This is a genomic window from Verrucomicrobiota bacterium (assembly GCA_039192515.1).
Classification (GTDB): domain Bacteria; phylum Verrucomicrobiota; class Verrucomicrobiia; order Methylacidiphilales; family JBCCWR01; genus JBCCWR01.
Genome location: JBCCXA010000002.1, coordinates 1 through 115,343 on the forward strand (window position 1 = coordinate 1; position 115,343 = coordinate 115,343).

95 protein-coding genes, 1 tRNA gene and 1 pseudogene (1 of these 97 running past the window's edge) are annotated in these 115,343 nt (G+C 42.7%); 55 read left to right on the forward strand and 42 right to left on the reverse strand.

The window, feature by feature from the left end; genetic code table 11:
- Positions 1 to 61 precede the first annotated feature (61 nt).
- The gene (gene rpoN / locus AAGA18_01425) at positions 62 to 1,462 is read right to left on the reverse strand and encodes an RNA polymerase factor sigma-54 (protein MEM9443988.1); all 1,401 of its coding nucleotides are present in this window, start codon (positions 1,460 to 1,462) and stop codon (positions 62 to 64) included.
- Between the two features lie 61 nt (positions 1,463 to 1,523).
- On the opposite strand from rpoN, the gene AAGA18_01430 reads away from it, so the two are divergent.
- Complete coding sequence (locus AAGA18_01430) at positions 1,524 to 2,300, forward strand: MBL fold metallo-hydrolase (GenBank protein MEM9443989.1); 777 nt, start codon at positions 1,524 to 1,526, stop codon at positions 2,298 to 2,300.
- Positions 2,301 to 2,427: 127 nt separating this feature from the next.
- On the opposite strand, the gene AAGA18_01435 is transcribed toward AAGA18_01430, so the two are convergent.
- The 5 genes from AAGA18_01435 to AAGA18_01455 form a co-directional block, all read right to left on the reverse strand.
- The gene (locus tag AAGA18_01435; GenBank protein ID MEM9443990.1) at positions 2,428 to 2,946 is read right to left on the reverse strand and encodes an NUDIX domain-containing protein; all 519 of its coding nucleotides are present in this window, start codon (positions 2,944 to 2,946) and stop codon (positions 2,428 to 2,430) included.
- A 23-nt stretch (positions 2,947 to 2,969) separates the two neighbouring features.
- Entirely contained in the window at positions 2,970 to 3,737 is a 768-nt protein-coding gene (gene rsmA / locus AAGA18_01440) for a 16S rRNA (adenine(1518)-N(6)/adenine(1519)-N(6))-dimethyltransferase RsmA (GenBank protein ID MEM9443991.1), read from the reverse strand.
- Positions 3,738 to 3,830: 93 nt separating this feature from the next.
- Complete coding sequence (locus tag AAGA18_01445) at positions 3,831 to 4,946, reverse strand: alkaline phosphatase (protein ID MEM9443992.1); 1,116 nt, start codon at positions 4,944 to 4,946, stop codon at positions 3,831 to 3,833.
- Entirely contained in the window at positions 4,943 to 5,581 is a 639-nt protein-coding gene (locus tag AAGA18_01450) for an HD domain-containing protein (GenBank protein MEM9443993.1), read from the reverse strand. Before AAGA18_01450 ends, AAGA18_01445 begins: the two co-directional genes overlap by 4 nt.
- Positions 5,571 to 6,554, reverse strand: a complete 984-nt coding sequence (locus tag AAGA18_01455) for a hypothetical protein (protein ID MEM9443994.1) — start codon at positions 6,552 to 6,554, stop codon at positions 5,571 to 5,573. The genes AAGA18_01450 and AAGA18_01455 overlap by 11 nt, the downstream gene beginning before the upstream one ends.
- A 169-nt stretch (positions 6,555 to 6,723) precedes the next feature.
- On the opposite strand from AAGA18_01455, the gene AAGA18_01460 reads away from it, so the two are divergent.
- The 4 genes from AAGA18_01460 to AAGA18_01475 all read left to right on the forward strand — a co-directional run bounded on the left by AAGA18_01460 (position 6,724) and on the right by AAGA18_01475 (position 10,838).
- The gene (locus AAGA18_01460; protein MEM9443995.1) at positions 6,724 to 8,646 is read left to right on the forward strand and encodes a phospho-sugar mutase; all 1,923 of its coding nucleotides are present in this window, start codon (positions 6,724 to 6,726) and stop codon (positions 8,644 to 8,646) included.
- A 322-nt stretch (positions 8,647 to 8,968) separates the two neighbouring features.
- On the forward strand, positions 8,969 to 9,211 hold the full coding sequence (locus AAGA18_01465) for a hypothetical protein (protein MEM9443996.1): 243 nt from the start codon (positions 8,969 to 8,971) through the stop codon (positions 9,209 to 9,211).
- 27 nt (positions 9,212 to 9,238) lie between these two features.
- Positions 9,239 to 9,838: an HAD family phosphatase gene (locus AAGA18_01470; GenBank protein ID MEM9443997.1), complete on the forward strand. Its 600-nt coding sequence runs from the start codon at positions 9,239 to 9,241 to the stop codon at positions 9,836 to 9,838.
- Position 9,839: 1 nt separating this feature from the next.
- Entirely contained in the window at positions 9,840 to 10,838 is a 999-nt protein-coding gene (locus AAGA18_01475; protein MEM9443998.1) for a 2-enoyl thioester reductase domain-containing protein, read from the forward strand.
- Positions 10,839 to 10,920: 82 nt separating this feature from the next.
- Here the strand turns inward: AAGA18_01475 and AAGA18_01480 are convergent, their stop codons facing one another.
- A complete protein-coding gene (locus AAGA18_01480; GenBank protein ID MEM9443999.1) occupies positions 10,921 to 11,280 on the reverse strand; it encodes an exosortase system-associated protein, TIGR04073 family in 360 nt (119 codons plus the stop codon).
- Between the two features lie 159 nt (positions 11,281 to 11,439).
- On the opposite strand from AAGA18_01480, the gene aat reads away from it, so the two are divergent.
- Positions 11,440 to 12,105, forward strand: coding sequence for a leucyl/phenylalanyl-tRNA--protein transferase (gene aat / locus AAGA18_01485; protein ID MEM9444000.1), 666 nt, complete (start codon positions 11,440 to 11,442; stop codon positions 12,103 to 12,105).
- 414 nt (positions 12,106 to 12,519) lie between these two features.
- On the opposite strand, the gene AAGA18_01490 is transcribed toward aat, so the two are convergent.
- The 3 genes from AAGA18_01490 to AAGA18_01500 form a co-directional block, all read right to left on the reverse strand.
- A tRNA-Arg gene (locus AAGA18_01490) sits at positions 12,520 to 12,593 on the reverse strand.
- A 136-nt stretch (positions 12,594 to 12,729) separates the two neighbouring features.
- Positions 12,730 to 13,239: a hypothetical protein gene (locus tag AAGA18_01495; protein ID MEM9444001.1), complete on the reverse strand. Its 510-nt coding sequence runs from the start codon at positions 13,237 to 13,239 to the stop codon at positions 12,730 to 12,732.
- A 187-nt stretch (positions 13,240 to 13,426) separates the two neighbouring features.
- Positions 13,427 to 13,888 carry a MarR family transcriptional regulator gene (locus tag AAGA18_01500; GenBank protein MEM9444002.1) on the reverse strand — a complete coding sequence of 154 codons (462 nt, stop codon included), beginning with the start codon at positions 13,886 to 13,888 and terminating at the stop codon, positions 13,427 to 13,429.
- Between the two features lie 230 nt (positions 13,889 to 14,118).
- Between AAGA18_01500 and AAGA18_01505 the strand changes: the two genes are divergently transcribed.
- The gene (locus AAGA18_01505; GenBank protein ID MEM9444003.1) at positions 14,119 to 14,799 is read left to right on the forward strand and encodes a 3'-5' exonuclease; all 681 of its coding nucleotides are present in this window, start codon (positions 14,119 to 14,121) and stop codon (positions 14,797 to 14,799) included.
- Between the two features lie 80 nt (positions 14,800 to 14,879).
- Positions 14,880 to 15,653, forward strand: a complete 774-nt coding sequence (locus AAGA18_01510; protein MEM9444004.1) for a metallophosphoesterase — start codon at positions 14,880 to 14,882, stop codon at positions 15,651 to 15,653.
- Between the two features lie 252 nt (positions 15,654 to 15,905).
- Here the strand turns inward: AAGA18_01510 and AAGA18_01515 are convergent, their stop codons facing one another.
- The 3 genes from AAGA18_01515 to AAGA18_01525 form a co-directional block, all read right to left on the reverse strand.
- Entirely contained in the window at positions 15,906 to 16,451 is a 546-nt protein-coding gene (locus AAGA18_01515) for a cyclic nucleotide-binding domain-containing protein (protein ID MEM9444005.1), read from the reverse strand.
- A gap of 46 nt (positions 16,452 to 16,497) precedes the next feature.
- Positions 16,498 to 19,272, reverse strand: coding sequence for a phosphoenolpyruvate carboxylase (locus AAGA18_01520; protein MEM9444006.1), 2,775 nt, complete (start codon positions 19,270 to 19,272; stop codon positions 16,498 to 16,500).
- Positions 19,273 to 19,354: 82 nt separating this feature from the next.
- Positions 19,355 to 21,241: a sulfatase-like hydrolase/transferase gene (locus tag AAGA18_01525; protein MEM9444007.1), complete on the reverse strand. Its 1,887-nt coding sequence runs from the start codon at positions 21,239 to 21,241 to the stop codon at positions 19,355 to 19,357.
- 143 nt (positions 21,242 to 21,384) lie between these two features.
- Here AAGA18_01525 and radC point away from each other — a divergent pair, with 143 nt between their 5' ends.
- Positions 21,385 to 22,077, forward strand: a complete 693-nt coding sequence (gene radC, locus AAGA18_01530) for a DNA repair protein RadC (protein MEM9444008.1) — start codon at positions 21,385 to 21,387, stop codon at positions 22,075 to 22,077.
- 51 nt (positions 22,078 to 22,128) lie between these two features.
- Entirely contained in the window at positions 22,129 to 24,633 is a 2,505-nt protein-coding gene (locus AAGA18_01535) for a glycosyltransferase (GenBank protein MEM9444009.1), read from the forward strand.
- A gap of 107 nt (positions 24,634 to 24,740) precedes the next feature.
- Here the strand turns inward: AAGA18_01535 and AAGA18_01540 are convergent, their stop codons facing one another.
- Together AAGA18_01540 and AAGA18_01545 are read right to left on the reverse strand one after the other, a co-directional pair.
- Entirely contained in the window at positions 24,741 to 25,271 is a 531-nt protein-coding gene (locus AAGA18_01540) for a carboxypeptidase-like regulatory domain-containing protein (GenBank protein ID MEM9444010.1), read from the reverse strand.
- Positions 25,272 to 25,287: 16 nt separating this feature from the next.
- On the reverse strand, positions 25,288 to 26,034 hold the full coding sequence (locus AAGA18_01545) for a YebC/PmpR family DNA-binding transcriptional regulator (protein ID MEM9444011.1): 747 nt from the start codon (positions 26,032 to 26,034) through the stop codon (positions 25,288 to 25,290).
- Between the two features lie 82 nt (positions 26,035 to 26,116).
- On the opposite strand from AAGA18_01545, the gene AAGA18_01550 reads away from it, so the two are divergent.
- The 3 genes from AAGA18_01550 to AAGA18_01560 all read left to right on the forward strand — a co-directional run bounded on the left by AAGA18_01550 (position 26,117) and on the right by AAGA18_01560 (position 28,395).
- The gene (locus AAGA18_01550; protein MEM9444012.1) at positions 26,117 to 26,743 is read left to right on the forward strand and encodes an RNA polymerase sigma factor; all 627 of its coding nucleotides are present in this window, start codon (positions 26,117 to 26,119) and stop codon (positions 26,741 to 26,743) included.
- 369 nt (positions 26,744 to 27,112) lie between these two features.
- The gene (locus AAGA18_01555; protein MEM9444013.1) at positions 27,113 to 27,679 is read left to right on the forward strand and encodes a hypothetical protein; all 567 of its coding nucleotides are present in this window, start codon (positions 27,113 to 27,115) and stop codon (positions 27,677 to 27,679) included.
- Positions 27,680 to 27,687: 8 nt separating this feature from the next.
- A complete protein-coding gene (locus AAGA18_01560; GenBank protein ID MEM9444014.1) occupies positions 27,688 to 28,395 on the forward strand; it encodes a DUF3431 domain-containing protein in 708 nt (235 codons plus the stop codon).
- Positions 28,396 to 28,405: 10 nt separating this feature from the next.
- Here AAGA18_01560 and mntR read toward each other — a convergent pair whose 3' ends face one another.
- Positions 28,406 to 28,843, reverse strand: a complete 438-nt coding sequence (gene mntR, locus AAGA18_01565; protein MEM9444015.1) for a transcriptional regulator MntR — start codon at positions 28,841 to 28,843, stop codon at positions 28,406 to 28,408.
- 66 nt (positions 28,844 to 28,909) lie between these two features.
- Positions 28,910 to 30,145, reverse strand: a complete 1,236-nt coding sequence (locus AAGA18_01570) for an aminotransferase class I/II-fold pyridoxal phosphate-dependent enzyme (GenBank protein MEM9444016.1) — start codon at positions 30,143 to 30,145, stop codon at positions 28,910 to 28,912.
- Positions 30,146 to 30,477: 332 nt separating this feature from the next.
- Here AAGA18_01570 and AAGA18_01575 point away from each other — a divergent pair, with 332 nt between their 5' ends.
- The 5 genes from AAGA18_01575 to AAGA18_01595 all read left to right on the forward strand — a co-directional run bounded on the left by AAGA18_01575 (position 30,478) and on the right by AAGA18_01595 (position 36,767).
- A complete protein-coding gene (locus AAGA18_01575) occupies positions 30,478 to 31,920 on the forward strand; it encodes a TolC family protein (GenBank protein MEM9444017.1) in 1,443 nt (480 codons plus the stop codon).
- Between the two features lie 2 nt (positions 31,921 to 31,922).
- Positions 31,923 to 33,224, forward strand: a complete 1,302-nt coding sequence (locus tag AAGA18_01580; GenBank protein ID MEM9444018.1) for a TolC family protein — start codon at positions 31,923 to 31,925, stop codon at positions 33,222 to 33,224.
- Between the two features lie 30 nt (positions 33,225 to 33,254).
- On the forward strand, positions 33,255 to 34,412 hold the full coding sequence (locus AAGA18_01585) for an efflux RND transporter periplasmic adaptor subunit (GenBank protein ID MEM9444019.1): 1,158 nt from the start codon (positions 33,255 to 33,257) through the stop codon (positions 34,410 to 34,412).
- Positions 34,413 to 34,437: 25 nt separating this feature from the next.
- The gene (locus tag AAGA18_01590) at positions 34,438 to 35,685 is read left to right on the forward strand and encodes an ABC transporter permease (GenBank protein ID MEM9444020.1); all 1,248 of its coding nucleotides are present in this window, start codon (positions 34,438 to 34,440) and stop codon (positions 35,683 to 35,685) included.
- A gap of 104 nt (positions 35,686 to 35,789) precedes the next feature.
- Positions 35,790 to 36,767, forward strand: coding sequence for a hypothetical protein (locus tag AAGA18_01595; protein ID MEM9444021.1), 978 nt, complete (start codon positions 35,790 to 35,792; stop codon positions 36,765 to 36,767).
- A gap of 190 nt (positions 36,768 to 36,957) precedes the next feature.
- Here AAGA18_01595 and AAGA18_01600 read toward each other — a convergent pair.
- The 3 genes and pseudogenes from AAGA18_01600 to AAGA18_01610 all read right to left on the reverse strand — a co-directional run bounded on the left by AAGA18_01600 (position 36,958) and on the right by AAGA18_01610 (position 39,210).
- Positions 36,958 to 37,491: pseudogene (locus AAGA18_01600) on the reverse strand (HDOD domain-containing protein).
- Between the two features lie 32 nt (positions 37,492 to 37,523).
- The gene (locus AAGA18_01605; GenBank protein ID MEM9444022.1) at positions 37,524 to 37,763 is read right to left on the reverse strand and encodes a hypothetical protein; all 240 of its coding nucleotides are present in this window, start codon (positions 37,761 to 37,763) and stop codon (positions 37,524 to 37,526) included.
- A 121-nt stretch (positions 37,764 to 37,884) separates the two neighbouring features.
- Positions 37,885 to 39,210 (reverse strand): sodium:alanine symporter family protein, encoded by a 1,326-nt coding sequence (locus AAGA18_01610; protein MEM9444023.1) that lies wholly within the window; start codon positions 39,208 to 39,210, stop codon positions 37,885 to 37,887.
- 199 nt (positions 39,211 to 39,409) lie between these two features.
- Between AAGA18_01610 and atpB the strand changes: the two genes are divergently transcribed.
- The 8 genes from atpB (at position 39,410) to atpC (ending at position 45,963) form a co-directional block, all read left to right on the forward strand.
- A complete protein-coding gene (gene atpB, locus AAGA18_01615) occupies positions 39,410 to 40,246 on the forward strand; it encodes a F0F1 ATP synthase subunit A (protein ID MEM9444024.1) in 837 nt (278 codons plus the stop codon).
- A gap of 85 nt (positions 40,247 to 40,331) precedes the next feature.
- Positions 40,332 to 40,568 (forward strand): ATP synthase F0 subunit C, encoded by a 237-nt coding sequence (locus AAGA18_01620; protein ID MEM9444025.1) that lies wholly within the window; start codon positions 40,332 to 40,334, stop codon positions 40,566 to 40,568.
- Positions 40,569 to 40,629: 61 nt separating this feature from the next.
- Positions 40,630 to 41,142, forward strand: a complete 513-nt coding sequence (gene atpF, locus AAGA18_01625; protein ID MEM9444026.1) for a F0F1 ATP synthase subunit B — start codon at positions 40,630 to 40,632, stop codon at positions 41,140 to 41,142.
- Positions 41,143 to 41,165: 23 nt separating this feature from the next.
- Complete coding sequence (gene atpH, locus AAGA18_01630; protein ID MEM9444027.1) at positions 41,166 to 41,555, forward strand: ATP synthase F1 subunit delta; 390 nt, start codon at positions 41,166 to 41,168, stop codon at positions 41,553 to 41,555.
- A gap of 52 nt (positions 41,556 to 41,607) precedes the next feature.
- Positions 41,608 to 43,140, forward strand: coding sequence for a F0F1 ATP synthase subunit alpha (atpA, locus tag AAGA18_01635; GenBank protein MEM9444028.1), 1,533 nt, complete (start codon positions 41,608 to 41,610; stop codon positions 43,138 to 43,140).
- Between the two features lie 6 nt (positions 43,141 to 43,146).
- Entirely contained in the window at positions 43,147 to 44,025 is an 879-nt protein-coding gene (atpG, locus tag AAGA18_01640) for an ATP synthase F1 subunit gamma (GenBank protein ID MEM9444029.1), read from the forward strand.
- Positions 44,026 to 44,072: 47 nt separating this feature from the next.
- Positions 44,073 to 45,539 carry a F0F1 ATP synthase subunit beta gene (gene atpD, locus AAGA18_01645; GenBank protein MEM9444030.1) on the forward strand — a complete coding sequence of 489 codons (1,467 nt, stop codon included), beginning with the start codon at positions 44,073 to 44,075 and terminating at the stop codon, positions 45,537 to 45,539.
- Between the two features lie 13 nt (positions 45,540 to 45,552).
- On the forward strand, positions 45,553 to 45,963 hold the full coding sequence (atpC, locus tag AAGA18_01650; protein ID MEM9444031.1) for an ATP synthase F1 subunit epsilon: 411 nt from the start codon (positions 45,553 to 45,555) through the stop codon (positions 45,961 to 45,963).
- Between the two features lie 142 nt (positions 45,964 to 46,105).
- Here the strand turns inward: atpC and AAGA18_01655 are convergent, their stop codons facing one another.
- From AAGA18_01655 to AAGA18_01680, 6 genes are all read right to left on the reverse strand, one after another.
- Positions 46,106 to 46,561 carry a cupin domain-containing protein gene (locus AAGA18_01655; protein ID MEM9444032.1) on the reverse strand — a complete coding sequence of 152 codons (456 nt, stop codon included), beginning with the start codon at positions 46,559 to 46,561 and terminating at the stop codon, positions 46,106 to 46,108.
- A gap of 184 nt (positions 46,562 to 46,745) precedes the next feature.
- On the reverse strand, positions 46,746 to 47,207 hold the full coding sequence (locus tag AAGA18_01660) for a TetR/AcrR family transcriptional regulator (protein ID MEM9444033.1): 462 nt from the start codon (positions 47,205 to 47,207) through the stop codon (positions 46,746 to 46,748).
- A 147-nt stretch (positions 47,208 to 47,354) separates the two neighbouring features.
- Positions 47,355 to 48,464: an alkene reductase gene (locus AAGA18_01665; GenBank protein MEM9444034.1), complete on the reverse strand. Its 1,110-nt coding sequence runs from the start codon at positions 48,462 to 48,464 to the stop codon at positions 47,355 to 47,357.
- 29 nt (positions 48,465 to 48,493) lie between these two features.
- Positions 48,494 to 49,249: an SDR family oxidoreductase gene (locus AAGA18_01670; GenBank protein MEM9444035.1), complete on the reverse strand. Its 756-nt coding sequence runs from the start codon at positions 49,247 to 49,249 to the stop codon at positions 48,494 to 48,496.
- A gap of 322 nt (positions 49,250 to 49,571) precedes the next feature.
- The gene (locus AAGA18_01675) at positions 49,572 to 50,495 is read right to left on the reverse strand and encodes an SRPBCC family protein (GenBank protein ID MEM9444036.1); all 924 of its coding nucleotides are present in this window, start codon (positions 50,493 to 50,495) and stop codon (positions 49,572 to 49,574) included.
- A gap of 121 nt (positions 50,496 to 50,616) precedes the next feature.
- Positions 50,617 to 51,774: a pyridoxal phosphate-dependent aminotransferase gene (locus AAGA18_01680; GenBank protein ID MEM9444037.1), complete on the reverse strand. Its 1,158-nt coding sequence runs from the start codon at positions 51,772 to 51,774 to the stop codon at positions 50,617 to 50,619.
- A 132-nt stretch (positions 51,775 to 51,906) separates the two neighbouring features.
- On the opposite strand from AAGA18_01680, the gene AAGA18_01685 reads away from it, so the two are divergent.
- From AAGA18_01685 to AAGA18_01710, 6 genes are all read left to right on the forward strand, one after another.
- Entirely contained in the window at positions 51,907 to 52,722 is an 816-nt protein-coding gene (locus AAGA18_01685) for an SDR family oxidoreductase (protein ID MEM9444038.1), read from the forward strand.
- Between the two features lie 61 nt (positions 52,723 to 52,783).
- Positions 52,784 to 53,140, forward strand: coding sequence for a ribosome-associated translation inhibitor RaiA (gene raiA, locus AAGA18_01690; GenBank protein ID MEM9444039.1), 357 nt, complete (start codon positions 52,784 to 52,786; stop codon positions 53,138 to 53,140).
- A gap of 201 nt (positions 53,141 to 53,341) precedes the next feature.
- A complete protein-coding gene (locus AAGA18_01695; GenBank protein MEM9444040.1) occupies positions 53,342 to 54,268 on the forward strand; it encodes an ATP-binding cassette domain-containing protein in 927 nt (308 codons plus the stop codon).
- A gap of 13 nt (positions 54,269 to 54,281) precedes the next feature.
- Entirely contained in the window at positions 54,282 to 55,034 is a 753-nt protein-coding gene (locus tag AAGA18_01700) for an ABC transporter permease subunit (protein ID MEM9444041.1), read from the forward strand.
- 10 nt (positions 55,035 to 55,044) lie between these two features.
- Positions 55,045 to 56,529 carry a GldG family protein gene (locus AAGA18_01705; protein MEM9444042.1) on the forward strand — a complete coding sequence of 495 codons (1,485 nt, stop codon included), beginning with the start codon at positions 55,045 to 55,047 and terminating at the stop codon, positions 56,527 to 56,529.
- Between the two features lie 22 nt (positions 56,530 to 56,551).
- Positions 56,552 to 58,309 (forward strand): DUF4340 domain-containing protein, encoded by a 1,758-nt coding sequence (locus tag AAGA18_01710; protein MEM9444043.1) that lies wholly within the window; start codon positions 56,552 to 56,554, stop codon positions 58,307 to 58,309.
- A 26-nt stretch (positions 58,310 to 58,335) separates the two neighbouring features.
- On the opposite strand, the gene AAGA18_01715 is transcribed toward AAGA18_01710, so the two are convergent.
- The 3 genes from AAGA18_01715 to AAGA18_01725 all read right to left on the reverse strand — a co-directional run bounded on the left by AAGA18_01715 (position 58,336) and on the right by AAGA18_01725 (position 62,806).
- Positions 58,336 to 61,311, reverse strand: a complete 2,976-nt coding sequence (locus AAGA18_01715; GenBank protein MEM9444044.1) for a proline dehydrogenase family protein — start codon at positions 61,309 to 61,311, stop codon at positions 58,336 to 58,338.
- Between the two features lie 86 nt (positions 61,312 to 61,397).
- Complete coding sequence (locus AAGA18_01720) at positions 61,398 to 62,039, reverse strand: HAD-IB family phosphatase (GenBank protein ID MEM9444045.1); 642 nt, start codon at positions 62,037 to 62,039, stop codon at positions 61,398 to 61,400.
- Positions 62,040 to 62,062: 23 nt separating this feature from the next.
- On the reverse strand, positions 62,063 to 62,806 hold the full coding sequence (locus AAGA18_01725) for a tetratricopeptide repeat protein (protein MEM9444046.1): 744 nt from the start codon (positions 62,804 to 62,806) through the stop codon (positions 62,063 to 62,065).
- 148 nt (positions 62,807 to 62,954) lie between these two features.
- Here AAGA18_01725 and AAGA18_01730 point away from each other — a divergent pair, with 148 nt between their 5' ends.
- The 8 genes from AAGA18_01730 to AAGA18_01765 all read left to right on the forward strand — a co-directional run bounded on the left by AAGA18_01730 (position 62,955) and on the right by AAGA18_01765 (position 73,194).
- A complete protein-coding gene (locus tag AAGA18_01730; GenBank protein ID MEM9444047.1) occupies positions 62,955 to 63,254 on the forward strand; it encodes a hypothetical protein in 300 nt (99 codons plus the stop codon).
- Between the two features lie 13 nt (positions 63,255 to 63,267).
- Positions 63,268 to 63,672, forward strand: a complete 405-nt coding sequence (locus tag AAGA18_01735) for a hypothetical protein (protein MEM9444048.1) — start codon at positions 63,268 to 63,270, stop codon at positions 63,670 to 63,672.
- A gap of 254 nt (positions 63,673 to 63,926) precedes the next feature.
- Positions 63,927 to 65,081 (forward strand): tRNA guanosine(34) transglycosylase Tgt, encoded by a 1,155-nt coding sequence (gene tgt / locus AAGA18_01740; GenBank protein ID MEM9444049.1) that lies wholly within the window; start codon positions 63,927 to 63,929, stop codon positions 65,079 to 65,081.
- Complete coding sequence (yajC, locus tag AAGA18_01745; GenBank protein ID MEM9444050.1) at positions 65,078 to 65,431, forward strand: preprotein translocase subunit YajC; 354 nt, start codon at positions 65,078 to 65,080, stop codon at positions 65,429 to 65,431. Before tgt ends, yajC begins: the two co-directional genes overlap by 4 nt.
- A 72-nt stretch (positions 65,432 to 65,503) precedes the next feature.
- Positions 65,504 to 67,876 (forward strand): protein translocase subunit SecD, encoded by a 2,373-nt coding sequence (secD, locus tag AAGA18_01750; protein MEM9444051.1) that lies wholly within the window; start codon positions 65,504 to 65,506, stop codon positions 67,874 to 67,876.
- An 8-nt stretch (positions 67,877 to 67,884) separates the two neighbouring features.
- Positions 67,885 to 69,543, forward strand: coding sequence for a single-stranded-DNA-specific exonuclease RecJ (recJ, locus tag AAGA18_01755; GenBank protein MEM9444052.1), 1,659 nt, complete (start codon positions 67,885 to 67,887; stop codon positions 69,541 to 69,543).
- A 12-nt stretch (positions 69,544 to 69,555) separates the two neighbouring features.
- On the forward strand, positions 69,556 to 71,586 hold the full coding sequence (recG, locus tag AAGA18_01760; GenBank protein MEM9444053.1) for an ATP-dependent DNA helicase RecG: 2,031 nt from the start codon (positions 69,556 to 69,558) through the stop codon (positions 71,584 to 71,586).
- A 54-nt stretch (positions 71,587 to 71,640) separates the two neighbouring features.
- Positions 71,641 to 73,194, forward strand: a complete 1,554-nt coding sequence (locus AAGA18_01765) for a trypsin-like peptidase domain-containing protein (GenBank protein ID MEM9444054.1) — start codon at positions 71,641 to 71,643, stop codon at positions 73,192 to 73,194.
- A gap of 22 nt (positions 73,195 to 73,216) precedes the next feature.
- Here AAGA18_01765 and AAGA18_01770 read toward each other — a convergent pair whose 3' ends face one another.
- Both AAGA18_01770 and AAGA18_01775 read right to left on the reverse strand, forming a co-directional pair.
- Positions 73,217 to 73,636 carry a transposase gene (locus AAGA18_01770; GenBank protein ID MEM9444055.1) on the reverse strand — a complete coding sequence of 140 codons (420 nt, stop codon included), beginning with the start codon at positions 73,634 to 73,636 and terminating at the stop codon, positions 73,217 to 73,219.
- Between the two features lie 253 nt (positions 73,637 to 73,889).
- Entirely contained in the window at positions 73,890 to 74,123 is a 234-nt protein-coding gene (locus AAGA18_01775; protein ID MEM9444056.1) for an IS630 transposase-related protein, read from the reverse strand.
- A gap of 76 nt (positions 74,124 to 74,199) precedes the next feature.
- Here AAGA18_01775 and AAGA18_01780 point away from each other — a divergent pair, with 76 nt between their 5' ends.
- Positions 74,200 to 74,418, forward strand: a complete 219-nt coding sequence (locus tag AAGA18_01780; GenBank protein MEM9444057.1) for a hypothetical protein — start codon at positions 74,200 to 74,202, stop codon at positions 74,416 to 74,418.
- A gap of 128 nt (positions 74,419 to 74,546) precedes the next feature.
- Here the strand turns inward: AAGA18_01780 and AAGA18_01785 are convergent, their stop codons facing one another.
- The 7 genes from AAGA18_01785 to AAGA18_01815 form a co-directional block, all read right to left on the reverse strand.
- The gene (locus AAGA18_01785) at positions 74,547 to 79,679 is read right to left on the reverse strand and encodes a choice-of-anchor Q domain-containing protein (GenBank protein MEM9444058.1); all 5,133 of its coding nucleotides are present in this window, start codon (positions 79,677 to 79,679) and stop codon (positions 74,547 to 74,549) included.
- A 43-nt stretch (positions 79,680 to 79,722) separates the two neighbouring features.
- Positions 79,723 to 81,195 carry a hypothetical protein gene (locus AAGA18_01790; GenBank protein MEM9444059.1) on the reverse strand — a complete coding sequence of 491 codons (1,473 nt, stop codon included), beginning with the start codon at positions 81,193 to 81,195 and terminating at the stop codon, positions 79,723 to 79,725.
- 16 nt (positions 81,196 to 81,211) lie between these two features.
- Positions 81,212 to 82,630: a PHB depolymerase family esterase gene (locus tag AAGA18_01795; GenBank protein ID MEM9444060.1), complete on the reverse strand. Its 1,419-nt coding sequence runs from the start codon at positions 82,628 to 82,630 to the stop codon at positions 81,212 to 81,214.
- Between the two features lie 291 nt (positions 82,631 to 82,921).
- A complete protein-coding gene (locus AAGA18_01800; protein MEM9444061.1) occupies positions 82,922 to 84,367 on the reverse strand; it encodes a hypothetical protein in 1,446 nt (481 codons plus the stop codon).
- Positions 84,368 to 84,370: 3 nt separating this feature from the next.
- Positions 84,371 to 85,891 (reverse strand): hypothetical protein, encoded by a 1,521-nt coding sequence (locus AAGA18_01805; GenBank protein MEM9444062.1) that lies wholly within the window; start codon positions 85,889 to 85,891, stop codon positions 84,371 to 84,373.
- A gap of 483 nt (positions 85,892 to 86,374) precedes the next feature.
- On the reverse strand, positions 86,375 to 86,962 hold the full coding sequence (locus AAGA18_01810; GenBank protein ID MEM9444063.1) for a sulfotransferase: 588 nt from the start codon (positions 86,960 to 86,962) through the stop codon (positions 86,375 to 86,377).
- A gap of 292 nt (positions 86,963 to 87,254) precedes the next feature.
- A complete protein-coding gene (locus AAGA18_01815) occupies positions 87,255 to 89,138 on the reverse strand; it encodes a TolC family protein (GenBank protein ID MEM9444064.1) in 1,884 nt (627 codons plus the stop codon).
- A 384-nt stretch (positions 89,139 to 89,522) separates the two neighbouring features.
- On the opposite strand from AAGA18_01815, the gene AAGA18_01820 reads away from it, so the two are divergent.
- On the forward strand, positions 89,523 to 91,694 hold the full coding sequence (locus AAGA18_01820) for an HlyD family efflux transporter periplasmic adaptor subunit (GenBank protein MEM9444065.1): 2,172 nt from the start codon (positions 89,523 to 89,525) through the stop codon (positions 91,692 to 91,694).
- A 70-nt stretch (positions 91,695 to 91,764) separates the two neighbouring features.
- Here the strand turns inward: AAGA18_01820 and AAGA18_01825 are convergent, their stop codons facing one another.
- A complete protein-coding gene (locus AAGA18_01825; GenBank protein ID MEM9444066.1) occupies positions 91,765 to 92,919 on the reverse strand; it encodes a trypsin-like peptidase domain-containing protein in 1,155 nt (384 codons plus the stop codon).
- A 231-nt stretch (positions 92,920 to 93,150) separates the two neighbouring features.
- On the opposite strand from AAGA18_01825, the gene AAGA18_01830 reads away from it, so the two are divergent.
- The 6 genes from AAGA18_01830 to AAGA18_01855 all read left to right on the forward strand — a co-directional run bounded on the left by AAGA18_01830 (position 93,151) and on the right by AAGA18_01855 (position 107,873).
- Positions 93,151 to 94,836: an ATP-binding protein gene (locus tag AAGA18_01830; GenBank protein ID MEM9444067.1), complete on the forward strand. Its 1,686-nt coding sequence runs from the start codon at positions 93,151 to 93,153 to the stop codon at positions 94,834 to 94,836.
- A 33-nt stretch (positions 94,837 to 94,869) separates the two neighbouring features.
- On the forward strand, positions 94,870 to 101,319 hold the full coding sequence (locus AAGA18_01835) for an SDR family NAD(P)-dependent oxidoreductase (GenBank protein ID MEM9444068.1): 6,450 nt from the start codon (positions 94,870 to 94,872) through the stop codon (positions 101,317 to 101,319).
- Positions 101,320 to 101,343: 24 nt separating this feature from the next.
- Positions 101,344 to 102,753 carry a class I SAM-dependent methyltransferase gene (locus AAGA18_01840; protein MEM9444069.1) on the forward strand — a complete coding sequence of 470 codons (1,410 nt, stop codon included), beginning with the start codon at positions 101,344 to 101,346 and terminating at the stop codon, positions 102,751 to 102,753.
- A gap of 361 nt (positions 102,754 to 103,114) precedes the next feature.
- Positions 103,115 to 105,370 carry an ATP-binding protein gene (locus tag AAGA18_01845; GenBank protein ID MEM9444070.1) on the forward strand — a complete coding sequence of 752 codons (2,256 nt, stop codon included), beginning with the start codon at positions 103,115 to 103,117 and terminating at the stop codon, positions 105,368 to 105,370.
- Positions 105,336 to 106,556 (forward strand): response regulator, encoded by a 1,221-nt coding sequence (locus tag AAGA18_01850; GenBank protein MEM9444071.1) that lies wholly within the window; start codon positions 105,336 to 105,338, stop codon positions 106,554 to 106,556. Before AAGA18_01845 ends, AAGA18_01850 begins: the two co-directional genes overlap by 35 nt.
- 51 nt (positions 106,557 to 106,607) lie before the next feature.
- Entirely contained in the window at positions 106,608 to 107,873 is a 1,266-nt protein-coding gene (locus AAGA18_01855) for a response regulator (GenBank protein MEM9444072.1), read from the forward strand.
- A 63-nt stretch (positions 107,874 to 107,936) separates the two neighbouring features.
- Here AAGA18_01855 and AAGA18_01860 read toward each other — a convergent pair whose 3' ends face one another.
- Together AAGA18_01860 and AAGA18_01865 are read right to left on the reverse strand one after the other, a co-directional pair.
- The gene (locus tag AAGA18_01860) at positions 107,937 to 108,134 is read right to left on the reverse strand and encodes a hypothetical protein (protein ID MEM9444073.1); all 198 of its coding nucleotides are present in this window, start codon (positions 108,132 to 108,134) and stop codon (positions 107,937 to 107,939) included.
- 12 nt (positions 108,135 to 108,146) lie between these two features.
- Positions 108,147 to 109,298, reverse strand: coding sequence for an LptF/LptG family permease (locus tag AAGA18_01865; protein MEM9444074.1), 1,152 nt, complete (start codon positions 109,296 to 109,298; stop codon positions 108,147 to 108,149).
- A gap of 34 nt (positions 109,299 to 109,332) precedes the next feature.
- Between AAGA18_01865 and AAGA18_01870 the strand changes: the two genes are divergently transcribed.
- From AAGA18_01870 to rplS, 6 genes are read left to right on the forward strand one after another with little or no spacing between them, the layout of a single operon-like run.
- On the forward strand, positions 109,333 to 109,899 hold the full coding sequence (locus AAGA18_01870) for an SIS domain-containing protein (protein ID MEM9444075.1): 567 nt from the start codon (positions 109,333 to 109,335) through the stop codon (positions 109,897 to 109,899).
- A gap of 3 nt (positions 109,900 to 109,902) precedes the next feature.
- Entirely contained in the window at positions 109,903 to 111,237 is a 1,335-nt protein-coding gene (gene ffh, locus AAGA18_01875; protein MEM9444076.1) for a signal recognition particle protein, read from the forward strand.
- 29 nt (positions 111,238 to 111,266) lie between these two features.
- The gene (gene rpsP / locus AAGA18_01880) at positions 111,267 to 111,647 is read left to right on the forward strand and encodes a 30S ribosomal protein S16 (protein ID MEM9444077.1); all 381 of its coding nucleotides are present in this window, start codon (positions 111,267 to 111,269) and stop codon (positions 111,645 to 111,647) included.
- Between the two features lie 24 nt (positions 111,648 to 111,671).
- Complete coding sequence (locus AAGA18_01885; GenBank protein MEM9444078.1) at positions 111,672 to 111,923, forward strand: KH domain-containing protein; 252 nt, start codon at positions 111,672 to 111,674, stop codon at positions 111,921 to 111,923.
- A complete protein-coding gene (gene trmD, locus AAGA18_01890) occupies positions 111,920 to 112,630 on the forward strand; it encodes a tRNA (guanosine(37)-N1)-methyltransferase TrmD (GenBank protein MEM9444079.1) in 711 nt (236 codons plus the stop codon). The genes AAGA18_01885 and trmD overlap by 4 nt, the downstream gene beginning before the upstream one ends.
- Positions 112,627 to 113,031: a 50S ribosomal protein L19 gene (gene rplS, locus AAGA18_01895; protein MEM9444080.1), complete on the forward strand. Its 405-nt coding sequence runs from the start codon at positions 112,627 to 112,629 to the stop codon at positions 113,029 to 113,031. Before trmD ends, rplS begins: the two co-directional genes overlap by 4 nt.
- A 268-nt stretch (positions 113,032 to 113,299) precedes the next feature.
- Here the strand turns inward: rplS and AAGA18_01900 are convergent, their stop codons facing one another.
- The gene (locus AAGA18_01900) at positions 113,300 to 114,286 is read right to left on the reverse strand and encodes an acetyl-CoA carboxylase carboxyltransferase subunit alpha (protein MEM9444081.1); all 987 of its coding nucleotides are present in this window, start codon (positions 114,284 to 114,286) and stop codon (positions 113,300 to 113,302) included.
- Positions 114,287 to 115,012: 726 nt separating this feature from the next.
- Here AAGA18_01900 and AAGA18_01905 point away from each other — a divergent pair.
- On the forward strand, positions 115,013 to 115,343 hold the beginning of the coding sequence (locus tag AAGA18_01905; GenBank protein MEM9444082.1) for a DUF1570 domain-containing protein. Its footprint extends 614 nt past the window's final position; only the first 331 of its 945 coding nucleotides appear in the window; its start codon is at positions 115,013 to 115,015; the stop codon falls past the right edge of the window.

Consider the following 115,343-nt stretch of genomic DNA (forward strand, 5'->3'; position numbering starts at 1 on the left):
ATATTGACTATTGTTGGGAAACAAATAATTCTGGGTTTTAATCAAATCTAAAGGCAAATAGTTATAATTGTTTGCGTAGATTTGAAGGTAAAATATTGAGTTCAGCACGATACTTTGCGACCGTGCGTCGAGCGAGATCAATGCCTCTCTCTTTTAAAACCTTAACTATCTCTGAGTCAGAAAGGGGCTTAGCAAGGTCTTCACGGCTAACAAGGTCAGCTATTGCATCTTTGATGCTGGTGTTAGCCAGAGACTTTCCATCGGCTGTTTGATAACCAGAAGTAAAAAAGTATTTTATGGGAAAAATACCCCATGGTGTTTGCACATATTTATTGGCAATAGCTCGGCTAACAGTAGTTTCGTGCACTCCAACTATATCTGCAACCTGACTCATCGTTAGTGGCTTAAGCTCGCTCACGCCATTATTGAGAAAATCCACTTGTTTGTGAGCAATTTGTTGCAGAATACTACTGATGGTGCTTTGGCGCTGGTGAAGGCACTTGATAAGAAATTTGCCTGCTCTTATTTTATCTCTTAGATAATCGCGTAGCCCACTATCTTTGGCGTTCTTTCCTAAAAGGTCCTTATAGGTATCGCTAATGCGTAAGCGAGGGACTGGTTCATCATTGAGCTGAACGGTCCAATTTCCATCACGTTCGACAAAAGCAGCTTCGGGTTGGACAACATTTTGAGGTTGGTCAGGCGAAAATGAAGCCCCTGGTCGTGGCTGAAGGTTACTAATATACGTTGCAGCTTCTTGTATTTGCGTAAGGCTGGCCTTATAGCGTCGTGCAAGATCTTGGTATCTTTTGCGTCCTAGCTCAGAGAGCGAATTTTTAACAATCTGGTATTCTAGGTCTCTTTCTTTGCCTCTCTGGCGAAGTTGTATCATGAGTGTTTCACGAAGGTCCATGGCAGCAATGCCTGGTGGGTGAAAGGTTTGGATGAGGTCCAAGGTTTCATGTGCCACTTTAATCTGCACTTGAGCTGCCATCGCTACTTCTTCAAGAGAGGCCTTGAAAAAGCCGTCATCGTCAACATTGCCAATGATTTCTTCGCCAACGCGCAGCACTTCTTCATTATTGGTAGAGAGTGTAAGCTGTCCAAGTAAGTGGTCTGAGAGGGTTTCTTGCTCAACTTGAGAATCAAAAAGAAACTGGCGTCTTTCCTGAGCCTCCGCAGACGTGTAACTACTTGGAGCATTTTGGCTAAAATATTCGCGCCAATCCTCATCATGTTGACGAAGCTCCTCTAATTCCTTGTCCCAATCCTCTTCTTCACTTGTTTCTTTCTCAGGCTGTGACTCGTCTAATACGGGATTTGCAACCAGCTCTTGTTGGACGAGGGTTCTCAATTCTAAAACAGGCGCTTGAAGAAGATGCAAGGACTGCTGCATCTGGGGAGAGAGAGTTTGTGATGTTTGCAGTGTCTGATGTAGCCCTACATTTGCCATATAGAGCATATTTTAGACCAACTATTTCTTGCAAGCAAACATAGTATTTGAGAGACATTAGATAGTGGAAATGAAATTAACAGTCTTGGGCAGTGGAAGTGCTGGTAATGCCACGCTAATTGAGTCAGATGAAGGCAAATTTCTAGTAGATGTTGGATTCAGCGGAAGAGAGATGGAGAAGAGATTAAATTTAGTTGGCGTGGGAATTAGAGAAATCCAGGCCATATTGCTAACCCATGAGCACATTGATCATACTAAGGGCCTAAATATTCTTGCTTGTAAACATGGGATACCAGTGTTTTGTAATCGCTTAACGTCGGAATACTTAAAGCCTAAGCTAAGTTCTTTTGGTCGTTGGAATCTATTTATAACAGGAAAGCCCTTCCGAATTGGCAATTTAGAAATAGAGTCATTTCCTATACCTCATGATGCTTATGACCCTGTTGGTTTCGTATTTCAGCGTGGACAAAAGCGCATTGGATTCTTAACAGACCTAGGGTATGCGACACATGCAGTTAAAGAAAGAATGAGAAAAGTGGATTTGATGATTCTAGAGGCTAACTATGATGGGCAATTATTAAGAGAGGATACAAAAAGACCTTGGGCTGTTAAGCAAAGAATTATGGCTAGACATGGACATTTATCTAATGATGGGGCTGCAGGACTGGTTGAAGAGGTGGTTACGAAGCGGCTCAATCATTTGATTCTTGGGCATCTTAGTGAAGATTGTAACCGGCCTGATCTAGCTGAAGGTTCTATTGGCAATGCCTTAAGAAAGCGCCATGCTTCTTGGGTGAAACTCAAGACAGCTTCGCAGTTTGAACCTTCAGAAAGTATAGAGCTTTAGCGTTCTTTCACGGCTTAGGAATCATTTTTAGGGCGTCTGGCCTCGTAACCCCGGTCTTCAATGGTGTTGTTCACATATCAATGTTAAGAACTTCTGACGCAAGATGCTTGGAGAATAAGTCTATTCTTTAGCTTTCCATCTCTTTTAAAATCTTTTCTCTGTAAGTTTGCCAAATAAAACTAAAAGCAGGCGCGCACTTTGTGGGATGGCGATGGATAAGTTCTGAGATGTCATTGGGTGTAAACCATTGAACTTTTTTAATCTCGTTAGGACAAGGCTTAAAAGGGCCTAAGTGGTGGCCGAGGTAAAGTTTTACAAACTCGTTATCTGTCTGAGGAGTGACTTGGATATAAGCAATTTCTTTAAAATCTGGAGCAGGCGAAATGCCGAGTTCTTCAATGGTTTCACGTATTGCTGCTGTGAAGTAGTCTTCCCCTCTATCCACATGGCCGCTGGCGGAAGAGTCCCATTTGTTAGGATGCCGATCTTTTTCTTTTGATCGGAGTTGTAGAAGAATTTGGCCAGTATTGTTGTAAATGAGCATATGTGTGGCTCTATGAAGATGGCGCTTTTGGTGAATGATTGACCGGGGCGCATCTCCAATTACCTCATCTTTTTCATTAACAATGTCAAAAATATCTTCCATTTATGTTAGTTATCCTAGATTGACTATAAAGAAGAGCGATATTTTAGAAAAAGTTGCCACCAGTCCTTTACATCTATGTGTTGAGGACGTTCATCTAGTGGAATATTAAGCGTGTTTCTGAGTTTTTTGCGTCGTTGCGAAAAGCCTATTTTTACGAAGTGGTGAAACTTGGATCTCTGTTCTTGGCTTGGATATGGCTCTTTTCTTTCTAAGCGTAAAATAGCAGATTGCACTTTAGGTTGTGGATAAAACACGTCGGGTGTAAGCGTTCGCTTTATAGTTATTCTAAAAAGGTGCTGAAGAAATACGGTGGTAGCACCATAATCTTTGGTGTTTTGACAGGCTAAAAGGCGGTCGCCAACCTCTTTTTGGATGGTGATAACTAATTCCTTAGGAAGATCAGAAAATTTACCAATTTCAAGCAGGAGAGGGGTGGTGATGTTATAGGGCAGGTTTCCAATAAGTCCTTGAGGTGCTGGATGTTCAACCAAGGTATTCATAACATCACCGTGGACCACAGTTAGTTGGTCTCGTGAGAATAGATTAGCGAGATGTCGGCAATAGCCCATGTCTAATTCAAAAGCAGTTATCTTTCGCCCTTGGTTAATAAGATGTTCTGTGAGAACTCCAAGGCCGGGCCCAATTTCGTAAACAGCCTCTTTTATAGGGGTTTTAAGGTAACTGACGATTTGTAGACAAATATTTTCATCAATGAGAAAATTCTGACCTAAGTGCTTAAGTGGACATAGATTTTTTTTTTCTAAAAATTTTTTGATTTGAGCAAGAGTCACAAGGAGTAAATCCTACGGGCCTATCTCGCGCTATCCTTCAAGATACAAGTAGTACATCTCGGAGATAACTGGACATTCATGTGTGCTATACTGCTAGAGCTCATCATTTAAAATCTCGTAAATTTCTTGTAGCGTACTAAATGCAGGGAGGACAATCTTTTTTCTGCTATGCATAAAAAACAAACCGTGAGAGTGGTCGGTGATTTGGTTGAGTGAATCATACTCTATCTGAGTTGCGTTTGCGGTCGGGTTTGTGGCCAATTGGTACGGAATGTAGAGGCAAAGTATGAGATTGTCGCCAGCGTAATCCTTTGCGGTGTGAATGGAATTCAGGAGGTCTTGCGTATACTGTGTGGTCATATTCTTACTCTTTGCATACTTGCTGTATAGTATCGATTGGTCATCAACTACCAGAAAGTAGCCACGTATGTTGTACTGCAGGGCTAGGATGGCTCGCTGAGCTAGTGAGGCAAGAGAAACAGTGCGTATAGTACTAGGCTCCAGTCTCTTTATTCTAGGATGGTAGAGTAGGCTATTTTTGCCAAAGGCTCCAAAAATGAGCCGTGAAGACCAGTTAGGGATTTCGAAGAGAGATTTTTGGTCATTGGCAATTCTATATCCCATTGATTTAGCATCATTGATGACCGTGCGAACTTCCTCCTCGCTCATTGGTTGAGATGGTTTCGGTAGTGCTATACCAGCAGAGAGAAGGACATTGATGCGTGTATTGTCGAAAGCTTGAAGCGTATTTTGATAAAGGTCATCAGGCTCATATGTATGGGTGTAAAAAGCACTGGCACCTGCTGACCCAAAATTGGTAGTCGTAATAATTCCTACGGTTCTAGCTTTACGTTGAGCAGAGTATAGAAGTGTATCTACAGTTTTATTTTGTTCGTTATAACCTACTTGGCCTGGAGGTATAAGCTGACCCGATGCAAGAGATGAGAGAAGCTCGCGAGGTGAGCTTTTCTGATAATCAGTTAGGTGTGAAGTGATAATAGTGGATTGATTAAAGAGTGAATAGAGTTTCTGAGAAGAAAGAGGGTTATCTTGAGTGGCTTTGGAAAATAGCTCTGGAGAGACCGCAGGAGCTATAAATAGGATAATAGCGTGCTCTTTAGGGTGCACATAGTAGCGCATGTAGACAGCAGCTAAGAAGCCAAAGGCGAGTATAAGGATAAATCCAGTAATGCGAGTTGTCCAAGTCATGCTCTTTTGCGACTTGAGTAAGGATGGTGGTCTGGGATTTTAAACTCAAGTTTTAGATTTGTTTTAAAATATTGGTTAAATAGGTTACTCTTTTTTTGGAAAGCTGAGATTTCATTGGCGCAATTAGTTGAGCTAACGGCGGTTAAAGTCCATGTTTCTTCCGAGAGGTTGAAAAAAATTTCAGAGATTAATGACGAGTGCGAACGGTCTAAAGCATCAGCAATTCGTAATAGAGCGGCATTAATGGTGACTATTTTTTGATCATTAGGGGATAGGGATTGAAAGGCCTTATGTTTAACTTTCGGTAAAGCTTTCCGATGGTAGCGCGCGATTTGAGCAATGAGGATGACATCTTGAATATTAGTTGAATGCCATTCGTGCTCAAGAATCATTTGAGCAGAAATCTTATGGTGTTTTTTTCCAGTTGGTGATTGTGACCAACCAATGTCATGTAGTAATGCGGCTGCTTCTAGGATTTTTCTTTCCCTAGTGCTAAATCGGTGGATTTTTTTGCTTTGATCAAAGAGTGATGTGGCGAGAGCATGAACTTGGAGGACATGCTCAGGCTCAAGCTCAATTTTTTGCATGTAATCATTAGCTTCTTTGAGCATGTGTTCGTATAGATTAGCAGACATGTATGACTTTTTTGATAGGTTCGCTACATATCCAATTTGACCAAGCTCCAATACGGACACCTCTATTTGAACAGATCAAACTTTTCATTTCAAATGTTTCAAGGGCGGTTGATAAAACTAAAGTTCCAGCTGTTATAATGTCGGCACGGTCAGATGGAATATGGAACTTTCTTGCTAGTTGTTCGGCACTATAAGAGGAAAGAGTTTGGAGGAGTTGCTGGATTTTGGACCTAGAAATCCGAGTTCCTTCAGTCTGATGCTGTGGCTGCTTTATGCCTTGTTCTCTCAGTGTCATGCAAGCTAATGCGTAGCTTGTGCCCCCTGAGGCAATCATTTCTTGGGGAAAAGTAGAATAGGCACTCATTTCAAGGAGTTTCTTTTTGATGCGAAGAAATTTTGAGATGATGAGGTCTTGGGCCCTTTTGATATTAGGTGCAGGCGGTGGGAGCTTTTGTATTAGGGTCTCTTGGATTCTGACTGCACCGAGTGGAAGGCTTCGACAGAAAGTTAGTCTTTCATTTTCTCCAGCAAGTATCTCAATACTACCTCCTCCCAAATCACTAGCTAGAATAGGTTTCGTTCGCCACTTTTTATGAGTCATAAGCGCTTGGTAGACAAGCTGACCTTCAAGCTTTCCCGATACAATACGTATGGGGCATCTAATTATTTGCTGAGCAGGTGCTAGGAAATCTTGGCTATTTGTAGCCGATCTAGTTGCACTTGTTCCTACTGCAACAAGCTTGAATGCATCAAAAGACTCAGTTATTTTTTTAATTTCACGCAAAACCATAAGCGACTCTTTGATTGCTCTTTTGCTAAGTCTACCAGTTTGATTCATTCTTGTAGCTAGCCGAGTTGGATAACGTTTTTCTTTATGGATATGAAGATTTCCATTGAATTGCTCGGCTAGCATTAGCTTTATAGTATTGCTGCCAAGATCAAGAACAGCGCCGCGTGTTTTCATTCGTTTCATGGATCGATCCGGGCTTTTTTAGCCGCTATGGGATGGATAAGACAATGTTAAATTATATAATTATAGATTTTTTTGTGAGGATTGAGTAGATCTAGTTGTCCTTATATCAATATAAATAAGCATTAGCTTGAAAATCATAAGAGGCATTGCTTAGCTTCATAGCTTAGTGATGAGTGATTTGGATAAAAAACTTAAAGATGCGGTTGATGCTGGGAAATTAATGGGATCTTCTGCTGGGAACATCAAATTGTATTTCCAGCAACCTGGCTGTGAACAATGGGAAAAAGATAGCATGGCGGAGCTGCTGGGAAAGGAGCAGTGGAGAGAATTAAATGACCGCTTTTTCAAGACGTTGGCTTTCGGAACTGGAGGGATTCGTGGCCGCACCATTGGACGCGAAGTCACTTCAGTCGAACGTGGCACTTCCATGGAGTTAGATTGCCCTCAATATCCTGCAGTGGGGACTAATGTGATGAATTTTTTCAATATTGGTAGGGCAACCCAAGGCTTGTGTAGCTATTTATCTAAAAAGTTTACTGATGTGACGCCCAAGCTGGTCATATCCCATGATACGCGTTTTTTTTCTAGACAATTTGCCGAGCTGACTGCGAAAACCGCATCTGAAATGGGGTTGAGTGCTTATTTATTTGAGGCAGATCGCTCGACTCCCGAGCTTTCATTTGCCGTTCGTTTTTTAGAAGCTCATGCAGGCGTGATGATTACTGCTAGTCATAATCCTTCACATGATAATGGCTATAAGGTCTATTTTCAGGATGGGGCACAGATAGTTGAACCGCATGCCTCAGGTATAATTAAAGAGGTGTTAGAGGTGAAATCAGGCCGCGTGCAGAATATGGCTCGAAAATTAGGGGTTATCCATTCCATTAGCCAAGAGGTGGATAAGGCTTATGCGAATGGAGTAGGTTCTTTGGTGCTAGATGCTGATTTGATCAAGCAGCAAGCGGGTTCCCTAAAAATCGTTTTTACACCGATTCACGGAACGGGAATGAGAACTATCCCTGATGTGCTTGGTAAATTTGATTTTCGCTTTAGTGTCGTGCCGGAACAAGAAAAGGGCGATGGGCGATTCCCTACGGTGAAGTCGCCCAATCCTGAGAATGCAGAAGCTCTAACATTAGGGATAGAGCAAGCAAAAAGAGAGCAAGCAGATTTATTAATGGCTACAGATCCAGATGCTGATCGAATGGGTGTTGCTGTAAGGAATTCTATAGGTGAATACGAGGTCATTACTGGTAACATGATTGGAACAATTATGGCAGCATACAGATTAGAAAAGCTCTTCGAACAGAGCATATTGAACAGTGCAAATGCGAAGAACGCCGCCTTGATTAAGACATTTGTAACAACGGACCTACAGAAGGTATTAGCAGAGTCGTATGGTGTGAAATGTGTTGAGACCTTGACAGGGTTTAAGTATATAGGAGAGAAGCTTGGTGGTTATGAAGAGCAAGCTGGAGGAAGAGGAGATGCTTCTGATATAGAATGGCGTTCTAAGTTATTAGAAAAGAGCACTTACTTCGTCTTTGGTGGTGAGGAGAGCTATGGTTACTCGGGTGGCGACTATGTTCGAGATAAAGATGCGAATGCCGCAGTTCTAATGTTTGCTGAGGCTGCGGCTTACACAAAAGCAAAGGGAATAACAGTTCTCGAATATTTGGATCAGATTTACTTAAAGTTTGGCTTTTATTTTGAAAAGTTAGGAACACTAACTTTTGAGGGAGCGGAAGGAGCGGCAAAGATCCAGAAGCTTCTGCAGTCTTATAAGGATGAGGTGCCTGAGCATTTTAATAATTTGAAAGTTGAAAAAGTGCAGAATTTTAAAGAGGAAGATTATCAAGATATAGACGGTAAGGCTATTCCAAAAGAATTGATGCTTATATTCCACTTGTCAGGCGGCGCAAGAATCGCGGTGCGTGCTTCAGGAACTGAGCCCAAAATTAAATTCTACTTCTTTAATAAGGCAACAGTTTCCAATCAAACAGATCTACCTTCAGTTAAAACCACTGTCAAAGAAGGTTTAGAGTCTCTGTGGCTCTTCACTCAAGAAGATGTTCAGAAGCGAATTGCTTAGGTTTGTTAGTTTTCCCATTTTAGCAAGGAATAAAAATTTTTATAAAAATAAACCATGGGACAATCAATGTCCCATGGTTTATGGAATGATGTTCTCATCGAAAATAAAAAGGAGAACATCATTATGGAAACATACATACATTGCTATCAGTGTGGAGAAGATATGAATCGCCCAGATTGGGAGGCTAATGCTTGCAGTTGTATACATTGCGACAGCGACATATCAGACTCAAGCTGGGAAAGAAGAGGTTTTACGGAATCGCCTTTGGCAAGAGCAAGGCATCGGATAGATCTAAGTGATTTTTTAAATAGGAGGCCAGCTTATGTTAGCTAAGATTCTTTGCCCTCTTTCACTGTTATTAGGGGTAATTTGCGTTATGCACGGACTCTTCATGTTGGAAATAGCGCCTCTCTATACCCTATACGCTTGTTGTTTGAGTATCATGTGGTTTGCTTTGGCTGAGGAAGCATTCGAAAGCGGGAGGAATGAAATTAATTGGCGTAAGTGGTATGGCCAAAATATTCAGTCTGATAACAATAAGTTTAGTATGCCAAGTCTGGACTAGCTGAGAGTAGCCTGTATATTCCTGCTCATGTTCAGATTTCCTAAAGTGGATTTTGATGGCTATTTGTTTGACTGTGATGGCACCTTGGTTAATTCCATGCCAGTTCATTATAAGGCCTGGTGTGAGGCCCTGAAAGAGCATGATGCTCCTTACGGTTTTCCCAAGGATCTGTTTTATGACTTAGGAGGAACGGCAACTGACCATATAGTGAATATTCTCAATGAAAAGTATGGAGGGAATCTAGACGCAAAAGAGGTAGCTCATACAAAAGAGAAACTTTTCATGGAGAGAGTATGCGAAGTAGAACCTATTGGACCTGTGGTTTCACTAGCTCGTGAAGTGTCTCGCGACCAAAAAGTGGCTGTTGTCTCTGGGGGTTTTCGCAGAGTCGTGATGCGTTTGTTGGAATCAGTTGGTTTAGTCGACACCTTTAAAATTGTGGTGACTCCTGCGGATGTGGCAAAAGGTAAGCCAGCTCCGGATATGTTTTTATTGGCCGCTGGAAAACTGGGAGTTGCGCCCGAAAGGTGCCTGGTGTTAGAAGATGGTATAATGGGTGTCCGCGGAGCAGCTGCAGCAGGAATGTGTAGCTATCTTATCCCTCGACTAGACTTAGGAGAAGTCTGAAGTGAGCCATACTTATAGTGTAGCAACGTTTGGTAGCTTTGGTGATCCAGCTGAGGTTATTGAGCTTAAGGACAAAGAGCTTCCTAAGCTCGGCCCTGGAGAGGTGCTGGTGAAAATGCTTATAGCACCAATTAATCCAGCGGATCTTAATATGATTCAAGGTGTGTATGGTGTGAAGCCTGAGCTTCCTGCTGTGCCTGGAATTGAAGGAGTAGGAGAGATTCAAGAAGTTGGTGAGGGTGTTTATCAGGAAGAAGTCTTTGTAGGTGCTTTAGTCAAGTTACCGGTGACGACAGGAAGCTGGTGTCAAAGGGCTGTTGTTTTTGCTGGAGACTTGTTGGTATTTCCTCATGGGTTAAGCCCAGAGCAGGCTTCAATGATGTATGTAAACCCCCCAACGGCTTGGTGCATGCTGAATCATTTTGTCAAATTAAAGCCTGGAGACTGGGTGATTCAAAATGCAGCTAATTCAGCAGTAGGTAGGTCTGTTATACAGATTTGCGCTGCGTGTGGCATTCAAACAATCAATGTTGTGAGAAGAGATTCTCTGATCGACGAACTGAAAAGCTTAGGAGCTGATATTGTTATTTTGGATAGTAGTGGGTTCCATAAAAAAGTCCGCAAGGAATTAGGTGATGACTTGCCCAAGTTAGGGCTTAATGCGGTAGGGGGTGAGAATGCTGCTAGTGTCGCTAAGTGCTTAGCTCCAGGTGGAATTCATGTTACTTATGGTGCTATGGGAATGAAACCCGTTTCAATAGCCAATAGCCTTTTAATTTTTGCGGATATGACTTTTAAAGGTTTTTGGATGACTCGCTGGTATAATGAGGCTAGTTCTAAGGACATTGATGTTATGATGCAATCTCTTGCAAGCTTAGTTGTCGAAGGAAAACTTAAGCTTCCGATAGAAAAAATTTACGATCTTAGCCTTATTAAGGAAGCTATATCACATGCTCAATGCGGTGGGAGAGCCGGTAAAATCCTGCTGCGTCTCAGCTAGTTCTAGCAGGCTAGCTGAGCAGGGAAATAAAAAAACCTTGCTGAAAGAAACAAGGCTTGAGCATAGGCTCTGAAATTGGAATCTAATACCAATTATGAATTAGATCTGCTGGAGGAACCGGGTCTATTTGACCTGAATCCAAGGCTGGCATTTTAATTGTTTGGGTTGGAAATGGAGATGTAATGAGGTCAAATGTGCCTACGAAGATATCCATAACCATGCGGCTTGCTCCTCGAACTAAGCCCACACTATAACCCACTGTAGGTCCTTCGGTGAGTGTAAGTTCGTAGGTAGAGTCCAGAAGTTCCGCTGGCGAAAATGCTATGTTAGCTAATGCTGTTCCTGCTTTGTCATAAAAAGTAGGCTTAGGTGGCATCTGTATATCTGCCTGGCTCAACGAAATAAATGTCCCTAAACACAGAATAGTCAAAAAATATCTCATGCTAGAGTTTTTACGTGATTTATTGGAATAAAGCAAGATAAATATGATATCGAACAACTTGGTCTTTAATTTGAGTATTTTCTCAAAATAAAATAAATTACTGTAAAAGGCTGGTGTTCTAACTGGTCTGGCAAGACTGGTTTTGGATCCGCTTCGACTATGAAACCGCTAAGTATTAAAATTCTGAATGATGAGCTATGGTTCCCAAGTCCTGAGGAGGCCAGGCCGGATGGGCTTTTAGCTATTGGAGGGGACCTCTCCCCAGAAAGGCTTATACTAGCCTATCATCGAGGCATTTTTCCCTGGTCGGTTGAACCCATTTCCTGGTGGTCTCCGGATCCAAGGGCTGTTTTTGATATGCATCGTTTTCATTTATCGAGACGAGTGCAAAGGGTCATTAAGCAAAGGAAATTTGCAGTGACCTTTGATCAAGCTTTCGAGCAGGTTATAAAAAGCTGCGCGAAGCCAGCCAAAGGCAGAGAGGAAACATGGATTTCACAAGAATTTATTGCTGCTTATTCACAATTGCATAAAAGGGGGTATGCGCACAGTGTTGAGTGCTGGCTTAATAAAGAATTAGTTGGGGGTGTATATGGGGTGAGTTTGGGAGCCTTTTTTGCTGGAGAGTCCATGTTTTATAGGGAGTCAAATGCGTCAACGGTTGCTTTGTTTCACCTTATGGAAAGGCTGCAAAAATCAGGCTATCAGCTCTTTGATACCCAGATGCTAACCAATCATACTGAGCGTTTAGGAGCTTATCATATTCCAAGGTCTGAGTATTTGAAGAGGTTAGAGATAGCGCTGAGAACCATTACCGTTTTTTAAAAAGTGATGTCACTTCATATCATTTTAACTTCTATGAAGCCTGAATGATACCGTGAAGACCAAAAGATCTGTGCAAGATCTTGACCCGCACAAGCATAGAGACTCTCTTACAGGAATCTCACCTTATTAGAACCATGTCTCTAATCTATCAGGATTGACACTCCGTGCGTTTGATCGAAGCTTATAAGGTCTGCGCTCAGATAACGCGATAGATACGTCCTGGTCGACTCTCTTGCTTGTGGTTTAAGCTATATACTCATGATTTTGAATAAGAAACCTTTGATGAATCTTGGAGCAGGCTTTTGATTATGAAGTATCAGGTAGGCAAACATTGGTCACTTTTGGGCTACTCTCAGCAATCTGGTATGCGCTTCCAGCTGAATAATAATAGCCAGTGTTCAACTAAGAAAGTATCACACCCGTAGGGATTCGAACCCCAAACCTCCTGATCCGTAGTCAGGTGCTCTATCCAGTTGAGCTACGGGTGCAAAGATAAAGAAATTAAAAATATAGAGATAGTCTACGGGGATCAACTTAAAAGATTGTAAAAATGAAACCGCCCGCCGTTCAGAAACGGCGGGCGAACAGGAGGCCGAGGAACGTACTCTCGGATTCGGAACGAAATTAATGATATGTAAATGTATCTAAGTCTTCATACAGGAGCTCTTTTCTATACGTCAAAGAAGTCCGAGTGTTCATGTTGTTAGCTGCTGAAGCATGGGAACAAGTAGGCAGATGTCCATGTTCTTGTAAATGGACCTTAGAAATGTTTTTTGGACGCTTTAATTCATTGCTAAAAAAGTAATGTCTCCCTGTATGGTCCTGGAACAAAAGTCCTTTACTAGCAATTTTTTTACCAGGCTGATTCTCTACATAATGAGTAAAATAATGGACATTTGCCCCAACACTTAAAAATTGGTGGTAGAGCTTAATTAGACCAGAATGATAAAGTGCGGGATTTGAGTCCGTTTGCCTATAGGTGACACTTTTTACTTCGAAACTTTCATCTCCCGCTAATGCGGGTCCAGTAAGGCTTAGCGGAAGATTTAATACTATAGTTGCTTTTACGATAAGTAAATATGGATGATAAAATAACCTATGATGTTTTAGCCCAACTGTAATGATCTTGCTCACAAGATATTCATCGGAGTAAGTTAAATATTTTATAATGTGGTGACTTAACTCCCAGGTTGGAGGGGAAATTTTTTACTGCTAAAGAAAATCTATAATCTCCATACGGATCTGGAGAAGCTTTTTTGGAATAAGTGCTACAATGAGGAAAATTCTGCCTCTCGTTGGCATTTAATAAAACAGAGATTGGCTAACTATTATTTTTTACTGCCTTAAGGCTTGCGGCAGCGATCTTCTTTAACAGCTTTTCAAATTGAGCTATTTCTTCTGGAGTAAGGGATGCAGTAATTTCACCTTTAAGCTTTTCAGCAAGAGGAATGATCCCTTGGTAGCATTGAGCACCCTTTTCAGTAATAGAAAGCATATTACACCTCTGATCGTTGGGGTGAGGCTTGCGGGTAAGTAGGCCATCTTTTTCCATTCTATTCATAAGAGAAGCAATAGTGTTAGCGTCACTTGTCATCAAGTTAGTCATATCTTTTTGAGACAAGGACCCATCAGGATGTTCGGTAAGCCATCTTAAAACTGTAAACTGGTTAGGTGTAAGATTCTTGTTTTGAGCTAGTAGACGTTGTCTAAAAGCTTGATTTAAAGAAAACCACGCCGAACGAAGCAGAGGTGGGAATCCGGTAGTAGAGAGGGTTTCATTCATATACTTAGTTAACTAGATAGAGAAAAGTAATAGTATAATGCAAGATTTTAGTTATACGCCATAAAACTGCTGTTTAATTTAGGATCACTGAATTCGTCAGGTCTCTCTCTAAAAAAGTGATCAGCAATAAATTTTCTAAATAAATTCTCTCACAGAGTTATGTACCAGTCGAAGTTAAATTATCTGGTAAATTTAGGTAATATACCTATTTTCATACTTTCATAATTAATATGACGAGCATTCTCGCAAAGATATTCGCACGCTTCAAAGGGAAAGCAAAAGATACTAGAGCAGGAAGCTCTTCTGTCGAAGTTGAAGAAGAAGCTGATGGTCGCTCAATTACTAAAGAAGCTATTAACAAGCTTCCGTTGAAGCGCTACGAGGGGCCAATCGTCTGGGTAGATTCAGACAAAGCAGCAGCCCGAGCTATTTTAGAATTGGAAGCAGAGAAGGTCCTAGGCTTTGATACAGAGACCAAGCCTTCTTTTCGTAAGAAACAATCTTTTTTACCCTCTTTGCTACAATTTGCGACTTCAGATAAAGTCTTCTTGTTTCGTTTGCCTTCATTAAAAAACTTTGCAGGTTTCGCAGAGATCCTTTCTGATAAGAAAGTGCTAAAAACTGGTGTTGCCCTGGATCAAGATATCAAAAAGCTTAACGAGATTTTTGAATTTGAACCAAATGGCTTTGTGGATTTGGGAAAGCTAGCACAAACCCATCAATTTCGTCAAACAGGCTTAAGAAATTTATGCGCGATTCTTTTAGGATTTCGTTTATCAAAAGGGTCACAAGTGACGGATTGGAGTAAGGAAAAATTATCAAGTGCTCAAATTAACTATGCTGCTACGGATGCGTGGGCTAGCCGAGAACTTTATATTTTCATGAAAAGAAGCTCTGAATGGGAAGTTTAACTATAAGTTACGCTTGCCGCTAGAATGAATATCTCTAGTACTATGGAGGGGTTCGTAGAGCCAATGGTCACATATTTGATATGAAGACACTTATTATCCCAGACATCCATAATCGCATCGATTGGGTAAATGATTTCCTTCAATCAGTGCCTCACGATAATCTCGTTTTTCTAGGGGATTTTTTTGATAGAGAAACAGAGTATGCGCAAACCATGCGAACAGCTATTTGGTTAAAAGAAACCCTTATGCGCTTTCCTAATGCCACTTTCTTACTGGGTAACCATGATATGCACTATCGCTTCCCACATAATGACTATTTAAAATGTTCGGGTTACACGGAAGAGAAGCAGATGATCATTAATTCAATTATTACGAGTGATGACTGGAATCGCTTTCAGCTTTATAAAATTGAGCAAGGTTGGCTAATCAGTCACGCTGGGGTTTCTGATGTCGTTTTCCGTCCTCCGGGAAGGACCTTGGACTTGAAGTGGATTGAGCAAAAGTGTAATGAGGCTATAATTAGTGCTGCATTAAATGAACCACATGACGCAATCGAGCCAGACGTTTCAAGAGGAGGAAAGACTCGTGAAGGCGGAATTATTTGGCTGGACTGGCAGTTGTTTAAACCACTACGCAATATTCACCAAATCGTGGGACATACTGTTGGAAATGACGTGCGCGAAAGAAAATTAGAAAAAAATGGCCAGGTTATTAGCTGGAATTTTTGCATCGACTGCGCATGTCGTTACGTAGGTGTTTTGCAGGATTCCCAGTTTCAAGTAATCGATACGGGCATTTATGATCCAGTTTGGTTCGAGCAAGAGCAGCACATGGCACAAGAAGAAGCAAGCTAGCCGTATTTTAAATCCTGATTAAGTAATAAAAATTTAATGAGATAGGTAAAGACTTGAACCGGAGGAAAAGAGAGTCCACGAGGATGTATTTAGTTATATCGTCTGAGCTTAGCTTTTACAAGCAAGCGAAGGCGAAAGTAAAGATTCCTAGGAAGTAGAAACGCAGAAGCGCTTTGGATCTTTAAATTGAATTAGAACTAGTTCTCAAATTACGTATTTACATTTAAAACAGCCTCAATAGCAGAATGTAGGCTATTCCTCATGACCAAGAACTTTGAGAACCTGGGTTACCGTATTTGAATGAGATTTCTCATTGCTATTGGACTCTTCGGAGCCGTGGTGAATTAGAAGTTCTGACTCTTCCACGTATTTTGTCTTGTTGTCCTCAAGGACCTGATAAAGAAGGCGGTTACTTTCTCGCAAACGTGCTACAAAACTTTTTATAAGGATAGATACCCAAGGAGGTAAGCTTGAAAGGTGATTGTTGAATTCCTTTCTATCTATAAAGATGCATCTGGTAGGACCAAGGGCTCTAGCAGATGCACATCGTGGATGATGGTCGATTAATCCCATTTCACCAAACATACCCCGCACACCAATACGGCCCAGCTGGAGCTCAGCTGATTTGCCATCCTTATCATTAGTGACCGTATGAAAAATCTCGACGACTCCATCTTTTACGATATAGACACCATCAGGTACTTCATTTTCAGAAAAAATAATTTCATCTTTCTCGTAGCAGCGAATCTCGCCCTGTGAAGAATCTTGATGATTTTTTTCCACTTCCATCTCATTCATGTATAGAGGATTAGGGCTTAGCTGTCGAATATCTATATCAAACAAGTTAGCCTGTGGTTCTAAGACCTGAGGCAATAGCATTGACAGAAATTAATAAGTCTGTAAGCAACTTGGATTTCTGTGTGGAGGATTTCGTGCTACGCCAATCTTTTAAAAGCTGTATTTGCTCGCGATGGAGGATGGAGAGTGGTTCTTGACGGAGGTGAAGAGTTTTATGAAGGCGAGGTCTTCTTTGCTCCAAAGAATTTCCTCCAAACAATAGATTAATCATATACTCTGTTCGTAGCCATTCTTGTTTTATGGCGTTGTAAAACTTTTTGCAGATTGCTGGGTCTTTAGTAAGTTGCGCATAATGATAGGCGATTTGCATATCAGCACTGTGCATGCTGGTGTCAATATTACTTAAGACATAACGAGTGAAGGCCCATTTTTGAATTCTCCTTTGTAAAAGAATAAAGAGATCTGGCTTTTCAGAGCGTAGTTTTTCTAGTGCTGAACCCGTACCAAACCATCCTGTAAGATAGAAGCGTGATTGATTCCAGCTAAAGACCCAAGGGATAGCTCTGAGATCAGCAAGTGATTTAGCTCCTGTTCTGCGAGCAGGCCTTGAACCAATCCTACTTTGCTCAAGCACATCAATCGGTGTTGCGGAACGATAAAAGTCGATGAATCCTTTAGTATTGAGAAATTCTCTGTAGACGTTTTCACTCCAATTAGCTAGCAGCTCAGCTACTTGATGCTCTTCTTGTTCTTCTGCGTGGGCGTTCTTGTGTCGCAAAGTAGTCGCGGCTGTGCCCGCTAGAAGTAACTCTAGATTATAAGTAGTTGTAATGAAATTAGTATACTTTTGCGCGATGGACTCACCTTGTTCTGTGAGTCGTATTTTTCCGTTAGTAAGACATCCGGAAGGTAGTGCCTCTAAGAAGCGATGAGTCGGCCCTGCGCCTCGGCTAATGGTTCCTCCCCGTCCATGGAAAAAAGTAAAAGAGAGGCCATGTTTTTTAACAAGTTTGGTGAGCTTTAACTGAGCTTGATGTAGCGACCATTGAGAAGTAATGATACCTCCGTCCTTGTTACTATCACTATAACCTACCATAATGTGCTGATTGAGCATTTTTGGAGTAGAGGTTTTTTTCGCCTGTGCTTTTAGCGATGCTTTGATCGCAGGGATCGACAAGAGTTGATCCATAATGAGAGAGCTTTGTTTAAGGTCTCGAATCGTTTCAAATAAGGGTACAACTGGTAACGGGCAGATGAGCTGTTTATTTTTAAAAGTAGCTAGGCCAGTTTCTCTAGCAAAAAGATAGATAGCTAGCAAGTCTGTGACATCCCTTGTCATGCTTACAATAAGGCATCCTAGACCCTCGGTTCCATATTGTTTTACGTGCTTAGTGAGAACCCGGTAGCATCCTAAAACGCGACTTGCTTCATCTTCCATAGGCGTGTTAGGAGGAAGGAAAGGGCGAGGAGACTTCAGCTCTTTGAGAAGGAATGAAAGCTTTTTTTCATAGGGCCATTCTGGGTAGAGACGCCCATCCGGAATTTTAGCAGATGATAAAATCTGAGAAATAGCAAGATCATGAAAGGCACTGTTCTGGCGAATATCTAAAGAAGCAAGATGAAAGCCAAAGGTTTCTACTATGCGAATAATAGGATCTATTTCAATCTGAGCGAGCCTTCTGGCCCCTACTTCTAGCAAGCTTTCTCTGAGTATGTTTAGGTCAGATAAGAGTTCCTTAGGACTGTGATAGGCAAGGGAATGCTCTTTAAACTTTAGGTACTGATCATGATTTTCACCGAAATCTATAGGTAGTCGGTCCAAAATAAGATTAGAGAACTGACGGAATGGCTCTTTACTATGGTATTGCTGTTGGGTTGAAGATAATTCGGGTAAAAGCCTAGAATGTCTTTTAAGAGCTTTAGTCAAGGGTTCTGGGCACGGGTAAAAGTCAGTAGATAAAGCCAACTTTCGTGGGAGTGGATTTAACTCTCTATAAATGATTAATAGTGCCTGTGTTCTTAGTTCCTCTAGAGTTTTTTCTGTGACATCAGGTGTGACAAAGGGGTGGCCGTCTCTATCACCGCCAACCCAGGTGCCAAACCTTACATTTGGGAAAGCACTCGGTTCATTTAGGTTTTTAGGTGAAAAACCTTTCTTTTCCCAGGCTTGCAGGAGTGAAGTGTCCAGAGCCTTTAATGCGTGAGGAAATACATCTCGTAAGTGGTGGAGAATCGCTTTTTGTTCATGCTGTATATCGGGTTTGCGCGAGCTGATCTCACCTGTTCTCCATATACGCTCAAGAACCGCTTTAATTTTCTCACGATTTGAGGAGAGTTCATTTTTTGTCCACATTTTGTTTTCCCGTTCGACCATCAGAATATACAGCTCACGGTGCTGACGCAGAACTGTGGCTCGTTTGGCTTCAGTAGGATGGGCTGTAAGAACGGGTTCAATACATATATGGGGTAGGATTTTACTAATTTCGTTTTCTGAAATTTTTTGTTTTTGTAGCTGATTGAAATAATCAAGCCATAGTCCTGGTTCAGGCACATTGGGATTTCGGTCGGAGCGTTGACGCCGCATTTGTGCAGCAGCATTCTCCTCTATCATATTGAGGAGTTGGAAGGTGATGGAATAGGCCTGGTAGAGTCGGCTAGAAAGGCCTTTTCGTTTACGGTTTTTTTGCTGCGTCCATGGCAATGCACTTGCTACATCATTTTCACCTAGCTCAAATAAAACTTCCTGAAAGCATTCCATAAGAAAGTCCAAATCGCTAGAAATCTTATGAAACCCAATTTTTACGAAGTCTTGTTTAGCCATAACTTGCGTAATCTAAGAGCAAATGCCGTCTCGTGCAAGTAGGTAGATATATGATGATGAAATAGCCTGGAGGACAATTATGCTATTTCTTTTTCTTTTTAGATTTAATGATTGCTTCAAAACTAGGGATTTCTTGCTCCAATCCATGGCTTTCAAATAATGTAATGGCCATGCGGGCGGTATATTTTGGATCTAGTGCATCTTCGTAATTGCTCCAGTCGAAGTCTTTTAGAGCTGAGACAACCGGTTTGGCTTCTTCGCCCATGTAATCGAGAATGTTTAATGTATGGAGTTTGGTATATGATGGCTCGATCACCATTTTCTGCAAAGCTTTGAGGGCTAAGTCCTTTTCGCCTAAATTAAATAAGCTCCATGCAGCAAACCCTCTGACTTCGTGGGATGGGTCTTCTAAGCATTTTTTCAGTGCATCTTCTGCTGGGTTAGCATTTTCTTTTAGCATGACACAGCCTGTGGCTCCCCAGTAACGAATCCCAGCATCTCTGTCATTTAAAAAACCAATGAGTTTGTTGATATTGCCTGGGTCATTAGCTAAGGCGACGTCCGCGGCTTCTAAATAGGCAGGCAGATTGTATTGCTGCCTATTTCTCACCATCTCATAAATTGTGGTATCGAGATCATCAGATCTTTTAATGCGTTCGCTTTCTGGAATTAATCCTGAGTCAAAGATTTCCAATTGCCAATTTCGTAGCGCTTTGCGCATATTTTGGAGCGTAGTTTGGTGCTCTGGACTGTTGGCAAGGTTAGTAACATTATCGGGGTCATTCTCTGTGTCATAAAGTTCCTCTGAGTAGGGCTTGGGATTAAAGAAACGGCCAGTGATGGCATCGGTTTTACCAGCTTTGTGATGAGCGGCCCATGCCTCTGTTGTGGCCATTTTGAACATAAAATCTAAGTATTGTCCATATGGTGCCCATGGGGCATAATTCTTAATGTAAAGGAAGCGTTTGTCTCGTACGGCTCTAACATTATCAAAGCGCTCATCCATTCTTTCTCTAAAAGCAAAATGATAGGCTTGCTCAGGCTCTATGTCCTTGCCAAGAAATATTCTACCCTGCATTTCTGAGGGGATTTCTGCTCCAGTTAAGCTCAGCCAAGTTTTTGGCATATCAATAAAGCTCACCAAGCGCTCTACTGTAGTTCCTAGTTTTTGATTAGGCCATAGATGCTTGTATTTCTCTGGAATGCGAATAATTAGAGGAGTGTGTATACCCGAATCAAAGAGGAAGCGTTTACTTCTTGGAAGCACGCCTCCGTGGTCAGAGCAGTAAATGACAATAGTGTTATCTGAGAGGCCTGCTTGTTCTAAGCGAGCTAGTTTTTTGCCAAAGTTGGCATCCATACGCTGCACAGCATCTTGATACATCGCATAGTTCTTGCGGACGATAGGTAGGTCTGGGTGATAGCGGCGGAGAGTAACTTTAGAGGGGTCATGTTTGCTATTTTCTAGTGACTTTCCAAATTTTTTTGCTCTCGTTTCATGACTCTCTACATCATTGATAATGGTAAAGAAAGGCTGCTTAGTTTTAATGATTTCCCAATCAGCGTTATTACCTTTACTTTTATCCCAGACTTCCTTATCGACTCTATTTCCTCCTATGTTGTAGTCAGTTTTAGAGTGATTAGACACATAATAGCCTGCTTTTTTTAGGTATTCAGGATAGTAGCGTATTTGATCTGGTATAGGGTAACGACTGCGCATGGGTTGTGTGCCCATGGACAAGGCGTGAATTCCAGTGATCCATGTAGAACGTGATGGGGCACACACTGGAGCATTGGCAAAACAATTGGTGTAGCGAAATCCTTCTTTAGCAAATTGATCAATATTGGGGGTAGTAGCATTTGGGTTTCCATAACAACCAAGCCACTTTACACTGTTATCTTCGCTTGTTAACCATAGGATATTGGGTTTTTCTGATGCCGTAAGACTAGAGGTTATTAGTAGAGCCATAAATAAATGACTAAAGGGGAGTTTGGTTAAATGCATATACGCAAGCGTATGGTTTTAATTATTTTTAGTCGAATAAATAATTGGTTAGATCAAGTGGAGACTTTTATACTTTGCATTACTATAAACTGTTCTAGTTTTTGCGGATGACACACACCATCAGTGAAATGCAGCAATGTGAGCGGCCTCGTGAGCGATTATGGGAAAGAGGGCCTGGGGCTCTGAGAGTAGCAGAGCTTTTAGCTATTTTGTTGCGAACTGGGGTAAGAGGAAAATCAGCTATAGATTTAGGTGAGGAACTGTTAGCGCGCTATGGTTCAATAGATGGCTTAAGCCGAGTAAGTGTTCAGGAACTTGCGGGACTTAAAGGTCTTGGAATGGCCAAAGCAATACAATTAAAGGCAGCCTTTGAATTGGGGGTTAGGTTGTCCAATTCAAAAACTAAAGATACACCTTTGGACACTCCCGAATCGGTTATTACTTTAGTCGGCGAGGAAATGAGGATGCTAGACCACGAGTGTTTAAGAGTCCTTGCAGTTAACACCAGACTTCGTTTAATTGGACTAGAAGTGCTTAGTCGCGGGACAGTGAATGAGACCATTGCGCATCCTAGGGATGTGATGCGCATAGCCTTGACCTATAAGGCCTTTGGTTTGATAGTGGTCCACAATCATCCTTCGGGAGACCCTTCGCCCAGTAGTGCCGATTTAGCATTCACGAGAAATTTAGCGAAGGCTAGCGATTTGCTTCAGGTTGAATTGGTGGACCATCTTATTATTGGTGGGCGTGGTCAAAACGTAGAGAATTATTATAGTTTCAAGGAAGCTGGATATTTATAGCTACGATTGCTAAGTTACTATTTGTATTCCTCTCCTTAGAACAGATCATCTATGAATAGAATAGAAGCGAAAGGTAAGTTCTTTTTCCTGGGTGACAAGAAATTCTATCTTCAAGGGGTTACCTATGGTCCTTTTAGGCCAAGAAATAAAGAGAGTAGTTGTCTAGGGACAGAGGAAGAAACCAGGCGTGATTTCGCTTTGATGCACCTTGCGGGAATTAACGTAGTAAGAGTTTATCATACACCGCCTGGTTGGTTTTTAGATCTCGCTGAGACCTACTCTCTCTATGTCATTATTACTATCCCTTGGCATGAACGAACTTTATTTTTAGATAGCACAAACACCATTAGAGAAATTGAATCCAAAGTTGAAGAAGCTGCTTCTGCAAATGCGGGTCACCAGGCATTATTTGGTTTCTATGTTGATAATGAAATACCTAGTGATTTAGTTCGCTGGTATGGAGGTGCTAAGATGGCACGCTTCCTAGATGGGCTGGTATCTATTATAAAAAATAAAGATAGTGAGGCATTGGTGGCCTACAGTAATTTTCCACCAACAGAGTACCTTCTGCCGCAGAGCGTTGATTTCTATTCTTATAATGTTTATTTGCATCGGAGGGCAGAGTTTCGGAGTTATCTGTCTCGCTTACAGCATTTGTCAGATGAGCGTCCTCTAGTTTTAGGGGAATTTGGCATGGACACCATTCGGCATTCTCAAGATGAACAGGCGAAGCTTATAGAGGGGCACTACGAAGAAGTTTTTCGCGGAGGTCTAGCTGGAACGATATTATTTTCTTGGACAGATGAATGGTTCACGAATGGTGTAGACGTAGATGATTGGGCTTTTGGTCTTGTAGATAAAGAAAGAGTTCCCAAGAAATCATACGAGGTAGTCAAAAATAAAACTATCTCATCAACTGAGGGTGAAACAGTAGCTCAGAGTTATCCTTTAGCGGTTTACCCAAAAGTGAGCATAGTGGTTTGCTCTTACAATGGTGGCAAGACTTTGCGCTTATGTTTAGATTCCTTGTTGGAGTTGAATTACCCAGACTATGAAATTTTGCTTATTGATGATGGCTCAACAGATCATACACCTTCTATTGCAAAAGATTATCCAACAGTAAGATATAAAAGGCAAAAGAACTTTGGCTTAAGTGTTGCAAGGAATGCGGGAGCAACTTTGTCTGAAGGTGAAATTGTAGCTTATACGGACTCTGATTGTATGCCGGATAAGGATTGGCTATATCACCTTATTAAATTCATGGTGGAAAATCATTATGCTGTAGTTGGTGGACCTAATATCTCCCCACCCGCAAATAGCTGGATCCAAGCTGCCGTTGCTTCAGCACCCGGGGCTCCAAGTCATGTGATGATGGATGACCAAATAGCTGAGCATGTTCCAGGGTGTAATATTGCTTTTTATAAGTCTGTGTTAGAAGCCATAGGTGGATTTGATCCTGATTACCGAAAAGCAGGTGATGATGTTGATGTCTGCTGGCGGATTATGCAAGCTGGTTACGAGATTGGCTTTAGTCCAGCCGCAGTAGTATGGCATTACAGAAGGTTTACAGTTAAAGATTATTTCAAGCAGCAGAAAGGGTATGGGGAAGCGGAAGCATTACTTCGTTTTAAGCATATTAATTACTTTGACGATATTGGCGGTATATCTTGGCACGGTGTGATTTATGGTAAATTCAGGTCTAGTCGATTTTTTCATGCGCCTTTGATCTACCACGGTGTATTTGGCTCAGGTCTATTTCAGTCCATTTATACAAAGCCTTACCATTTCTGGCTCTATCTGCCTCTCAGCTTAGAGTGGAACCTCATTTCGGCTTTATTACTACTGTTGTCTTTCTTTTGGAATCCTCTGAAAATTGTTCCACTTATTACGATTGGTTGCACTCTTTGGTGTGTTATTGAATTTGTTATAAAAACTAATATCGAAGCGAAGCATGACTCTATAAGAGCAAGGTTGTTGTTGGCTTATTTGGGATGGTTACAGCCAATTGTCAGAGGTTGGGCTAGATACTTTACTTGGGTAAGTAAGAAGCAAACACCGAAGTCTGTCTTAATGTCAGAGGAATCTCATAGGCACCAAAAAGTTTCACTTACAGAGAGCGGTCATATGACATTTTGGAGTGAGGGCGATCAAGATCGATTGGCTTTATTAGGTCAAATTGTTTGTTATTTGGAGGAAGAAGGTTGGAAATATGCTATTGATAATGGCTGGACGAAGTGGGATATAAATATTTTTGCTAACCGTTGGTGGCATGTTCGGTTGAGAACTCTGACGGAAATATATCCCCAAGGTAAGCGTCTTAACCGTATTGAAATAGGCTTAAGGCCAACAACTTTTAGTGCCCTCTTAGCGATCTTAATGGCGCTGGTAGGAATGGTGAGTTGGTTGAAATTTCCACTGTTATGCTTGGGGGTTGGAGTAAGTCTCTTTTTAGTGCTATTGGTGCTTTACTACAAGGGCCTATTACTGAGGAAGAGATTGGGCGAATTGGTGCAAGCAGCAGCCTTTAATAAAGGCATGTCTATACTAGACACCTAACCCCGGATAATGTAGCAGAAGTTGAATGAGACGTCGTGCGTAGCTATAAGTCTCCTTGGCATCATTCGGGTTTGGCAATGATTCGTGAAAGCTGGATTCTCATGTGCTTACTCAAATGTTTTATTATAAACTTCCTTGAAGTTTTCTGTGTTAAAGTCTTGGTCTACTGTCATTCCTTCTTCAACTGTTACTGGAAGGACCCAGTAGCCCGAAGCAAACTTGCTCTTGTATTGTGCATAGAGTATGTACTCGCCGGGGTCTATGTCATAGAAAGCATAAAACCCTTCGTCATTCGCTTTTGTTCGTGCGACAGCTGTTTTGACTGCTGCTGTTCCTATACTGACGAGGTCAAGGTTTTCGTATCCATCATTGTAACGTTTAGGATGAGCAAGCCGGAGCCATCCTCTCTCCCTTGCTGCCTTAATTTCAGAGGCGGTACTTGCTGGGCATAATGCAATTTCAATATCCTTCAAAGTGTCTGGAGTCTTTTTGATCTTTAGTTGAACAGTTGCCTTTCCTTTGATGCTAGGGACGGAGATACTCTCCAGCTTCGTTTTAATTGTTTCTTGGGAAATAACAAGGCTGGGAATACTTAAAGTAACAAGGACAAGAAGGGTAATGTTGCACTTATCGATCATAATTCTCAGCTTATCATTAGTTACTGATTTTAGCCATAATTTCGTCGCTTATATCAAAATTTGTGTGGACATTTTGGACATCATCACAATCCTCAAGTTTCTCAATCAAAAGCAGGATTTGCCGGGCAATTCCTTCATCCTTTATCTCAACGGTATTTTCAGGAATGAATGTGACATTGGCAGATTTAGGATTCAAGCCGGCTTCTTTTAGAGCACTATCTATTTTATCAAAGTTTTCAAATTGGCCAACGATTTCTACTCCATCAGAGCTTGATTTTACATCATCTGGCTCTGCCTCGATCGTGGCTTCCAGGACAGTGTCTTCATCACTTCCTTGAACAAAAAAATAGGAGCGTTTGTGAAACATCCAGGCCACGCTTCCAGCTCCGGCCATATTACCATGGTTCTTGCTGAAAATACTTCGAATATCCGCAGCAGTTCGGTTTTTATTGTCAGTTGCTGTTTCAACAAGGATGGCAACCCCGCCAGCAGCATAACCCTCATAGGTCAGTTCCTCGTAGTTAGCTCCTTCTATCTCACCAGTACCTTTTTTTATAGCTCGGTCTATATTATCAGCGGGCATAGATTCGGCTTTGGCGGCCACGATTGCCGTCCTGAGGCGGGGGTTTAGTTCTGGGTCGCCCCCCCCCATTTTTGCCGCAACTGTTATCTCTTTCCCGAGTTTACTAAATAACTGTCCACGTTTTTGATCGTTAGCAGCCTTTTTGCGTTTAATTTGAGACCATTTACTATGACCAGCCATAAGAAACAAATTGAAATTGGGGAAAAGCCAAATGTCAATAAGTCTAGTGATAAATTCTAGGCCAGTGCTGCGACCAGAAAAAATGTCTCGAGTTGTATTTGGGGACAAAATGTGTAGTTTAGAGAAGTTGACCGACGAGGAGCTTATGTTAGTAGTTGGGAGTGGGAATGAATCAGCTTTTACAGAGCTGTTAAGTCGGCATAGCGGGCTTGTTTACGGAACTGTCGCGAAGATGATGGGGATCGGGGATCCTGAGATAGAGGATGTTGCTCAAGAGGTATTTGTGAGAGTCTATCGATCGGCTCCAAGATACCGCCCCGAGGCAAAATTTACAACCTGGCTATTTACAATTACCAGGAACTGTGTCTTTACAGCCTGTCGGAAAAGAAAGCGTAAACGACTGGAAATCAGGCTGTTAGATATGGTAAAGCCTGGTCAAGATATTCCGGAAATCGAATTTGAAGACAAGGCGAGTGATGCTCGAGAGCAAATGATCCAGTCTGAAATAGAAGACGCGGTAAATGAAAAAATTGCTAAGTTGCCTGAAAAACAGCGTTATGCTTTGATATTGAGGCAATATCATCAATTAGATTACGAAGAAATTGCTAAAACCATGCAAACAAGTGTTTCCTCGGTAAAGTCGCTTCTGTTTCGAGCAAGAGATACATTGAGGAAGGATTTAGAGAAATATTTTAGCGCAACTATGTAATGAACAATGAGTTATACTTTTTAGAAGTTGAATGTACAAAAATAATAACAGAGAAACTAAAGAGGATCCTTTAGATAGACTACTTGATGAAGCTCCTTTAGCCGCTCCTACGCCGTGGTTTGAGTCCAGGGTTTTGGCTAGAGTAAAAGGAGAGAACCAGCCAAAATTTTTTTTATCAATATTATCGATTTCTCTATTTAGGTGGCTGAAGGTAGCAGCACCAGTGTGTGCAGTCCTACTTCTATTGTTAGTTTTTCGATTTTCCTCAAACGACCATCAAGAGAGTGTAAGCTTTGTCGATGCGATGACTCAAGAGGAGATTTTCATAGCGCTTGAAGTTTTTGAATCTTATAGTGAGGAAGTGGACATATGGGGCGATTTATTATAGTCCTTTTTTGTATCCTCGTCTTTTCTCCATATACTATAAAGACGCTGAATGCTGAGTCCTCTAAGATCAAAGATCCCGATAATGAGGAAGTCAAAGAAAGTCGGCACAAAAAATTTCAAGACAAAGAGTTTGAGAGGGGTAAAAAAAGACCTAAAGCTAAGCCGGGACTTTTAGGTGAGCGTAATTTACGAGGGAAGCATCCCCCTATGACCATGCAAGAGCCTGGTTATGAAAAATTAGTCAGGTTGGCTTTAATGGATACGAGCAAGCTAGACGAGCATATTTCACAAAAACCTGATTTGGCAGGAAAACCATTTGCTCAGGACATGCTAAAAAATAGGTTGACAAATTTTAGAAACAGGTTGACTCGACAAGCTAAGGATTTTGCCAAAGGAAATGGACTAAATGTCAGTGAGGACAGAATTCTCGAATTTACTAAATATTTTTGGCAGAAACGAATTGAGATTGAGCATCAATTAGAGCCCCAAAGACAAGAACTACTTGCTGAATTGAGTGATGAGTTAAAGTATATCTTCGACACGAATTAGGTGGTTTTGTGTGTGAGAGTGTTGATGAAGCAAAGTTAGAATTAGTAGTGGCTAGATATCAAGAGGATCTCTCGTGGCTTCGCAAAGTGCCTAAGCGTATCAAGCCCATTATATATAATAAGAGTGAGCATAGTGAAGACTTCGAGTTTCCTTCTCAAGAGCGTTTACCTAATGTTGGAAATGAAGCTCATACCTATCTGCATCATATAACGCAAAGAAGGGAGTACTTGGCTGATTTTACCATTTTCTCGCAAGGACATCCATTTGATCATGTATCTGATTTTCACTCTATCTTGAGAGAGATAGCAACGTGTAAGACATTCACAAATGGGTTTCGATGGTTGGGCTTTATTATAGATACAGATGATGCAAAAGGACGTCTTTTATTTCAGAACTGGAGTAAAAACCTAAAGCGAGAATTATTGGATTTAGACTTATTTTATGAAGAGTTATTTAATAGAAAAAGCCCTAAATATTTTAGATTCTTTCCTGGGGCCCATTTTGGGGTCAGACGTGAACAAATATTATCGAAGCCTCACGAGTTTTATGAGAAAGCATTAGAGATGGCTTTCTCGTTTCCTCATGCTGCACACTGTTTTGAACGCTTATGGGATCAAGTTTTTGGCTTAGAATTTGTTACAGATGAAATGGTAGGCGAACAAAAAACGGTGTATCTTAAACCAATAAAGAATCTTGAGCCTTCTAGTAAGAGGTAGCTCAGAGGATTTAAAGTTTCCCGCTATTGGTGCTACTGAGGGCCTTTTTGAGTTGTTCGGGGTGCTTGTCCCAGTACTCGACAAGAGTCTCAATCTTTTCAAGAGTTTGAGAACTTATGTGATGTTCAATACCCTCTACATCATGAGCAATGGTGTTTCGGTCAATATTAAGAAGGCCTAAGAATTCTGTAAGAATGACGTGTCTTCTCTGTATACGTCTTGCTACTTGTAGTCCTTTTTCGGTGAGAGTTAAGCCTCGATACTTCTCGTATTGTAAGAGCCCCATTTTATCTAATCTCTGGACCATAATTGAGACACTAGGTCGTGAAAACTTTAGAGCTTCTGCGATGTCTGAAACACGTGCATAACCTTTAAGCTCAATCAGTTCGTATATGCGTTCGAGATAATCCTCAATACTTTGGGTAATCGGCTTGGGTTGGCTTGCCATGATGGTGGAGCGCTCCGATTTATGATAGAATGTAGAGCATTTGCTGTATCGAGGCCTTTCGAAAGCCTAGGCAGCAATAGCTTTTTTCTTGGGTTGTAGCCCAGCCTTTTTCATTGCAATCTTTAAGGCGTCGCCAAATTTATCTAAATGTTCTTTGGTGTGGAGAGCGGAAACAGCACACCTGATGAGGTCTTTTCCAACTGGAACGCCAGGCGAGACTGACATGACACTAAAGATGCCTTCTTTCCAAAGGGCTTGCCATACTCTAAAACACTTGTCTTTGTTTCCTACAACAATAGGTATTGCCGGTGTAGGGCTATCCCAATAATCTACGCCTAAATCATCAAGTATCCTCCTTAGATAACGCGTATTAGACCAAAGTTTTTGGTGGATCTCGGGCTCATCTTGTATCACTTTAAGTGCAGCCCTGGCAGAAGCTACTGAAGCCGGTGGAATACCTGCGCTGAATATAATCTGTCTGCAAGTTGTTCGCAGGTATTCGATAACAGCCTTGTCTCCAGCAATGAAACCGCCAACACTTGAGAGGGACTTTGAGAAGCTTCCCACTATAACATCAACCTCATCTGTCAGGCCATAGTGGTTCACGGTACCTCTCCCTTGATCTCCGAGTATTCCAAATCCATGTGCATCATCGACTACTAGGAAACAATCAAATTCTTTTGCTAGCTCAACCAACTCAGGAACAGAAGCTATGTGGCCTTCCATGGAGTAGACACCGTCTACAACAATCACTTTAGGCTGTGCAGGGTCGAGTTCCTGGAGCAGTCGTTTGAGAGAATTCATATCCTCGTGGGCAAATCGTTCTACTGTAGCTGCGCTGAGGTTTACACCGTCCCAAAGAGCAGAGTGGATACTTTTATCCACAATGAGTGCGTCTCCACGTTGAGCAAGCGAGGATATGCTAGACATACATGCTAGATAACCCGCTGCGGAAATGTGGCAAGCTTCTTTACCTAAGAATTCAGCAATCTCTTCTTCTAATTCAACATGGTAGCGGCGTGTTCCATTTGCAAGTCTTGAACCACAAGCGCTAGAACCCCACTCATCTAGAGCCCTTTTAGCTGCTTCAATGACCTTGGGATGCTGGCTCAGGCCCAGGTACTCATTACTAGACATCATGATCATGTCTTTGCCATCTACGGTGAGCATGGCACCGTTGGCGCGGTCAACGCAGCGGTAATAGACATCTAATTTTAAACGTAAGCGTGTTGTTGGGTCAGAATGACAGCGTTCAAGGACGGCATTTCTTTTATCGGTGAAAATCGGAATGTTATTAAACATGATATTATTTGATATGGTGTATTTACGAGAAGCAGATATTATACCTCTTAGGGTGTTGCCCGCAAGTAAAAGAGATATTACTGACAGAAACGGATCATACAGTCAATTCTTGAACCTTTTCCATCAAAATACTCGATATGTATTTTTCTCTGTACAAATGCTCTGATACTGGCATGTTTAACGAATGGTAACTTATTGATTGCTTTCTTGTGGCATTTAGGTCATGAGCCATCGGTATGATAAGTAAGTGAATTGCTGTATGTTTTTACGCAGTTTCGAATAAATAAGCTTGAGGCTCTGAGCATCTGATTTAGGCTAAGGCTTTGATAATAATGGAGTTCGGTAAACAAGTTGGGAATTTCTGGCTAATTGTTGCAGCAATAAATTCTATACATTTTGCGGTGCATGGACAGGTAGACACTAAAATTGATACGTATACTCTTATAGATTGTTTGAATACTGCACTTGAGAAAAATACGAATATACGCGTTTCAAAACAAGATCTTGAAGAAGTAAAAGGTTTAGAGATCGAGGCTAGAGCGGTTCTTTATCCAAGATTGGATTTAGGGGCAAACCTTCAAATGGAAAATGAAGATCTATTTGAAGATGAGGAAATAGACAGGACAGCTGAGGAAGATCCAGGTTTTCAAGAAGAATGGAGCGTTAATCTAACTCTATCGCATAGTATTTATTCTGGGGGTATCAATCGAAATCAAGTTGCTATTGCCGAGCTAGAAAAGGAAGTGGCTTTTATTGAATTTCAAGAAATTATTAATACAGAGTTATTTCTGGTCAAAGAAGCGTTTTATGAGGTTTTGCTCTACAGTGAAGAGGCAAAAATTCAGAGTGATATTATAGATTTACTTTCGCAAGAAGTTGTGAAGCAAAAAAGGTTATTTGATGCGGGTCGGGCTTCTAAATTTGATATTGTGCGAACAGAAGTTCGCTTAGCCAACGAAAAGCCTAGCTTCATTGAAGCACGAACAAAGTTACAAATTGCTGCTATAGATCTCGCGGAAGCCATGGGGCTGCGCTGGGTAGGAGGAACGGACCAGTTACCTTTAAAAGTTCAAGGACAACTCTTTTGCCCTGAACTTGCTTATTCACTGGATGAGCTAATAGAAAGAGCACTAAGTAAGAGACCTGAACCACTGCGATTTAGTAAGGAAATTGAGATTGAAAGACGCTCCGCAAAGATCGCAAGGGCGTCAAATATACCGAGGATAAATGCGTTTGTCAGAGGTAGCTTGGAACGTGATACAAGTCAGGAAGAGCGCACTGATCCTACACAGTCGGACAACCAAAGCTTCACAGATAGTCAAACAGAGTTTTCTTTTGGACTTTTAGGAGTATGGAATATTTTTGATGGGTTTCGTGGCAAGGGTGCGGCAGAGGCAGCCGAAGCTAGGCAAAGAGCAGCGCAGATCCAACTTGATGATGCCAATAGAGTCATTGAATTCGATGTCCGCCGAGCCTACTTAAGATTAAGAAGAGCCGAGGGTTTAGTTGCCTCACAGTCTGGAAATGTGGATAAGGCGCGAGAGGCGCTAGATTTGGTGAACAAGTCTTTAGAGGCGGGTAGAAACGATCTATTTGATGTCTTACAAACAACTGTAGACTTAAACAGGGCATTGACGACTGAGCTGAGGGCTAAATTCGCATACCATCAAGCACTTGCTGAGTTAGAGCAAGCAACGTTTACTAGACGCCTAAAAGTAAGTAATCAGTCAATTATTAAGCAGAAGGAAATAACACCCTCTGAGCAAACACAATAGGTATGAGAAATCTTGATAATAATCAAATGGGCTTCCTGCTTATATTTGTTATGTCATGCTGTATGCCGTATGAAATTTATGCAGGCTACTCGTGGAAAGATTCTGTAGAGATGGGCTTAAAGCATAATGCTGAGATCCGTGAAGCACAGCAGTCTATCAAGGAATTTATGGGTCAAGAAATGGCTGCAAAATCTATTTTTTATCCCAATGGAAATTTACAAGCACTCATGTTTCCTCCTACAAATCTTAATGTATCCTTAAACCAGGGAATTTTTGAGCCTGGAGCTGTCCCGCAGGTAGAGAGAGCGCAAGCTGCTGTTAAGGCAGCAGAAGCCAATGTTCAACTAGAAATTTTAGAATTTGTCATTCGCTCTCGAGTGGCATTTTTGGAGATTTTATTTCGAGAAAGACAGATCGAATTACAAAGAGAGTTTGCCAACAAGATCAAAGTTCAGTTGAACATCCTACCCTCTTTGTTTGAAGGGGGGCTTGTGCAAAAAAGTGATATCAAAACAATGGAGGTTAGGTATTCCTTAGCACTTACAAGTGTAGAAGAAGCAACTTGGGCGTGGAAGCAAGCAATCGTTGATTTTGCAGATATAATAGGTTCTCCTAAGGCAAAAGCCTTATTGGAAAAAGGAGTCGCTGGAGTGCTAGAGCCAAGATTTATAAGCTTACCTAGCCTCGAGCAATTAGAACAAATAGCTTACGAAAATAGGCATGATCTAAAGGTGTTGGACGCGTTGTTGAAAACTGAGAGTAAAGCGGCTATAGTCGCTGCTGCAGGTTATTATCCCACTTGGTCGGCCTACGGTAGTGTAGATTTTAATACGGAATTACAGAATGAGTTAGAGGCTCTAAACAGTTTCCGCAACGTAGATGATGATGACTCTCAGAAAACGAGTGCAAGAATAGGCACAAGACTATCTTGGAGGCTTTTTGATGGATTTGAAACAACTGGCCGGAAAAAAGCTGCTAATGCTATCATGTTAGGTGTTGAAGAGCTACATAAGAGTATTAAAAGGAATATATCTGGAGAGGTGGCCCAGGCTGTCAGACAATATCAGGATGCTCGTAAGATCTATGAACTATTACAAACGGGTATAGTAGAAGAGAATTCCGAGCAAGTAAAGCAGGCCTTCTTAAGAAATAGAATTACACAAGTTGAGGTCTTCATTTCGGAAGAAGAAAGCTTTCAGGCTAAGAGAAATGAACTGTTAGCGCTTTACAACATGGAGCTAGCCCGTGTAAACCTTTATGCTGCCACGGGGCAGCTAGTGAAGGTTATAGAAAACAAAGATTAGCATTTTTTGGGTTAAAGGAGATTTTTCTTAATGGAGTTCAAGTTCATTAATGCGCTTATGGATAAAGTAAAGGCGCTACCTAAGTTATACACATTGGGTGTAGGTATAGGTATGGTGATATTGCTTGTGCTCTTAATCCTTTGGCCACTGCTCAGTCCTAAAGAACTTGCTGAAGTGGGGATGGTTGAGAGAAACAAAGCAACTTCAGTCGCCTATGGAACCGTTCGTATTGAACCTGTTGAAGAGAGAATTGTAAGTTCCCGGGTTCCTGGAGTTCTCTCAAAAGTTTTTGTGAAAGAGGGTGATCAAGTTAGAGAAGGAGATCCGCTAGCTCATATTGGGGATGAGAATTTAGAAGCTGAACTTGTAACCAGAAAATCAGCTTATGAAATCGCTAGAAAGAAGTTAGAATTAGGGCCGGAAGGTTCTGAGGAGCTTCGTTCAAAGCAGAATGAGTTAAAAGTTGATAAGGCTCTCCTTGATGATGCTGCTATCTCCCAAGTGGAATATGACCGTAAAAAATCAGAGGTTGAGGAGTTAATAAAAAGGATCCAAACGCTAAAGCTAACTTTAGAAGACGAATTTAACACCGCACAGGAAGCATACGAAACTCTTAAAGTGAAGAATGAACAGAGCAAAATCAAATCAACTTTGAATGGGGTTATCCTACAGGAGTATGCTCAGGTGGGTGAGATAGTTAGTGCTTTAGACCCGTTATTTAAAATTGGTAGTAAAGAGATTCAGGTAAAAGCTCTAATTAAGGAAGAGGATGTGGGACAAGTGGTGCCAGGTAAAAAAGCACGATTGAATTTGTATGCCTATCCTAATCAGAAATTTAATGCTGTGGTGAAAGAGGTTCTTCCGCAGCCTGTCCAGCAGGATTATGGAGTTTTGCTGCAGATGGATAGTGTGCCGCTAGGTATAAAAAATGGTATGTCAGGTGAGGTAAATATTATTCTTGGAGAGCGCGAAAACGCTTTGATTGTTCCCTCTAGGGCTCTGAGATCAGGTAATGAAATTTTCGTAGTCGATAACAGTAAGAAGGTGGTATTACGCAAAGTGACCGTTGGTTATCGTAGCATAGACCAAGTGGAAATTAGGCAAGGCTTAGAAGAGGGAGAGTTAGTGGTTTTGAGCGATCACGATCGCTATACGCCTGGTGATCGCGTCAAGCCTATCTTGAGATGAGAGAAAAATTTTAGGATACGTATTCTTGAACCTTCCTAGTGTATTTTTCATCGCGTTACGCTTCTTTATAGAGAGCAAGCGATCCATGTTCTTGAGTGCTTTAGGGGTTGTCTTTGGTGTGGCCTTTTTTATTACTGGACAGGCGCAGACTGTAGGTTTCCAAAAATTCTTTATAGATACCATTCTAGGCAGTAAAGGGGCGATTATCATAACCGATCGATTTCAGCAAAATTTTACAAATGTGCTTGAGGGTGAAGGTATGGTAGCAGTCAGGAATCAGCAGAAGCGTAAATACTACCAAGGAATTACTAATGCTTATCAAATAATGGATACCATTATGGAATATCCCAACGTGGTGGCTTGTGCTCCGATAGTTGAAGGCAATGCCTCGATGAGGGCTGGCTTTAGGAATACGGTGGTTGTGCTCTTTGGTATTGATCTTGATGCGCAAAGGAAAGCCACCGATTTTGCTGCTCATATTACCCAAGGGGATCTGGATGATTTTCGAGAACAGCCGGACTCTATTTGTATTGGCGAATTGTTGCGTAAGGATAACTCTCTACGTCTCGGGGATTATGTGTACTTGATGGATGTGAGAGGTAAGCCTCATCGATTTAAAATTACTTGTATCTATGAGACGGGCGTTAACGCAATCGACGAAAAAAGGGTTTATGTGGGGCGCCGCAAGGCTCAAAGTTTGTTGGGTAAACCGGGTTTTACTAGCTCCATCATGGTGAAGTTAGAAAATCCTGATAGAGCTCCTCAGGATGCGCAGGCCTTTGAGGAGTTGTTATCACATCGTTCACGCTCATGGCAAGAGCGTGAAAAAGGCAATATGCAAATTTTTAAAACACTCCGTATCTCTGCCGGTTTAGGAATTTCCTTTATTTTGCTACTAGCTGGATTTGGTATTTTTAATGTTCTTACGATGACAGTGATGGAGAAAGTGAAGGAAATAGCTATTTTACGTTCGATGGGTTATCGAAAGTCAGATGTTACATGGATATTTCTAATCCAAGGTTTTTTGGTAGCCCTGTTGGGCATTGTTTGTGGTTGGGTGATGGGAACTGGGTTAACCGCACTGGTGTCAAAAATTCCTGTTAAGATCCGTGGTATTTTGAAAGCGGATCACTTTATCGTAGACTGGTCATTTGAGCATTACCTTATGGCTGCATTGCTAGCGTTTATTTCAGTATTTATTGCAGCTGTTATTCCTGCGAGAAGAGCGGCAAATATTCGCCCAGTAAATATTCTTCGGGGTTCAGCGCAATAGTTTAGTAGAGCTTTCTTCTGTCAGTTTTGGTCTAATATAAGACAATAGTATTTTATGGGATCAGTCTTAGTGCCTATGGGATTATGTAATAGATGTTGAACGAGATGCCTAACAGCTTGAGCCACAAAGAAAAGGGAGTCGACGAAGATGTATTCCGAGGTAATACCTCTGGGAGAATCCATGTTTCTTGGGGCCAAGATGTTTTGCAGGTCTTTAAGTCCCTATTTTGCTATTCGGGTTTAAGGAATGTTCTATTCATGGTTGCGCTTTGCCTTCTTTCTCTAGAGTTATCTGCAGCTGAGATGATAGGAAAGGAATTTAATCTTGGCTCCGCGTCTCCTACGGAAGTAGAAAGAGCAGTGAAACCTCTTTTATCAGAAAATGGGAAGTTGTTGATCTTGCCTGGAAGAGGGAAGGTTTTTGTTCAGGACGACAGCCAGGAGACTCTCGATTTTGTGACGAAGGTTATGCAAAGCCTAACTGCTCCTAAGCCCAATATCCGTGTAGAGATTGGCTTTCAAGAGATGAATAAAGCGAGTAGTTTTGGGGTTAGCCAAGGCAAGCAAGGTGTCTCGGTAGAAAATGGGAAAATTAGGATCAAGCCTATTGAAAATAATCCCTTTGGCGGAGGTGTGTCTATTGGATCGAAAAGCACTACGCAGTCTCGCTTTTCCAAACAATTTCTAGTGGTAAGAAGTGGTAGTGAAGCTGCGTTGAGGGTAGGTAAGGATGTGCCTTTCGTTGACAGCTTTTTTCATTATGCCTATGTCAATGGCTATCAATTTCAAAAAACTCGTTGGGAGTTTATTGGCACCTATCTTCGAGTGCGTCCAATTGCTCTAGCCAATGGGTTAATCGACGTTCAGGTAACTCCGGAGATTTCAGCTTTGATTAATGGACGTCATCAAACTATCCAGTATAGAACACTTACTACAAGCGTTATAGTTAGCCCTGGTAGAGAGGTAACCCTCGGTGGTTTTGAAAAGGCGTCTAGTCAGTTTAATACATCTTTTTTAAGAGCTTTAGCTAAAGGCTCGGGCTCGGGATCTGGGGGATTTAAACTAAAAGCTATGTTGCAGTAGATTGCTTTAAAAAAGGGGAATTCCTGGCCTTTTTGCCAATTTGAAATGCTTGCAGGAACTCTTCGGTGTTCTCTGCTTCTTTATTGATATCTATAATTGGTAGGCCTCCAGAAGAATGTTGTTCTAGATATTGTTTTTCCGGACTGCTCAGATGGTCTTCCTAGGATTGATAGGCCTTATCAAGCTGATATTAGTAGGTAGCGATCCATCGGTCTGCTGTGTACAACGCGATGGCTAAGAGGCGAGTGCGTTCACTTTCATCGACTTGGAAAGGACACCCATGGTTAAGAATAGCGATTGAGGCACGTTTTGACAGGTCCCATTTCCAACTCAAAACGTATCCAACATCCATATGTGTTGTTCTAAAGATCTGCTTTTCTGCTGCTAGGCGTGATTGTCCCATATCTAGCAAGTAGTCAACTTGATTGTATTCTTCGGGAAAACATTCTTTCAAAATAAGTTGGCCAACATCGTGTATAAGGCCAACTAAATTTTCGGTTCCTGTAATATCGGAAACGGATGCGCATATTTTTTCTGTAAGTCTGCCAGCAAGTAAAGAGTCGAACCAAAAACTTCTCCAATCTATATTTGCATGGAATTTTTCAAAAGCATGGGTCATCGATGCTGCAGAGAAAATACGTCGGATCTCTCTGAGACCAACACGTTGAAGAGCCTGATCTATACTGGATATTTCAAATGATCCGCGGTACAATACTAATTCTGCTAGGTTTAATAGTTAATTCGCTAAACCAGGATCTATTGAAACATTGGGCCCAACTCATCAATAGTAATGCCAGGATCTAAAAGTGTTTGCTGGATTCTCTCACGCGCAAACGGAGATGCCGGGATCTTGGCATTGCCCATCAGCATCTTACTGAGATTTGTTAGAAGTTGTTCGTCTTCCTCCCTAACTGGACCTGGCATCAAATCGTTAAGCACTTTAGCCTGTGGAAAGGGAAGAACTATTTTTTCGGTCCTATGTCTACCGTATTTCATAATGATTATTCTGCTTGATTAAGTTTCCTTAATTCAATTGCATAAGCATATAGCGCCCACATTTAGGACATGTCGGTATGGAATGAAATTAAATTAAGCCTATTGTTTGATATCCAGTTGTCTACTTTTGAAAATAATTAGTAGATAATTTTACGACAACTGGAGCTAGCAGTACGAGTGCAAGCAGATTTGGTACAGCCATCAGGGCGTTGAGTGTATCCGATATTAGCCAAGCTAAGTCCAACTGCATGGTTGCTCCTATGGGTATGGCGACAACCCATAGCAAACGAAATAGTATGTTGAGCTTAGTTCCAAACAAGTAGGTGAAACATTTCTCCCCGTAATAGCTCCAGCCCAAAATAGTAGTGAAGGCAAAAATGGCTAAGCCGATGCTAACGGTGAATTTACCTAACTCAGGAAAGGCGCTTTGGAAGGCTGCGGAGGATAAGCTGGCACCGGTTTCACCATTGTTCCACAAGCCAGAAGTAACAATGACGAGTCCTGTGATGCTGCAGACAAGAATGGTATCGATGAAAGTGCCAAGCATCGCGATCATTCCCTGACGAACAGGGCTGTCGGTATGAGCGGCGGCGTGAGCAATAGGAGCGCTGCCAAGACCTGCTTCATTTGAGAAAACGCCACGTGCAACTCCATGGCGTATAGCTAGCCAAATGGCTGCGCCAAGGAAGCCGCCTCCCGCAGCTTCGAGATTAAAGGCGGAGGTAAATATGAGTTGTAGGGAGCTAGGAATCCTAGAGGCTTGAAAACATAAGATGATCAGTCCAAGCAAAAGGTAGGATATTGCCATGATGGGGACTAATTTCCCGGCTACTTCTGAGATCCACTTGATACCGCCAAGGAGAACTAATCCAACTAGTAGCGTAAGGGTAATACCTGTTGCGAGTGGTGTGATGCCAAATGAGGAACTTAGAACATCTGCTACGGAATTGGCTTGCACGGAGTTGCCAATACCAAAACCAGCGATTGAAGCAAATACAGCAAAAATGCCTCCTAGCCATGCCCACTTTTTGCCCAAACCATTTTTGATGTAATACATGGGCCCTCCAGAATAGTTGCCATCCTTGTCGACTTCTCGGTATTCCACTGCAAGAACGGCTTCAGCATACTTGGTGGCCATACCTACCAGAGCTGTGCACCACATCCAAAAGAGGGCTCCGGGTCCACCTGCTGCAATAGCTGTGGCAACGCCCGCAATATTACCTGTGCCTATTGTTGCAGAAAGAGACGTCATCAAAGCATTGAACGGAGAGATATTTCCTTCACCCCTTCCTTTGCGTCCTGACCAAAGTTGTTGGAAACCGTAAAAGAGCTTACGCAGGGGCAAAAATTGGAGACGAACTGTTAGAAAGAAGCCTGTTCCCAGGATAGCAACAAGCATAATAGGACCCCATACAATGCTGTTGATTTGCTTGAGTAGCTCGGTCATAGATTATAGCGAACCCTAATCCTTTAGCTGATATCTTGCAATAAAATCTGAATCAAATTACTGTATCCAGTATGACAGGTTTTGCGATTGCTAACTATTATTAAAATTAATGCCCGTATTCGTAGAGTAACTTTTTTAATGCGAATTAAACTTTTTCTTGCCATATTACTGGGCCTGATTACTTTCGGGCTTTGAATTTATGGTAATAATTGCAGCACATAGTCTTAAAGCATCTGCACTTGGTCCGTTTGAGTTTTTTACGAATTCAACATTATTCACATTAATCGTAGTGGGTTTAATGGTATTGTTTGTTAAGCTAGCGTTAAATAAGGTTTCAATTATCCCAACCAGGTTACAGAATTTTGTCGAGTGGGTAATAGAGCTCTTGTACGACATGCTCGAAGGTATTGTTGGCAAGCATATGATCAAGAAAGCATTTCCGCTACTATCCACAGTCTTTTTATTTATTTTAGTGGCTAACTGGTCAGCACTGGTGCCAGGTGTGGGTACCGTCGGATTTGGAGAAGTCCGAGGCGAGGAATTTCGTATACCAGAGCCTCTATTGCGCCCTTCTAATGCGGACCTTAATACGACTCTTTCTATTGCGCTTTTATTCATGGTTGTATGGTTTTGGTGGAGTATACAAGAAGTAGGTTGGGGTGGCTTCCTGAAGCATATCTTTGCACCTAAAGGCTTGGATGCATTAACTGGTGTTTTGAAACTCTTCCTAACACCTTTGCTAGTTCTAGTATTTCTCGGTGTAGGCTTAATTGAAGTGGTTTCTATCGCCTTTCGACCGGTGTCCTTATCACTGCGACTGTATGGTAACATATTTGCTGGAGAAAATTTGCTTTGGGGAATGGGAGGTCTTGGGGACACAATAGGGTTAGAGGGCAATGGAGCTTTTATTGTTTCGATGCTCGGCTCCATGCCATTTTATGGAATGGAACTGTTAATCGGATTGATACAAGCCATGGTATTTATGCTGCTGTGTGCAGTTTATATCAAGTTATCTACAACTCACGATGAGCATTAAAATTTCAGAAAATTTGGCTATGCGATCATACCAAGAGAGTGAGCATAGTCCGAGAAAACTAAAATTAAATATAAGGTAGAAAAAAATGACACTAACAAACTTAGTAATGATGGCAGCAGCTGGTGGAGCCGAAGGCATCACAGGCAATATTCATGTAGCAGTTGCAGCACTTGGTTCTGCACTTGGTGTAGGATGGGTTGGCTCAAAAGCTGCTGAGGCAGTAGGGCGCAATCCTGGAGCCTTTGGTAATATCCTAGTCATGGGTATCCTAGGCATGGCTTTAGCAGAAGCGATTGTCTTCTATGCAATCTTCCTTGTTTAATCCTTCAAGGTTGAAAACTTTTATCCCCTTGGGGGAGGGATAAATCCCCCAAAAATTTTTTATGGACCAAGCAATAGAGATTTTTGATACGTTCGGCATTTATCCAGGTCGTTTACTTGGGCAACTATTAATATGGCTCATCTTATTTTTTGTGCTTTATCGTTTTGCCTTTAAGCCAATTCTAGAGGTTCTTGAAAAGCGAAAGAACATGGTTGAAGAGAGTGTAAATAATGCTGAGAAGATTAAGGAAGAACTTGCTAATGCAGAGTTGGCAAGCAAAAAGATACTCTCTGAAGCTGGGCAAGAGGCTGCCAAGATTTTAGAGCAGACTAAAGCTAAGTCCTCTAAAATGGGCGAGAAGAAGATTCAGAAAGCTGTTGAGCAAGCTGAAGAGATTATTGCTAAAGCAAAAGAAGCAGCTGATCAGGATAGAGAAAAGATGATGGTCGAACTGAAAAAAGAGGTTGGTCATTTGGTGGTGCTAACCACTGAGAAAGTTTTAGATAAAAGTCTCACCCCTTCAGATAAAACTCGTTTAGAGAAAGATGCTGTTAGCAGTATAGGCAAGAATTAATCTGTAAAAGATATACCAGTGTAATGAGGATCAACCGCGAAGCTCGAAATGTTGCAAAGCGCTTATTTAAGCAATGCTTTATTCGTAAAAACTTGGATGAAAATAGAGTTCAAAAAGTGGTCCGAGCTCTTATAGATGCCAAACCCAGGAATCATCTTGCCATACTAGAGCGCTTTAGAAAGCTTGTGCAAATTGAGGAAGCTAAGAATAGGGCTTTTGTAGAGAGTGCACGTCCACTAACTTCTGCCAAATCTTATGTGCAGGAAGAACTAAACAAGCGTTTTGGAAGTAAAATAAGTATTAAGTTTGTTGTTAAACCGGAGTTACTTGGCGGAACACGAATAAGAGTAGGGAGCAATGTTTGGGATGGCAGTATTAAGGGACGATTGAATGCAATAAGCGAGGCCATATGATACTCAGGCAAATAAGATTTTATAAAATAATACGACAGGAAAAGAAATAGATATGAGCACGTTACTAGAAGATATAGAAAAGCAAATAGGCCAGGCAAAAGCCTCAGTTACCAAGACAAATGTCGGAACAGTTAGAGAGGTTACGGACGGAGTTGCTAAGATTGAAGGACTAAGTGGGGTTGCCTATAACGAAATGATTCAATTTCCAAATGGGACTTACGGATTAGCCCTAAACCTAGAAGAGACGGAGGTAGGTGCCATTGTCCTAGGTGACTATCAGGATATCAAAGAGGGAGACGAAGTCAAAACAACGGGTAAGCTTCTACAGATTCCTGTCGGTAAAGAATTGTTAGGCCGGGTAGTTGATCCTCTTGGTGCACCTATTGATGGCAAGCCTGCTATCAAATCTAAAGAGAACTATCCTCTTGAGAAAGTTGCGCCTGGAATTATCAAGAGGCAGTCGGTTTCACAGCCTGTGCAAACGGGTATCATGGCTGTGGATGCGATGATTCCTATCGGGCGTGGTCAGCGTGAGCTCATCATTGGTGACCGTGCTACCGGTAAAACAACTGTCGCCATAGATACCATTATCAATCAAGCTAAATTGAATGCTGAAGGCGAGAGATCCAAGAGTAAGAGCTTCCGCCCGCTTTATTCTATTTATGTCGTAATAGGTCAGAAGCGTGCAAATCTTGCTCGCATTCTGGGAGTTTTAGAAGAAACGGGTGCTCTAAAATACACGATTGTTGTTGCTGCTACCGCATCTGATTCTGCAACAGCACAGTACTTGGCCCCGTTTGCAGGTTGTGCCATGGGGGAATGGTTTATGGATAACGGGATGGATGCCTTGATAGTGTATGATGATCTATCTAAGCATGCGGCTGCTTATCGACAAATGTCACTAGTTTTAAAACGACCTTCAGGTCGTGAAGCTTATCCTGGTGATGTTTTCTACTTACATTCTCGCTTGTTGGAGCGCTCGGCCCGTCTCAGTGAAAAAGCTGGGAATGGTTCCCTAACCGCATTGCCTATCATTGAGACTCAGGCAGGTGACGTATCCGCCTATATTCCTACAAATGTTATCTCCATTACGGATGGACAGATTTATCTTGAAAGTGATCTTTTTTATCAAGGTATTCGCCCGGCGATCAACGTGGGCCTTTCAGTTTCTCGGGTTGGATCAGCAGCTCAAATTAAAGCAACCAAGCAGGTAGCTGGTAAAGTTAAGCTAGAGCTTGCTCAGTATCGAGAATTACAAGCTTTCGCTCAATTCGCATCAGACCTTGATGCAGCGACTAAGGCTCGACTAGATCGCGGTGCTCGCATTGTAGAAGTTTTCAAGCAGCCGCAATATGATCCAATCCCAGTAGAAGTTCAAGTGGCTGTGATGTGGAGTGTTCAAAATGGTTATTTTGACGATGTTGAAGTGGATAAAGTCAAAGATTTCCAAGTCAAATTGATGGATTACTTTAAAGATATGAAGAGCGATATTCTTAAGTCTGTTAAGAAAGAGCAAAAGCTAACGGATGATATTCAAGCTTCATTGAAGTCTGCGGTGGAAGAATTTAAAAAAACCAATTCATAAGTAACCATGCCTAGCACACGCGATATTCGCCGGCGTATTAAGTCGGTCAAAAACACTGCCAAGATCACAAAGGCTATGCAGATGGTGGCAGCTTCTAAGATGAGTAAAGCCCAACAGGCAGCTCAAGAAGGTAGTGCATTTGCGGTTCGCTTTAATCACCTAATGCGGTCTCTTTCCGAAGAGCATGCAGAGGGTATTGAACATCCATTTTTCGAGAAGCTTGGCAAAGGCGTTCCTTGTTACTTGGTCATCAGCACAGATAAAGGGCTATGCGGTGGACTAAACACGAATCTCTTTAGGTTATTGAATGATTTACCCAAGGATGCCGCATTCGTTAGTGTTGGTAAACGAGGTAGACAATATGTTACTCGAGCTGGGTTCAACTTGCTAGCGGATTTTCCTTTAGCTGATAAATTTAGTTTTACTGAGAGTAAGCAAATTTCAAAATTCTTAATTGAAAAGTTCGAGACTCAGGAGATTAGCTCAGTTACAGTCGTCTACTCACGTTTCAAAAACACTCTTGTGCAAGTTCCCTCGGAATTGAAACTTCTTCCCATGCAGGAGCTGAGTCTCCTATCAGAGGTTGCAGGCGAAGACGCTAAGCCCCTCGAAATCGAGGAGCAAGTCCAGGAATATATTTTTGAGCCTTCGCCACAGGTAGTGTTTGCGGAGATGCTTCCGTATTATGTCCATTATCAGATTTACCAAACTTTTTTAAACGCAAAAGCGGCTGAGCATAGTGCACGGATGGTAGCTATGAAAAATGCTACTGAGAACGCCAAGCAATTAGTGAAGGATTTAACACTCGAATATAACAAGGCTAGACAAGCCGCAATTACAAATGAATTGTTAGAAATTACCTCTGCGCAAATGGCTCTGGGCTAGGTGATTCATAACTTAGGTATATATACCATTAGATATTAGGAACAACTATGACGGCAGTAACCAAGAAAACAGCAACAAAGAAGAAGGCAAGCTCATCGACAACTGGAAGCAAGGGAAAGATTGCTCAGGTCATCGGACCCGTAGTAGATGTAGAATTTGATGAGAAGGAGATACCACCTTTGTTTCAGGCGCTGGAGATTAATTTCAAAGTTGAAGGAGAAACAAAAAAAGTTGTTTTAGAAGTTCAACAGCATTTAGGCCAAGGTTGGGTCCGAGGAGTTGCAATGAGCCCCACAGATGGTTTAACGCGCGGGATGGAAGTCATTGATACGGGTGCACCTATTTCAGTTCCTGTAGGAGAGGCAGTGCTGGGTCGTGTATTTAATGTATTGGGTGAGCCCACAGATGAAAGAGGGCCAGTTAAACCTGATAAATTGTATCCTATCCATCGCACAGCTCCACCTTTAACAGAGCAAGATACCAAAGCCCAGGTTCTTGAAACTGGCATAAAAGTAATCGATCTCATCTGTCCCTTTACCAAGGGTGGTAAGGTTGGAGCGTTTGGAGGCGCTGGTGTAGGTAAGACAGTAGTTATCATGGAGCTTATCAATAATATTGCTAAAGCACATGGTGGTTATTCAGTGTTTGCTGGTGTTGGTGAGCGTACTCGTGAGGGTAATGACCTATACGAGGAAATGTCTGAGGCTGGTGTTATAAACCAAAAAGATCTTTCAAAATCTAAAGTAGCGTTGGTTTACGGGCAAATGAACGAGCCACCTGGAGCGCGTATGCGTGTTGCGCTAAGTGGTTTGGCAATGACCGAGTATTTTCGCGACGAGAAAAATCAGGATGTATTGCTTTTTGTAGATAACGTTTTCCGCTTCTCACAAGCGGGGTCGGAGGTGTCCGCACTTCTTGGAAGAACTCCCAGTGCGGTTGGTTATCAGCCAACGCTTGCAACTGAAATGGGTGAGTTGCAAGAGCGTATTACTTCAACTAAGAAAGGCTCTATCACTTCTTTCCAGGCCGTGTATGTTCCGGCTGATGACTTAACTGACCCTGCTCCAGCAAATACTTTTGCTCATTTAGATTCGACTATCGTTCTTGAGCGTTCTATCGCGGAACTTGGTATTTATCCTGCGGTAGATCCATTGGCCTCAACTTCTAACGCGCTAGCTCCTGCTGTTGTTGGAGAAGAGCACTATGCGGTTGCTCGTGGTGTGCAAAACGTTCTTCAGAAATATAAGGACCTCCAGGATATTATTGCGATTCTGGGTATGGATGAGTTATCTCCCGAAGATAAGCAAACAGTATATCGCGCTCGTAAGATTCAGAGATTCTTAAGCCAGCCCTTTCATGTCGCGGAAATTTTTACTGGAGTTTCAGGGCAGTATGTTACTATCAATGATACGATTCAAGGGTTCAAAGAAATCTTAGAAGGTGAGCATGATGATCGCGCAGAAACAGATTTCTACATGAAGGGCAGTATCGATACCATCGGTAGCAAAGATTGATTGAAAATACATCATGGCAGAACTTAAGTTAGAGATTATTACACCTGAAAAAGTAGCCTATTCAGATACTGTCCAATCAGTTGTCTTGCCTGGCACTGAAGGGGAAATGGGGGCTTTGGCTAATCACGTCCCCATGGTTACTATGCTTTCTCCTGGTGACTTACAAGTTTCAAAAGATGGTAAAATAGTTGACCTAGCAGTTGGGGAAGGATTCGTTGAGGTCACAGCTCATCATGTAACAGTTTTAACAGATATGGCCTTGGAAGCTTCTGAAATTGATGAGGACCAAGCACAGAAGGCGATTGAGCGCGCCCAAGAGGCACTAAAGAATGAGCCTGCGGATTCAGATGAAGCTAAGATGCTCATGGCAACTGTCCAAAGAAGCATGGCTCAGCTTAACGTCAAGAAGCGCTGGAGAAAATAGATCTTAGGTTGCAAAGAGAAAGAATTTAGACGGTATCCTACCCTTAATTTTTGTCTTTTCTAGGAGACGCAGAAGGTGCGAAGTTTTTTGGAGTCAATTTCCTGTAGAAAATCACTCAGTGGTTTATCAAGTCTTATTTTAATTACTCAGGCCATTCAGGCGGTTCTGTTGAAGGCAGTCCATCCTCAATAGTCCATTGTTCTAAGGAGCCCTCTTTGCATTGGATAACCAGATGAACTAAGTTATCTTTTCCCGTGTTTCTCCAGCAGCGCATGGCAGATGGAGAAATGCGAACGGCTGATCCTGCAGAAACATCTATGATTTCATTGTCTACTAGCATTTGGCCTTCGCCAGATATAAATATATAGAGTTCTTCGTTTTGCTTGTGGGCATGCATAAAGGGTATGCTTGCTCCAGGTGGTAATAAGTTAAAAGAAATTTCCATACCAGTTAGTCCTAGGTGTTCTTTGAGCCATAATTTTCCTGGGATCTTTCCAGCTATCGGGAGCTCAACTGTATAGTTAATCCAGCTGTCTGGGTGACCTGCATGAATGGCAGTTGCTTTATTATGTTTTTTTATGTCGGATAGATTGCTCATATTTTGTTATTTATTTGATATATCTTGTGGGGTACATTTCTTAGTGACATTAAAGATTTAGGTATCTCATACAATAGCTATTACGTCTCTCGGTTTAAATCATTTCCGAGTTTATTTATTGTATTTTGGAAAATCTCTGGCTCATCCAGAGCCCGACTCATCACTAGTGAGCCTTGAATGGTATTTAATGTATAATAGACCAGTCACTAGATTCTTGAATGGTTAATCCTGCATCCATAGCTATGATGCGAAGTTCATCGATAAGAGCTGAAATAGACTCCTTCAAAATTGCTGCGTGCGTGTAATTATTTAAGTCGTAGCTCATGGAGTCGATTACACAAGGCAGGTGGCCTTGGCAGTAAAAATCTGAAAGTATACACTTAAATGTCTTCAATTTTTCTTCATGATTTAAAGACGTATTTTTGTTTAGAGCAGAAAGCTGTCTTTTTAGATTCTGAGAGGCCTGCTGGATCACAATATTTGCCATGGCTTGTTTACCATCAGGAAAGCGGTGATATAAACTGGCTCGTTGAAGACCTGTTGCCTCTGTTAGTGCGGTCATACTTGCTCCTTCATAGCCTAGTTTTCTGAATACTTCTGAAATTTTAGAAACAAGTTTGTCATCATCGATCTTGAATGTTGGCATAGGATTTTATACTGAACGTTCGGTACAAAATGAACCCTTTTTACTATGTCTTAGTAATTTATCGACTCTCTGTCGCAAATTAAGTGGAACTGTTCTCTCAAAAGTATGTATAAGCATTTAGCGAGTAGACTAAGAGCAAGACATCAATTACGAAGTTTCTGATTCTGCTAGGATAGGGAAATCCGTATAACCAGTAGACCCAGTTGGGCTATACCAGTCTTTCACATCTGCCTCTGGATTAAGAGCTAGGCCTTCTTGATAGCGTCTGATAAGATCTGGATTGCTGATGAAAGGTCGACCGATTGCAATCATATCTGCATGTCCGTCTGCTACAGCTGCCGTTGCTGTTTGTAAATCGTAGCCGCAGTTTCCCATCAACGGTCCATTAAAAACTTTCCGTAAATCCCTTAAAGTCATGGCTTCTCCTAGCTCATGGAAGCCAAAGCCTAAACCATCCATGACATGTAGATAGGCCAAATGATATTGGTTGAGCTGCTCGGCAACATAGGCAAATTGCTCATGATAATCTTCAGATCCCATGTCATTAAATACTCCGTTTGGGGAGATTCGGACTCCCACGCGATTGGATGGCCAAATCTGCATGACAGCTTTGACAATCTCATCTAAAAATCGGTAACGATTCTCTTTACTACCACCATATTGATCTGTGCGATGGTTTGTTTTGGCTTGTAAAAATTCATCAACTAGATACCCATTTGCTGCATGGATTTCGACTCCATCAAAGCCGGCTTTCTTAGCACTTTCCGAAGCATTTCGATAATCTTCAACGATCCCAGGTATTTCATCTGTTTCTAATGCCCTTGGGGTTTCGGGGGTTTCTTTACCCTTAGGGGTATGCACATACTCCTGATTCATTTTTATAGCAGATGGTGCCACTGGCGGGTTCCCATGATGAAAACTACTGTGCGATGCTCTTCCGCAATGCCATAATTGCATAAAGATTTTTCCATTCTTTTTATGCACTGCATCAACTACCTGCTTCCATCCATCAGTCATTTGGTCAGTATAGATTCCTGGTGATTGCACCCAGCCATTAGCTTGTGGGGATATGGTCGTTGCTTCTGTGATGAGAAGGCCTGTGTCTGCCCTTTGTGCATAGTATTTGGCCATTAAGGAATTCGCTACTCTAGATTCTCCAGCCCGTGCTCGAGTCATAGGGGCCATGGCCACTCTATTAGCTAGTTCAAGATCATTTAGTTTATAAGGATTTAATAGTTGTGATGTATTTGTATTCATAATGCGCGTTAAATATAGATTTTGGGAAATTATTGGGCGGTCCATCCACCGTCTACCGAGAGGCTGTGACCAGTAACAAAGCTTGAGGTATCCCCAGCTAGCCAGAGAACGGCATCGGAAACCTCATTGACTTTTCCGCTTCTCCCAATCGGATGAAAGCTATTCATGTATTCTCTTTGTTCGCCTTCCTTTCCGGCAAATCGATCTGCCATGTCAGTGTCAATAAGCCCAGGGGCTATGGCATTCACTCTAAGGCCTTCTTTTGCATACTCTAAAGCGGCTACTTTGGTAAGTCCTTCTACCGCATGCTTGCTTGCTACATAGATTGAGACTCCCGCAATCCCTACCTTACCCGCAACGCTGGAAACATTGATAATGGAACCTCCTCCATTCTCTAGCATTACGGGAATCTGGTATTTCATGGAAGCTAGCACGCCCCAGACATTGATATCAAAAATTCTGCGATAATCAGCCTCCTGAACTTCAGGAATAGGGCCGGCAATTTCTACCCCAGCATTGTTTAACGCAATGTCCAATCTGCCAAATTTTGAAACGGTCTCCTCTACACTATCTTTGATCTGGTCTTCTTGGAGTACATCAGATTTAACAAAAAGCGCCTCACCGCCAACGTCCTGAACTAACTTAACTGTTTCTAGTCCTTCATTCTCGCGGCGTCCTGTGACGACTACTTGTGCGCCCGCTTGCGCTAAAGTGATGGCTGAGGCTCTGCCAATTCCAGATGTGCCTCCGGTAATGAGTGCGGTTTTTCCCTCAAGTGTTTTCATCGTATGTGTATCTCATTAAAGATTAATATAATTGACTGGTTGTCTACTTATTAACTGCCTAAAAATAGAAGTGGTTTCTTTTGTATGGATTCCCGATTAATTCTTCTTTGAATTTTTTTTGCTTTTATAGCGGCAGTATGACTGCCGTCTACACTAAAGTTGCTCTTCGAAATGATATCCAAAGGGCCGTAGGTTGCTTGATATGACTTAATTAATGAGTTTCTTTGGACGGTTATCATGACATGAACATAATAATAGTATACTAATTAGTCAACTATTTATTTTAAAAAATAATTTATAAGCCATATTCTCGTTAGTATCTCTACTTGATAGGAAAGTGGACCTTAGTAATGAGGGCATTCTCTGCCGTATTCTTGGGGCTATTCTCATAAATTTCAAATGGATGAATGTTGGTTTTCTGTTTGAGAATACGAGATTGCGAACGCATCATCACTGCGGACCAGGCATTCCCGATATGCCGATAAGGTCCCTTGTGCTTCACAGTGTATACTTGGCAGCTTGGAATTTTTCCCATAGTGAAATCCTGTGGTATGGAGCTAGTTTCCTGACTAAGAGGAAATCCTACAGTGTAGTTGCATGTTGCATTTACGATGTCCCATTTGTGGTAGATGGAAAAAGCTTTCACATCTTGCTGTATGCTTAATTCCTTGGATAGTGTGTTTAGTTTTTCAAAATCCTTCTCCATTTCTTTAGCTATTTCTTGGATTGGGCTTTGCTTACGAATACCGATGTAGGAAAAGCCTGGAAATATTTCTTCTCCGATAAAAGTTAGGGCAGTGGAAACACTGCCTTTTTCTAAGTAATCTTTAAGCATGTTCAGACCTCGTAAATAATCCATACCTACAGAGGCTCGCATCATTGGTTTCATCCAAAATAGAAAAATGGGAAGTGAACCATAAAGGGTCCAAGTAATCTTGATGTAATTATCCACTGGTTCCAGGCGAAGGGTTACTTCAGATGACGATTTGAAGGGTTTTACAAAGGATATTTGGTATCGGATGATATGAGGCTTCTCTTCACTGGTGATTTTTATATCTCCTGTGCCAATGACTGATCCATCCCACGTGTAACTATTTCCATCTGAGGCATAGTCAAGCTGACAGTCAGGCTCAACAATGATCCAAGGAGACCAGGCTGGCCATTGTTTGAAGTCTCGGAGAGTGTCATAGACATTCTCTTGTGAGGTATCTACGAGAATTGATTTGCTAACGATAAAAGAAGGCATACTTCATCATCATCATTCCAGTTGTCATGGTCAAGTTGTAGAATTTATAGAGCGCTTCGCACAAAATGAAAAAGGGCAGATATATAACCTGCCCTTACAATATAAAAAGCCGCTTAATCTCTTAGGCGCAGAAGTCTGCTAATCTGTCTAACCCCTTTTCAATGTCATCATTGCTGCAAGCGTAAGATAGGCGCACTGTATTGTCATCGCCGAACGCAGCACCTGGCACAACGGCCACTTGTTTGCTTTCCAGGAGTCTTTCAGCAAAATCTGTGGATGCCATATTCATCTCAGAAATATCTACCATGACATAAAAAGCACCTTGAGGTTTAACATAGCTTAGGGCATTAATACTATCTAGTTTCTGGCACATTAACTTGCGTCTTGCGTCGTAAGTTGTTCTCATTTCATCCACACAATCTTGGGGACTTTTGAGAGCTGCCCATCCCCCACGTTGGGCAAATGAGGTTGGATTGGAAGTCGTATGGCTTTGCATTGAGTTGATTGCACGCGCTAGCTCCGTTGGTGCAGCGAGGTAGCCGAGTCTCCAGCCTGTCATGGCATATGCCTTACTGAAGCCGTTTACCACTATGGTGTTATCATACACTTGTTTACTAAAGCTAGCGAGCGAGACATGCTTGCAATCGTCATAGACTAGTTTTTCATAGATTTCGTCAGAAAGAATCAAGATCTCCTCATCGAGTGCTACTTCAGCAAGTGCAGCGAGTTCATTCTCTGTATAGACTGTCCCCGTGGGATTCCCGGGGGAATTGATAATTACCATTTTGGTGAGCGGGCTCATGTGTTCCAAAAATTGGTCAGGTGTAAGCTTGTAAGCATTTTCTCTGTTTGTAGGAACAATGATAGGCTCTCCTCCTGCAACCCGTACCATTTCTGGATAGCTCAACCAATAAGGTGCAGGAATAAGAACTTCGTCTCCCGGATTAATAGTGGCCAGCAGGGCATTAAAAACAGAGTGCTTGGCGCCGCAACTGACAATGATTTGATGTGGTTCATAATCAAGGGCGTTATCTGTGTGCAATTTATCTGCGATGGCCTCACGCAGTTCGGGAATACCTGATGCGGGCGTATATTTTGTGAATCCGGCATCAATAGCACCCATAGCGGCTGCTTTGATATGCTCTGGGGTATCGAAATCTGGTTCTCCAGCTCCAAATCCTATCACATCCTCGCCACTAGCTTTGAGGGCTTTGGCTTTGGCAGATATGGCTAAGGACACTGACGGGGTCAAAGTCTTTACTCTGTCGGCTATTTCCATAAGTGATCCGTTATAGGTTAGGAAGTCGAGTTCGGCTAGCTCTTTATTAAATAAAACTCGCGATTCATATTTTGAGGATTTTGGAGTGTTCTATGCTTGTCTCATAGATCAAGATGATGCTCAATGGGCCGGATGAGTGAGCCTTATGTTTTAGTTACAGGTGCGAGTAGCGGTTTAGGGGTTGGGTTTGCCCGAGCCTATGCGAAAAAGGGTAGATCCTTGGTTCTTACTGCTAGAAGGGAGGATCGGCTAAAGGCGCTAGCGGGAGACTTATTGTCAGATCGAGTCAAAGTTGAGACAGTGTCTATGGACTTGGCCGAAGTTGGTGCCGCAGCGAGGTTGCGCAAAGTTTGTCGAGAAAAAGGCTGGTGGATTGATGGAGTGGTTAATAATGCGGGTTTGGGTTTTCAAATTGATTTAAGGGATCTTTCGAATGATCAGGTTTTGCGCATGATGCAGGTGAATGTTGTGGCATTTACTGAAATGATGCAGTTGTTTTTACCTGAAATGACTGCGCGTAAACGCGGATTTATACTTAACGTAGCTTCTACCGCAGGTTTTTCTCCTGTGCCTCATTTTTCTGTTTACGCAGCAACCAAAGCCTATGTCATATCGTTATCAGAGGCGGTTCATGAAGAAATGAAGACCCGTGGAGTAAAGGTTTGTTGTTTATGTCCTGGACCGGTTGATACTGAATTTCAACAAGCAGCCGGCGTTGATCCACGTTTTTTTGCGGCAACACAAGCGGTAGAACCGGTGGTCGAAAAAGGGCTAGCTTTGGTTGAAAAGGGTGCTGCTCTCGGCTGGAGCTCACTTTACCAACGGGTGTCTTCCTTGGCTATGGAATTAGCTCCGCGGGGGTTGAGAAGATGGGTAATTGGCCAAGTTATGAAGGCCTGTTTGCGTAAGGAGGCTGAGCGCAAAGCTGTGTTGAAAAATAAGCTCTAGGTAAGGCTGTATAGGCGCGAATAAAATGGACGTGCTGTTTAGTTAGGTTAAGATAACAGTTATGCGTATTCACTTAAGTGCACATGGTCTAAAATTAACTGCTAAATTAAATGCCTTCGTAGCTGATAAACTCTCGCATGTAGAGCACCTGACGGATGATATTATTGGTGCTCACGTGGTTCTAGTTCATGACGAAGGTGCGAAAGCCCCAACAAAACAGTATGGTGTTAAAGTGCATCTTGGAGTGCCAGGACCTGACATTCATCTCGAGCAGTATGACCGAGACCTCCTAGCAGCAACTGATAAAATAGTAGACAAGTTAGCTAGACAGCTTCGTAAGCGTAAGACTAAACTCAAAGAAAAGGGTCGTCACAAACTTCAGAAGAAAAAAGAAAGAGATAAAAAATTCGGATCTTAGCGTATTTTACTAGCATTAATTTGAATTTCTTGTGGACAATCTGAGTCCAAAACTATCTTCACAAAAGGTTCTTTGTAATAGCTGTATTCATCAATGTCAAAATAGCAGATGCGACATGCTTGACATGTGATAGATGGTTTTTACCTTTGTGCTTATTTAATGATGCTTCAAAGTGAGAGTTTTCATTAATAGAGTTTTTCTATGATAGAAGTTGAGCACCTAACAAAAAAATATGCCGGGGTTGAAGCAGTCCGGAATATCAGTTTTCATGTTGAGAAAGGTGAAATTGTAGGATTCTTAGGACCAAATGGGGCGGGTAAAAGTACGACCATGAGGATTCTAGCAGGTTATCTGCCGGCTAGTTCAGGGAATGTTAAGGTCGCTGAATGTGATCTCCTTACTCAGTCTCTGGAGTTGAGAAAAAAAATAGGCTATATGCCCGAAAATGTTCCTTTGTATAAGGATATGAGCGTCCAGGATTTTCTGTCCTATCGAGCAGCTTTAAAAGGAGTGCGTAGAAAACAGTTGCGTTCATCTGTTAATGATGCCATGGATCGCTGCGCGGTTGCTGATGTTAGAAAGAAGCATATTGCTAAGCTGTCTAGGGGATTTAGACAAAGGGTAGCCCTTGCAGATGCTCTTGTGCATGATCCTGAATTATTAATTTTAGACGAGCCAACAGCCGGTTTGGATCCTAAACAGATTCGCTCTGTTAGAGACTTAATCAAGGAACTGGGAACAGATCATACTATTTTACTTTCTACGCATATTCTTTCAGAGGTAGAAGCTATGTGCAGTCGAGCCATTATTATTAACAAAGGCAAAATTGAAGCCTCAGACTCCATACAAAACTTGCAAGCCAAGGTGGAAGGTGGTGCCTTAATTTTAGAAATTAAGACAAATAAGGAGAGTGCTCTCAGAGCTTTGAATGCATTAGAGGCAGTGGCTGTCACCAATGTTTTACAAGACAGCGAAGGTTGGCTGAAATTAGAGTGTCTAATAAAACCGGGTAAAGAAATACGCGGACCTGTGGATCAGCTTATAAAAGATAAGAATTGGGACCTAAGAGAATTTCGCATGATCAAGGCAAGCCTGGAAGATGTTTTTGTGGAGCTAACAGAAGAATGATGGAGTTTGCTAAGTGAGTGCTGCCTTTTGGGTTCAGCTAAGACGCGAGTTAAGTGCTTTTCTGTTCTCTCCTTTAGCTTATGTTTTGTTGTTCCTATTTTCATTAGTCACAGCGGCCATTTTTTGGGTCAATGTTCTTGAGGTCGCTAGAGGGCCTCAGCTCTATGGAATTATGCAGAGGTTTTTTCTCTCGGCTTTTTACTGGTTTTGTATTGTGACACTTATACCAGTTATTACGATGAGACTTTTCTCTGAGGAATACCGAGCGGGCACTATTGAAATGTTACTTACAGCCCCTGTTTTGGAATGGGATATTGTGTTGGCGAAATTTTTCGCAGGTGTTTTTATGTATATTTTGCTTTGGGCGCCGACAGCTATCTATTTCTTAGCCTTTCAGGTAATTACAGATTTTACTATCCCTGTTCAATGGGCCGCTCTGGGGCTCTGCTATTTGATGGTTTTATTGATTGGTATGTTTTATGTCTCTGTCGGAGTATTTGCTTCGTCCCTAAGTTCTAATCAGATCATTTCTGCCGTCATTACTTTCACCTTCATTAGCTTGATGCTTTTTCTTCCTAGTGCGTTCACTCAAGATGCAGACGCTGATAAAATAAACCAAGTACGTTACTTTTTTTCCCCTTATCATATGTGGGAATTTGCCAGGGGAACCTTTGACACGAGGCCTGTGATCTTTCACCTGTCTGGAACCATGCTATTCCTGACATTGACTTATGGTAATTTAATTTCGCGAAAATTTAAGTCATAGAAAGGTCAGTATGGCTAAGAAAAATCAAAAATTTTACTCGAAATTGAATTACGGCATCGTGATGGTGGCGGTCCTTTTTATTTTTCTTTCTGTCAACTCTCTGAGCATAAAAAGATATTACCGTATGCATATGGGGTTGAATAACACTGCTGAGGTTTCAGAAATTACCCAGAAGCTATTAAAAAATCTTCCAGGTCAAGTGCAGATTACTTTTTACATAGCATTTGAGGCTGATCCAGTGGCTCAGATTGTGCGGCCTGGACTAGAGCGTTTAGTTGAAGAATATCGTTATCTTGCAGGTGATAGTATAAAGCTAACTTGGATAGATCCGTATGTGAATCAACAGAAAGCATTGCAATTGGTTGACGAGTTTAGTCTCGATACGAATGAAGATGTAATCATCGTGCAATATGATGGAAAATATAGAGTATTAAGAATCATGGATATGGCAGAAGTACAAATGGGTAATGTCTATGATGGACAAATTCCTAGGCTGTTATCTTTCAAAGGCGAGCAGCTATTGTCCTCGGCTATATATGGGCTCATTTCAGGCCCAGAACGTCAGGCCTATTTCACTACGGGGCATGGTGAATATGATCCACTTAGCACAAGCGAAGATCCTCGTGGTTATTCTATGCTTACTTCTTATATTAGAAGGCAGAATGTGGAAATTCAAAAAATTGCTTTATCTCAGGTGCATGAAATTCCAGAGAATGCAGATTTGTTAGTGATAGCGGGTCCTAAAGCGCCATTTCAGCCCTTTGAAATCGATAGTATAAAGGCTTATCTAAATCGTGGGGGAGATAAACCTGGTAGGCTTATTTTGTTGTTAGACCCACAAAGTCACTCAGGTATGGAAGAGTTACTCACGGCCTACGGAGTCAAATTCAGTAACGATATGGTTATGAGAGAAATCACTTTGTTAGGAGAGCCTCGTATTTTGGTTGATGGAAGAGTTTCTGAATATGCTGACCATCCTGCAACCTCTTGGATAGGCGACTATGTAGAAAATATTTCCTTAGGTATTTCCCAGTCTTTGGAAGTTGGACAAGGCCTGGTACGAGAAAATCTAACTGTAACAGAATTATTGAAGACATCTGCTGCTTTTTGGGGAGAAACAAATCCTAGGGAAGAGCCCTTAGGCTACCAAGAAGAGCGAGATAAGAAGGGGCCCTTAACGCTAGCGGTGCTCGTGGATGCCGGGAGTGTTTCAGGTGGTGAGGTGCAACTTAATGAAATGAAAGCTTTGGCTATGGGCAGTGCTGGTTTTTTAGTGAATCAGAATTTATCAAAAAATATTTATAACGTGGATTTATTTCTAAATGCGATGAATTGGATGCTAGGAAAAGAGGAGTTACTAGGGATAGCACCTAAAACTCCAGAAGAGTTTACAGTCGAATTGACACCAACCCAGTATTCTATGCTATTTGTTGCACTAGCAATCGTGGTGCTGGGATCGGGTGGTATAGGAATGCTTATCTGGCTGCGGCGTTGAGTCAGGTTTTCTAGGAAAAGTAATGAGTCCAAGAATAACGATCATTTTGGTGCTATTGGCTACTGCTCTACTCTGCTACTTGTATTTTTTCGAAAAAGATAGTGCTGGCACTCAAGAGAAAAAGGAAAGACATGAGCGTGTGTTTCCTATAACTGGCTCAGGAACTATAAGTCGAATAGACGTGACGAATCAATACGGGGGATTCTCTTTCATTCGAGAAGCCAGGAATGCATGGCTAATAGAGAGACCTGTGGATTATCCAGCATCACGACTCGCGATGGATGCGTTATTATCAGAGATTGATTTTGCTCGCAGAATGACGACTTTGGATAAAGAGCAGTTAATAGACTATGCCAAAGCTTTAGAAGAATATGGATTAAGTGCAGCGAGTTATAAAATTAAGGTGATTTCAAATAATCAATTTTATGAATTATCTATTGGTAAGGAAACTGCCAGAGAAGGCCATTTTTATGCTTTGGTAACCTCTAAAAAAAGTGAAGATGTAATCGTTATTAGCAAGACTCTTTTAGACAGGGTAAACAAAGATTTGGATCAGTGGAGAAGCCGAAGTATCTTTGATATTAATAGTGATTTTATTCAAGCACTGACCTTAAAAGATGAAGGCCAAGAATTAACTATCTCAAAAATTCAGAATAATTGGAGGGTGGATAGGCCCCTAGCTATTGAAGCTGATGACCTTAAGGTTAAAGAATATCTAAGTGCTCTAAACGCAGCTAAGATAGAGAGTTTTCTCTCGCAAGAAAAAGGACAGGCTGTAGATGCTGGACTCACTGCAGCAAAATTAGCTCTGCAGATAGAAGATCATCAAGGTGCTAAACAGATTTTATGGATAGGAAATTCTGTTCCTGAAATGGAGGAACTCTTATACGCTAAACTTGAGGGAAATGATCTTATCTTTACGGTTCATGTTAATTTCATGGATATGGTTACTGGACTTTTGGATAAAGTGCGAGATAGAAGGCTTCTGCCAATAGATGATATTAGAAATATCTACCAAGTGAAAATGGAATTAGAAGGACAAGTGGCTTTTGAGCTTAAGCGCGAAGAAGAATCATCTAACTGGTGGGTTGAGAATATAGCGAGCACGGCAGAAAGATCGGAAGTGATAAAATGGCTTAAATCTCTCCGGAAGATCCAAGCACTAGAATTTCATGAGCCCGGTCTAGGACAAGGCGTCATAGCAGAAAGTATTCTAACAATTGTTAGTAAAGAAGAGGAGGGGTGGGTTGATAGTGTGATCGAGTTTAGTGTGGAGCAAAATTTGTTAGTGAGGGCATGGAATACTTCTATGCCATATTCAGTTAGTATTGGGTCAGATTTTATGAATGCTTATTTGAATAAGCGCTCCTGGAATTTTCTAAGCAAAGGATTAATAGATCAAAGTGAAAATAATTGGCAATCTATTACCTGGAGGGTTAGAGGTGATGTAAATAAGCTTGTTAAGATTGATGAATTTTGGAAGAGCGAACGAGGTGAAATTGACAATGATGCTTTGCAATATGTTCTAGATAGGCTTGTTCATTTGAAAGCGAGGAGCTGGTTGGGCCCAGTAGATAAGAAATTATTTGAAGACTCGGAAACTATTATTGAAATAGCTTTTAAAAATGATGAGGTAATGGTCTTACGCATTGGAAAAACAATACAAAACGGAATGGTGATGTGTTCCATCGAAGGCAATCCTTTTGCTTTTGCTATTACAAGTGGGTTGAGAAGCGATCTGGAAAAATATCCGATTAAACAAGTTGAATATCAGCCATAGCTTTAGCCTGTCATTAAATGCAAGAGTTAAGATTCTGGAGTGAATCCCCTTCGCATAGTATTCTCGGTAATAGTTTTAGGTTGCATAAAATGCAAAAGATAGTCAGGCCCTCCAGCTTTTGTTCCACCTCCAGACATTTTAAATCCGCCAAAAGCTTGCCTTCCCACTAGAGCTCCGGTACATCCTCGATTAAGATATAAATTACCAGCTTGAAGTTCATGTCGTGCTCGCTCAAGGCGATGTGGGCTTCTGCTGAATATACCAGCAGTCAAAGCAAAACGTGTTGAATTGGCATACTCGATTGCTTGATCAAAGTCATTAGCTTTCATTACGGCCAGTAATGGTCCAAAAACTTCTTCTTGTGCGATGCGATTTTCAGGTGAGATTTGATCTACAATCATGATCGGAACAAAATAGCCTTGGAAACGAGTTGGGGTCTTACTTTTGTAAATGAGGTGGCCTTCCTTTTGAGCGAGTTTCTGAAAATCTAGAATTGTCTTTTGAGCCTGAGCATCAATGACAGCCCCTAATGTATAAGACGGGTATTCAGCGGGGCCTATGGCCAAATCTCTTGCAGCTTTAGCAAGCCTCTCAATTAGCGCTTCATAGATAGTTTCTAAAACTATGAGGCGTGAGCATGCAGAGCATTTTTGACCTTGGAAGGCAAAGGCAGAGTCTAGGATCGCTGGAATGGCTTGGTCTAGATCTGCATCGTCATCTACAATGATTGCATTTTTACCTCCCATTTCACAGAGGACTCTTTTGAGGTGCTCTTGGTTCGGTTGTATAACGGAGGCTTTTTGTTGAATGCGCAACCCGGTTTGGAGAGAGCCTGTAAAAGCAATGAGATGGATGTCGGTGTGTTCTACTAGATAGTCTCCTATTTCATGGCCGTAGCCTGGAACGAAATGTAAAGCTTCTTTAGGTATACCAGCAGCATAGAGGTATTTTACTAAAAGGTATGCAGTGATGGGGCTTCTTTCTGAAGGTTTGAAGACAACTGTATTGCCAGTTGCTAAGGCTGCTGCGGTCATGCCACAAGAAATGGCTATGGGGAAATTCCATGGAGCAATGACAGCACAAACTCCTAGAGGGTAGTATTGGTAATCATTTGTTTCGCCAGGAACTAGATTGTGTTCTTGCACTTTAGCAAGACGAAGCATCTCGTTGCTATAGTATTCAAGAAAGTCAATGGCTTCCGTGATATCAGCATAAGCTTGTGACCACTGTTTTCCTACCTCGAGGACTTCCCAAGCTGCTAGCTTGTAAACATCCTGGCGCATGAGCTCAGCTGCTCTACGCAAGATTTTTATTCTCTGTAGAGGAGATCTTCTCGACCAAGTGGGAAAGTAATTTTTAGCTGTTGAAATGGCCTTATCAGTGAGGTTAGATGTGGCTGTGCTAGAGCTACCGATGGCTTCCTCAGTGTTATTAGGATTTAGGATCGTAATAACCCTTCGGGTTTTAATCTCTTTGCCACCAATGATGAGAGGACAATGTAGACCTAGCTTATTACGAACGTCCTGTATGGCTTGAGTAAACTTATGACGTGTCTTGAGAAAAATGAAATCAGCAAGAGGTTCATTACGGAAGCTTGAGCTCCTTGCTTCTGTAGTTGGTCCAGGGTTTGTTGGTATGTTGGTCTTAGGACTGGCTAGTAATTGTTTTGTGTCGAGTTGCTTAGAGAAGCTGTTACGTAAAAAGGATTCGTTAGATGTATTTTCCAGGAGGCGCCGCACAAGATATGCCATTCCTGGTATGACCTCTCCAAATGGGCAATAGAGTCGGACTTGGCCCGCCTCATCCAATATAGCCTTGCGAACTGGTTCAGCCATGCCATAGAGCACTTGAAATTCATAGCGACTGGCTGGCACTCCTAGATGCTTGGCCATTTCAAGGACTGCTGCAATGCTTCTGATATTGTGTGAGCCACAGTCGAGGCGGACATGCTTATGATTCATGAGAATGATCTGAGCTATTTTCTCGAAAGCATAGTCTGTCTCTGCTTTATGCCGGAATACTGGGGACTGCCAACCCTGTTGTTGTGCATACACGGTTTCAAAATCCCAGTAGGCTCCCTTTACTAGGCGAATGGAAAAAGCAACGTTTTCTGATCTAGCCCATTCCATGAGCAAATTTACATCCTCTTCGGTATCTTTGAGGTAAGCTTGTAAGGCTAGACCTAAGTGAGGGTAATCACGGAATTGAGGGTGAGTGCGTAGTCTTCGAAAGACTTCTAGAGTAACATCTTTGTATTCGTAGGACTCCATATCCAAACACATAAAGGCATTGGTCTTGATCGCTTGTTCAAAAATGCACTCCATTCGTTTAAGAATGGCTTGAACCGAGTTTTCGAAATCTATGGCATGACATTGTGAATAAAGGGCGGTTGCTTTAACTGCGATATGAACTTTGGGGCTATATCCGTAGTCAAGAGAGGCTGGTGATGAACCGCTAGGCAAGGACAGCCATTTATTCTCTTGCTTGTGTAGATTGGTTAAAAGAGCTAGGTAGGTCTGCATATAAGTCTCAGCCTCTTGCTCATTAACTGTGGCCTCGCCAAGGACATCTACAATAAACGTATACCCGTGGTCACGTAAACTACTCAAGCGTCTGATAGAGGGTTCAATTGTCTCGCCAATGATAAACTGCCGCGACATACTTTTCATTTGGTTTTCCATTGCTATGCTTATGATTTTACCTCCGATAGCACCTCCAAAGTTGGATATTCGGGAACCCCATTTCACAGGTTTTGGAATTGTAGAATCCTCGATATCGAAGTATTCCTGAATGTGGCGGACTAGCTGCTTAGAATTTTTTAGGCTCGGAAAGACGTCGACAAAACGAAGTAGCTGCACTTTAAAAGACTCGTTTTGCATGGACCAATCCATGAGTTTACCGTTCCAAGTAGAAGTATCGAATAGGGAGGGAGTTTGATCACGTATAGTGTCAAAAATCTTTTTGCCACGTCTGTAGATAGCGCTTTCAAGATTCTCTATCATGGGCTTAATGCCTGTAAAGGTAAAAGATATCCAAAGAATATCAGGGGGATTTCTCAGATAGTATTATCGGTCAAATTTGGCTAAATTCAAATGCCTAAGAGTGGTAGGACTTGCTGGAGTTTGTGGATAAAGTGCTTAGCCCCGGTTTTCACTTTGGGACGTTGAACAAAACCTCCGAAGCCAACGAATAGATCAACTTCGCTTTGTGTTTCTAGGTCACTATTGCCGTCACCTACCATGATGATTTTTTCCGGGTGCTTTACTGCTTTTATCTTTTTGATCATCTCAATTTTCCCGCCATCGCGTGTAGAGGGGTAATGAGAGTCAAAGCCCTTATAATTACCTTGATTATCAAAGTGCAATGGGACTGCTTGGATTGTTTCAATATTTAAGTATTCGGCTAGAGGCTTAATAACGGGAACAAAACCACCAGAAATAATGATGGGCGTCCAACCATTTTTCCGAGCGCTATGGATAGTGTAAAGGGCAGTGGGTTCAACACGTTCGATGTATTTTTTCCCGATTTTCAGACACTCATCTTCTGTAGGGCGTATCATTTCGAGTCTTTTGCCGAAAACTTCCTCAACTGATATTTGGCCATTCATCGCCTGGTTAGTTAGGGACTCAACTTGTTTAAAGACGGATTGGCCTTTAAAACGTGCGAGCTCGTCTACACCTTCAATAGCACTCAAGGTCGAGTCGCAGTCAAAAGCGAGAATTTTGGTCATGCAAGGGATTTAGTGGCTAAAGTCTACTCCGTAGGAGGGCTGGAAGCTGTTGTTTCAGTTTCCTCTGAGGCAGCTTTAGTGCTGGCATTTTCTGAGGGTTCTACAGAAACTCCAGCGGCTTCCGGTGTGGGCAGATCATTCAACAGCTGCTGAGCTTTTCCGGTGTAAGGTCCATATCCTTGTGCAAGGACCTCGGTTAGTAACTGTCTAGCTCCTGCTAAATCTTCCCTACTTTGAGCTATTTTGGCTGCTTGGTAGCTAGAAGCAGAAAAGAAAGGATGAGTGGGTGTACGGTCTATGAGATCTAGGAATGTTGCTTGGGCCTCTTCAACTTGACCAAGTGACTCTTGCATCATACCCAATGTATACTCAACCGCAGGAGTTGCTGGGTGTTCTGGAAAACTGCTCAGAAAGTCTTCGTAATACTCCAGCGCTTTATCCCATGTGCCTTCTTCTTGAGCTAGCTGAGCAAGTTTGAGGAGTGCATTTGCAGATGCTGGCGCTGAAGCATAGTTATTCACGAGAGCTTCAAGCTTTGATATTTCTTGGTCCTCACTGTCAAGTGCTTCGAGCAAAGCTCCTCTAGCCTCAATGGCTGCTTTTTGTTTTGCATTCCACTGATAGAGGTAAATACCTGTTCCCCCTAAACAGGCAATTACTAGAACAATTATGGGGACCTTGATTTTATCCCAGGCCTCATTCTCAGCATCAACTAGGCGTGCTTCATCAGATTCTGGCTGTTGCTCTCCTGGATTATTCTTAGACATGAGCGAAGAAGAATGGAGTTGTAAAGTCGATGTGGCAAGCTCTATCTTGTGATCGCCCAGAGCAAAAAATGATCTTATTTTGCATATTTGCAGAATATTATATAAAAAAATTCTTTTTTATATTTTATTTTAGCCGATTGTTAAATTTATGAGCAGGTTACAATTTATTATCGTTAACATTTTGGCAGGGGTATTTGTCACACTCATGGTGGCTCAGTATTTACTTTCCCAAGTTAACCAGCAGCTTAATCAGGATGTGATTACAATGCAGCAACAAGTGGCTGGCTCTCAGCAGGCCAAGCCAGTGCTCAATCAGCTAGCTATACGCCTTGCCCAAGCAGCCCAAAAGGAGCCTGACATGAACGATTTGTTGGCAAAATATCGCCTGAAAGTTACTTTACCCCAAACAGGAACATCCGCGCCTCAATCTGGTCAAGTATTTAACTAATGGGAGTTTGTCCATGAAATCGAACATATCTACAGGCACAATGAAAATTCAGCGAGTGCAAAGATCGCATGAGACTTACAATTCCTTTTGGCCTTTGACAATTGTGATTGCTGCGCTGTGTGTTATGACTTCTGTCCAGATCTATCAGATGCTGGAACAAAGAACCTTTTTGAAGCAGAATGTTGATAATCTTCAGCCCGCTATCCAAGAAGCGCGAGTCATCAGTGGAACTATCAGCCAGTTGAGTCGTGAGTTGCTACTGTTGTCTTCGGAAAGCAATGAGGCCAGAAGAATTGTTCAAGAATTTCAAATTCGTCCAACAGGCCAACAGGCTGCAATGGCATCAGCTGCCTCTGGAGGAGGGGCTGCCGTCCCTGCTGAGTTGCCTGCTTCCGAAGAATCCCCAGCGGACCAGTAATACCAACATTTGCTTTAAGTACTGCGATTAGAGTGTTTTTAGCTTTCTGCTTGCTTTGTAATCGATACTCTATTCTTCTTAGTTTATGGAATAACAAACTCTAAAAGTTGTTGCCACCTGTTTTATATCTTTAAAACGTTGGTAATCAACGAGATAGTAGTCTGCGAGCAAAGTTGTTTTCAAGTTGTTCACATCTACGTAAGTCGTTGATTTTTAGCAAAGTTACAGCTTTATGACACAATTTATTCGCAAAGATGAAAACAGGCTCATTTAAGTTATTAAAAGAGGATGCCTCTAGTAGGGCAAGGCTTGGTCGTCTGAAAACGGAACATGGTGTGATTGAAACGCCTTGCTTTATGCCTGTAGGCACCCAAGGAACAGTCAAGGCAGTCTCTCCCCAAGAGTTAAAAGCTTTAGGTGCGATGGTAATTCTTTCTAACACTTATCACATGTTTATCAGACCGGGCGTAGATGTGATAGATGCAATAGGTGGACTTCATAAGTTTATGAGCTGGGATGGCCCAATCTTAACCGATAGCGGTGGATTCCAGGTTTTCAGTCTGGCAAAATTAAGGAATATCACTTCAGAGGGAGTGCATTTTCAATCTCATGTAGATGGCAGCCATTTGTTTTTAGGTCCGAAGGAGGCGATACAAATCCAGCAGTCTCTAGGTTCTGATGTTGTGATGGTATTTGATGAATGCCCACCTTGGCCAGCTGAAAAGGGGTTAGTTGAGCAGGCCGTCAATCGCACGTTGGATTGGGCTAGGATTTGCAAGCAGGAATTGCAGGATGGTGTTGGTCGAGGCCCTACCAAAGAACAATTACTTTTTGCAATAATTCAGGGTGGCAGTTATGACGACCTAAGGAAATCTTGCGCGGAGGTGTTAGTGGAAATGGACTTTCCAGGATACGCCATTGGAGGGGTGAGCGTCGGCGAGCCAGAGTATGAAATGTTACGGGCAATTGAGGCGACTGAACCTTTTTTGCCTCATCATAAGCCACGGTATGCCATGGGGTTAGGTCAACCAGACCAGTTAGTTAAAATGGTGGCTCGGGGTATAGACATGTTTGATTGTGTTCTGCCTACTCGGGTTGCCAGAAACGGAACGGCTTATACCTCCAAGGGCACAGTGAATATGAAAAATGCTAGCAATCGCTTTGCAGAAGAACCCATAGAGGACTTTGGCCAGGACTACCCTTGTCATGGTTTCTCAAGAGCTTACATCAGGCATTTGCTAAAAGCTGAAGAAATTCTTGGCCTAAGGCTAATTACTCTGCATAATCTTTATTTTTATCTCGACTTGATGAGGCAGATGAGAGTGGCTATAAGCGAAGATCGGTTTAATCAGTGGTCGAATGATTTTCTAAATAACTACCAACCGAGAACAGAAAGTAACGAAAAATGATAGAGTTTGTAATGACGAAGATTGATGGAATGGTGATTTTGGCACAAGCGGCAGAGGATGCGGAGCCAGGAATGGGGGCGGGGCTTATGAGTATGGCGCCTTTATTAATTATGATCGTGCTCTTTTATTTCATCCTGATTCGTCCTCAGATGAAAAAGCAAAAGCAGCATGACAAAATGGTGTCTGAGATAAAATCTGGAACGAATGTCATAGTCGCCGGTGGTATCTACGGAAACATAGCTAACGTTAAGGAGAAATCGTTTGTAGTAAAGATAGCTGACAACGTGAAAATTGAAATCCAGAAGAACAGTGTTTCACAGGTTCTATCTGAAGGGTATGAGAAAAAATAACACCTTCTTTATTGATGCTTCTTTTATTGTAGCTATTTAGTACTTACACTTAAAACTTAACTTCGCTTTATTATGGACTATACGATTTTAGGATTATCCTTCTTATTTTTAATCTTCTTTGTTTGGTACTTGGCTAGCTCATATGACAGATCCCGTCGCTGGGTGGCTCTTGGGCTTATTGCCAGTTTAATTACTATTTCCACCCTGTCTTTGGTGCGTTTTGACGATGGGGATACTTCAGGTTCTTTGCCCTGGCCGGTGAATATTACACCGGGAATTGATTTGCGCGGTGGAACTCAATTTATTGTGGAGATCCAAACTGCTACTGAGAGCGAAGAGGCTGGAGACACTAAAAAGAAGGAGATCTCTCCAGCTGCTTTGGAACAAGCTCAAAAGGTATTTGAAGATAGACTTAATAAATTAGGGACCTCTGATGTTTTGGTTCAGCCCCTTGGTGAAAATCGTATCATTATCCAAGTGCCTGGAGTAAGTCAGAATGATAAAGTAAAGTATAGAAGCACCCTGGAGCGCGTTGCCAAGTTAGAGTTCAAGTTAGTTCACCCGCAGAATGAGGTGCTTTTATCTCAGATCAAAGCAGGCCAGGAAGAAATTCCATTCGACCATGAAATTCTGCCGCTATGGGATCGAGATAAAGAGGGCAATAGGATTAAAAGAGAAATATTGGTCACTAGGAAGACAGAGATGGGTGGTAAGCACGTAACTACTGCTTTCCCAACGCTCGGTCAGTTAGGAATGCCTGAAGTCATTATTAATTTTGACTCTAAGGGTAGCGATTTATTTGGAAAGCTCACCGCATCGAATATAGGACGCCGCTTAGCGATTGTTCTAGACCGTGAAGTTTATACAGCTCCCAATATACAGAGTGCTATATACGGCTCTTGTCAAATATCAGGTGGTGATATGACTCGTGCTGAAGCTGAGGAGATTGCTAGCGTTCTGGAAAATCCATTAGAAACGCCTGTAAAGATTGTAGATGAGCGAGGTGTAGATCCAACCTTGGGAAAAGCTTCGGTTAAAGATGGTTTTAACGCTGCAGTCATTGGATTCTGTTTGGTGATTGTTTTCATGGCCATCTACTATCGTATAGCGGGAGCTTTTGCCGTAGTGGCATTGGTCTTCAACTTAGTGATTTTACTGGGGTTGTTCGCTCAATTTGGATTTACGCTAACTTTGCCGGGTGTAGCTGGCGTGATTCTAACCATAGGCATGGCGGTAGATGCCAATGTCCTGATCTTCGAACGTATTCGCGAGGAGATGGACGAAGGCAAGCCTCTCAAGAATTCAATCCAGGCTGGGTTTAGCAAAGCTTTTAGTTCTATTTTTGATGCGAATGTTACGACATTTATAGCTGCGCTCTTTATGTTTTGGCAGGGGAGTGGAGCTGTTCGAGGATTTGCTATTGTTCTATGCCTGGGTATTCTATCGAGCTTGTTCACAGCACTAGTAAGTACCAGAGCTTGTTTTGATTGGATGATGACTCTTTACAAGTCTAGCAAACTCAATATGACCCATGTGCTCACCAAGACTAAGATAGACTTCATGTCTATGCGGAGGATTGCTGTGATTGTCTCAGTCGTTTTGATTGGGGGAAGCATCGCCAACTGGGTTAATAAAGGAAGCGATTCTCTAGGTGTTGATTTCGCAGGAGGTGCATTAGCTAGCTATAGTTTTGAGAAAAAAATTTCCGACGATGAATTGCAGGCTGCGGCTGGATCTTTACCTGTTACCTTTCAATACCAAGATTCTTATGGAGAAGGAGGAGAAATTCTTTCGGTTAAGGCTAGTAAAGAGGTGATTGAAGATGTTCATTCGAAAATCACGGAAGCGTTTCCTGATGCTAAATTTGATAGATTGCAGTTGGATAAAGTAGCAGCGTCTATTGGTAAGGAGTTTTTCAAAAGCTCAGCGGTCGCACTTGCTTTGGGACTAATTGGGATTTTCCTCTACATTGTTTGGCGTTTCGAAACTTCATTTGCCATTGGTGCTATAGTTGCGCTTATACACGACGTAACCATTACTTTAGGAATTTTTACAGCTCTTGGGTATCAATTCTCATTGACGACAGTAGGGGCTATTCTGACAGTAGCTGGCTACTCGATTAATGATACCATCGTTGTCTTTGACCGAATTCGTGAAGGCTTACGTCTAGATCCTCGCCAAGAATTAAAAGATGTAGTCAACAATTGCTTAAATGCCACGTTAAGTAGAACGATGATTACTTCTCTAACCACAGGTTTGTCAGTGCTAGCATTGTTTTTCTTTGGTGGTTTCGTGATCCATGACTTCTCATTGCTTTTGTTAACAGGGGTTTTAGTTGGAACCTATTCATCCATTTTTGTCGCAAGTCCAATCATACTACTATTTGGAGCAAAAGCTAAGCAGGAGGCAGCTATTGATCCTGAATATATAGCGACATCTAGTTAGTAATTTGTGTGAAGCGTTGGAAAATATCCTCGGCGAATGGCGTTGATCCGTATGAAAGTGAGCAGGTGGTTAAGTATCTGCTTAATGCTAGGGGAATATCTGACAGGGAGCATGAAAGTTTTCTTCACCCAAAACTATCCAATTTAAATGACCCTCTGCGTATTCCGGATATGGAAAGGGCGGTTGTCCGTGTTGAGGAAGCTTTGAGAACTGGGCAGAGAATCCTGATCTATAGTGATTACGATGTAGATGGGATGACCAGCAGTGCGCTGATGTTTCGCTTTTTAGCACAGATGGGAAAGCAGGTGGATGTTTTTATCCCTGAGCGTTTGTCAGAAGGTTATGGTCTATCTATTTCTGCTATAGATCGAGCAATAGGGGAGGGTAAGCCTGATCTATTACTTGCTTTGGACTGTGGAACAACAAGTGTTGCAGAAGTGGAATATCTCAATGAGAAAGGAATTGATGTGATTATCATTGACCACCACGAACTTGCTGAAAAGATTCCAAACGCTCTGGCCTTTGTAAACCCGCAAAAAGGAGAGCATGACCATATTCTAGCAACTGTTGGATTAGTTTTTAAATTCTGTCATGCCTTCTTAAAGATGCGGGATGAGCCAGATTTGTTTGATCTCAAAGAGTGCTTAGATCTCATAGCTGTTGGGACAGTAGCGGACATTGTTCCACTTAAGGAGGATAATAGAATACTCGTGCACCACGGACTGAAGCGTTTGGCGCAAACAGCGCACGTGGGCTTGCAAGAGTTGATGCAAGCAGCTGGTATTCGACGTAGGCCAACGCCGGTGACCATAGGTTTCATGATTGGTCCTAGGCTAAATGCTAGTGGTCGTTTAGCCGAAGCCAAATCTGGCTGGGAATTGTTAACCACGCAAAGTCGCCGAAATGCTGCCATACTTGCTCAGCAGCTAGACCGTTTGAATAGGGATCGACAAGATTTGGAACAACAAGCCACTTATGAGGCTGAGGCTATTATTGGCAGGAAGGTAGGAGTCAACCCCAAGTGTGTGGTAGTAGCTTCTCGTGAGTGGCACCAAGGCGTAATAGGAATAGTCGCTTCTAGATTACAGAAAAAATGGTACTGTCCTATAGTTGTTATTTCAATTGATGAAGATGGGAAGGGTAAAGGGAGTGGGCGCTCCATAGATGGTTGTTCTTTAATGGATGGTTTAAGGCATTGCCAAGATTTGCTGCTAAGTTTTGGTGGTCATGCCATGGCGGCAGGTCTTGAGATTGAGGCAAATCAAATTGATACTTTTCGAGAGCGCCTAGAGGAGTGGATGCAAAGCAACTGCTCTGAGGAAATTTACCAAGAGCAACTTGATATCGATATGGAGTTGCCTGGAGAGGCCCTAAATGAGGAGCTTGCTAGAAGCCTTGGAAAACTAGAACCTTTTGGTCGCTTTAATGAACCGCCAATTTTTGTTATTCGAGATATCCAATGTGAGGGAAGTGAGAAAATATTTGGTAAAGGGCATTTACGTTTTTCGGCAAGGGTTGGCAGTAATTGGTTTGATGCGGTTGCCTTTAATATGGCGAATGAGCTCCTGGGGCAGAAAAAATTTGATGTGGTAGGCCACTGGGAAATTGATGATTATTCCGGGAAGCCGTGCCTGAGAATCCTTGATTATAAATCATCTGATAAATAGCCTCTAGCAATTGTGAAAAAATCTTTCACTAATTTGGCAAAAAAGTTGGGTTATGAAGATGCTCTTGGGCTACTTTATCATTTTCCTAGACGCTATGAAGATAGAAGTCGTTGGGAAGATCCCTTCTTGCTTGATGAGGGTGAGCAAGTCACCACCTTCGGAAAAGTTGTTGATCAAAGTATCAAATTCACTCGCAGCTCTAAAAAAATCATAGAAATTATTCTTCAAATTGAGGGATCTTATAAGGCTCTGAAGCTCGTCTGGTTCGTGCAGCGTTATATGAAATGGAGTGATTGGAAGGGAAAGTGGGTTATTGCATATGGCCGTATGACATGGAAGAGTAAAGGTAATAAGCGGGAAGCCCAAATGATGCATCCTGAATATGAGGTTGTGGAGCCGGAGGAGTATGAGGAGGCAGGTAAGCTCAAAATGAGTCCTCATTTAAACCGCATAACACCAGTTTATCCATTAAGAGAAAAGGTTAAGCAAAAGGCGTTGAGAGCAACTATATGGGAGATTATTGAAAAGGAGCAATTAGTGTTCCCAGAGTTATATGAACATTCACAACCTAGAATGTCCAGAGGAGAAGCAATGTTGGCTATCCATTTCCCAGAGTCACTAGAGGAAGTAGAACAAGCAAGACGGAGACTCGCATTAGATGAGCTGGTTTGTATGGAGCTTGCTTTGGTGAGAAGGCGAATGCTAGCGGCAAAGGCCGTCAAAGTAAGAGGAAGTCAACAATATGATTTGGTGAATACTTTGAGAGGAGTTTTACCTTTTCAGTTAACAGAAGCACAGCTACAAGCATGCCGTGAAATAGATCAAGACCTCTCGAAAGAAATTCCTATGAATAGGCTTCTTCAGGGGGACGTTGGTTCTGGAAAAACGGTAGTTGCTTTGCATGCGTTACTCCGTTCTTTGGAGTCTGGCAAAAATGGTGCTTTGTTGGCACCAACTGAAATTTTAGCTAACCAGCATTTTAAAAATATTAAGAGGCTTGTAGAGCCTATAGGTGTGCACGTGGAACTTCATACTCGGAATAATCGGTTTTCTGGTGAAACATTGTTTTCATCTCAACCTACTATTTATGTTGGAACTCATGCATTAATCCAAGGTAAAGTTGTAATCCCGAATTTTGGTCTTGGAGTGATCGATGAACAGCATAAATTTGGAGTGTTGCAACGAACAGCTTTATTGGGAAAAGGAGAGGCCCCGGACTTGCTTGTGATGACGGCTACACCCATTCCTAGGACTTTATGTTTAACGGTATATGGGGACTTGGATGTCTCAGTCATACAGCATCTACCTCCGGGCAGAAAAGTAGTAAAAACTGTGCTTAGAGATCGGAGCAGCTTGCACAATGTTTGGGATTATATCAAGAAGGAGAACGCTAGAGGTCGTCAAGCATATGTGGTTTATCCTTTAGTTGAAGATTCTGAAAAGATAGATCTTAAATCTGTAAAAGCAGGCTATGAAGAACTCAAGGAGATCTTTGGAGAGAATCAAGTGGGAATCGTCCATGGCAAAATGGATGCTGGGGACAAAGACGAAAGTATGCAGAAATTTCGCAGCGGGGAATGTGGCGTTTTAGTGGCTACTTCAGTAATAGAAGTGGGCGTGGATGTTCCGAATGCTACCATTATGGTGATCGAGCATGCAGGGCGTTTCGGGCTAGCGCAATTACACCAATTACGTGGCCGAGTAGGTCGAGGTGCAGATCAATCTTATTGCATCCTAGTGGATGAGATGGAGAGTATTGATTCCTGGAAGCGTCTGAAGATTATGGAACAAACAGCAAATGGTTTTGAGCTAGCGGAGGAGGATTTCAAAATCCGTGGCCCTGGCAATATATTGGGCACCGAGCAAAGTGGCCTTCCTCCATTAAAAGTGGCGAGGCTCCCGAAAGACTTGCCTATGATTTCTAAAGCAAAAAAATTGGCAGAGAAGATTTTGGACAGCGATCCAGAACTTTCTGAACATGAAGGACTCAAGAAGGTGCTCGGGCATTACTGGACGATGGCCGAAGAGGTTGCTAATAACTAAAGAGCCGCTTTCATAAATAGGAATGAATCGTATTGCTAGAGGCTAAATAAAAAGATGGAAAGGTTAATTAGTATTGTTGTTGCCCTTGTGGTGCTTGTTTTTTTTGTTTTTTGGGTGACTTCGGAAGAGCCTCTGCCTCTCGTTGAAGAACCAGAACCTGTGGTGGAAGAGGAGGTTCTAGATGCAGTTGAAGTGCCACCCATTGAAGAGGAAAAAAAAGATGAAACAGCAACCTTGAAGTCTCTATTCAAACAAGAAGAAGTTGTTCAGGACCCGCTACTGAATAAATTCAACACCGAGCTCGCGGACCTTGCACTAAAGGCTGGGCAGTATGTGGTAGGTGTGATTGCCATAAGAAATAAAGATGAGGTGATAGCGGAGCATGAAGATATCAAGTGGTTAGGACTTGATGATCTCCCAGAAGAGAGTTGCGTTTCTGGCACTGTTTTAAGTCAGGAGGGCTATATTGTTACAACTTTTAGAGCTATAGCAGGTGCACACACAATCAAAGTAAGTGTAGCTCGTGGATTGATGAAAGAGGCAGCTCTCATAGGAGCAGATCCTTATGCAAATATAGCTGTATTAAAAGTGGAGACAGAGCCCTTAGTTGAGGTGCCATGGGGAGATGCTGTTTCGGTCAGAAGAGGAGAGGTAGTGATGTGCGTTGCGAGTGGGGAGGGGTTCAGGAAATCATTTTTGTCAGGAGTGGTTAGTGATAAGCAGCGTGATGGTATACTAGCTGATGGGCTTTCTTACGAAAATTTTATCCAGTTAGATTTGCCACAGATATTCGGCAGTGACGGAGCTCCGGTTATTAATGTTAAAGGTGAAGTTGTGGGCGTTTATTCTGAGGTAAAGATTCATCAAGCGACTAAATCTGGTTTTGCCTATGCTATTCCGAGTAATTTGGTTCGTTTTGTGACAGATTCTATCCTCAATAAAGGTGTAGTAGTGAGAGGAGGAATTGGAGTTCGTGTTCAAGCGATAGATGATCACATTGCTACAGCTTTTGCTTACTCTAGTGTAGAAGGAGCGCTAGTTTCAGATGTTTTTACTGGTGGATCTGCAGATATAGCTGGAGTAGCAGCTGGTGATATGATTGTAAAAGTTGGCGAGATAAAGGTCGATTCAGCCATGCAGTTAAGATTGCAAATTGCCCAAGCACCAGTTGGAAGCATGATGCCTATTGAAATTTTCAGAAGCGGTCAGTTCGTTCCATTAGAGGTATTAATTGAGCAGCGCTTGCCCCCAGCCTGGGTTTCAGGATTAATTCGACCTAAGGCTAGGTATTCAACGGAGCATTCCCAGAAGGAAGAAGTTAATAAAGTCATTTTGCAAGGTCTAAAGGTAGAGGAGCTTACTAGTACACTCATAAAAAAGTATGAATATCCCGCTGACTCTAAGGGATTGATTATTACGGAGGTCATGGAAGAAAGTCCTGCAGAAAAGGCTGGGCTAAAAAAGGGGATGCAAATTTTGTCTGTTAATCATCAGTATGTTCATTCGATTGAGGAATGGGAAACTGTCTTGGAAGATTCAGAGTTTCATGAAACCATCCTGTTATGGATCGAATGGAATACCGAGCGCAAGTACTATATCTTGCATTAACTAGAGCATTTTAGAATTCATTTTAAACATACTGGCAGTGGTTGAAAAAGTTTCTACAATCCTCTGCGGCAGATGAATCGAAGCTCTCATTAACAGCAGCAATGAGTTCATCCCAAGTTCTTTTAGCAGCGTTTCGCAATGGTGCTTTAAATTTAGAAAAAGCCATTTCGATAGGGTTAAGGTCCCGACTATAAGCAGGAAGATAAACCAACGCAGCACCGACTTTTTCTATGGCCTCTCTCACGCCCTTGACTTTATGTGCAGGTAAATTATCCCAGATTACTATATCGCCCTGCTTTAAAGTAGGACATAAGTGTTGCCTGATATAGCTCAGAAATATTTCTCCATTCATGGCACCATCAATTAATGGTGGTATTGTTAGAGCCTCATATCTCAAAGCTGCTAGAAACGTGGAGCCAATGACCATACGGCACTTGGTCATGACACCGTTCTCCTCGTAAAGCTCTACCGTAAAGAGATGTCATCTTGGTATTCACTCCAGCTTCATGAAGAAAAATGAGCTTCTCAGCTGGTCCCACATCCATTGTTCTCTTCTGGCTTTTATATCAGTGCGTCCACGCTCGCTGGCCCGAAACGTTTTTTTAAACTATAGCCCATCTTGGTCAGATGATAGTGTAGCGTAGCCTGACTAATACTTAACTCAAATTGCTCATAGAGTTCTTCTTGAAGTTGTTCTAGGGTAATTCCGAGCTTTTGTTTAATTCATTGGATGATTTGTTGCTTATATGCTTGAAGTTTACTCTGAAGGTAACCTCCTCGCTGTTTATAATATACCTCGCCCTTTTCTCTATATCTTTTCCAATAGTTGTTCTATGAACTCCAAATGATACTGTTGCCTGGCTTTGGCTCATCCCTGCTTCTAGGGCTTCTATGATTTTCTCTCTTAGATCTTTACTATAAACTTTCATCTTTAAGCTTATATACCCACTATTCTTTCATGAACAGATTGTCGTTATTTAATTCTAAAATGCTCCAGTAGGGGACGTGCTCAAATTTACTCTGGGACAGCAGCCTCCAGAGATTGAAATTTTGCCGTATGTAAAAATTGATGGACCTAATGAAGAAAAGGTATTCGAATTTGCGATAGAGGACCTGGGATTTCCAAGCGGGCAAGAAAGCGGATCTTTGAAATCTTCTAGCGTGAGGCAGGGCAAGAGATTGAAGGCACTGGGGCAGGGTTGGCGATTGTGCAAAACATTGTAAAAAAGGACAGAGGTAAGGTTTGGGTTGAGTCAGGTGAAAGCGGAGGCTCTGAGTTTACCTTTATCCTCGGTTAAAGGGTAAGGTTTAAGACATGATCTGGCAGAGAAATTAACATGGATTATAGGCTTTTAATTTTCTTCTGGAACATCAACCTGAAGTAGATAATTAATGAAACGGCGAGGGTTGATCATGACGGATGATACCAATTCAAAAGTAACGGTAACAAAGCCATCTACCGGATCTGGAATAGAAATCGTTTGTTGATAATGCAGTGGATTTAAGGGATCGCTACCTAAAATACCGTCTTCCCAGACGATTAAATCAGAAGAGATTTCAATTTTTTCTATAAATGGGTCGGGAATATTCTCTACCCGGTGCAGGATAAGGTTGAAATGGAGCATATCGTCGGTGCCTGGCCTGATTTCAACAGATAATGGAAGAGTGCCGTCACTGTCAGCAACATTAGGATCGAATCCGAAAAGGTGCTCATAGATATTAATCAAATTATCTTCGTCCGGATCAGCAAATTCTCCCCACACGGTTGAACGTGTCGCAGAATTGCCGACATCATCTGGGAAGTTCAGCACATTCCATAGTCCGTATTTGGTTGCGGTGACAGTTACTGTTATTGTTGGACTATAGAGAATGTCATTTTCATTCTCCACGCTGACCCAAAAGAGGTAATGGCCCTCGGGCAGTATTTCCGTTGATAATTCGGAAGTCGTAATGGTAGTAAATGGATTTGAGGTGTCTCCACTTTCACCAGCATACCATTGATAGAATGCTTGTCTCGTAGCACCTGTGACAGATAGGGTCACTTCTTCATCAATATCAACGTCAAGTTCTATTGGGTCAATGGAAATGATAGGTGGGGTGTACTCAATAGCTCCTAACTCTACCGTCGATTGATTGATGCGAGGTAGGTCACGGATATCAGAGGTTGCGTAGACTGGGAGAACTGTATTATTTCCGATATTTAGGGCAGGAGAGTTTGGTAGGAGGCGTAGATCATCGTCTAAGCTTCCTAAAATGTTATCAATACCATCTACATCTAGAAATAAAGGATCGGGGACATCTTGAGCTGTGGGGTTGCCGGGAACATTATTCCCAGCGTCTATACTGCCGAGAAGAATGCCTACCCCACCTTGAATTAGACTGTAAGAAATGATAGGTAGTCCATTCTGGCTATAGATTTGCTCAAGAGAATTAAGTGTTGCCGATGAAGTGTTACCCCACAAGATAGAATTAGTGACAGATGTTGGACTGGTCTCATTGTAGATGCCACCACCTTGCTGAACAGCAGAGTTTCCACTTACAGTTAGATTGATAAAGCTCGGGGAACTGTTGACGTTAAAAATAGCACCTCCAGAATCAGTTGCCGAATTCCCCGAATAAACTGCGTTACTTACAATCGGGTCGCTAGAGAAGATATTATAGAGGCCTCCCCCTGCTATAGCGGAGTTACCTATAAATGAGACTCGATCCATATCTGGAGAACTATTCAATGTATTATAAACACCTCCTCCGCTTGCAGCATCATTACCGAAGAATAAAAGGTTCTCCATACTTGGAGAGCTGTTATTGCGCAGGTAGATGGCGCCTCCTTGGATAGCAAGGTTGCCGCTGAGTGTGAGATTTAGAAGAGTAGGGCTACCGGTAATGGCAAAGATTCCACCACCACTATTTAGATTTGATTCTGAGCCTTGTAGATCTTGATTAGACTGTCCTCCTGTAATAATAAATCCATCTAATACCGCGGTGTTATCGACTCCGCTGGCTGTAACGACGCTGAGGCTGTTGATACCTTGAATGTCTGAAGCACTTCGAACGACCCCATCGGAATCTGTGATATCAGGATTTGTAAAGCTATCGATATCTCCGCTTAGTATGGTTTTATTAAGTTCCCAATCGCGTTGGGATAGTTCGGTTTCATTACCGGAGAATCCCCCATAAATAGAGACTCCATCTAGTAATTGGAAAGTAGCTGAGCGCTCTAAAGGATTAATGGTAGGTTTATAAATTCCACTTGCTACCCAAATCTCGTTAGTGCTTTGATTTTGAACAGAAACTAAAGCATCTTGAAGAGAGAGGAATGCATGATCCCAAGAGGATCCATCTTGTGAGCCAAGAATTGCAGTCCGGTCGACAAAAATGGGTCGAGCTTCATAAGCGCCTATATCCACCACACCATTTACAATGCGTATTGAACCTAAGTAGTCGGTTGAAATATTGTTGGGTAGATCCATATTACTGCCCTGATTGATAGCTGGAGAGGAGGGTAACAGCGATAAATCATCATCCAAATTTCCGAAAATATCATCTACCCCATCTGGATCTACAAACTGAGGGTCTACATTTAGGATATGGGCCCCATTCGGGTAGCCCCCCTGGATAATGGAGTTAGATAAAAAAGGAATAAGTATAGGAGAAGAAAGTTGTTGCTCAGAGATAGAACCTGTGCCAGCACTGTTATTCCAAAAAATACTGTTAGAAATCATTCCACCACTTCCTAAATCATTGAAAATTCCACCGCCATCCGAAGTGGCGAAATTTTGAGATAAGGTAGCATTAACGATTGAAGGGGCGCTGTTCGAATTGGATATGGCGCCTCCAGAATTAGCAGTATTTCCATTTGCTACCAAATTAGCAATCGTTGCCCAGCTGCCAATATTATGTATTCCCCCGCCTTTCTCGGTGGCTGAGTTACCCAAGAGAAGTAGGCGATTGATGAGAGGATCGCTCCCATTCGTATTCGATAGTCCGCCTCCATTTGTCGCTTGGTTGTCAATCAACTGAAGGTTGGTTAGTTGTGGAGAGCTATTGTCTAGATATAGAGCGCCACCAGAATCTGCAGCGAAATTTCCTTGAAAGATGATATTTGTTAATGAGGGGTTACTGTCTTCGATTAACATACCGCCTCCATTGCTATTTGCATAACCACCAGTGATAACAAACCCATCTAGAATTGCTGAGGATCCAACCCCTATTGCGCTTAGCACGGAGCGGCTATTGGTTGTGTGGCCCGTTACCGAGGATAGATCACTAATAATGGGAACTTGGCTATCATTTTGGTCAATATCGCCACTAAGAATAGTGGGAGTTGCTTGGGGAGTGCGATCGGAAGTGGAATCCTCATTGCCTGAGAAACTTCCATAAAGCTCAACTCCAGTGATCAGTTGAAAGGACGCATCACGGTCGGTTGAAACAGCAGTTGGATAATAGATTCCAGTAGCCACCCATATCTCTTGACCTAAGACAGCAGCCGAAAGTGCACTTTGTATATGAATAAATGCATTGGTCCAGGAGGTTCCATTATTGCTGCCAGATGTTGCCAATAAGTCGACATAAAGAACATTAAACTCATAAGCACCTAGGTCGATGACCGAGTTATAAATACGAGGCGAGCCTTTTAGATCAGTGGCTGGTAGAGTTGGAGTCGTTGTATTATTGCCCACATCTAAGGCAGGAGAGCTACCTTTCAAACGTAAGTCGCCAGCAAGCGTATCTACAAATAAAGGGTTAGGGCTACCAGGAACGTTATTACCGTTGTCAATACTACCTGTAGGCAGCCCACCTTGGATCAAACTATAGGCAATTTCAGGAGTGCTATTTTGATTGCTAATCTGTCTATCTGCTACTGTAATCGAACTCGAAAGATTGCCCCAAAAGATACTATTTATGATAGAGACTAAACCGCTATCGATAGATCTCATCGCACCTCCATCAAAGGAGGCAACATTTGCACTAAAAGTTGTATTAATCAGTGAGGCAGAGGCACCGTTGGAGTTATGGATGCCTCCACCATTTAAACTCACGGTATTACGATCAAAAGTAACATTTACCAGAGTAGGATTACTCGTGCTACCTGTATTATCTATACCGCCACCTTGGGCAGCAGAATTTAGAAGAAACGCAACATTGGATAGATCGGGAGAACTGCCTTGATTGTATATTCCCCCGCCTTCATTTAGAGCTCTGTTTTCTTGGAAAGTGCACATATTAAATTTGGGGGCACTTGAGAAGAGGTTTGCTACTCCACCTCCTAACTCGGCTTCATTATTTGTAAAAGAGACGTTGGTTAGTAGAGGGGAGCTAGTTTGATTAGTAAGAGCCCCACCATTGCCTTCCCCTCCAATACCGACGACGAGATTCTCCTGAAACTCAACGTTATTTAGAATAGGGTTACTCGAAATATTAAACATCCCTCCACCACTGGTTTCTGCCATATTTTTGATGAATGTAACGCCTGCTAAATTTGGCGAGCTTGAGTCGCAGAATAAGCCCCCACCAATAACGGCACTGTTATCTTCAAAAATGGTATCAGTGATATTTGAGAAGAGGCTAAGATTAGTGCTCATTCCTCCACCGAATTCTGCAGTGTTATTGATAAACTTGACTTGATTTAATGATGGGGAACTGCCGCGGCTAAACATGCCACCTCCATTGAGGTCGGCATGATTTTCTTCAAAAGTGACATTGATTAAGACAGGAGCGCTATTACTTTGATTTAGAATGCCGCCGCCGCCATTAGTAGCGAGGTTGTAAACAATAGTTACTTGGTTTAGGAGAGGGCTGCTATCGTCATTTAATATGCCACCGCCATTAGTAGCAGAATTTCCGCTAATAGTAAGGTTGCTTAAAGTAGGATTGCCAGACTGATTGTAAATGCCTGCACCATTATTTGCAGAGGCAGGAAGCAAGGTGTCTGAGAGTCCTGCTGTAATGACAAAGCCGTCTAATAGTGCGGTATTGTTTGTTCCACTTCCAGTTACTACGCTAAAGGAATTGCCACCTTGGATCTTTGCTACATCAAGGACTATGTCACCTCCAAGGTCATCTCCATCGATATCACCACTTAAGATCGTCAAATTGGCCTCCCAGTCTCTTTGTTCCAGAAGGGTCTCAGAGCCATTAAAACCTCCGTATATAGAAACGTTGTTGAGAAGATGGAATGTCGCACTGCGGTTCAGACTATCGCTAGTGGGGTAATAGACGCCTGCCATTACCCAAACGGTATCGCCTGGAGAGGCTATGTTTTGTAAAGCATTCTGGAGCTCTGCTGCATTGCTCCAATTAGACCCATCAGCTAAACCCTGAGGAATGGGTTTTACATAAATAATTGCAGCTGGAGAAGGAGCCGATAATAAAAAAATCAGGGCAAGCTTTTTACAGAGTAATTTGCATAATGGTTCAAATAGACTGCGGTTAGAAAGCTCCTTAAAAATTGGAGCAGCTTTAAAAATCTTTGTTCGCTGATACACTGATTCATCTCCCCAAATTCAAATAATAGAGTCCCTTTATTGCCTACTCAGTCTCTATTACACAATTAAATGGAGGTGGAAAAGGGGGAGGCAACACACCACAAGATTCAGGATGTGGCAGAGGTTGCTCAGCTACTTCGGGTAAATCAGCCACTAAAGGATAATCAACCACTGGCACATACTCTCCCATAAAGCCTCCCATTGGGTTATGTTCTGAAGTTTTAAAAGGAACTGACTGTGCAGAGCCGCAGAAATCAACATCGGGTAGAATAGTTCGTATGGCCATGGCACGAACATTTTCATAGCCCTCGAGCTCCGAGAAATCAAAAAACGTGTAAAAGTTTTCAGGTGTGACATAAGCAGGAGCAGTACCTCCTAGGCCAATGATAAGATTTACATAGCCATCAGGATCTAATATTAACTCATCATCACTTATGGTTGCCAAGGTAACGGGGTCTACTTGGAATGATAGGCTCCAATAACGTAGTTCTTCATTGCCCGTCATGATCTCTCCCGTAGTGGGTAATTTGGCCATGACTGGTAACTTGAAGCGTAACCGGATGAATCTCTCTCCAGATAGTAAAGGCGGCATAATCCAAGTGGGGATTTCTGCGCTTAAGTAACCGGAGTCGGGGTTTCCTGCGGCAACGTGCTCAGTTCCGCGAGTCCAATAAATATCACTCTCTGGATCAGGCCAGTAACATTTTTTAGGTTGGAACACTTCATTATACCATTTCAGAGTCCATATTTCCAATTGTGGGAGAAATGGTTCAAGATAGGCGTCATTAAAAAAGACTATTCCTTTTTGAAAGGCCTCTAACTGAGTAAGGGCTTGGCCTGTTGCAACTTCTCGGACGATAACAACCGGACGGGCTAAAGGCAAAATTCCATTATCTTCACCTTTAATGAAGCGACGAAACGTAATGGTTCCTGCGAGGTTATCTCCACCGATATATGGTGGAACCCACGCCGGTAGATTTTCTTCATGATTCCAACTGACAGATTCATTGCGTTTGGAAGCATCCAGAAAATTGTCGCGCACATTATAACCCTCCAGGCTACAACCAGGTAAGATGGTATCAGGATTTGGCTCTCCTCCCCCAAAGCTGATAACACCTGCATAGAGTTGATCCTCTTTGTATTGAATATTTGAACGAAAATGGTTTTGGTAAAACCATTTTAGAGGTTTTAGCTCAAAGTCACGGATGTAATCCGTCGTAGCTAAATAGTCATCATAAACAACAAAGGATGCAAATCTCGCTTGTGGATATTCACCTACAAAGATTAATTCATAGCGCGGGTCTACGCGATACCTGATCACGTCATAAGACGCCTTGAGATCTGAGCCTCTGTCACCTTGATTGCTTCCATCGCCAAAGACAATGGTATATTCAGGCTTAAAAAAATTAGTAAAGAAATCGCCTTCTGGGTCAATCTCTGGTCCTGAGTCTTGTCCTTTTAATGATGATAAGCTAAGTAAGCTTACCCCTGCTAGAATTAGCAATAATTTTTTCATATAGTGTATAATATATTTATTCCACAACTTCTATCTCAACCTGGTCAATTGACATTTCATGTAGCAGTGAAGGATGTTCATGCTGTATGAGTAGATAAATAAAATCTTGGCCAGGGTTTAGATATGAATCTAAATCACCTCCTATAGTTGCTTCTAAAATGGACTCATTGGTGCCTACAAGATCACCGGCTACCTCATCCCAGGTCTCTGTTACCTTATTCCATAAGCCTAACGCACGTGTGACATCAGTGGCTTCACTATCGCGTGAGCATACTTTCAGTCGAATAGAGCTCAAGGACGTCAATTCTGGGACTTCGAATTGTAAAAAGATTGTAGGGTCAACAGCATTGCCAATAGTCACTTGATCCTCATCATCCCAAAAAGTGGATTCGTTATTTCCAGCCATCCAATCGCCAAACACAGTCTCCCAATAACTAGATAGCCTAACGGGATTAGTATCTGTGGGAGCGCGTCCGTTTAGGCGATGTCTATCAAAGAAAGACCACACTTGGTAGGCTCCATGGATATCCATGTTCGTCCAGCCAAAAAAATTAATTTTAAAAGCGTAATCATTTCCAGTCCCGGGAGCAGTATGGCCTCCACCATTTACTTGATAAAACGCCACTTCTGTTCCTTGGTTACCATTAACATAAGTTTTTAGGACAACATCAGAGGGCCCGTCATCAAGTACATAGTCGGTAAAGTTAGTTACAGTGGGTTGGTCATCAGTTTGATTGTAATAGCGCCAATAAGCTGCGGTATTTTCTGCAGAAATCACTCGTCCTAAGCTGCGAAATCCCTCAAGAAAACCTCCTTCGAAGGGGAGGTGTACGTCGTCGGTGCCATTCATGATGAGCACGGATATAGGATTTACAGGAGGAGGGCATGCGTTGTAGAAGGGTTGGCTTGCATTAATTCCTGCGACAGCTGCTATTTTGTGAGACAGTTCTTGGCCTAGCCGGTAACACATCATGCCTCCGTTGGACTGTCCCCACGCATAGATCCTTTCTGGATCAATATTGTATACGTTGGAAAAGTTTCTAATTAGCTTGTCGATGAAGCCAACATCGTCTGCATATCCTATGGCTAGTGTTGCATCGTCCCGGCAATCATTCCACCATTTGTATTGTCCGAACCCATCGGGATAGACAGTGATAAATTTATATTGATCCGCCATATCGTTCATGGGGCCTCCCATGCCTTCTTCAATAAGGCGTTGCCCATTTCTCCAGCCCGCATGTAGCCCAAATACTAAAGGAATAGGTTGGTCGGCCGGTAAATGATCAGGGATGTAATAAACATAAGTTCGTTTGAATCCGTCGTGCCAAAGGAAGTAGTCACCTTGTGTTCCGCCTTGACTGGTTTCCTGCAACAAGAAGAATAAGCAGTGTAGACACACCACTATTCTTAGAGAAAATGACACCTCATTTTTCATAGTTAATTTTGTCCTTAGGATTTTATCTTTTTACCTACATGTACCCACTAGTTAACAGAACTAGGTAGTTATCTTACAACAAAGCATCCTAAACTTAATGAAATTTACGTAAAAGTAAAATACTGTTTTATACGTAAATATAATTTTATATTTCGTTAGTTTTCCACTCTATTGGTATGTTGATTTAACTATTTAACTATTTAAATAGTTCCTAGTAGCCATGGGTGGTGCCTTATTCTGGTGGATCATCTATATTACATTGGAATGAAAAGGAATGCTCACAATACTATGCTAATCAAAGAGTAAGACGCGGTCCGAGATAATTTCATCCTCTGCGGGGCGTGTACCAGTTGTAAGTTCTAAATAATAGCGGAACATAACATAGAGAGATCGTTCCAAGGTAATACCACTTTCTGGGTCTGATGAGACTTGATAGCAGAAAGGAGCATCTTCATCAGAGCAGGTTCTAGAAATACGCATAGCATATAAATAGTCCTTGAGAGGGTGATCCGTGTATTTGTTAGCACTGCCATCAAAAAAGCGATCATCTATGGAAACCACTCCGCGGTCAGTTCCAAACTCATTGATGGAAACATTATGATAAGTCACTTTACCTGTCTTGGCGTGGTTGATGCCATAGACCATAAAGAAAGTTGAAGGCTCATCAGGAAGTAATACCGGGTCAAATAGATGGTGGTTATATATGGTGTCGCGGTTATCAAACAAGCAGCGGAATGGAGGAATATCTGGAGGGATACCCTCGATGCATTCAAAGCCGAATATGTCGTCGATACGTAGGGGCATTTCGGTAGGGATTTGAGGCGCATAATAATCGCGGATCCCTTGCTCAAGTGACTCCAACGCTTCTTGCAAAGAGTAGCCATTGATCATCATGTCCTGCTCTCTTTTGCCGGAGCCAGCAGGGCGCAGAATGGGCTGGCCCAAGGGCACAGTTGCGCGGAAACGGTTTTTAGGGCGGACTTTCATAATGAAAGCTGGAGGATTATCCATATACGATTGTCCAACTTCCTCGTCTTCGAATAGAGCCAAACGAGTAAAGGCGGCAAAATTATCAGATACATTTCTGATATAACCCATTCTGAGTGCAGGAGTAATCGGGAGTCCATAAGTATTGAAAATATTGGGACTCAAACCGATGTCTGGGTGAGTAAGAGCTTGTCTGATAGCAGTGTCTGTGTCCCAGTCACGCGTCATAATGATGACGCTATTTTTGGAAAAGGTATCATAATTCGGACCGGAGGTATTCATAGTGCCATTGTTGTACGTGTCTCCGAGACTAGCGAAAAGATTGATTTCATTCCCATCTTCATATCGGCTCCAGATATAGGGAACGATGCCATAGTATCGACATTTTGGTGGGGTCACACCAACGAATACTACGGCTTCGTTTTTAGCTAATTTCCAGTGCATGGCTTGATAGCTATCATCACCTTGGTGAGGGAATAAGAAGAGGCCATAGGGCGTTGTCGGATTATTGGCCTGACAGTTCCAACCAAATTGCGCGCAAAGCGCCTCGGATTCCTCAGGACTCAAATAGCTTAACATACCTTCAAGAACATCATATCCAAGTGTATCCAACTGAGAGATCATTTGATTTTTGATGAATTGCAACTGTAATGGGGTATAAGGATCTTGAGCAAAAATCTTTTGAGTAAGAAAAATGATAGCTAGAAGGAAGAGTCCCTTAAACAAGAGTTTTTTTGTGATCCAGTTCATTTTTTATTTAAATAAAAGTACACGGTCTAGGACCATCTCATCTCCAGAAGGCCGCGTTCCAGTGACATATTCTAAGTAATAACGAAACATGATATAAAGAGGCTGATCTAATTCGATCCCATTAGCTGGATCTGAAGGAACTTCGTAACAGGAGGGTGCCCCTTCATCCGCACAGTTTCTGGAAATGCGAATGGCATAAAGGTAATCTTTGAGTGGGTGGTTGGTAAAACGGTCTGCTGTTCCTGCGAAAGCCCGGTCGTCGATTGAAATGATACCCCGGTCAGTTCCTCCCTCACTTACTGCAACATTATGATAAGCCACCTTACCGGTCTTTCTATGATTGACCCCATAGACTATAAAGAAGTTTGAAGGATCGTCAGGCAGAAGCACGGGGCTATCCATATGGTGGTTGTATCCTGCATCCCGATTTTCGAAAATGCAGCGGTAAGGTAAAAAGTCTGGTGGATTACCATAAATGCAATCGAATCCATAAGGCCCATGCATGGCTACAGGAATGCTCGTTGGCGTTTGGCTTGAATAATAGTCTTTGATTCCCTGCTCGAGTGAATCTAGTGCCCCTTGTAGAGAGTGGCCATCAATGATGATATCTTGCTCACGCACGCCTGATCCAACTGTTCGTAATTTGGGTTGTCCAAGAGGAACGGTAGCTCGAATTCGGTTTTTGGGTCGAACCTTCATAATAAATGCAGGAGGATTCTCCATATAGGCTTCGCCTTTGGCTTGATCTTCGAGGAGTGCGATTCGTGTTAAAACTGTAAAGCTATCCGAGACTCCCTGAACATAACCCATTCTAAGTGGTGGGTCTTTGGGGAATGCGTACGTGTTAAAGATGTTGGGACTTAATCCAATTGTAGGGTGAGTCAGAGCTTTGCGAATGGCGGCATCTGTTTGCCAATCGCGGGTCATAATAATGACGGAATTTCTATTAAAAGAGTCTTGATTAGGCCCTGAAGTTTTAATGGCTGCATTGTTGAGGGTGTCTCCGAGGCTAGCGTATAGATTGATTTCGTTGCCACTCTCGTAGCGGCTCCAAATGTAGGGCACAATACCGAAGTAGCGAGATTTAGGAGGCGTCACCCCGACAAAGACTATGGCCTCATTTTCGGCCAATTTCCAATCCATAGACATGATACTGTTGTCACCATTTTTTGGAAACATAAAGACACCATAAGGAGTGGTCGGGTTGTTGGCCTGGCAATTCCATCCGTATAAAGCGCAGAGGATTTGTGATTGTTCTGGAGTAATATAGATCAGGTTGCCGCCAACTACATGGTAACCGAGGCTATCCAATCTTGAGGTCATATTAGACTTGATGTAATCCAGCATTTCAGGCGTATAAGAAGACTGGCCCCTAGCTTTGCTGAAGATGGGTAAGGCGCAAGATATGAACAATAAGAAATAGGTGAAAAAATGTTTCATGACATATCGCTGGAACTTTGTAAAAATTTGCTTGGCAGGGCCGACGAATATGGGAAACAACTTCTTAAACCCGAATGATTCCATAGAGCCTTGAAGATCTGTGCAAAATCTTGGATGCAAAAAATATAGAGTCTGCTAGAGGTCTTATCTTTTTGGTAGATCTTCATCGACTCTCTTTTCCTCTGTGATACCCCAATAAGCTATTGCTATTCAACGGTATGAGATATAGTGGAGTTACAAAACTTTGTAAAATGCAATTTTACATAATAGATAAATTTCGATCATCCTGTTAAAATATTGCCAATTTAACCTGGATGATGCTACAGAAGTTAAAGGAGATGCCTTTAGAGGTCTGTGTCAATCCGGCGGAAAAGTCTATAAATACTTTAGTCTCCTGGACACCCTGGTTCAATCGCAAGTAGGACAAAGATGGATGTTTATAATGATTTCAAAAATGTTTCTTATCTTCTCGCGAAGAATCAAGATTCAGCGCAGATCTTTAAATCCTGCATCATCCAGGTATGCGGTAAGTCAAGTAGTGGAGCCTAGCAGCTAAATAAGTAGATCCTAGGCAGTCACTCGATTGCGATAGAGAGATCTATCTGCAACCTGGTTCATCCTGTCTCCATCGAGCTTAGCTGCATCTAAAAAGTCTTGAATACGGGCCGTCTGTTCTCCTGGATTTTCGACCACGTCATGGTACCAAACGTAGAGCACATGAATACATTCTTGTCTGGCGATCCATTCTTCCATTTCCTTGAGGTGCTTGGTAAATAGTGCCGTCATCTGCTCGTCAGTAGGACCATCAGCTTTATTTTTACCGTCACGCTCTAGCATTTTGGTCTGGGAGGCTAGGATCTCAGGCATCTTTCTTCTCATAAAAACAACTTTGTATTGATAGCCCTTGTCTAGGGGGAGATCCTTGAGAAGCATGGAAACCATTTTGAATACCTTACCCTGTGTATCGGGAAGCCAAGATTGGTCTTCTTTGACCTTCTTAGCTATTTCGTATTCGTAGTAGCCATTGGGGTTGTCTTCATTGGCTTCTCTAATTCCGTCGATGACGACTTCTAGGCCGCCAGCTTCCAACATTTTCATCATGAGAGAAGTCCCTGAGCGAGGGAGTCCTGATACAATGGTAATGGGTTTACTCATAAGTTTGTCCTATTTATTCGTACGGTTTTGGTTTTATTTCTGAAAATATTTAGAGGCAGATCCAATCCGCATGATGTCACAGAGACTTAAAAGCCAGCGCTAGATCTTGATCCTTAGAAACGTAGAATCGCCTTGAAGTATTGCCTTTGGATATATCCTCTTCGGCTCTCATCTTCTTATGTCTCAAGCTCTTACAGATCTGGTTGAACTTCTATGGTATCACCCGGGTTGAAAAGTGTGAAATGACCGCGTTAACTTCTATTTTTAATTAACCTCCGCTTGCCTACCTGTTTTAGTTAATAGACACATTATAATTTTCTTGCGAGTTATTTTCTTCGCTTGCTGTCATAAAGTTTTCGAGTGAGGAAAGTGAGCGCTGGAAATTGATGAGGGCCCTGATGAAGTCATATTTGGCAATGACTGCTTGCTCGCCTTTATTGAAGTAATCTTTTTGAGTTTCTATTAATTCTATAATAAGCACAGTTCCTTCTTGGTATTTTTGCTCCATAATCTCCAAGTTCTTGTAAGCCATATCGGCGGATTCCTGACTAAGACCGATGTTAGGATAAGCACCCTTTAATTCGTAGAAAGAACCCGTAGCATCTTCTTCGACTATTTGCCAAAGTTGTTTTCTTGTTAATAGTAGTTTCTCTAAAGTTGCCAGCTCCTTTTTACTGGCTGCTGCTAGTTCACCTCCTTCAAATAAAGGTAGGGTTGCCGAAAGGGTTACACCCCATTCAACATTGGAATCACGTTCGGCACCAAACGTATTTTCACCGCCACTTTCATCTAATACATAACCGTATTCGCCCTGTGCGGTAATTTCAGGTAAAAATCGGCGTCTACGAATTTCATCCCAGGCGGCATGTTGAGCCTCAATTACTTTTCCCAAAGCTTTAATGGCAGGGTTATGCTTGAGAGCTTCAATGGTGACGAATTTTCTGAACTCAGCGTCTGACCTGCCGGAAAGCATGGTTAATAGATCTTGACCGAGAAAGACAGAGAATTCCTCATCGAGTTCACTATCTTCCAGCCTCCACTTCTTTTCGGAGGGAATGCCCATCACTCGGTTCAGAGCGATTCTTGCTTTTTCAAGCAATGCTTCTCTTTTTAGGATTTTTCCTTTGAGCTCACTTTGTTCTGATTCCCATCTATAAACTGCCTCTTCTCCCAAAATTCCGGCTTCAGCTCTAGATTTGGCAAACGCTAAGGTTTCTGCTACCGCTGCTAAATTCAGCTCATCCATTCGCAATATCGCTGACATTTCTCGAAATAAGATATAGTAAAGTGCCGCAGTCTTTAGTGTGTCTAATTTAACATTTTCTTTTTCAAATCGTTTCGCTTCCTCCTGTAAACCTGACTGCTTGAATTCGCTCCACACGCGATCGCTAAAGATGATTTGGGTGATTTCGCCGCGGACTTTGCTCTGCTCTTCAAAGATGAGCGGGCCAGAAAGCTCAGCACGGTCCTGGTCTACCTTACGGAAGGAACTGCTTATGCTGAAGTGTGGGAAAAACACGCTTCCTCTTCTTTGCTTAATATAACGGTACTCGTCGGCTTCGCGTGAGGAAATTTTTATGTCGATGTTATTGGCTAATGCGAGTCGCATCGCTTTATATAGAGAGAGTCTTTCATAAGACTCATTAGTTTCAGACACGTTTGTCTTGAGCTCACCAGTGCTTGGAGAATCCTCTCCCATTTCCTCATCCATACCGCTGTCTGTACGGATGATTTTGGTTTCTTCTGTTTTCTCAGCAGTTCCACCTCTCTCCGCAACAGGCAAGGTGAGAAGGTCAGGAGTAGGCTCTTTTTCTGTTTTCAAGACATCAAATTCACTCTCTAGTGGGGACTTGGAGGTCTGTGCAAGATGAATATCTTCTTTGATGAGGCTGGCATGTTGCTCGATCTTCATTTGCTCCTCTTCAGGGAGCATGTGCGTTTTCTGTGATTGCTCAAGATCCACGTTTTTCTCAGATACTTTCTGATTAACAGTCTTCTTTAGAGATGCGTGGGGCATGAGTGGGTCAGAAGAAGCTGAGCTTTTAGATCTCTGGTTGATAGAGGCCAGTGTGCCGAGTAGCGCATCATTATAACTACCAAAACAACCGCCCAATATGACGACTACCCCAAGTGTTATGAGAGCATAGTAAAAATGTATTCCACGTTTATTCCTCATATGACTACCGAACAAAGAAAAAGATATGATATTTCAATGACAACGTTCATCTACCTGCCAGCTCTCATCTCAAAAGTCAAGGAAGAGTAAGTTTGCAGACAAATTCTGAGAGAAGAACTACTGAGAATACAAGCAGGAAGAAGAGGCAATAGCCAAGAGAGTGTATGTTTTATTGATACTTCATAAAACAAGTAAGAAAGTTTGTTCTACCTTTAACCTCTGCCTCTTAAAATGAAGATGCTAAACTATGCAATCTGGTTAATTCGCTTGAGGGTAGAAAATACATCCTTCACTCCAGGCTTCTTGCAGGACACATCTGCATTGTTTTAAATAATACAAGATAGTGTTTGTTTGTACTCTAAATGAGTCTATAAGTTCTTCGTCATGTCGGCCAATCCAAGTATTGATTTAGATTCGCTTCTGGTGACAAGGGCTGGACCTTCGCGATATCTTTTAACTCAAAAAAACACCGGGAAGTGTTTTGAACTCAAGCATCAAGAGTTTTATTTGCTGCAATTGTTTGATGGGACACGTTCTTTTGAAAAGATTCAGGTGTTATACAAAAAGCGTTTTAATGCTTCGATTGCTGTTCGACAAATCAGAAACTTCTTTCAAAAGCTCGGTGAAGAGCAGTTCCATGAACCCTCAGGATCATATGATAATGCATCGGAAATCGATCAAGGTGTTCTTCGTTTACACTCAACGAAAGAACACAAAGAAATTCTTAATCAATTATTTTGCGGGTTAAACAATGTCATAGGTTGGACGCTTCACCCTCTGATGTTCCTTACGATTCTCTTAATGTTGCCTCAAGCAATCATGATAGCCTACCACGACTGGGATCTTTTCTTTAAGGAGTATTATGTCTTTTTGCATGGAGACTTTCCGACTCCTATTGTCATACTCATCGCAGTCGCATGCATTCTTATACTAGTGAATATCCCTCGAGAGCTTATTGTGGGAATTGCCTGCAGGAAATTTGGCGGCCAAGTAGAGGCGTTTCGTTTTTTTTGGTACAAGGGCTTACTGCCTCGATTCCTTTGCTCCATTGGGGATTCCTTTCCCTTGGTTAGTGCCAAAGGACAGGCCTACATCATCGGTGCACCCAATTGGTATCACTTAGGTCTCTGTATTGTCTCCATTCTCTGTTGGAAACATACTGATAACCATACGGCCTTACATAGTGTTTGGTTACTTATTACGTTTATCAGTTGCCTAACGCTTTTTCTTCATTCCAATATCTTTCTTAAGGGTGGGGGTTATCGAGTCCTTTGTTATCTATGCAAGAACTGGCGCATCCATGAAATGGCAAAAGAGGAAGTCCAGAATTGCCTACATGAGAAAGGAAAGTTCTTTTCTATTGGGTCTCTCAAATCTTTCTGGTTGCGCTACTATGGTATTGGATGCTATTTCAACATGGTCTTACTAAACATTGCAGTAGTTGTAGTTGGGTGGTTTTGGCTGACCGATACCATGGGTGGTTTGGGAGCAGTTTTGTTGATGACAGCTATTGGCTATTGGCATCGTAGTCTATTGAAAGAGAGTTTTATGAGTATATCTGATAAAGGCAAAGAAAAGTTTCCACAGATCGATTCTGCATTTCGTTGGTTTAATGATCCGATGAATAAGAAAAAGTCGCGCATAATCATCATGATTTTGATCTTTATGATTCTTTTATTCCCTTATCCTCGAACCGTAGGCGGTAAGTGTCGTTTGTTACCAGTTAAAGAACAGGGCATCAGGTCGCAAATTGTAGATGAAATTATCACCATTCATGTGCAAGGAGGAGAATGGGTTCAAAAAGGTCAATTACTTGTCACGCTGAGTGGCCGCGATCTTAGAGAGGAATTATCCAATGCACGCGTGTCCTACGACGTCCACCGCAGCGAGGAAGAATACTGGTCTAAGGACTATGATATTCTTCAAAGACTCCAAAACCAAAATGCGGCAACTCAACGTCAGTTAGAGCTTTCCAAAAAGGAGCGCGATATCGCCAAGTCGAGAGCAGAGGGTCTAAAAAGCACCATCGAATATTTAGAGGGACAACTCGAATTTACGGAAATCAAAGCACCTATTGAAGGACGAGTGGTGACACCCTATCTAGAACGTCGTATTGGGCAGGTTGCTCAGAAAGGTGAATTACTTGTCACCATACAGGACACTTCCAATCTGTTGATTGAAGTAGCTGCGGATCAAGATGCAGCAAAAACCAGTGAAATCGGAATGAATGTAAGTGCCCGGCTACATGGGCTCGATGGCGCCTTAGTAAAAGGTGAGGTGGTGAGTGTGAGCAACATTGTGACGAGTGGTTCTTCACTGAATATTGATCCTGTTCGAACAGATCGTGAAACCAGTTTTCAGTCATCCATTGATAGTGCGGCGGAGGAAGACTTCAGCTATCGTATTTATGCGGAACTCCATGAAACAGACTATGAGCTTAAGCCTGGTATGACGGGTTACAGTAAAATTAGCGTGGGTTGGGACTTCTTGTTTTATGCCTACCTTCGTCCGGTTATTCGCTTTGTCCGAACCGAAGTCTGGAGTTGGATTCCTTAGACTTTGAGCACTGCTTTATGAGGCAACAAAAAGGTGAGACAAATCTCTTTATTGCCGTGGCTTCGCTGGACTAGTTGGCCACAAGCATGACAGTGCCAATCTGTTGGGCATAGGCACGTCCATAGGTTCGATAAAATTTTAAAGTGATTTTGTTTTGAGAACCTTTTCTTATTTTATAAGCCTTGCGAGGAATTTCTGCTATCTCGCGTGTGGGGTATCCGTTGAGTCCGACAATAATCATGCCTTTTTCAATACCACTGTTGGCTGCTTGGCTATTAGTTTCCACATCATTGATCAATAAACCTTCATAGGGCCGGAACCCAAAAGAGTCCGCCAAGCTTGGCGATAGTTCCTGTACGCTCAGTCCAAATTTTTCGCGTAAAACATCTATGAGGGAGTCCTCAGGTGGTGCGGGCTTGATTCCTTTAGCAATGGCTATCGCATTCTCGACAAAGATCTGCACGCGCTCAGCAGGAATAGCAAAGCCTATGTTATCGATGACATTGGCATTTTGGTCGCGCCCCATTTTGATCGTGTTGATGCCAACGAGTTGGCCGTCGATGTCAATCAGTGGCCCCCCTGAGTTTCCCGGGTTGATGGCAGCATCTGTTTGCAGGAGGCCTTCTATGGTTGCGCCTCCTACATTGAGTGTGCGGTCTTTGGCAGATAATATGCCGCTGCTGACGCTGCTTTCATAACCGACGGGATTGCCGATAGCAATCACTGTTTGGCCCAGCAAATTTGGAGAAAGCTTTTGAAGGTCCAAGTATGGAAAGTCTGTGCGTTTTTCATCGATGATTTGGATAAGTGCTAAGTCTTGATCCTCATCTTTTCTAATCAATTTTGCTTCGTAGGTTTCTCCCTCAGGCAGGGTGATGTTAATCCTGCCTCGATCTGCCCTTTCCACCACATGGAAGTTGGTAACGATATAACCTTCTTGTCCTACGATTAATCCTGAGCCAAGAGAACGAAATGGCACCTCTGCTATACGGTTGCCTCTGGAGTAGCGTCTCCCAAAGAACTGTTCAAAATAGATATCGCGTGGGTCTCGAATTTGATAGCGCTCAACACCTTCCGTATAGATATTAACAACACTCGGCAGAGTTTTTTGTACGGCTTTTACGATAGGCTCATCTTTAGGGGAAGAAAAGGTGTTAGAGGGTCCAACTAGGAATAGCAGGTATACAGTAAAAAAAAGTGCATAGCGCATCTTGAAAATATTCATAGTGAGTTTGATGCAACAAAGCTCTTTAAAATTCAAGCGAAGGAAAAGAGAAATTTTTTCAAAGCTTTAACCTGTGAGGCTGTTGTTTAAAAAATATGCATAAGTTGCTTGCCGTCGTTAATCTTAACCCTAGTGTATGAATGAGTAGGGTTTAACTGATACATATTATAAGAGTTGTTGGTGCTTAGATATGAGTCATTAATCATGTAAAATAGAACGGATGTTGGAGAGATGCTTTTGGGGGTTGATAAGAGTTTAGTTAAGAAGAAGTTTAATCCGCTAAGGTTAAGCTATAGTCCTTATGCTATTTATATATTGATTGGCATCCTTCTAATGGGATGTCTTTATGTAGCCGTGCTCTATAACAGTGGATATGCATCGGTATTTTTCTCCTTCCTCTTAGAAAAACCATACCAAGCATTACTTGCTGCGCTGGTGTTACTGCAAACCGTGTTGATTGTGCTAGGTTTGATCTTCTATCGCTCGCGTGCGATGCGTTACCGAAAGCTTTTTGGTCGCTTGGAAAGCCAGATACGCTTGCTAACTTCCAATAACAAAGATAAGAAGGCTCTTTCCCCATTAGATCAACAAGATAGAGTTCATAAGCGGTTATTGGAACAGTGGAATGCAGAAGTTCTTGTGCAGACGATCTGTAAAGAATTTGAACGCTTAAATAATGATTTAATTGAAAAAGAAATTAGGGAAGTGAGTCTCAAGCAAGCATTGTCAGTGGTTCGTCGGAAGATAGATGATGTGGTAAAGGAGCGGACTTTACAGCTGGAAGCTGCTCTTGAGGAAATAGAAAATAAAATGAGAGACAGTGAAGCGCACATCAAAGCCCTTGAGGAAAGCGAAAAGCGCTTTGGTAACCTTGTCAGTTCCACCGCTCTGGGAGTCTGTATGGTGGGAACCCAGGGTAAGATCGAATGGGTCAATGGAGCTCTTTGTGAAATACTCGATCTCAAAGAATCCGTTTTGAAAGGAAAGTCGATTCCCGAACTGCTGGAGGAGAGAGAAATGGAGGCGGAGATGTTGCCATCGCGTCAGGAGTTGAAACGATTTGCTTTAAAGTCATCAAAGTCAGCGCTCATGGAGAAGTTTGTCGAGGGGGCGGGGAGTTCCTTTCAAGATGCAGCAGGCAAGGAAATGGAAGTGTGGTTTTTTGTGGATGCCTCAGCTAAAGTCAAAGCGGAGCAAGTCTTACGCAAGTCTCTGCAGGAAGTTCGTGAGAATGGCGAGATAAGGGATCGTTTTGCCAAAATGATGGCTCATGATGTGAGGACGCCACTCAATGTCATTCTGGTTGCCTCCAGCATGCTCAAAGAAGATGGCCCCTGTGCAGATAGCGAGGAAGCTTACAAGGAGGTTCAGTGCTCCGTGGAGCATATCAGCAATTTGATGGAAGATTTGCTTTTTGTAGGGCAGTGGACTTCGGATGACCGCAAGCTCCGGTTGGAAAAGATCAACTTGCATGAGTTCTGCAGTGATGCGGTCCGCTCGATTCGCATTTATTACATCGATACCCCGGAAATCAACATTGATATCGATGAAAATGTCGGAGATTTTTACACCGATCCCATGTTATTCCGAAGGATCGTGGTAAATTTACTAACCAATGCCGTGAAATATTCTGGTGGAAGACCGGGTGTTTCCTTAAGCATTTCCCGGATAGATGAAAATTTGGTCATTGAAATCAAGGATTGCGGGTTAGGGATTCCCGAGGGGGACATAGGAAAAATCTTCGATACCTTTTACCGGGGATCGAATGCCAATAGAGTTTCAGGGAGAGGGCTAGGCTTATCCATAGTCAAAGAAAGTGTTGTTTTACTTGATGGGTCAATTCATTGCAAAAGCAAACTCCATGAGGGCACAACCTTTCGAGTTGGGCTGCCTTTAAGAATAGCAAGTAGGGCATAGTTTTCAGTTTTAGTTAACTAAGGGGAGTGTGAAATGAGTGATAGTGGTTATGAGCCTATTGCATTGGTAGGTATAGGGTGTCGTTTCCCTGGGGGTGCATCGAGTCCCAATGCTTTTTGGAAATTTCTTAAGAGGGGAGGGGATGCCATTGTCGACGTCCCCAAAGATCGCTGGGATATCAGGAGGTTTTACTCTGAGAATTCGGACAAGCCGGGAAAAACTCACGCCAAGAAAGGTGGATATTTAACGGAGAGGATTGATCAATTTGATTCCCTTTTCTTCGGTATTTCCCCCCGAGAAGCCCAGGAAATGGACCCCCAGCAGCGTTTGTTGTTGGAGGTTGCCTGGGAAGCTTTTGAGGATGCCGGGATTCCCCATGAGAGTCTTCAAGGTTCCAATACCGGGGTTTATATAGGCGGTTTTGCTTTAGATAATCTTATAAATAAGTTGTCGGCCGCTAGCCGGCATGAAATTACCTCAAGCACTCCCGCAGGGATTATGATGACCATTTTGGCTGCTCGGATTTCTCATGCCTTTGATCTTCTTGGTCCTAGTGTCAGCATGGATACGGCTTGTTCATCGGCCCTGGTTTCCATCCACTATGCTTGCCAGGGTCTGTGGCAGAGGGAGTGTGATATGGCAGTGGCGGGCGGGGTCAATGTCATGTTCCGCCCGGAACTTCCCATACTTATGAGTAAGGGGAAATTCTTATCCAAACACGGGTATTGCAAGGCCTTTGATGAAGATGCCGGAGGCTATACCCGAGGGGAAGGAGCGGGGATCGTGGTCTTAAAACGGCTCTCAGACGCGCTCAGGGATGGAGATAGAGTCTATTGTTTGGTTGGTATGACCGGAGTGAATCAGGACGGACATACGGCGGGTATTTCTCTGCCCAATGCCAGCTCACAAAAGGCTTTGGTGAGCCGGGTGTACAAGAAAGCCGCCGTTCTGCCCAAGGATCTCAAATATATTGAAGCGCATGGCACCGGCACGCAGGCGGGTGACCCGATAGAACTCACCGCGCTCAATTCCGTCCTAAGCGAAAATAGGAATGGAGAGAAGTGCTGGGTGGGTTCGGTTAAGTCAAATATGGGGCATTTGGAAGCGGCCGCCGGAGTGGCCGGGTTTATCAAAGCGGCGCTCGTGCTTTATCACAAGCAAGTGCCTCCCAATTTGCACTTCAAGAAACCCAACCCACAAATTCCTTTTCAGGACATCTGTTTGCAGGTGCCCACTCAAGTGGAAAGTTTAGAAAGTGAGGCACAACTGTTTGCCGGGGTTAACTCCTTTGGCTATGGAGGAACCAATGCCCACGCCGTTCTGCAATCTTTTGTTTCCCCCCAAGACAAAGGAGATATCGAAACGGTCACGGATGCTAATCATCATAAAAAAACATTGATTCCCCTGTCAGCAAGAAGTGAGCAAGCGCTTTCCGATTTGCTCAATAAATACCTATTTATGTTGGCTCAAAAAGGCAGCCAGCTAAATTTTGCTGATCTCGTCTACAGCATGGCCATGCGGCGCAGTCATCATGCACACCGTGCCGTGTTTGCTGCCGGATCTATCGGAGAACTGCAGAGTAAAATGCAGTCTTTAGCTAGCCAAGAGATGGTGGATGGCGTCGATCAAGGGCACTTCTCCGGAAATGAACCGTCGCCTCTCGTTTTTATTTATTCGGGCATGGGACCTCAGTGGTGGGCCATGGGAAGAGAGCTCATGCAAAAAGAGCCTATCTTTCGACAAGCCTGGGAAAAGGTTGATGAAGTCTTCACGCAGCTAGCGGGCTGGTCGATTGGCGAAGCGTTGGGAGATTCCGCAGAAAATTCTCGAGTTGGTGAGACGCAAGTGGCGCAGCCAGCTAACTTTGCTTTGCAAGTAGCGCTAACCGAGTTATGGAAGCATTGGGGCATAGAGCCTGTGGCGGTCATGGGGCACAGTGTCGGGGAAGTTGCCGCTGCTTACGTCTCCGGAGCACTCACATTGGAAGATGCCGTACTGGTCAGCTATTACCGCAGTCATTATCAACAGACCTGCGCCGGTAAAGGAACGATGTTAGCCATTGGTCTGGCTGAAAACGAAGCAAATGAGTTGATTGCGGATGAAGCAGAAGTTTCTATTGCCGCTCTAAACAGTCCCGGTGCCGTTACCCTGGCAGGCACTTTGCAGGCTCTGACGAAGGTTAGCTCCAGGTTGGAGAAAGATGCTGTTTTTAACCGGTTTTTAAAAGTGGAAGTCGCTTACCACAGCTATCAGATGGATGCTATCGAGCATGAAATTTTGCAGGCACTTCAAGAGATTAAGCCGCGAAAAGCGCACTGTAAGTTGTATTCCTCCGTTCTGGGTGAAGAAATACAAGGTGAAATGATGGGGTCTGATTATTGGTGGCAAAATGTTCGTCAACCGGTTCGTTTTGCCAAGGGTGTTAAGCAGCTTCTGGCAGACGGCTATGCAAACTTTTTGGAACTAGGACCTCACCCCGTTTTAAGTGGTTCCATTAAAGAGTGTGGCCTGGCAAAAGAAGTAAAGGTTCATGTCACGCCAAGTCTCAATCGCAAAAGTGGAGAAATGGACCACGTCTTGACTTCCTTGTCAGCCCTCTATGTTCAGGGCAGTTCACTCCATTGGAGCAACTTGCTTCCGGGGGAGGGAACCTTTATTCCGTTACCCACCTATGCCTGGCAAAGAGAGTATTGCTGGTCGGAGAGCGATTCTGCTCGGCAAGATCGGCTGGGTAATACACATGAAGCAGAATCCCAATTTGTTTATTTTAATGAAAACTTAGGATTGCCCACTCCTACTTGGGAAGTGGAATTCAACGAGCAGTTTTTTCCCTTTATCCATGATCACATCATCAATGATAAACCGGTTTTTCCCGGCGCTGGATATTTGGATATTGGGTTTTGCTTACAGCAACTTCTTTTCGAAGAGCAGGCATGTGTCTTATCAGAGATCAATTTCCACAAGATGTTAATCCTTGAGCCTGGGCAGATTCAGAAAATTCATGTCCAATGGCATGCAGCTGCTAGTAGATATGATGTGTTTTCCCGAGAGCTTGCAGAGTCTACCAATTGGCAGCTTCTGACAAGTGCGCGAATTATTCCTAATGCAGTATCCAAATCTCGTAAGATTTTTGCCCATGTGGAGGCAAAGGAGAGGTGTGAGTTGGAGCTTTCTCCGGAAATTCTATACGATTGCTTTAAGCAACGAGGTAACACTTATGTAGGAGCGTTTAGGAGAATTACTAATTTTTGGATGAAGGAGAATCAATTTCTAATTAAAATTCGTGCTCTCACTGCTCAGGAAAAAAAGCAAAGTAAGTCCTTTGCTTTATACCCAACCCTTTTGGATGCACCGATTCATGCCACTTTGTATCTCATGAGTGGTAACAGCTCAGTAGTACCTGTATCTATTAGCAGGCTCAGTTATTACTTGGCTTCTGACGGATCTTGTTGGGCATATGGTAAAGTTAAACAAACTTCTGCCAGAACATGGCAAGCTGATATCGTAGTTTATAATAGTGAAAACATCGTTTGTGTGGAGATGGAGAAAATCACTTTTCAAGCTCTGACCAGTAATGTAACAGATATGACGTCATGGTTTCATAAGTATCAATGGGTGGAGCCACCAAAGTCTGAGTTGGGAAACTCTATTACAAAAGCAAGTTGCTTGGTTTTAGATGTCGATAGTAGTTCATGTGTGAATGAGCTTCTTACGGAAATGGCGACGGTGGATATTAAAAGTGTGCGAGTGACTCCTGGCGTTAAATTGCAAAAATTGCTAGTCAACCATTACGAGATGACACTGAGCGAGGCCAAAAGCGATTTGATTCATATTTTAGAAGATTCTTCAACTCAGCAAGTCAACTCTTTGCTTTATGCTTGTGCTTTAGATTTATCTGAGGATGAGCTTGAACTAAGTATCAATACCTTAGCGAATTATTGCACATACTTAACCGCTCTGGTGCAGGCTTGGGAAAGTGTTTATCAAGGTAAAGATATAACGCTTATGATTCTTACACGTGGTGCTCAAGCGGTAGACGGTAGCCTACCAAAGAATGGATTGCTGGCAGCTCCAGTGATAGGTTTAGGTCAGTTGATCGCTAATGAGCATCCTCATTTATCTTGCCAAATGGTTGACTTAGATAGAGCAGACCAAGCTCAGAACTGGCAGGAGATAATCAATCATTGTTTTACCGAACAACTCAGTTCCGAGATAGCACTTCGTTCAGGTAAGAAATGGGCTAAAGAGCTAATGCGCATCGAATCCAATGAGGAGGATCATCTTTCAGAAGAGACCCAAAAACTTTCTACAGATGAAGCTATCGAACTGCAACTCAAACAACCTGGTAATCTGGATAGCTTTTACTTTCAACGATGCGAAAGAATTAAGCCCGGTCCAAACGAGGTAGAGATCAAAGTGGCAGCCACGTCCCTAAACTATAAGGATCTCGTCAAGGCTTTTGGGAAGCTAAGTCGCAAAGTGTCTGAGAATACCTATTTGGGTGATACCCTGGGTATGGAACTTTCAGGAGTCATCACTGCTCTTGGTAAGGATGTTGCCGAATTTCAAGTTGGTGATGAAGTTGTCACATTTGTTCCAGGTAGCTTCCGTGCATATTGCAAGGTGTCTGCAAACCACGTTGTTCTCAAACCAAAGAGCTTGAGTTTTGAGGAAGCTCCTTTATTTACGGTTTTTCTAACAGCCTATTATGGATTATTGGAAATTGCTGGTATCAAGGCGGGTGAGAAAATTCTTATCCATAGCGCGACTGGGGGGCTTGGCTTAGCAGCGATACAAATGGCCCAGTGGGTTGGAGCAGAAATTTTTGCCACGGCTGGTAATGAAGAGCGCCGGCAGTATTTAAGGTCATTAGGTATTCAACATGTCATGGACTCGCGCTCTAATGCTTTTGCCCAACAGATTAGGAAAATTACCAATGATTACGGGGTCGACGTGGTCATCAATGCGCTGACAGGAGAAGCTTTATTTGAGAGTTTTAATCTATTAGCACCCTACGGGAGGTTTATTGAAGTTGGGAAGAAGGATATTATTGAGAATAGCCAATTACCTATGGCCGCCTTTAACCAAAACCTTCTTTTTGCTGCGGTAGATGTGGACCGTATGGCAATGCAGCGTCCTAAAAAATTTAAATCGGTGATGAATAAGGTTACTGAAGCATTTGATTCAGGGCTCTTTAAGGCACTGCCAACCCAGGTGTATACTGCTAATGAAGTATCTCAGGCATTTCGCCTTATGGCGCAAAATAAGCATATTGGCAAGATAGCTGTGACCTTCCAAGGACAGCAAGTAGATGTTGCCCACAAAAAAGAGAGTCTCCTAAGTCAAAGTGCTGAAGGAGCCTATCTGATTACCGGAGGAACCTCCGGTTTTGGCTTGGAAGTGGCCAAGTGGTTGGCCAAGCAAGGGATGGGTCAAGTGATTCTAGTCAGTCGTAGTGGGGGATCCAAAGAAATCATGGGTCCAGTCTTAGAAGAAATGGATGCCTTAGGAACAGAAATAATCGTGAAATGTGTTGATGTTTCTGATGAGACACAGGTTGAGCAGCTTATAGCGGAAATCAAGGAAGACTGCTTACCTCTTTACGGGGTGATTCATGGGGCTACGGTTTTAGATGATGGGCTTTTGTCGGAGATGACTGCGGAGCGTTATGCCCAAGTGATGCAGGCTAAAGCCATGGGAGCCTGGTATCTCCATGAGCATACCAAAGAGTTACCTCTTAAAAGTTTTATCATGTTTTCTTCCATCTCATCTATCATCGGTAACCGGGGGCAAGCCAATTATGTGGCTGCCAATAGCTTCCTAGACGCCCTCTGCTATCATAGGAAAAGCCAGGGCCTGCCAGTGCTTACCTTAAACTGGGGAGCGCTCGGAGAGGTTGGTATAGCAGCCCGACAAGCGGGGGTGGCGGAACATTTTGAAAAAATGGGCGTAGGAGTGTTTTCGATAGAACAAGCTCTGACTTGTCTTGCCAAGGTGATGGACGAACCCACTCAATATGCTCAGATAGGTCTCTTTGATCTCGACTGGACAAGATGGAGTCAGACGCATCCCCATTTAGTTTCAAATTTCAAGTTTCAGCAGATGGTTAGCAATTACGCAGCTCTAGGTGGCACTGATGGGGAAGCTTCCCACCTTGTTCTCAAAAGGGAACTAGAGTTACTAGATGAGGGCAGTCGAATGAACAAACTCGAGCAAGAGCTGGCCAAGCATATCGGCAAAATTTTGAGAATTTCATCGGAGCGAGTCGATTGTAGTCAATCTCTCAATGAGATGGGGATCGATTCCTTGATGTTGGTGGAGCTGACCCTTGTTCTCAAAACAGAGTTCGGCCTAGAGTTTTCCAATAAAGAGATGTCTCAGAGTCCTACCATCGAATCTTTGGTAAGAAAAACTTTGCAGAACTGGAGTATGGACGCTGTTTCTAGGCTACAAAGTCAGGTACATCAGTCGAGTGCAAATTAATCGGAGAAGTAAGGGAAATCAATAATGGAAAAAGGGCTTAGCGGATTAGAAAGCATTGTCGTTTTCAAAAACAGTCAAGGGGACTCGGGGAGAGGGACCTTAATTCATATCACACGTAAAATGATTGTCTTTGAAATTTACAACCCCTATTCCATTCTCCAGTTAAGTGAAGTGTTGGACGGGGTTTCGGTGCAGCGAGGTGAGCGAACTATCTACCATGGCCGAGCGGTGGTCAGCAATTTAGTGGCCACGGGTCTGATGTTTATTGTTTCTGCAACTCTGGTGGACCAATGGAGAGATATGGCAGGACTCAAACCCGGAGAGGGACTGAGAACGGAAACCAAACGCTTCCTGCAGGACTGGGAAGTGAGTCATTCCATCCAAACGTCATATCAAACCATCGTGAATACCATTGGGGACTTTCTAGGGGAGCTCAGTCATTGGCTGGAAGAGTCGGAAGTCGCCGTGGTAGGTGAGGACGGAGTGGAAAAAAAGCCTGAATTAGCCGAAGAATTTTTAGACGAAGTGGAGGCGCCTATTGCCCTGAAAGTGGGTGAACTATTTGAAGAATTTGAGGAAGAGGCCGGGAAAATTCCCGAAGAAGATTTGGTGATTCATAAAGCTTTTACCAGGCGACAGCTTCATCCCCTGATGCTCTGTTCGCCCTTTGTGCACCGATCTTATGTCAAGCCGTTGGGTTATGCGGGTGATTTTGAAATGGTCAATATGATGCTTTTTGAGTCAGATGCCAAATGTGCTAACACCTATGCCCGCATCGTCGACAAATCCTACATCATGACCCAAGCTCCCGAGGCGCACCGCAACCGAATTGTCATGCTGAAAGAGCGCTTGCTCAATGAGGCCGAGCGAGTAGCTGCGGAAGAGCGTATGCTTACAGTGCTCAATATCGGTTGTGGGCCCGCCGTAGAGATTCAGCGTTTTATTAAGGAGGAGGAGGTTTCGGCTTTAACCCAATTTACCTTAATGGATTTCAATGATGTCACCATTGCCTATACTGAACAAAAGATTAAGCAGGCCATTGCGTCAAGTGGTCGCAAGCCTGCCGTCAAAATTATTCAGAAGTCGATTGATACCTTATTAAAAGAAGCTCATGATAATACCAACTTAATTGCTCCCAACAGCTATGATTTTGTTTATTGTGCGGGTCTGTTTGACTATTTTTCTGATTCGGTTTGCAAAAACTTAACCGCTTTGTTCTATCAGTGGGTCAAGCCGGGGGGGTTGGTCACGGTGACCAATGTGCACGCCAACAATCCGGTAAAAAATATTATGGAACATTTACTGGAGTGGTATTTGGTCTACCGGGATGAGCAGGATATGGAGTTTCTCATACCTGATGAGGTGCAAGGTGAAGTCATTCCAGATACTACTGGTGTGAATGTTCTTTTGGATATTCGGAAGCTTCGAGGCTAAGATGAGAAGGTTATTAACATCAAGACAGCAACTAGAATTTAATATTGAGGACAGGCAAAGTCGCCTAAACGCCTCAAAAGTTGCTTATGTTATTACAATATTTTATATGCCTGCCGGCTCTTTACTCGACTACATCATATACAGGGATTTATTCTGGGATTTCTTGCTGATCAGGTTATTAGAAAGTTTTCTATTAGCTATTATACTTCCACTTCTTTTTCTTAATATAGGTCGAAAATTTGTAAAAATTTGGCCGTTGTTTCTTGGTCTAATTACTAGTGCTGTAATATCGTGGATGATTTATAAAACGGAGGGTGCTAATTCCGTTTACTATGGTGGCCTAAATTTAGTTATATTGGTGATGTCGGTATTAATTCCCTGGAGCCTTTGGGAAACCATGATTTTGTGGCTGGGAACCTTATTTCTATATACGGTAGCTTGTTTAGCTCACAGTCAAATAATCAATATAGAGGTTAGTTTCTTTATATTTTTAACCGGATTAGCGTGTGTTATTTCTACTTATTTAGCCTCTAAGGCGAGGCTTAAGGACTTTCTCTTAAGGCAACAGCTCAATGAGAGAAACGATGAATTACAGCGGCTCGATCAACAGAAGACGCAATTTTTCTCTAACATCAGTCACGAGCTGAGAACGCCGCTTACCTTGATCTTGTCTCCTATACAGGATCTGCTGCATAAGTCGGAAAAGTTACCTGACCAAGTGCATAAGACTCTTTTACTGGCCATGCAGAATTCATTGCGCCTATTAAAGCTCATCAATGATTTACTGGAGGTGACTCGGCTGGAGCAGGCAGAGTTCAAAGCGGACTTTAAAAGGATTGAGGCGGGAGGTATGGTGAAAAGCCTGGCCCATTCCATCAGGCACTTAGCGATTGCCAAAGAGATCAAGCTACAGATTGAGGGAGCAAAAGAACCGTTGTGGATTCTGGGAGATCTTAGCTTGCTGGAGAAAGTGTTTCTCAATCTCTTTACCAATGCCATTAAATTTACCAAGGAAGGGGGGGTAATTTATGTGCGTTGCAGAAAAGATGGAGAGCAAGTTTTTTTTGAAGTAGAGGATACGGGAATTGGTATTCCAGAAAAAGAGTTGCCTAATATTTTTGACCGGTTTCACCAGGTTGACGGCTCCTCTACCCGCAAGTATCAAGGCGTGGGGATAGGCTTATCTTTGGTTAGAGATCTCGTTCATAAACACGGTGGGAAAATAGAGGTGAAAAGCGAGGAGGGAAAAGGCACGTGTTTCCAAATTTGCTTGAAGGGAGCTCCTGCCCAGACCGATGAAGAAGCGGTCACCCTTTCCACTCAAACGTCGTCGATACCTAAAGCATCACAAGACCCATTATTGGCAGCGTTCAAGTCCGCTGACCGCTTTTTAGTGCATCATGAGGAAAGTGAGGCATTACCCGAAATTGGCCAAGGTGAGTTTACCCTACTAGTAGTGGATGATGAGCCCGACATGAGACGCTTTATTACTAGTACGGTAAGTGAAAAATACACAATTATTCAAGCTGCTGATGGGGTGTCCGGTTTAGAGCTCGCTAAAGCGCGCCGGCCACATTTGATTTTGCTGGATTGGATGTTGCCGGGCATGAGTGGACCTGAGGTTTGTAAAAAAATTAAGGGAGATAAGGAAACAAGAGGGATAAAAATCCTGATGCTGACGGCTAAGATGGACGAGGAATCCAAGATAGAAGGCTTGAATGCTGGAGCCGATGACTTTTTAGTGAAGCCTTTTAGTACTTTGGAGTTGCAAAGCCGGGTAAAAAACCATCTCAATACAGCAGCTTTGGAAGCGGATTTGAGAGAGAGTAATCAAGAACTCCAGCAGGCTTTAGATCATTTGAAGGCTACGGAGTCTCAGCTCATACAAAGCGAAAAGATGAATGCCATGGGCAATCTGTCTGCGGGCTTGCTACATGAGATCAATAACCCACTGAATTTTTCATTAACCGCTTTGAGTTTTGCTTCACAGTCGTTGTCGAGTGATGATGAGATGGTACGCGAAGCGTTGGATGATATCGAAAACGGGTTGGGAAGGGTGCGTGATATTGTCTCTGACTTGCGCATCTTTGCCTATCCCGATGAAAAAGGTTCTCTGGAATGGGTGTCTATGGAGGAACCCATCAAATCTGCTTTAAGAATGTTGTCGCACGAGTTAAACAATGTAGAGTTTGAGTCTCAGGTATGTAACGATTCCATAGCCTATCTTTGTAGGCAGCAAATTACACATGTAGTCATTAATTTAATATCAAACTCGGTGAAAGCTACCAAGGATACTGCTGCTAAACGGAAGCCACAAATCTATTTGAAAGTTGAGAAAGTGGAGGATGAATATTTGCGTCTTTCAGTTAAAGACAATGGTTGTGGTGTCAGTCAGGAAACCTTAAAGAAAGTCTTTAATCCCTTTTTTACGACTCGTGAAGTAGGGGAGGGCTTAGGGATCGGCTTAAGCCTTTGTCACACTTTGGTTAAGAATCATAAAGGAACAATCGATATGAGGAGCAAGGAAGGGGAATGGACTGAGGTCATAGTGACGCTCCCTATTAACCCCGCGGAAGGGAAAGATGACAGCAGAAACAGATTATTACAAAGTATATAAAATTCTTTACGTGGATGATGAGACAAATTCACTGAAGTACTTCAATAGGTATTTTAATACAAAATTTCAGGTGACTACAGCTGAGACTGCGGATGAAGCTTTGGAAATACTGGCCGAGGCTCAGGGGGACTATGCCTTAGTCATGTCGGATCAGCGTATGCCCGGAATGCAGGGGGTTGATTTTTTAGCAGAGGTTAGACGCGAGTATCCAAAGATTGTGAGAATTCTCACAACAGCATATGCGGATCTAGAGAGTGCCATGGACTCGGTGAATAAGGGCTATGTCTATCGTTATGTGGTGAAGCCTTGGAATCTACCCGAGCTGGAAATGGTGCTCAAGCAGTGTTTTGATTATTACAGACTTTTGCAGGAGAGAGAGTCGCTGATCTATGAGAAGCTCAGTGTCAATCAGCGCTTTTTGATCGCCAATCGTGTGCATTGTTTAGGCTTAGTCACGGCAGCCCAGGGTGGAACTTGGGAATTTGCTGAGTTAGCACTAGCTGATTATGTCAAAGATATTCCAAGGGGCATTGAAAAAGCTTGCCAAGAATTTGCCATAGATAAGAGCAAGGATATTTTACGAGGTGGAAGTATGTTGCAGAGCGAAGAAAGAGCTCCATTACTGCATTTGGCCAGGGACCTATCCACATTTATACAAGAAATAAAACTTGGTGATAAGGAAGAAGTGGATTTCTCTGTATGGATCAAGGAGCTTCAAACTACTGCCAAATTACAGATAGATTTAGATTTAGCCGATCAATTGCCCAGCTTATCCATAGGCAAAGCTTGCTTAGAAACGGTCTTGCAGGACTTGTCCGAACTCGTTAGCAAACACGGAGATGGTAGGGCACATTTGAAGGGAGCCGTTGGCCAAGACCCACATCTTGGTAATGTGGTGAAGCTTGTGCTTTCCTGTAAGAGTTCGAGTTTATGGAGTTCTTACAACCTTATAGAATTATACGCCTTGCTTCTCAAGGACGAAGGATGGGAGTCGGGTCTTAAGTTGTTTCGAGCCTATTTAGGAGTTTATGCCCATGGTGGGGTAATCCATCGGGTTCATGATGAAGAAGTGTGTGGTGTGGAAATGAAAATTCCCCTCAATATAAAGGATAAAGCCCGCTCAACGGCAAAAGATGCGGTCGATTTATTATTAGCGACTTTTGCGAAATGGGATGCTAGGGGTTAGACGTCAGAAATATATTGTTTGTTGCATGCAATTGAGAAAGAGTGGTTTATCATGATAGAGAATAAAGAGCCATCCAGGTTACCTGTTGTCTTATATGTAGATGACGAGCTGAAGTCGCTCAAGTATTTTGAGAAATTCTTTGAGAAGGAATTTCAGGTTATCACGGCCTCTTCTGCTCAGGAAGGGATGGATATCCTAGATGATCGCGGACAGCAGCTAGCGGTCCTATTGGTCGATCAACGCATGCCCATGAGACCCGGCGTCGACTTGCTGGCCATGGCAAGAGATAAATTTCCCAACATCACCAGGATCATGACCACGGCCTACACGGATATTGATTCCGCAGTTCGAGCTATTAATGAAGGGCAAGTCTTTCGTTATGTGACCAAGCCTTGGGATCTGGAGCTTTTAAAAGAGATTTTATTGCTTGCTGTAGAAGAAAACAAAACACACCAGCACAAAGATTTGTCGGTAGATGAGCGAGTCGATCTCGCAAAAAGACTCGTGGTTGCCGACCGTGTAGAAAATTTGAGAAGGAGTGCGGAGTGTGTGTCCTGGCGTTTAAGAAACTCTATAGCATCTATATCAGCCTTTACCAAGATCATGCTGATTGAGTTGGAAAAAGGTATTGAAGAGAGTGATATCAAGGAGCGAAGAAAAGCATTTCTAGATCTCGGAAGAATTGCCAATAGAGAAATCGGTGAGGTTACCAGTTTCCTGAAGAAACTGTTGTTGATTAGCCAAAGCGGAGGTGATTTTAATCCTCAACGATTGGACAGCAAGATGCTTGTTGACGGGTGGATCCGAACGGTTCGTTCGGAATTCGATAAGAAAAGCATTAATTTTATCATGAGCCCAGACTCGGAGTACCCAAAGATCATGGGTGATGATAAATTGCTCATGAAATCTGGTAACACGCTCCTTAAAGTCATGCTCAAGGTGATTGATCCTCATACAGAAATTTCTGTTAAGAGCTCGACAACAGCACTTAAAGGCCAGCGTGGGTTGGTGGTTCGCTTTCGCTTGGCAAAAGGAGCAGTTTGGGCTGATTCAGATTGGAAAAGCCTCTTTGACCCTTTTTCAAAAAGTTCTGATTACGATAATACTTTGGAGCTCCTTGGTGCTTTTTTTGTGACTTATCAACACGGGGGCGAGATCACCGTGAATAGAGACTTCGAGGATGGCTGTGGTTTGGATTTCTTTTTGCCCCTTAATAACACAGAAGAGGTCTTTGCTCCTTTTGAAAATGATAATTTTGATAGGCTTTGGGAGCAATTCACTGGTTCAGAAAAGGAAAAGGCTAGTGAGCAAAGTTGAACTCGTATCAAGCAACAGAAATCTAAAGATGTGCACAACATCTTGGTTCCAAGAGGCATAGACTTATCTGGGGGTGTCACGTACGGAGGTATCTTTGTCGACACGCTTTTCTTTGTGACTCAAGCTTTTACACATCTCGTTCAACTTCCATGACATCATCCGGGTTGATATCAGGGCATCAATCCGGTAGAGATAGTCTGTGCATACTGTAATCTTCTGGATACCCCCGTTGTGTGCCAGGATATGACAAAAAATGCCCATGCGAACTTTCCCTTAGGATGGATTAGCCAGTTTTGGGCTCTTTGGTCTGGTGAAAAAAGTAGATACGTTCCACAGCCAGCCAACTCTGTAGGCATAAAGGCTGAGGCCTATGATCCCGAAGAAAACGACCCCGCTGAATCCTGCGACAAGAGGTGGGATTCTATATCCCTTACCCAGGGAGAGTGATACTTTTTGCCAAATAAGCAGAGTCAACAGAATAAAGACGCAATTCATAATGACAGCGCCTACATTCTGCCTGCTGTGAGTGACGCCTAGGGCAATAGCATATAAAGCGAGGACAAATGGGATCAAGGGGTAGGCAAGGCGGTAATAATGTTCTGTGTAATAGGGCGCCATACGAATGTTTGCATGCTCCTTGGGACCGTAAATAAAATGGTGGAGCTCGGGCCAGGATAGTTGGTCGGGTGGCCTCAAGACGGCTACAAGCTTCTCAGGGGGATCCTTAAGAAATTCTGCATTCAATTGCGGAATAATATCAGAACTAGTCCTTTCCACATTTTTATCATAGTTAATTTCTCTGACATAGGCTAAGTCCCAAAAACCCTCGTCTCGGTAAGTGCCCTGGGCGACAAACAGTTTTTTGATATCATTTCCAGCGGCATCTCGTAGGAGGATTTCACCTTGGGTGAAGGTTTGAGTGGTGATGTTAACGGTTTGTAAAAACCAAAGTGTATTGCTTTCCGGATTGTTGTAGACAACAGCGTGGTAAACAAGGTCCTCGCTTTCTTTTCCTTTAATAACATTTTCAATCACGCGCCTTTTGGACTCACTACTAGGAGCTAAGTCCATGAAGAAGCAAAAAAGCAAAATGCCCAGTAGTGATGCAACGGCAAAAAAAGGAAAGGCCATACGCGCCAAGCTGATGCCAGCCCCTTGGATGGCAATGGTTTCACGGTGGTGAGATAGATTGGCCAAGACATAGAGGCTGGAGACCAAGAAGCTGACTGGTAAAATGAGCTGAGCAAGTCGAGGAAATTGCACGAGATAGAGCTTAAAAATGAGAAAAATAGAGGATTCGGTGTTGATAAAGTCATCCGCGTTACCGAATAGATCCGCAATAATCATCAAGAAGTAAAGGCCAATGGTACTGTAAATGAGTGGTTTGATCAGAGCAAAGAGGATATAGCGCGTAATTATCTTCATGACAGATCTAGAAGATTAGGTAATTTGCACTGTTATGTTAAAACCTCAAGAACAACTGAACGAGCTCAAGGAAGTTGTTAAAGCTAGTGAAAAGGTCTTACCTAAGGTAGAGGCGTTTCTCCCTGTCCTGATCAAATGCCTGCGATCTGGGAATAAGCTAATGGCCTGTGGTAATGGAGGTAGTGCGACAGATTCCATGCATTTGGTGGAAGAGCTTGTAGGAAGGTATCGAGGGGATAGAAGGTCTCTTCCAGCGGTTTCCTTGAATGGGGATGCTTCGGTTCTCTCATGCATAGCGAATGACTGGAATTTTGATCATGTTTATGAGCGTCAGATCGAGGGCTTGGCTAAGCCGGGTGATATTTTGGTGGGTTTCACGACTTCGGGTAACTCAGTTAATATCGTAAAAGCTTTTGAAAAGGCCAAGGAAATGGAGGTTATTACCTTAGCCCTCATGGGCAAAACAGGTGGGCGCTGCAAGGGACTTGCCGATTACGAAATAATCATCCCCAGCCATAACACTGCGCGCATCCAGGAAATGCATACGTGGCTCTTGCATGTGATGTTAGAGTGCATAGAAGAAGAGTTTTTAGAGGATTGATAAATGCTGACAGTTCTAGGTGAAAAATTACAGGGCGTTTTTAAACATGTTCGGGGTTATGGTAAGTTAACGGAGTCCAATATTGCAGACGCTCTCAAAGAGGTACGCTTAGCTCTCTTGGCAGCCGACGTGAACTATGGCGTAGCGCGTGATTTTTGTAATCGTGTTAAAGAGCAGGCCTTGGGAGAGGAATTTCAAAAGAGCATTCGCCCGGGGGACATGTTTGTCAAGGTGGTCCATGACGAGCTGATCAATATCTTTAACAACGAAGGTAGCAGCTTATCCGACCGCCAACAGGCCAAGATAGCCATGTGCGGTCTCAACGGAGCTGGAAAAACAACCACCTCTGCCAAGCTGGCCTTGTACCTCAAGAAGAAACAGCGTAAATCCGTCTTACTGGTAGCAGCAGATCTTTCTCGGCCTGCTGCTATTGAGCAGCTTGAGACATTGGGGCAGCAAATTGAAGTGCCCGTTTTTTCTCCAGAGCCCGGGTCAAGTTTGAAGCAGCATATCCAAAAAGCTCTGGGGGAGGCTAAATCTCGAAATGTGGATGTGACTCTTTTTGATACTGCTGGCAGAACGGAGGCCAATGATGAACTCCTCAAAGAGCTCAAAGAGGTGATGGCTCTCATCGAACCCGATGAATGTTTATTGGTAGCGGATGCCGCTATGGGGCAACAGGCTGCCGAAGTTGCCTCCAGATTCCGGGAAGCAGCGCCTATTTCAGGACTTATTTTATCTAAATTTGATGGCGATGCCCGCGGAGGTGCTGCTCTGTCTTTACAGACATTGACCGACTGTCCGATTAAATTCCTAGGGTCCGGTGAAAAAGTTGAAGCTCTAGAGGAGTTTGATCCTTCAAGATTAGTAGACCGCATGCTGGGCATGGGAGATATTGTAGGGCTTGTAGAGCAAGCTCAAGATGCTCTCGATCTAGAGGATGCGGAGCGTCTGCAAGAGAAATTAAAGCGGCAGCAGTTCGATTTGCAGGATTTTCTGGATCAAATGCGTCAAATGAAGAAATTAGGCCCTATGCAAAATATACTTGGCATGATCCCAGGAATGGGTAACATTTCAGGTTCCTTTGAGGAGGGGACTCTAGTCCGAACAGAGGCGATCATATGCTCAATGACAAAGCAGGAGCGCCGAAGGCCTGAAGTCCTAAATGCTCGGAGGAGGCAACGAATTGCACTTGGCAGTGGCACCCAAGTTCGGGATGTGAATGAACTCCTGAAACGCTTCAAGGGAATGAAGAAGATGATGGGTAAGTTGACACGGGGTGGCAATATGGAAGCAAAATTAAAAAAGATGTTAGGAAATCTAGGTGGACTGACCTAGTAACACTATTAGGAACATAGGAGAACAAGATGGCAGTATCAATTAGACTGCGCAGAGGAGGCAACAGAAATCGAGCTTATTACCGTGTTGTAGTAGCGGATAAGCGCTCTCCACGCGATGGTAAGTACATAGACCAGGTAGGCACCTATGACCCGATCAAGAAGGATGATAATTTTACCTTGGACCTTGAGAAGGTTGATGACTGGATCAGCAAGGGAGCGCAACCTTCGGAGACGGTTAAGAGTCTGCTAAAAAAGGCTCGTAGAATTCCGGTCGAAGCGGCTGAAAGTGAGACAGAGGCACCTAAAGCAAAGGAGACTGTGGAAGAAGTAGTTGCAGAAGTAGCTGCTGTCGAAGAGACGGCCCCCGCAGAAACCGAACCTGAAAAAGCGGAAGAGAAGACGGAATAAGTATACTCGCATCAATGAGGCATCATGAAATATTTCGTAGAGTTTGTTGTTCGCAATTTGGTAGAACATGCCGACGAGGTAGATGTCGCAGAGATTTCTAGCGGACGTGCGACAAAGTTACAAGTTCGAGTCAATCCTCAAGATGTGGGCCGGGTGATTGGTAAAAATGGGCGGACCATCAGCTCTATCCGAGGGTTGCTCAACGCAGCGGCTATGAAATCTAAGCAAAGAGTGATACTGGAGTTGGTAGAAGAGGCCGCCGTTAGGGACGCGTGAAAATTGACGTCATTAGCCTCTTTCCAGAGATGATGGATGGGGTGCTCAATGCAAGTATCTTAAAGAGGGCTCAGGAACAAAATATTGCCAAGATAAGGACACACGACCTTAGGGAGTTCGCAGAAGATAAACATAGAACGGTTGATGACAGACCTTTTGGAGGCGGACCGGGGATGGTACTAAAATGTGAGCCACTGGTTAGGGCTATAGAAGAAATTAAGAAACAGGAGGATGGTTCAAAGAAAGAAGCAAAAATAATTTATCTGACACCGGAGGGCAGGCTATTCGACCAGTCAATAGCTAGAGAGTTGGTCCAAGAAGAGCAATTGATTTTAGTTAGTGGGCATTATGAAGGTATTGATGAACGAGTGCGAGAGTGTTGGATAGATGAAGAGCTTTCAATTGGAGATTATGTATTAACGAATGGAGTGCTTCCAGTTCTAATAGTGATAGATGCTATCGTAAGGCTTCTTCCAGGGGTCTTGGGCAATGAAGAGTCGGCGGCACAGGATTCGTTTGGTGAATTAAAAATTTTAGAAGGACCCCATTATACAAGGCCGGCGGAATTTCGCGGTATGCAGGTTCCCAAGGTGCTTTTAGATGGTAATCATGCCGAGATTGATAAATGGAGGCAAGAACAGGGCTTAAAGCGAACACGAGAGAGAAGAAAAGATTTAATAACCAAAGAGAAAAAGGAAATATCATGAGGATCATCGACAAGATTGAAAAAGAACAATGTAAGAAGCAGATAGCGGATTTTAAGGTGGGCGATTCTGTAAAGGTATCCACCCGGGTCGTGGAAGGTGAGAAAGAGCGCATTCAGGTCTTTGCAGGGATTGTTATCGCTCGTTCGGGGAAAGGTGTGAACGAGACCTTTACGGTGCGTCGAATCAGTTATGGCGAGGGTGTAGAGAGAGTTTTCCCCCTAAATTCCCCTCGAGTTGAGAAAGTTGATGTTGAGCGTCCTGGTGCTCCACGTCGTGCAAAACTATATTATCTCCGGCATCGCCGCGGTCAAATGACAGTTAAGGCTGACAAAAAGGCGTTAAGGAAGCAGTCTGCGCTGAAAAAGTCCAAAAAAGTTAAGGCGAAGAAAAGCGAAGGATAAGCCGTGCGCAAGGGATTGAGGTGGGTCGATATCCCTCCAAGTCTAAACAGCGTACCACGGTGCATCACACAAATCTTCCAAGGCCTGCTTCGGCAGACCCCAAGGTGGCTGAAAATGAGTCAATGAAGCAGATGTAAAGCTGTATAGACTTTAACTTGCCACAGATACTTATCTAAGAGCCATTTGGATTAAGTTTTGTAATAACTCTGCCTCGTAATCCTTTTATGCTTTTATTCCCGAATCAGGCATTAGCGTCTGTTGATTCGCCTTATTGCTCAGGAGAATGGCTTTCCGCAAACTGTCCGTAATTACGGTAGCGGTCATATCTATCATTGAGACGTTTCTTGACAGAGCCCTTTCGCAGATCCTTGAGGTTGCTGAGAAGAGCCTGCTTTAATGCCTCGGAGGCTGTAGACCAATCTCGATGTGAGCCTCCCTGTGGTTCAGCAATGACCTCATCGACTAGTTTCATATCTAGTAGCTCTTTAGCATTCATTTTTAGGGCTTCTGCGGCATCTGGGGCATAGGCTCTGTCTTTCCACAGAATGGAAGCACAACCTTCAGGAGATATCACTGAATAATAAGAATTTTCCATAATGAGAACGCGATCTGCGACTCCAATTCCTAGGGCTCCTCCGCTGCCGCCTTCTCCGATCACGATGGCAATAATAGGGACTTGGAGCGTAAACATTTCTCTGATATTAACTGCTATAGCTTCAGCTATATGACGCTCCTCAGCTGTTACCCCAGGGTATGCTCCTGGTGTGTCAATGAAACAGACGATAGGGATCTTAAATTTATCCGCCATCTTCATAAGACGGAGGGCTTTGCGATATCCTTCCGGATGAGCACAACCAAAGTTACGCATAACATTTTCCTTGGTGTTACGCCCTTTCTGATGACCAATAATAAGCATGCGTTGTTTGTCTATAGTGGCGAAGCCACCAATGAGAGCCCTGTCGTCCATAAAGAATCGGTCTCCATGTAACTCAATGAATTCAGAACTAATTAAATTGATGTAATCAAGGGTGAAGGGGCGCTTAGGATGTCTTACGATTTGCACGCGGTGCCAAGGAGTTAGATTATTATAAATCTCTTGTTTCGTTAGGACTAACTTCTTTTTGAGATCCGTAATCTCATCTTGTAAATCAATGTTGTGCTTCCCAGAATGTCCATTGAGGCTTGAAAGCATCTTTTCGAGTTCTGTAATAGGTTTCTCAAACTCTAGTGGTGCTATATCTTGACTAGCTTTCATTGTTCATGCTTATCATTAAAAAATACATAGCAAAATTCTCCCAGAACTACAGTAGTCCGTCAATCCATGATGCTTGGTTTATGGTGATAGGATTTAACCTGAATGGTGCTATAGAGATTGAAAGATCGGAACAAGATCTCGGCTTCAAAGAAACACAGAGTCTTCTAGAGGCATCACCTTGTTGATACCTATGTCTGAACTCTATCTGGATTGGTGCTGCACACCCTTGATAGCTCAGACTTCACTTGCTTCTAAAAAGATACGGTCAAAGGATGCGATTGATATAGCTTTGTCGAATCTATTCTCTTTGTGACTCCAATTTTTACTCATCTCGTTCAACTTCTATAACATGATTCGGGTTTAGTTATTCATTTGAGATTATAGTTTTAAGTTATCTGTCTGGTTAGTATGTCAGCGAGTATTTTTGAATTCATTTTAAACATCCATTTTTGGCATACCTGGGTTCAACCGAGGTCCCCGGGAGATTCAAGTATTCATATATTTTTGCACTGGATTGATTCCTTGATATCAAAACGGATCTAAGGATGAAAGGACGGTACAGATCTCTAGAGGTTTTCACCGGTGAAACCAGAGAGTTGAAGATGGATTGGGGATTCTTGCCTATTCATTAAAAAATGCACTAAAACTGCTTGAATGATAGTCTTTAATATAATGAAACTGGTTTTGCTTCTTAAAAACAAACCGATGTATAGTAGAGGGGAACCCATGAAATTACTTCAAGATCATGCTCGTACCGTATTTTTGATGGTATTCTATATAATTGGATTTGAGGGGGTGGCTTATGCTCAAGTGCCAAGTCAGCCAAATTCGACTACTCAAAAGTCTCTTAAAGATGCGTCACTTAGAATCACGATCAAGGCTTATGATTTTGAACTAGATGATCGGACAAGGCGGGACCTGGAGTTAGGGCTGGCCAACGTTTTTACCTTTTTTCACTACCGCTTTAGAATAGGTTATCACTTACCTTTTCACATGAAAGTGAATATGTTCAAGGACGGAGCTCAATTTGATGCCTTTTTTAATGAACCGGGCATTC

Coding starts and splice junctions, on each gene's coding strand:
- rpoN (MEM9443988.1), bottom strand. CDS start 1,462: ATGCTCTATATGGCAAATGTAGGGCTACATCAGACACTGCAAACATCA.
- AAGA18_01430 (MEM9443989.1), top strand. CDS start 1,524: ATGAAATTAACAGTCTTGGGCAGTGGAAGTGCTGGTAATGCCACGCTA.
- AAGA18_01435 (MEM9443990.1), bottom strand. CDS start 2,946: ATGGAAGATATTTTTGACATTGTTAATGAAAAAGATGAGGTAATTGGA.
- AAGA18_01445 (MEM9443992.1), bottom strand. CDS start 4,946: ATGACTTGGACAACTCGCATTACTGGATTTATCCTTATACTCGCCTTT.
- AAGA18_01450 (MEM9443993.1), bottom strand. CDS start 5,581: ATGTCTGCTAATCTATACGAACACATGCTCAAAGAAGCTAATGATTAC.
- AAGA18_01455 (MEM9443994.1), bottom strand. CDS start 6,554: ATGAAACGAATGAAAACACGCGGCGCTGTTCTTGATCTTGGCAGCAAT.
- AAGA18_01460 (MEM9443995.1), top strand. CDS start 6,724: ATGAGTGATTTGGATAAAAAACTTAAAGATGCGGTTGATGCTGGGAAA.
- AAGA18_01465 (MEM9443996.1), top strand. CDS start 8,969: ATGTTAGCTAAGATTCTTTGCCCTCTTTCACTGTTATTAGGGGTAATT.
- AAGA18_01470 (MEM9443997.1), top strand. CDS start 9,239: ATGTTCAGATTTCCTAAAGTGGATTTTGATGGCTATTTGTTTGACTGT.
- AAGA18_01480 (MEM9443999.1), bottom strand. CDS start 11,280: ATGAGATATTTTTTGACTATTCTGTGTTTAGGGACATTTATTTCGTTG.
- aat (MEM9444000.1), top strand. CDS start 11,440: ATGAAACCGCTAAGTATTAAAATTCTGAATGATGAGCTATGGTTCCCA.
- AAGA18_01500 (MEM9444002.1), bottom strand. CDS start 13,888: ATGAATGAAACCCTCTCTACTACCGGATTCCCACCTCTGCTTCGTTCG.
- AAGA18_01505 (MEM9444003.1), top strand. CDS start 14,119: ATGACGAGCATTCTCGCAAAGATATTCGCACGCTTCAAAGGGAAAGCA.
- AAGA18_01510 (MEM9444004.1), top strand. CDS start 14,880: ATGAAGACACTTATTATCCCAGACATCCATAATCGCATCGATTGGGTA.
- AAGA18_01515 (MEM9444005.1), bottom strand. CDS start 16,451: ATGAATGAGATGGAAGTGGAAAAAAATCATCAAGATTCTTCACAGGGC.
- AAGA18_01520 (MEM9444006.1), bottom strand. CDS start 19,272: ATGGCTAAACAAGACTTCGTAAAAATTGGGTTTCATAAGATTTCTAGC.
- AAGA18_01525 (MEM9444007.1), bottom strand. CDS start 21,241: ATGGCTCTACTAATAACCTCTAGTCTTACGGCATCAGAAAAACCCAAT.
- radC (MEM9444008.1), top strand. CDS start 21,385: ATGACACACACCATCAGTGAAATGCAGCAATGTGAGCGGCCTCGTGAG.
- AAGA18_01535 (MEM9444009.1), top strand. CDS start 22,129: ATGAATAGAATAGAAGCGAAAGGTAAGTTCTTTTTCCTGGGTGACAAG.
- AAGA18_01540 (MEM9444010.1), bottom strand. CDS start 25,271: ATGATCGATAAGTGCAACATTACCCTTCTTGTCCTTGTTACTTTAAGT.
- AAGA18_01545 (MEM9444011.1), bottom strand. CDS start 26,034: ATGGCTGGTCATAGTAAATGGTCTCAAATTAAACGCAAAAAGGCTGCT.
- AAGA18_01550 (MEM9444012.1), top strand. CDS start 26,117: ATGTCTCGAGTTGTATTTGGGGACAAAATGTGTAGTTTAGAGAAGTTG.
- AAGA18_01555 (MEM9444013.1), top strand. CDS start 27,113: ATGGGGCGATTTATTATAGTCCTTTTTTGTATCCTCGTCTTTTCTCCA.
- mntR (MEM9444015.1), bottom strand. CDS start 28,843: ATGGCAAGCCAACCCAAGCCGATTACCCAAAGTATTGAGGATTATCTC.
- AAGA18_01570 (MEM9444016.1), bottom strand. CDS start 30,145: ATGTTTAATAACATTCCGATTTTCACCGATAAAAGAAATGCCGTCCTT.
- AAGA18_01575 (MEM9444017.1), top strand. CDS start 30,478: ATGGAGTTCGGTAAACAAGTTGGGAATTTCTGGCTAATTGTTGCAGCA.
- AAGA18_01580 (MEM9444018.1), top strand. CDS start 31,923: ATGAGAAATCTTGATAATAATCAAATGGGCTTCCTGCTTATATTTGTT.
- AAGA18_01585 (MEM9444019.1), top strand. CDS start 33,255: ATGGAGTTCAAGTTCATTAATGCGCTTATGGATAAAGTAAAGGCGCTA.
- AAGA18_01595 (MEM9444021.1), top strand. CDS start 35,790: ATGCCTAACAGCTTGAGCCACAAAGAAAAGGGAGTCGACGAAGATGTA.
- AAGA18_01605 (MEM9444022.1), bottom strand. CDS start 37,763: ATGAAATACGGTAGACATAGGACCGAAAAAATAGTTCTTCCCTTTCCA.
- AAGA18_01610 (MEM9444023.1), bottom strand. CDS start 39,210: ATGACCGAGCTACTCAAGCAAATCAACAGCATTGTATGGGGTCCTATT.
- atpB (MEM9444024.1), top strand. CDS start 39,410: ATGGTAATAATTGCAGCACATAGTCTTAAAGCATCTGCACTTGGTCCG.
- AAGA18_01620 (MEM9444025.1), top strand. CDS start 40,332: ATGACACTAACAAACTTAGTAATGATGGCAGCAGCTGGTGGAGCCGAA.
- atpF (MEM9444026.1), top strand. CDS start 40,630: ATGGACCAAGCAATAGAGATTTTTGATACGTTCGGCATTTATCCAGGT.
- atpH (MEM9444027.1), top strand. CDS start 41,166: ATGAGGATCAACCGCGAAGCTCGAAATGTTGCAAAGCGCTTATTTAAG.
- atpA (MEM9444028.1), top strand. CDS start 41,608: ATGAGCACGTTACTAGAAGATATAGAAAAGCAAATAGGCCAGGCAAAA.
- atpG (MEM9444029.1), top strand. CDS start 43,147: ATGCCTAGCACACGCGATATTCGCCGGCGTATTAAGTCGGTCAAAAAC.
- atpD (MEM9444030.1), top strand. CDS start 44,073: ATGACGGCAGTAACCAAGAAAACAGCAACAAAGAAGAAGGCAAGCTCA.
- atpC (MEM9444031.1), top strand. CDS start 45,553: ATGGCAGAACTTAAGTTAGAGATTATTACACCTGAAAAAGTAGCCTAT.
- AAGA18_01655 (MEM9444032.1), bottom strand. CDS start 46,561: ATGAGCAATCTATCCGACATAAAAAAACATAATAAAGCAACTGCCATT.
- AAGA18_01660 (MEM9444033.1), bottom strand. CDS start 47,207: ATGCCAACATTCAAGATCGATGATGACAAACTTGTTTCTAAAATTTCA.
- AAGA18_01665 (MEM9444034.1), bottom strand. CDS start 48,464: ATGAATACAAATACATCACAACTATTAAATCCTTATAAACTAAATGAT.
- AAGA18_01670 (MEM9444035.1), bottom strand. CDS start 49,249: ATGAAAACACTTGAGGGAAAAACCGCACTCATTACCGGAGGCACATCT.
- AAGA18_01675 (MEM9444036.1), bottom strand. CDS start 50,495: ATGCCTTCTTTTATCGTTAGCAAATCAATTCTCGTAGATACCTCACAA.
- AAGA18_01680 (MEM9444037.1), bottom strand. CDS start 51,774: ATGGAAATAGCCGACAGAGTAAAGACTTTGACCCCGTCAGTGTCCTTA.
- AAGA18_01685 (MEM9444038.1), top strand. CDS start 51,907: ATGAGTGAGCCTTATGTTTTAGTTACAGGTGCGAGTAGCGGTTTAGGG.
- raiA (MEM9444039.1), top strand. CDS start 52,784: ATGCGTATTCACTTAAGTGCACATGGTCTAAAATTAACTGCTAAATTA.
- AAGA18_01695 (MEM9444040.1), top strand. CDS start 53,342: ATGATAGAAGTTGAGCACCTAACAAAAAAATATGCCGGGGTTGAAGCA.
- AAGA18_01705 (MEM9444042.1), top strand. CDS start 55,045: ATGGCTAAGAAAAATCAAAAATTTTACTCGAAATTGAATTACGGCATC.
- AAGA18_01710 (MEM9444043.1), top strand. CDS start 56,552: ATGAGTCCAAGAATAACGATCATTTTGGTGCTATTGGCTACTGCTCTA.
- AAGA18_01715 (MEM9444044.1), bottom strand. CDS start 61,311: ATGATAGAGAATCTTGAAAGCGCTATCTACAGACGTGGCAAAAAGATT.
- AAGA18_01720 (MEM9444045.1), bottom strand. CDS start 62,039: ATGACCAAAATTCTCGCTTTTGACTGCGACTCGACCTTGAGTGCTATT.
- AAGA18_01725 (MEM9444046.1), bottom strand. CDS start 62,806: ATGTCTAAGAATAATCCAGGAGAGCAACAGCCAGAATCTGATGAAGCA.
- AAGA18_01730 (MEM9444047.1), top strand. CDS start 62,955: ATGAGCAGGTTACAATTTATTATCGTTAACATTTTGGCAGGGGTATTT.
- AAGA18_01735 (MEM9444048.1), top strand. CDS start 63,268: ATGAAATCGAACATATCTACAGGCACAATGAAAATTCAGCGAGTGCAA.
- tgt (MEM9444049.1), top strand. CDS start 63,927: ATGAAAACAGGCTCATTTAAGTTATTAAAAGAGGATGCCTCTAGTAGG.
- yajC (MEM9444050.1), top strand. CDS start 65,078: ATGATAGAGTTTGTAATGACGAAGATTGATGGAATGGTGATTTTGGCA.
- secD (MEM9444051.1), top strand. CDS start 65,504: ATGGACTATACGATTTTAGGATTATCCTTCTTATTTTTAATCTTCTTT.
- AAGA18_01765 (MEM9444054.1), top strand. CDS start 71,641: ATGGAAAGGTTAATTAGTATTGTTGTTGCCCTTGTGGTGCTTGTTTTT.
- AAGA18_01770 (MEM9444055.1), bottom strand. CDS start 73,636: ATGACCAAGTGCCGTATGGTCATTGGCTCCACGTTTCTAGCAGCTTTG.
- AAGA18_01775 (MEM9444056.1), bottom strand. CDS start 74,123: ATGAAAGTTTATAGTAAAGATCTAAGAGAGAAAATCATAGAAGCCCTA.
- AAGA18_01790 (MEM9444059.1), bottom strand. CDS start 81,195: ATGAAAAAATTATTGCTAATTCTAGCAGGGGTAAGCTTACTTAGCTTA.
- AAGA18_01795 (MEM9444060.1), bottom strand. CDS start 82,630: ATGAAAAATGAGGTGTCATTTTCTCTAAGAATAGTGGTGTGTCTACAC.
- AAGA18_01800 (MEM9444061.1), bottom strand. CDS start 84,367: ATGAACTGGATCACAAAAAAACTCTTGTTTAAGGGACTCTTCCTTCTA.
- AAGA18_01805 (MEM9444062.1), bottom strand. CDS start 85,891: ATGGAATCATTCGGGTTTAAGAAGTTGTTTCCCATATTCGTCGGCCCT.
- AAGA18_01810 (MEM9444063.1), bottom strand. CDS start 86,962: ATGAGTAAACCCATTACCATTGTATCAGGACTCCCTCGCTCAGGGACT.
- AAGA18_01815 (MEM9444064.1), bottom strand. CDS start 89,138: ATGAGGAATAAACGTGGAATACATTTTTACTATGCTCTCATAACACTT.
- AAGA18_01820 (MEM9444065.1), top strand. CDS start 89,523: ATGTCGGCCAATCCAAGTATTGATTTAGATTCGCTTCTGGTGACAAGG.
- AAGA18_01825 (MEM9444066.1), bottom strand. CDS start 92,919: ATGAATATTTTCAAGATGCGCTATGCACTTTTTTTTACTGTATACCTG.
- AAGA18_01830 (MEM9444067.1), top strand. CDS start 93,151: ATGCTTTTGGGGGTTGATAAGAGTTTAGTTAAGAAGAAGTTTAATCCG.
- AAGA18_01835 (MEM9444068.1), top strand. CDS start 94,870: ATGAGTGATAGTGGTTATGAGCCTATTGCATTGGTAGGTATAGGGTGT.
- AAGA18_01840 (MEM9444069.1), top strand. CDS start 101,344: ATGGAAAAAGGGCTTAGCGGATTAGAAAGCATTGTCGTTTTCAAAAAC.
- AAGA18_01845 (MEM9444070.1), top strand. CDS start 103,115: ATGTCGGTATTAATTCCCTGGAGCCTTTGGGAAACCATGATTTTGTGG.
- AAGA18_01850 (MEM9444071.1), top strand. CDS start 105,336: ATGACAGCAGAAACAGATTATTACAAAGTATATAAAATTCTTTACGTG.
- AAGA18_01855 (MEM9444072.1), top strand. CDS start 106,608: ATGATAGAGAATAAAGAGCCATCCAGGTTACCTGTTGTCTTATATGTA.
- AAGA18_01860 (MEM9444073.1), bottom strand. CDS start 108,134: ATGGGCATTTTTTGTCATATCCTGGCACACAACGGGGGTATCCAGAAG.
- AAGA18_01865 (MEM9444074.1), bottom strand. CDS start 109,298: ATGAAGATAATTACGCGCTATATCCTCTTTGCTCTGATCAAACCACTC.
- AAGA18_01870 (MEM9444075.1), top strand. CDS start 109,333: ATGTTAAAACCTCAAGAACAACTGAACGAGCTCAAGGAAGTTGTTAAA.
- ffh (MEM9444076.1), top strand. CDS start 109,903: ATGCTGACAGTTCTAGGTGAAAAATTACAGGGCGTTTTTAAACATGTT.
- rpsP (MEM9444077.1), top strand. CDS start 111,267: ATGGCAGTATCAATTAGACTGCGCAGAGGAGGCAACAGAAATCGAGCT.
- AAGA18_01885 (MEM9444078.1), top strand. CDS start 111,672: ATGAAATATTTCGTAGAGTTTGTTGTTCGCAATTTGGTAGAACATGCC.
- rplS (MEM9444080.1), top strand. CDS start 112,627: ATGAGGATCATCGACAAGATTGAAAAAGAACAATGTAAGAAGCAGATA.
- AAGA18_01900 (MEM9444081.1), bottom strand. CDS start 114,286: ATGAAAGCTAGTCAAGATATAGCACCACTAGAGTTTGAGAAACCTATT.